General features: G+C 52.5%; 80 protein-coding genes. 45 read left to right on the top strand and 35 right to left on the bottom strand.

Translation table 11 applies throughout. The annotated features are described in order from the left end of the window. Nucleotides 1-143 precede the first annotated feature (143 nt). A complete protein-coding gene (locus EVJ22_RS12085) occupies nucleotides 144-470 on the bottom strand; it encodes a hypothetical protein (protein WP_016510351.1) in 327 nt (108 codons plus the stop codon). A 121-nt stretch (nucleotides 471-591) separates the two neighbouring features. Between EVJ22_RS12085 and EVJ22_RS12080 the strand changes: the two genes are divergently transcribed. Further along, a complete protein-coding gene (locus tag EVJ22_RS12080; RefSeq protein ID WP_131444007.1) occupies nucleotides 592-1,026 on the top strand; it encodes a hypothetical protein in 435 nt (144 codons plus the stop codon). 28 nt (nucleotides 1,027-1,054) lie between these two features. Here EVJ22_RS12080 and rluF read toward each other — a convergent pair whose 3' ends face one another. The 3 genes from rluF to EVJ22_RS12065 form a co-directional block, all read right to left on the bottom strand. Beyond that, a complete protein-coding gene (gene rluF, locus EVJ22_RS12075; protein ID WP_131444006.1) occupies nucleotides 1,055-1,765 on the bottom strand; it encodes a 23S rRNA pseudouridine(2604) synthase RluF in 711 nt (236 codons plus the stop codon). Between the two features lie 59 nt (nucleotides 1,766-1,824). Next, complete coding sequence (locus EVJ22_RS12070) at nucleotides 1,825-2,472, bottom strand: C39 family peptidase (protein ID WP_131444005.1); 648 nt, start codon at nucleotides 2,470-2,472, stop codon at nucleotides 1,825-1,827. Between the two features lie 75 nt (nucleotides 2,473-2,547). Continuing rightward, nucleotides 2,548-3,924 carry a YjiH family protein gene (locus EVJ22_RS12065; protein ID WP_131444004.1) on the bottom strand — a complete coding sequence of 459 codons (1,377 nt, stop codon included), beginning with the start codon at nucleotides 3,922-3,924 and terminating at the stop codon, nucleotides 2,548-2,550. A 276-nt stretch (nucleotides 3,925-4,200) separates the two neighbouring features. Between EVJ22_RS12065 and EVJ22_RS12060 the strand changes: the two genes are divergently transcribed. Then, nucleotides 4,201-5,193 (top strand): MsnO8 family LLM class oxidoreductase, encoded by a 993-nt coding sequence (locus EVJ22_RS12060; protein WP_071398736.1) that lies wholly within the window; start codon nucleotides 4,201-4,203, stop codon nucleotides 5,191-5,193. Between the two features lie 39 nt (nucleotides 5,194-5,232). Here the strand turns inward: EVJ22_RS12060 and EVJ22_RS12055 are convergent, their stop codons facing one another. Continuing rightward, nucleotides 5,233-5,544 carry a hypothetical protein gene (locus EVJ22_RS12055; protein WP_071398737.1) on the bottom strand — a complete coding sequence of 104 codons (312 nt, stop codon included), beginning with the start codon at nucleotides 5,542-5,544 and terminating at the stop codon, nucleotides 5,233-5,235. Between the two features lie 155 nt (nucleotides 5,545-5,699). On the opposite strand from EVJ22_RS12055, the gene EVJ22_RS12050 reads away from it, so the two are divergent. The 3 genes from EVJ22_RS12050 to EVJ22_RS12040 are packed head-to-tail and all read left to right on the top strand — an operon-like array spanning nucleotide 5,700 to nucleotide 10,206. Further along, nucleotides 5,700-8,921 carry an EAL domain-containing protein gene (locus tag EVJ22_RS12050; protein WP_071398738.1) on the top strand — a complete coding sequence of 1,074 codons (3,222 nt, stop codon included), beginning with the start codon at nucleotides 5,700-5,702 and terminating at the stop codon, nucleotides 8,919-8,921. Beyond that, nucleotides 8,909-9,769 carry an MBL fold metallo-hydrolase gene (locus EVJ22_RS12045; RefSeq protein ID WP_071398739.1) on the top strand — a complete coding sequence of 287 codons (861 nt, stop codon included), beginning with the start codon at nucleotides 8,909-8,911 and terminating at the stop codon, nucleotides 9,767-9,769. The genes EVJ22_RS12050 and EVJ22_RS12045 overlap by 13 nt, the downstream gene beginning before the upstream one ends. Beyond that, on the top strand, nucleotides 9,769-10,206 hold the full coding sequence (locus EVJ22_RS12040) for a GNAT family N-acetyltransferase (RefSeq protein ID WP_071398740.1): 438 nt from the start codon (nucleotides 9,769-9,771) through the stop codon (nucleotides 10,204-10,206). Before EVJ22_RS12045 ends, EVJ22_RS12040 begins: the two co-directional genes overlap by 1 nt. A 28-nt stretch (nucleotides 10,207-10,234) precedes the next feature. On the opposite strand, the gene guaC is transcribed toward EVJ22_RS12040, so the two are convergent. The 8 genes from guaC to EVJ22_RS12000 all read right to left on the bottom strand — a co-directional run bounded on the left by guaC (nucleotide 10,235) and on the right by EVJ22_RS12000 (nucleotide 23,936). Then, nucleotides 10,235-11,218, bottom strand: a complete 984-nt coding sequence (gene guaC, locus EVJ22_RS12035; protein WP_131444003.1) for a GMP reductase — start codon at nucleotides 11,216-11,218, stop codon at nucleotides 10,235-10,237. 201 nt (nucleotides 11,219-11,419) lie between these two features. Next, a complete protein-coding gene (locus EVJ22_RS12030) occupies nucleotides 11,420-13,486 on the bottom strand; it encodes a PAS domain S-box protein (protein WP_233589704.1) in 2,067 nt (688 codons plus the stop codon). A gap of 93 nt (nucleotides 13,487-13,579) precedes the next feature. Further along, entirely contained in the window at nucleotides 13,580-14,764 is a 1,185-nt protein-coding gene (locus EVJ22_RS12025; RefSeq protein WP_071398743.1) for an MFS transporter, read from the bottom strand. Between the two features lie 140 nt (nucleotides 14,765-14,904). After that, the gene (locus EVJ22_RS12020; protein WP_071398744.1) at nucleotides 14,905-16,161 is read right to left on the bottom strand and encodes an MFS transporter; all 1,257 of its coding nucleotides are present in this window, start codon (nucleotides 16,159-16,161) and stop codon (nucleotides 14,905-14,907) included. Nucleotides 16,162-16,288: 127 nt separating this feature from the next. Further along, nucleotides 16,289-18,298: a catalase gene (locus tag EVJ22_RS12015; protein ID WP_071398745.1), complete on the bottom strand. Its 2,010-nt coding sequence runs from the start codon at nucleotides 18,296-18,298 to the stop codon at nucleotides 16,289-16,291. 125 nt (nucleotides 18,299-18,423) lie between these two features. Then, the gene (locus EVJ22_RS12010; RefSeq protein ID WP_071398746.1) at nucleotides 18,424-19,074 is read right to left on the bottom strand and encodes a hypothetical protein; all 651 of its coding nucleotides are present in this window, start codon (nucleotides 19,072-19,074) and stop codon (nucleotides 18,424-18,426) included. A 51-nt stretch (nucleotides 19,075-19,125) separates the two neighbouring features. Next, a complete protein-coding gene (locus EVJ22_RS12005) occupies nucleotides 19,126-20,331 on the bottom strand; it encodes an NAD(P)/FAD-dependent oxidoreductase (RefSeq protein ID WP_071398747.1) in 1,206 nt (401 codons plus the stop codon). A 98-nt stretch (nucleotides 20,332-20,429) separates the two neighbouring features. Further along, nucleotides 20,430-23,936 carry a chitobiase/beta-hexosaminidase C-terminal domain-containing protein gene (locus EVJ22_RS12000; protein WP_131444002.1) on the bottom strand — a complete coding sequence of 1,169 codons (3,507 nt, stop codon included), beginning with the start codon at nucleotides 23,934-23,936 and terminating at the stop codon, nucleotides 20,430-20,432. Between the two features lie 386 nt (nucleotides 23,937-24,322). Between EVJ22_RS12000 and EVJ22_RS11995 the strand changes: the two genes are divergently transcribed. The 6 genes from EVJ22_RS11995 to EVJ22_RS11975 all read left to right on the top strand — a co-directional run bounded on the left by EVJ22_RS11995 (nucleotide 24,323) and on the right by EVJ22_RS11975 (nucleotide 29,528). After that, entirely contained in the window at nucleotides 24,323-25,078 is a 756-nt protein-coding gene (locus EVJ22_RS11995; protein WP_131444001.1) for an alpha/beta hydrolase, read from the top strand. Between the two features lie 169 nt (nucleotides 25,079-25,247). Next, the gene (locus tag EVJ22_RS11990) at nucleotides 25,248-26,903 is read left to right on the top strand and encodes a glycoside hydrolase family 13 protein (RefSeq protein WP_131444010.1); all 1,656 of its coding nucleotides are present in this window, start codon (nucleotides 25,248-25,250) and stop codon (nucleotides 26,901-26,903) included. Between the two features lie 48 nt (nucleotides 26,904-26,951). Continuing rightward, complete coding sequence (locus tag EVJ22_RS11985; protein WP_131444000.1) at nucleotides 26,952-27,284, top strand: hypothetical protein; 333 nt, start codon at nucleotides 26,952-26,954, stop codon at nucleotides 27,282-27,284. A 64-nt stretch (nucleotides 27,285-27,348) separates the two neighbouring features. After that, entirely contained in the window at nucleotides 27,349-27,552 is a 204-nt protein-coding gene (locus EVJ22_RS11980) for a YwbE family protein (RefSeq protein ID WP_016508010.1), read from the top strand. A gap of 1 nt (nucleotide 27,553) precedes the next feature. After that, complete coding sequence (locus EVJ22_RS15580) at nucleotides 27,554-27,721, top strand: hypothetical protein (protein WP_016507944.1); 168 nt, start codon at nucleotides 27,554-27,556, stop codon at nucleotides 27,719-27,721. Between the two features lie 346 nt (nucleotides 27,722-28,067). Next, complete coding sequence (locus EVJ22_RS11975) at nucleotides 28,068-29,528, top strand: alanine/glycine:cation symporter family protein (RefSeq protein WP_071398753.1); 1,461 nt, start codon at nucleotides 28,068-28,070, stop codon at nucleotides 29,526-29,528. Between the two features lie 45 nt (nucleotides 29,529-29,573). Here EVJ22_RS11975 and EVJ22_RS11970 read toward each other — a convergent pair whose 3' ends face one another. Together EVJ22_RS11970 and EVJ22_RS11965 are read right to left on the bottom strand one after the other, a co-directional pair. Then, nucleotides 29,574-30,374 (bottom strand): formate/nitrite transporter family protein, encoded by an 801-nt coding sequence (locus EVJ22_RS11970; protein ID WP_071398754.1) that lies wholly within the window; start codon nucleotides 30,372-30,374, stop codon nucleotides 29,574-29,576. A 96-nt stretch (nucleotides 30,375-30,470) separates the two neighbouring features. Next, nucleotides 30,471-30,857: a VOC family protein gene (locus tag EVJ22_RS11965; protein ID WP_070328049.1), complete on the bottom strand. Its 387-nt coding sequence runs from the start codon at nucleotides 30,855-30,857 to the stop codon at nucleotides 30,471-30,473. An 80-nt stretch (nucleotides 30,858-30,937) separates the two neighbouring features. Here EVJ22_RS11965 and EVJ22_RS11960 point away from each other — a divergent pair, with 80 nt between their 5' ends. Genes EVJ22_RS11960 through EVJ22_RS11950 form a run of 3 tightly spaced genes read left to right on the top strand, consistent with a single transcriptional unit; the run spans nucleotide 30,938 to nucleotide 34,215 of the window. After that, a complete protein-coding gene (locus EVJ22_RS11960) occupies nucleotides 30,938-32,056 on the top strand; it encodes a GTPase (protein WP_071398755.1) in 1,119 nt (372 codons plus the stop codon). Between the two features lie 12 nt (nucleotides 32,057-32,068). Continuing rightward, nucleotides 32,069-33,211, top strand: a complete 1,143-nt coding sequence (locus EVJ22_RS11955) for a YcjF family protein (RefSeq protein WP_070328051.1) — start codon at nucleotides 32,069-32,071, stop codon at nucleotides 33,209-33,211. A 41-nt stretch (nucleotides 33,212-33,252) separates the two neighbouring features. Beyond that, nucleotides 33,253-34,215, top strand: a complete 963-nt coding sequence (locus EVJ22_RS11950) for a 2-hydroxyacid dehydrogenase (RefSeq protein ID WP_071398756.1) — start codon at nucleotides 33,253-33,255, stop codon at nucleotides 34,213-34,215. Between the two features lie 42 nt (nucleotides 34,216-34,257). Here EVJ22_RS11950 and EVJ22_RS11945 read toward each other — a convergent pair whose 3' ends face one another. The 4 genes from EVJ22_RS11945 to EVJ22_RS11930 form a co-directional block, all read right to left on the bottom strand. Next, nucleotides 34,258-34,944, bottom strand: a complete 687-nt coding sequence (locus EVJ22_RS11945; RefSeq protein ID WP_071398757.1) for a YflT domain-containing protein — start codon at nucleotides 34,942-34,944, stop codon at nucleotides 34,258-34,260. A gap of 13 nt (nucleotides 34,945-34,957) precedes the next feature. After that, on the bottom strand, nucleotides 34,958-35,473 hold the full coding sequence (locus tag EVJ22_RS11940; RefSeq protein WP_071398758.1) for a YflT domain-containing protein: 516 nt from the start codon (nucleotides 35,471-35,473) through the stop codon (nucleotides 34,958-34,960). A 114-nt stretch (nucleotides 35,474-35,587) separates the two neighbouring features. Beyond that, the gene (locus EVJ22_RS11935; protein ID WP_131443999.1) at nucleotides 35,588-36,409 is read right to left on the bottom strand and encodes a hypothetical protein; all 822 of its coding nucleotides are present in this window, start codon (nucleotides 36,407-36,409) and stop codon (nucleotides 35,588-35,590) included. 79 nt (nucleotides 36,410-36,488) lie between these two features. Next, a complete protein-coding gene (locus EVJ22_RS11930; RefSeq protein ID WP_016507946.1) occupies nucleotides 36,489-36,902 on the bottom strand; it encodes a methylglyoxal synthase in 414 nt (137 codons plus the stop codon). A gap of 225 nt (nucleotides 36,903-37,127) precedes the next feature. On the opposite strand from EVJ22_RS11930, the gene EVJ22_RS11925 reads away from it, so the two are divergent. Continuing rightward, a complete protein-coding gene (locus tag EVJ22_RS11925) occupies nucleotides 37,128-38,903 on the top strand; it encodes a mechanosensitive ion channel (protein WP_071398761.1) in 1,776 nt (591 codons plus the stop codon). A 146-nt stretch (nucleotides 38,904-39,049) separates the two neighbouring features. Then, nucleotides 39,050-40,498 (top strand): HD domain-containing phosphohydrolase, encoded by a 1,449-nt coding sequence (locus tag EVJ22_RS11920; protein ID WP_233589703.1) that lies wholly within the window; start codon nucleotides 39,050-39,052, stop codon nucleotides 40,496-40,498. A gap of 40 nt (nucleotides 40,499-40,538) precedes the next feature. On the opposite strand, the gene EVJ22_RS11915 is transcribed toward EVJ22_RS11920, so the two are convergent. Continuing rightward, entirely contained in the window at nucleotides 40,539-40,841 is a 303-nt protein-coding gene (locus EVJ22_RS11915; protein WP_071398763.1) for an AzlD domain-containing protein, read from the bottom strand. Further along, nucleotides 40,838-41,569: an AzlC family ABC transporter permease gene (locus EVJ22_RS11910; protein WP_071398764.1), complete on the bottom strand. Its 732-nt coding sequence runs from the start codon at nucleotides 41,567-41,569 to the stop codon at nucleotides 40,838-40,840. Before EVJ22_RS11910 ends, EVJ22_RS11915 begins: the two co-directional genes overlap by 4 nt. 114 nt (nucleotides 41,570-41,683) lie before the next feature. On the opposite strand from EVJ22_RS11910, the gene EVJ22_RS11905 reads away from it, so the two are divergent. Next, a complete protein-coding gene (locus EVJ22_RS11905) occupies nucleotides 41,684-42,385 on the top strand; it encodes a CBS domain-containing protein (protein WP_071398765.1) in 702 nt (233 codons plus the stop codon). On the opposite strand, the gene EVJ22_RS11900 is transcribed toward EVJ22_RS11905, so the two are convergent. Further along, nucleotides 42,368-42,703 carry an antibiotic biosynthesis monooxygenase gene (locus tag EVJ22_RS11900; RefSeq protein ID WP_071398766.1) on the bottom strand — a complete coding sequence of 112 codons (336 nt, stop codon included), beginning with the start codon at nucleotides 42,701-42,703 and terminating at the stop codon, nucleotides 42,368-42,370. The genes EVJ22_RS11905 and EVJ22_RS11900 overlap by 18 nt on opposite strands. A gap of 79 nt (nucleotides 42,704-42,782) precedes the next feature. Beyond that, nucleotides 42,783-43,622, bottom strand: a complete 840-nt coding sequence (locus EVJ22_RS11895) for a M15 family metallopeptidase (RefSeq protein ID WP_071398767.1) — start codon at nucleotides 43,620-43,622, stop codon at nucleotides 42,783-42,785. A 206-nt stretch (nucleotides 43,623-43,828) separates the two neighbouring features. On the opposite strand from EVJ22_RS11895, the gene EVJ22_RS11890 reads away from it, so the two are divergent. Both EVJ22_RS11890 and EVJ22_RS11885 read left to right on the top strand, forming a co-directional pair. Continuing rightward, nucleotides 43,829-44,047, top strand: a complete 219-nt coding sequence (locus tag EVJ22_RS11890; protein WP_016507949.1) for a hypothetical protein — start codon at nucleotides 43,829-43,831, stop codon at nucleotides 44,045-44,047. Between the two features lie 59 nt (nucleotides 44,048-44,106). Then, on the top strand, nucleotides 44,107-44,574 hold the full coding sequence (locus tag EVJ22_RS11885; RefSeq protein ID WP_071398768.1) for a hypothetical protein: 468 nt from the start codon (nucleotides 44,107-44,109) through the stop codon (nucleotides 44,572-44,574). 15 nt (nucleotides 44,575-44,589) lie between these two features. Here the strand turns inward: EVJ22_RS11885 and EVJ22_RS11880 are convergent, their stop codons facing one another. After that, a complete protein-coding gene (locus EVJ22_RS11880) occupies nucleotides 44,590-45,696 on the bottom strand; it encodes a glycerol dehydrogenase (protein ID WP_131443997.1) in 1,107 nt (368 codons plus the stop codon). A gap of 382 nt (nucleotides 45,697-46,078) precedes the next feature. Here EVJ22_RS11880 and EVJ22_RS11875 point away from each other — a divergent pair, with 382 nt between their 5' ends. The 5 genes from EVJ22_RS11875 to EVJ22_RS11855 all read left to right on the top strand — a co-directional run bounded on the left by EVJ22_RS11875 (nucleotide 46,079) and on the right by EVJ22_RS11855 (nucleotide 49,860). Continuing rightward, entirely contained in the window at nucleotides 46,079-46,738 is a 660-nt protein-coding gene (locus tag EVJ22_RS11875; protein WP_071398770.1) for a type 1 glutamine amidotransferase domain-containing protein, read from the top strand. Nucleotides 46,739-46,847: 109 nt separating this feature from the next. Continuing rightward, the gene (locus EVJ22_RS11870) at nucleotides 46,848-47,273 is read left to right on the top strand and encodes a DMT family transporter (RefSeq protein ID WP_016507911.1); all 426 of its coding nucleotides are present in this window, start codon (nucleotides 46,848-46,850) and stop codon (nucleotides 47,271-47,273) included. 11 nt (nucleotides 47,274-47,284) lie between these two features. Then, the gene (locus EVJ22_RS11865) at nucleotides 47,285-47,956 is read left to right on the top strand and encodes a Crp/Fnr family transcriptional regulator (RefSeq protein WP_131443996.1); all 672 of its coding nucleotides are present in this window, start codon (nucleotides 47,285-47,287) and stop codon (nucleotides 47,954-47,956) included. A gap of 11 nt (nucleotides 47,957-47,967) precedes the next feature. After that, nucleotides 47,968-48,444: a DMT family transporter gene (locus EVJ22_RS11860; protein WP_071398771.1), complete on the top strand. Its 477-nt coding sequence runs from the start codon at nucleotides 47,968-47,970 to the stop codon at nucleotides 48,442-48,444. 126 nt (nucleotides 48,445-48,570) lie between these two features. Next, a complete protein-coding gene (locus tag EVJ22_RS11855; protein ID WP_233589702.1) occupies nucleotides 48,571-49,860 on the top strand; it encodes a hemolysin family protein in 1,290 nt (429 codons plus the stop codon). Between the two features lie 12 nt (nucleotides 49,861-49,872). Here EVJ22_RS11855 and EVJ22_RS11850 read toward each other — a convergent pair whose 3' ends face one another. Together EVJ22_RS11850 and EVJ22_RS11845 are read right to left on the bottom strand one after the other, a co-directional pair. Further along, entirely contained in the window at nucleotides 49,873-51,057 is a 1,185-nt protein-coding gene (locus tag EVJ22_RS11850; RefSeq protein WP_131443995.1) for an amidohydrolase, read from the bottom strand. A 14-nt stretch (nucleotides 51,058-51,071) separates the two neighbouring features. After that, on the bottom strand, nucleotides 51,072-51,500 hold the full coding sequence (locus tag EVJ22_RS11845) for an NUDIX hydrolase (protein ID WP_071398773.1): 429 nt from the start codon (nucleotides 51,498-51,500) through the stop codon (nucleotides 51,072-51,074). A gap of 138 nt (nucleotides 51,501-51,638) precedes the next feature. On the opposite strand from EVJ22_RS11845, the gene EVJ22_RS11840 reads away from it, so the two are divergent. Both EVJ22_RS11840 and htpX read left to right on the top strand, forming a co-directional pair. Next, a complete protein-coding gene (locus EVJ22_RS11840) occupies nucleotides 51,639-52,187 on the top strand; it encodes a LemA family protein (protein ID WP_131443994.1) in 549 nt (182 codons plus the stop codon). Nucleotides 52,188-52,208: 21 nt separating this feature from the next. Then, nucleotides 52,209-53,090 (top strand): zinc metalloprotease HtpX, encoded by an 882-nt coding sequence (gene htpX, locus EVJ22_RS11835; protein WP_070328297.1) that lies wholly within the window; start codon nucleotides 52,209-52,211, stop codon nucleotides 53,088-53,090. A 35-nt stretch (nucleotides 53,091-53,125) separates the two neighbouring features. Here the strand turns inward: htpX and nagE are convergent, their stop codons facing one another. Genes nagE through EVJ22_RS11820 form a run of 3 tightly spaced genes read right to left on the bottom strand, consistent with a single transcriptional unit; the run spans nucleotide 53,126 to nucleotide 55,948 of the window. Continuing rightward, complete coding sequence (gene nagE / locus EVJ22_RS11830; RefSeq protein WP_071398775.1) at nucleotides 53,126-54,613, bottom strand: N-acetylglucosamine-specific PTS transporter subunit IIBC; 1,488 nt, start codon at nucleotides 54,611-54,613, stop codon at nucleotides 53,126-53,128. Beyond that, nucleotides 54,610-55,458: a PRD domain-containing protein gene (locus EVJ22_RS11825; protein ID WP_131441252.1), complete on the bottom strand. Its 849-nt coding sequence runs from the start codon at nucleotides 55,456-55,458 to the stop codon at nucleotides 54,610-54,612. Before EVJ22_RS11825 ends, nagE begins: the two co-directional genes overlap by 4 nt. Before the next feature lie 19 nt (nucleotides 55,459-55,477). After that, nucleotides 55,478-55,948, bottom strand: a complete 471-nt coding sequence (locus EVJ22_RS11820) for a PTS sugar transporter subunit IIA (RefSeq protein WP_236633526.1) — start codon at nucleotides 55,946-55,948, stop codon at nucleotides 55,478-55,480. Between the two features lie 476 nt (nucleotides 55,949-56,424). Between EVJ22_RS11820 and EVJ22_RS11815 the strand changes: the two genes are divergently transcribed. Further along, nucleotides 56,425-58,335: an endonuclease MutS2 gene (locus tag EVJ22_RS11815; RefSeq protein ID WP_131443992.1), complete on the top strand. Its 1,911-nt coding sequence runs from the start codon at nucleotides 56,425-56,427 to the stop codon at nucleotides 58,333-58,335. Between the two features lie 43 nt (nucleotides 58,336-58,378). Here the strand turns inward: EVJ22_RS11815 and EVJ22_RS11810 are convergent, their stop codons facing one another. Next, a complete protein-coding gene (locus EVJ22_RS11810; protein WP_131443991.1) occupies nucleotides 58,379-58,951 on the bottom strand; it encodes a hypothetical protein in 573 nt (190 codons plus the stop codon). Between the two features lie 143 nt (nucleotides 58,952-59,094). Between EVJ22_RS11810 and EVJ22_RS11805 the strand changes: the two genes are divergently transcribed. From EVJ22_RS11805 to EVJ22_RS11785, 5 genes are all read left to right on the top strand, one after another. Next, entirely contained in the window at nucleotides 59,095-59,742 is a 648-nt protein-coding gene (locus tag EVJ22_RS11805; protein WP_071398780.1) for a response regulator transcription factor, read from the top strand. After that, nucleotides 59,742-61,010 carry a HAMP domain-containing sensor histidine kinase gene (locus EVJ22_RS11800; RefSeq protein ID WP_131443990.1) on the top strand — a complete coding sequence of 423 codons (1,269 nt, stop codon included), beginning with the start codon at nucleotides 59,742-59,744 and terminating at the stop codon, nucleotides 61,008-61,010. Before EVJ22_RS11805 ends, EVJ22_RS11800 begins: the two co-directional genes overlap by 1 nt. Further along, entirely contained in the window at nucleotides 61,001-61,741 is a 741-nt protein-coding gene (locus EVJ22_RS11795; RefSeq protein ID WP_131444009.1) for an AAA family ATPase, read from the top strand. Before EVJ22_RS11800 ends, EVJ22_RS11795 begins: the two co-directional genes overlap by 10 nt. 347 nt (nucleotides 61,742-62,088) lie before the next feature. Further along, nucleotides 62,089-63,606, top strand: a complete 1,518-nt coding sequence (locus EVJ22_RS11790) for a diguanylate cyclase (RefSeq protein WP_131443989.1) — start codon at nucleotides 62,089-62,091, stop codon at nucleotides 63,604-63,606. After that, complete coding sequence (locus tag EVJ22_RS11785; RefSeq protein WP_071398790.1) at nucleotides 63,603-64,097, top strand: hypothetical protein; 495 nt, start codon at nucleotides 63,603-63,605, stop codon at nucleotides 64,095-64,097. The genes EVJ22_RS11790 and EVJ22_RS11785 overlap by 4 nt, the downstream gene beginning before the upstream one ends. Nucleotides 64,098-64,140: 43 nt before the next feature. Here EVJ22_RS11785 and EVJ22_RS11780 read toward each other — a convergent pair whose 3' ends face one another. Next, on the bottom strand, nucleotides 64,141-65,013 hold the full coding sequence (locus EVJ22_RS11780) for an ROK family protein (protein WP_131443988.1): 873 nt from the start codon (nucleotides 65,011-65,013) through the stop codon (nucleotides 64,141-64,143). Nucleotides 65,014-65,025: 12 nt separating this feature from the next. Beyond that, nucleotides 65,026-66,810: a type I phosphomannose isomerase catalytic subunit gene (locus EVJ22_RS11775; protein WP_158625530.1), complete on the bottom strand. Its 1,785-nt coding sequence runs from the start codon at nucleotides 66,808-66,810 to the stop codon at nucleotides 65,026-65,028. Between the two features lie 141 nt (nucleotides 66,811-66,951). Between EVJ22_RS11775 and EVJ22_RS11770 the strand changes: the two genes are divergently transcribed. The 9 genes from EVJ22_RS11770 (at nucleotide 66,952) to EVJ22_RS11730 (ending at nucleotide 74,203) form a co-directional block, all read left to right on the top strand. Next, entirely contained in the window at nucleotides 66,952-67,248 is a 297-nt protein-coding gene (locus tag EVJ22_RS11770; protein WP_071398792.1) for a PTS sugar transporter subunit IIB, read from the top strand. A 5-nt stretch (nucleotides 67,249-67,253) separates the two neighbouring features. Continuing rightward, complete coding sequence (locus tag EVJ22_RS11765) at nucleotides 67,254-67,598, top strand: PTS sugar transporter subunit IIA (RefSeq protein WP_071398793.1); 345 nt, start codon at nucleotides 67,254-67,256, stop codon at nucleotides 67,596-67,598. A gap of 23 nt (nucleotides 67,599-67,621) precedes the next feature. Beyond that, a complete protein-coding gene (gene celB, locus EVJ22_RS11760; RefSeq protein ID WP_131444008.1) occupies nucleotides 67,622-68,932 on the top strand; it encodes a PTS cellobiose transporter subunit IIC in 1,311 nt (436 codons plus the stop codon). Between the two features lie 32 nt (nucleotides 68,933-68,964). Beyond that, complete coding sequence (locus EVJ22_RS11755; RefSeq protein WP_131443986.1) at nucleotides 68,965-70,389, top strand: glycoside hydrolase family 1 protein; 1,425 nt, start codon at nucleotides 68,965-68,967, stop codon at nucleotides 70,387-70,389. 80 nt (nucleotides 70,390-70,469) lie between these two features. Beyond that, nucleotides 70,470-71,198 (top strand): GntR family transcriptional regulator, encoded by a 729-nt coding sequence (locus EVJ22_RS11750; RefSeq protein WP_131443985.1) that lies wholly within the window; start codon nucleotides 70,470-70,472, stop codon nucleotides 71,196-71,198. Between the two features lie 39 nt (nucleotides 71,199-71,237). Next, nucleotides 71,238-71,912, top strand: coding sequence for an ABC transporter ATP-binding protein (locus tag EVJ22_RS11745; RefSeq protein WP_131443984.1), 675 nt, complete (start codon nucleotides 71,238-71,240; stop codon nucleotides 71,910-71,912). Further along, nucleotides 71,909-72,916, top strand: a complete 1,008-nt coding sequence (locus EVJ22_RS11740) for an ABC transporter permease (RefSeq protein ID WP_131443983.1) — start codon at nucleotides 71,909-71,911, stop codon at nucleotides 72,914-72,916. Before EVJ22_RS11745 ends, EVJ22_RS11740 begins: the two co-directional genes overlap by 4 nt. Then, nucleotides 72,913-73,524, top strand: a complete 612-nt coding sequence (locus tag EVJ22_RS11735) for a class I SAM-dependent methyltransferase (RefSeq protein WP_131443982.1) — start codon at nucleotides 72,913-72,915, stop codon at nucleotides 73,522-73,524. The genes EVJ22_RS11740 and EVJ22_RS11735 overlap by 4 nt, the downstream gene beginning before the upstream one ends. 16 nt (nucleotides 73,525-73,540) lie before the next feature. Next, on the top strand, nucleotides 73,541-74,203 hold the full coding sequence (locus EVJ22_RS11730) for an NAD(P)H-dependent oxidoreductase (protein ID WP_070328085.1): 663 nt from the start codon (nucleotides 73,541-73,543) through the stop codon (nucleotides 74,201-74,203). 38 nt (nucleotides 74,204-74,241) lie between these two features. On the opposite strand, the gene EVJ22_RS11725 is transcribed toward EVJ22_RS11730, so the two are convergent. Then, on the bottom strand, nucleotides 74,242-74,877 hold the full coding sequence (locus tag EVJ22_RS11725; RefSeq protein WP_131441238.1) for a nitroreductase family protein: 636 nt from the start codon (nucleotides 74,875-74,877) through the stop codon (nucleotides 74,242-74,244). Then, nucleotides 74,874-75,320, bottom strand: coding sequence for a MarR family winged helix-turn-helix transcriptional regulator (locus EVJ22_RS11720; RefSeq protein WP_070328087.1), 447 nt, complete (start codon nucleotides 75,318-75,320; stop codon nucleotides 74,874-74,876). Before EVJ22_RS11720 ends, EVJ22_RS11725 begins: the two co-directional genes overlap by 4 nt. A 179-nt stretch (nucleotides 75,321-75,499) precedes the next feature. Between EVJ22_RS11720 and EVJ22_RS11715 the strand changes: the two genes are divergently transcribed. From EVJ22_RS11715 to aceA, 3 genes are all read left to right on the top strand, one after another. After that, nucleotides 75,500-77,692, top strand: a complete 2,193-nt coding sequence (locus EVJ22_RS11715) for a malate synthase G (protein ID WP_131443981.1) — start codon at nucleotides 75,500-75,502, stop codon at nucleotides 77,690-77,692. Further along, entirely contained in the window at nucleotides 77,689-77,985 is a 297-nt protein-coding gene (locus EVJ22_RS11710; RefSeq protein ID WP_131443980.1) for a hypothetical protein, read from the top strand. The genes EVJ22_RS11715 and EVJ22_RS11710 overlap by 4 nt, the downstream gene beginning before the upstream one ends. Before the next feature lie 66 nt (nucleotides 77,986-78,051). After that, entirely contained in the window at nucleotides 78,052-79,326 is a 1,275-nt protein-coding gene (gene aceA, locus EVJ22_RS11705) for an isocitrate lyase (RefSeq protein WP_131443979.1), read from the top strand. 43 nt (nucleotides 79,327-79,369) lie between these two features. On the opposite strand, the gene EVJ22_RS11700 is transcribed toward aceA, so the two are convergent. Beyond that, nucleotides 79,370-80,539, bottom strand: a complete 1,170-nt coding sequence (locus EVJ22_RS11700) for a LysM peptidoglycan-binding domain-containing protein (RefSeq protein ID WP_233589701.1) — start codon at nucleotides 80,537-80,539, stop codon at nucleotides 79,370-79,372. A 306-nt stretch (nucleotides 80,540-80,845) separates the two neighbouring features. On the opposite strand from EVJ22_RS11700, the gene EVJ22_RS11695 reads away from it, so the two are divergent. After that, nucleotides 80,846-81,595, top strand: coding sequence for a FixH family protein (locus EVJ22_RS11695; RefSeq protein ID WP_071398802.1), 750 nt, complete (start codon nucleotides 80,846-80,848; stop codon nucleotides 81,593-81,595). Nucleotides 81,596-81,756: the final 161 nt, after the last annotated feature.

Genomic DNA, 81,756 nt, shown 5'->3' with positions numbered 1-81,756 from the left:
TTGTGCATCCGTCTTTGCCCGTCAAGTAGCGTTCGGCCACATGAATTTTGAAAGCCTTCGTAAATTTGACCATAAAAACACCCCATAAAAGTTGGATTTTTATGTCCAACTTTTATGGGGCAGTTCACTGTGCTCCTTTTTGTCTACTCTATAATCCCGACAAGTTCCATGACGAGCAGGACGAACAATCCTGAACCGAGGACGGCGGCGAAGAAGACGAGGACGGCGTACTCTTTTTGTTTCAAGATGGCCCACCAGCCGGTCACGAACGCCCCGAGTCCGAGTACGAAGAACGTGGTCATGTAGCTAAGTCGAAGCATGTGTGCGGCGTTGTCGCTCCAAAGCGTTGACGTGAACGTCGTGTCGAAGTTGTCGAGCAACAAGAACGGCACGTACATGGCGAGGAACAAGCCAATGAGAATGATCGACCACTTGCCGACCGAGGTGCGGGGGAACAAGGCGCCATTCATGACGAATCACCTCTTTTCGTTGCAACATCATCTGTATAGAACTATTCCCGTTTTGGTGAACGTTTGACTGATTTCGCCTAAACGACATGATATAGTCGGAATTAGAGAGCGGGTGACGAGAATGGTGTATCAATTTGAAATGGAACGAATTTGGATAGATGAGACGGAGTTGTTCTACCAGGTAAAACTTCAGCTCCGCTCATCCGTCTGTTCGAGCAATCAAAACGTATATATGCAAGATGAGATACTGCAAGAACTGATTGACTTTATAGCTGGATTAAATAACGCCTGGGGGAAAGAGCCATTGATTTGGCGGTTGTTCGACTCGGATGCGGATGACCAAAAAATCAGCCTTACGTTCACGTTGATTGATCGGACGGGAACGATCCAAGTCGACGTCTGGATTGACGACAAATGGGACCATGACCCGTTTGACCATTTCCATGCGGCCTTCAAGTTCAGGACGACGATGGGGCAGCTCGATGACTTGAGCACCCAACTCAAACGCTTCATCCGTCGTGAGACCGACCATGTCGCATCGCTCCGACCAGAATAAAGCAGCCTGAGATGTCTCAGGCTGCTTTTCAGTACCATTCTTTCGGTTCGTAATTCAATTCGCGGAACAACTGCTCGCGCTCTTTTTTCGATAAGTCGCGCCATTGTCCGGGCGGGAGCTTGCCGAGCGTGATGTTCATGACGCGCACGCGTTGAAGGCGGTATACCTCGTAACCGAGGACTTCACACATACGGCGGATCTGGCGGTTCAGTCCTTGCGTGAGCGTGATGTTGAAGTCGAACTTCGACAGCGGATGAACTTTACACGGTAACGTCTTCTGGCCGAGGATTTTGACGCCCGCTTCCATCTGTTCGACGAACTCTGGTGTGATCGGCTTGTCGACCGAGACGATGTACTCTTTCTCGTGCTCGCCCTCGGCGCGAAGAATTTCGTTGACGATGTCGCCGTCATTCGTCATCAAGATGAGCCCTTCTGAGTCTTTATCGAGCCGTCCGATGTTGAAAATACGGAGCGGGTGGTTGACGAGGTCGACGAGGTTGCCTTTGACTTTCTTCTCTGTCGTGCTCGTGACGCCGACCGGCTTATGAACAGCGATGTAGACGTTGTTGCGGGCGACGCGGGCGGCCGAACCGTTGACGAGTACTTCGTCACCCGGATTCACTTGGTCCCCGATTTTCGCTTTCTTCCCGTTGATCGTGACCCGTCCTTCTTCGACGAGACGATCGGCTTGGCGGCGGGACGCCTTGCCAGATTCACTAATAAATTTGTTAATACGCATGGTTACACGTCCTTATGAAATGATACTTCACTATACCGCATTTAGAGGGGGGATCACAATTACTGTCCGCTAGGAGGAAGGACGCGGGTGATGCTGCCCCAAAAGTTGAACTCGTTGAAGTCGATATAACGGATATTCTGTGAGCGATTGTCGAGCACCTCGAGCAAGACGACGTCCGGGAAGCCGGGCTTTTTAAAGATCATATAGCCGATTCCCGTGACGGAATGATTTTTATAAAATCCGTTCGCCATGTTCAAAATGAACGGTCGACCGGCGGCCAGTTCCCGTTCGAACGTCGACCACTTCCATAAATAGCGGGAACTCCCGTGCCCAGCATAGCCATAACGGGACCAGAGTTTTGTGACGATCGCACTGATTCGTGTCGGCGGCGTCCCTTTCTCGTCTTTGAACTGATGGGCGAGGGCGATCTCTCGCGCGTCTTGCTGGAGTTGAAACACGTCGTCAGGGATGTTGGGATAGCCGTGGTCATGGTAATAACGGAAAATGGCCGTCATCGATGTGAGGGTGCAATTGTTCTTCCCGCCATTGAACGCTTTTTGAAGCAACGCCGGGACCCCGTCAATCCGTTGCTTGGATTTCACCGTCCAATGTCCATGATAGCGGTCGTTCACATACGCTTCCGGGTCGATGATGCCGGCATAGCTTTTTTTCGCAATCTCGAGCTGTCCGGCGTAATGATGTTCCATGGCGCACCCCTCCCTTTTCTCCATTATACAAACAACGCCTCTTCTCAGGGAAATATGAGAAGAGGCGTTCTGTCTTCAAAAGACCAAGTGGGCGATCCCGACTACGATCGGGAGCGTGATGAACGTCCGGAGCAAGAAGATGAGGACGAGGTCGAAGAATGAAATCGGAAGTTTCGACCCGAGGAGCAGTCCCCCGACTTCCGACATGAAGATGAGCTGCGTGACCGATACAGTGGCGATGATGAACCGTGTCATCTCGCTCTCGATACCGCTGCCGAGCACGGCTGGCAAGAACATGTCGGCGAAACCGACGACCATCGTCTGAGCGGCGGCTTCCGCCTCCGGCACTTGCAACAGCATCAAAATCGGTTCAAACGGTTTACCGAGAATCGTGAACAGCGGTGTATGTTCGGCGATGACGAGTGCGATCGTCCCGACGGCCATGACAATCGGCAAAATACCGAGCCACATGTCGAGCACGTTTTGGAACCCGTCTTTCAACGTAGCGACGAAGCTCTTGCTTGAGCGTGACTTGAGCAACGCTTGACGGAGCGCCCATTTCGGCATCGAGACGTTGGCCGGTACCGGCTCTTCCGGTTTTAGTTCGGTCTCTTCATACGGGGTGTCGGATTTTTTCGACAACGGATAGATCCGTGGCATGATGAGTGCTGCGACGATACCTGACACGACGATGGCGCCATAATATTGTAAGAAGTAAGCATCGAGATCCATATACGACAAGATGACGATTGTGAACGTGATTGAGACGACCGAGAACGTCGTGGCGATGACGGCGGCCTCCCGTTTCGTGTAGTAGCCGTTCTCATATTGTTTCGTCGTCAACAGAATCCCGATCGTCGCATCTCCGACCCAAGAGGCGAGCGAGTCGAGCGAGGCCCGACCCGGCAGTTTGAAGAGCGGGCGCATCACTTTGATGAGCATCGTCCCAACGAACTCGAGCAGGCCGAAGTTCAATAGGAGCGGCAGCAACATGCCGGCAAATAAGAACGTCGCGAACAAAATCGGGATCAAATCATACAGCAACAGGCCACCCGTGAACTCGGATGTGATCATCTCCGGCCCGATCACGAGCAGCGTCATCACCCCGGCAATCAGACCGACGACCCGCATCCCGAACCAGAATGGCGTGACGTTGAACAGTGAATTGAAGTGTGGCCGCTCAAGGACGAACGCCGGTTTGGCCATGTACGTCCAAAGCGAACCGAGCACGGAGATGCCCATCATGATGACGGCGAGTGTCGGAACGACATCACCGATCAAACCGATCAACTGGTTTGACAAGAGAGCGACCGGGATGGTGAACCCCTCATCGGTCGGGATCGGCACGATGAAAAACATGAGACCGATTAAAGAAGGAATCAAAAATTTCAAAAAGTCGTTGGTCGTGAACGATGTCCCGTCTTGGCCAGGCTTGTTTGGTGTCTGATTCATGTTAGTTACCCCATTTCCCCGAAATAGTAATTGGCGCATATCACCAGCATGTCCCCATCATGCGTTTCGTGATTTGCTATGAAAGAATAGCATCTTCTCGTTCATTATAAAGAAGGGGTTACGTGCCTAGCAACAATCCGTTGTAATTTTCTGAAAAAAAGAGAGCGTTGCGATGAGCGGACTATTCGTATTGTCAGGTCGACTTTAGTATGATGACGGCGAGTCCTACAAATTCGAGATGTTCAACATATATACTATAAGGAGTGGATGATAACAATGAGATTAAGCGTCCTCGATCAAGCACCGGTGACGTCCGGACATACGTCAGAACATGCCTTGCAGAGCGCCGTCGAACTCGCCCAAGTGGCAGAAGAGCTAGGCTATTACCGGATGTGGATGGCTGAACACCACGGCGGCATGTCGTTCGCGAGTTCGGCCCCGGAAGTCATCGCGGCCTATATCGCTGCGAAGACAGAACGAATTCGTCTGGGGTCGGGCGGCATCATGATGATGCACTATTCGCCGCTCAAGATGGCTGAAGTGTTCAAGACGCTGAGCGCACTCGCACCAGGTCGAATCGACTTTGGGGTTGGCCGGGCCCCAGGCGGCGACGCCAACGCCATCTACGCGATGTCGCAAGGACAGAAGCCGATGATGGACGGACTGTATGAGAAATTACAGACGACACTCCAGCTGATCAACGATGAGACGCCGGAAGAACGGTGGTACAAAACGACGCCGGCCGCACCGACCGGGGTGACGCTCCCTGATGCTTGGTTGCTCGGCTCGAGCGGCAACAGCGCCGTCCAAGCCGGCCGCATGGGCGTCGGCTACTCGTTCGCCCAATTTTTTAACGGGGAACTGAGCAAAGACACGCTCGACACGTATCGGCACCACTTCACACCGTCCGCGTTCATGGAGAAGCCTGAAATCAACGTCACGTATCTCGTGACGACGGCCGAAACGGAGGAAGAGGCGGAATATTTGGCGCGTCCGTCCGACTTGTCACGCCTATTCCTGATGAGAGGGCAGCTGCGTCAATTGCTCAGCCCGGAAGCGGCTAACGATTATCCGCTCACCGAAGTCGATAAGATTCACATCGCCAACAACCGGGCCATCCATCTCGTCGGGACGCCAAAACAGATCGCGGCGAAATTGCAGGACGAGTCCGTGCAGTATGGCTTTGACGAGGCGATGATTTGCAGTATCCAACATACACAAGCACAGCGGTTGAACGTCTACCGTCTGCTCGCGAAAGAACTCCTCTAACGAAACGCTCCTTCTCATATCGGGAAGGAGCGTTTTAGATTAGCGGAATAGTTGCATGAGCACGAACAAGGCGACGAGTCCGCCGAGAGAGACAGTAAAGAAGACGGCGACCGAGCGTTCGTGGTTGCGGAAGATGGTGTACAGACCGACGACGAACGCACCGATGGCGGCGGCGATGGCTGACATCGAGAAGACGACACCCCATGTGTTATCGAACAAGGTGTCGAAGTTGAACGGTTGACCCGACTGGGCGATGAGGACAGAGACGACTAAGAGCAGAAAGACGGCGAGCAACAGGACGACGGACCATTTCCCTGGTCGCGTCTGTGGGTAGACGTTCCGACTGAGCATGGCGGTTCACCTCACTTTTCATCTAAACTCATTTACCTATACCCGATTTTTTTAGCTATTTCCAAAAATACTTCCCCTTTTTTTGAACGGTTTTATGAACAAGTCAGTGTAAAAGTTCTAAACTAAAAGAAATGGAGATTGTATGGAGGTAAAGTATGCAGCAGATGAAGGCCGATCCACATTATTTGTTCGATGTATTCGTCCGTTTGTATCGGATGGTCTTTTTGATGGAAGTGACGCCGAAAGGGTATCGTTACGTCCGTGTCAGTGAGCAAGGGAAGCGCGCGTCGTCGCTTCCGGACGATGTGAGCGGTCGCTATTTGCACGAGATGTATGCGCCGGACGTCGCGAACGAGTTGATTTTGCACTATGATGTGGTCGTTTCGTCTCGTGAGCCGGTCTATTTCATGTCAAAGATGAACATAGAAGCTAACACTGCACGCTTCGCCTCATCCATGCTCATGCCGCTCGAGGACGGCACCGGAGAAGTGCGCTACGTTCTCGGGTTGACGACCGACTTGTCGGAAGATGCGGAGATGAAGCTACTGAGTAGCATCGAGAACATCGATTATTTGACGGGCATGCCGAACTTGATGAAAGTGAAGCTCGAGCTTGAAAAACTGTTTGCCAAACGAGAGCGCGAGGAAGCGACGAGCGTCATGCGTTTCCACATCAATCGTTTTAAGATCATCCTGTCGCTCCAAGGGGTGGAGCGATCGCAACGTTTAATCAAAGAGATGACCCGTCACTTATCTGATTTGCTGCCGAATGGCTCGATCATCGGCCGCGTCGACGGGGAAGATTTCATCGCTGTACTGCCACATACCTCGATTGAGACGGCATACATGCACGGGGAACGTCTACTGGCGACAATCGCGGATTACACATACCATGTTGCCGAGACCGAGTTCACCCTGTCCGGTTGTCTCGGCATCAGTTCTGGCAGTGAAGACGCCGACCAAGTGATTATGAACGCGTCGACGGCATTGCTAGAAGCAAGGCAAGCCGGTAAACAGATGATCAAAGTGTATGAGAAAGATGATTATATGCAGCATTACATCGACGAGATGACGATCGAGATGGAGCTTCATAAAGGATTGAAGGCAGGCGAACTCGGCGTCGTCTATCAGCCGAAAGTAGACTGTCGGAATGACGCCGTCCATTTCGAGGCGCTCGTCCGCTGGAAGAACACGGTGCTCGGAAACATTTCGCCTGAAACATTCATCAAAATTGCGGAACAGTCACTATTGATCGAGGACATCACCGAGTTCGTGTTCGAACGCGTCTGCCGCGACTTGAGCGATCGACCCGAGCTGTTCAACGGCCGCCGTGTCGCTGTCAACTTATCCCCGGTCTTGTTCCGTCAAGACTACGTTCAAAGCAACCTGATCCCGCTTCTTAAGACGTATGGCCTCTCAGCTGATCAGTTCGAGCTTGAGATCACGGAACATACGCTCATGCAGGAACCGCTCATCGGGATCCAGACAGTCGACTACTTGAAGGCGGCGGGATTCCGTATCTTAATTGATGACTTCGGCGTCAGCTATTCGTCACTCAACTATTTGAAGATGTTCGACATCGATGGCATCAAGATCGACCGGTCGTTCATCAGTCAGCTCGATAAAGACAACGGATTAAAAGAATATGAGATCGTCAAACTGATTGTCGCACTCGCTAAAAAACTGAACTTAGCAGTCACGGCGGAAGGTGTCGAGACGGAAGCGCAGTACCGCGCGATCCAGCGGCTCGGATGCGACGACGTGCAAGGCTATTTCTTCAGCCGGCCGCTCTCGCTCTCTAACCTCGAGCCGGCACTTGAGACAATCGTCTGTCAATACGAGGCGCTGCGATTAGACGGCTCGGACCGGTCCAAGTTAGCGGTACGGTTCGATGAGACAGAGGCCGAACGATTGAAAACAATCCTTCGGCTCGAAATTTTAGATACCCCGAGGGAAGAGCGGTACGATCGCATCAGCCGACTCGTCGCGAAGACGCTCGGGATGCCGGTCGCGCTCATCTCGATCCTGACAACGGACCGGCAGTGGATCAAATCGTGCCAAGGCACCGATCTCGAAAGTCCCCACATCGATCGGAAATGGACGCTATGTGACCGCGTCGTGACCGGCCGGGGACCACTCGTGATTGAAGACGTCAAAACCGCGGAGGCGTTGAGTGAGAATCCGTTGCTCGAAGGGATTGGCTTTTATGCAGGTGTGCCGCTTGTGACGAGAAGCGGACATGTCATCGGAACGCTCTGCGTCACCGACGGAGTGCCCCGCTCGTTCGAGCATGAGGCGCTGCAGACACTTGAAGATTTTGCGCGTTGGGTGATGGCCGAAATCGAATTGACCGAACAGGCACGTGGCCAGGAGCGGCGTCAACAGACACTCGAGTCGCTGTACGAGGTGACGGCCATCCAAGCCCCGTTTGCTGACAAGTTGAAGCGAATTCAAGAAGTGCTCAGGGAGTGGATCGGTTATTCGCATGCAGTCATCTTCTCGACAGAATCACGCCAGCGCGTCCTGTCCGCTGATGGGGATGCCTGGATCGATTGGACGGACGAGCGCTTGCAGCACGTTCATGCGCTGACGACGGTCGGGCATCAAAAATTGAAACGTTCGGAGCTCGTCCTCGAAGGGGTCGAATTCGCATCGATGATCAGCTTGCCGTTATCAAACGAAGGCAAGACGTTCGGATGGGTCGTCTTCCTGGCGGAGCAGGGCAGTTTAAACGATGTGGCCGATGCGGTGGCAATTCACGAGATGACGGACACGATCTTACTCGTGACCCGTTGGATGGAGAACGAGATTCGCCGCGAGCGTAAACATCAGGAAGTGATCGAACTCATCACAAAAGACGGACTGACGAAACTGTCGAACCGTCACTCGCTCATGACGGATTTGAGACAGATGATGAATCGGAAACGGCCGGTAGCGCTCCTGTTCATCGATTTGGATGATTTCAAGCGGATCAATGATACGCACGGCCATCTTGTCGGCGATGAAGTGCTCGTTGAAGTGGCGAAACGCATCGGATCGTTCAGTCACATGCATGCAGGGAAAGCGTATCGGTTTGCCGGAGATGAGTTTTTGATTGTCATCGAGACAGGTCCAGAATCGCTTGAAGAAGCCGTTTTCGACCAACTATCGACCGTTATTTCCCAGGAAATGACGGTCGGGGACGGATTGATGCTCCATCTTTCGGCCAGTATTGGTGTCGCATACTCTGATGCTAGTTTGTCCTCCCTCGACACGCTCATCCATCACTCGGATGCGGCGATGTATATCGCTAAAAACGGTGGCGGGGACGGCTACTATATTTATGATTCGTATCAAGAAAACAAATCAATGAAAGGAGGGTGCTCATGCAGACGTTAAAACGCTACTCAGACCGCTTTTGGTATATGACGCCCGTTAGTGAGACGGACCGGCCGATCATCGGCGCGGTCGTCGGGGACACTCATACGCTCATGATCGATGCGGGCAATTCCGAGGCCCACGCGAACTTATTTTTAGACGCCTTGGCCGAGCGGGGGATCAGCTGTCCGTCGCTCGTCGCGTTGACGCACTGGCACTGGGACCACATCTTCGGTCTGTCGGCGTTACAAGATATCGTCTCGGTTGCGAGTAGGGCGACGAAATCGCGGATGGAGCGCCTCATACCATACAACTGGGACGACGAGTCGCTCGATGAACGCGTCGAGAGCGGCATCGAGATCGCCTTTTGTGCGGAGGCGATCCGGCTCGAGTTCGGGGACACCCGCTCGATGCAAGTCGTCCTACCGACCGTGACGTTCGACGACACATTGACGCTCGACCTCGGTGGCGTCCACGTCTTGTTGAAACACGTCGGGGGCGATCATACGGCCGACGCGGTCGTCGCTTATATCCCGGAAGAGAAAGTGCTGTTTTTAGGGGACGCGCTATATGCGAACTTGTATGCCCCGTCTTGGCAGATGACGGCCGGGGAGACGCTACGGTTGTTGAGCGTCCTCGACACGTTCGAGGCCGAGGCGTATGTTTGGTCACACGGTCAAGTGGCGACGCGGGCAGAGTATGAGAAAGACCGAGATGTGCTTCGACACTTAGCGCACATCACTCTTGATTTCCCGGGAAATAAAGAGTTGATAACGGCTCAATACGAACGCTTAACCGGTCGTCTGGTTGACGAAGAAGAGCAAGAACTGATCACGTTTTTTGTGAACGGGTCAGGTGGTGAAGCGTGATGGACATCATCCACATCCGTGAAGACGACGAGGCGTTCCAACAGTTTTTGACGAGTCGGTTGCGTGCGTTCAACGATGTTCATTCAGCGCATCACCGAGCGATTCGCAATGCCGACGTCCCGGTAATCCAGTTGAAAGTGGAGCGTGACGGTCAAGTGATTGCCGGACTGTTCGGTAGCGTCTACTGGGGCTGGTTCGACCTTGACCGGTTATGGGTTGACTCCAACCATACCGGTGAAGGGATTGGGACACGACTCCTTGAGGAAGGTGAGCGTCATGCCCGCGCACTCGGCGCCACGCAAGTAAAGCTGACGACATTTTCGTTTCAGGCGAAAGCGTTTTATGAACGTTTCGGCTACGAGGTGGCAGGCGTCCTCCGCGACTATCCCCCGGGCTCTGACTACTACATGATGACGAAACGTTTGACCGATGCATGAAAAAGGCGACTCGCGCGAGTCGCCTTTTTCAGTACACTTTATCCCCGTTGAAGATTGAGTTTTTCACCATGACGTAATCGACGGTACGTAACGCGTCGAGATTGTTCCCACCCGAGTATGAGATGGCCGACTGGAGGTCTTGCTCCATCTCGGTCAACGTGTCTTGAAGCGCCCCTTTGTGCTCGACGAACACTTTCTTGCCTTCGACGTTTTTCCGTTCCCCTTTTTGGAATTCAGAAGCCGACCCGAAGTATTCTTTGAGCCGTTTCCCGTCCTGCTCGAACGTCTCCCCCGGAGACTCGTCGTGACCGGCGAACAGTGAGCCGATCATGACCATCGACGCGCCGAAGCGGACCGATTTGGCGATGTCACCGTGCGTGCGGATGCCCCCATCCGCGATGATCGGTTTCGTCGCCGCCTTGGCACACCAGCGGAGCGCGGCGAGTTGCCAACCGCCTGTCCCGAAGCCGGTCTTGATTTTCGTGATGCACACTTTGCCCGGTCCGATGCCGACTTTCGTCGCGTCCGCCCCGGCATGCTCGAGCTCACGGACCGCTTCTGGTGTCCCGACGTTCCCGGCGATGACGAACGAGCTCGGAAGATGCTGTTTGATGTGTTGGATCATCCGGATGACCGCGTTCGAATGTCCATGTGCGATATCGATCGTGATGAATTCTGGTGTATGTCCCGCTTCGGCGAGCTGTTCGACGAACCGATACTCGTCTTCTTTCACGCCGACACTGATTGACGCGTACAGGCCACGTCCGTGCATGTCTTCGATGAACCTTAGCCGCGTTTCCGGATTGAACCGATGCATGATGTAGAAATAGCCGTTCTCAGCGAGCGAGAGCGCCACGTTCTCATCGATGATCGTCTGCATGTTCGCCGGAACGACCGGAAGGCGGAACGTGAGGCCGCCGAGTGTGACGCTCGCGTCACATTCCGAACGACTGTCGACGACACATTTTGCCGGAATCAATTGAATATCTTCATAATCAAACACTTTATCCATCGTTTGCACCCCTATTTACGAACATTTTAATTGAGTTACTTAGAAATACTTCGCCCATTCGGTAATGTAACGCATTTTTTGATGAAAGTCAAAGGGATGTATCGGAAAAATGTGTATTTTCAATACGATAACGTTATTTATATTCATAATGTTCGTGTTTAGGCTAATAGTATTGATGTTTCACGTGAAAAAGACCGCTAGTCAGCGGTCTTGAAACATCACATATCGGTTGCGGCCGTTCGACTTGGCTTCATAAAGAGCGAGATCGGCTTGTTTGAGCAATCGTTTCTTTGTCATGCCTGATTGGTACCGAGCGACACCGATACTCGACGTCGTGACGAACGTATGCCCTTCGATCTGCCACGGGTGCTGGAGCGAGGCAATCAGCTTGTCCGCGACCCGGTCAGGTGCTGACAAATCGGTATAGCGGATCAATACAGAGAACTCGTCGCCGCCGAAGCGGGCGATCACGTCTTGTTTCCGTAGCGCCCGGGTGAGACGGATCGAGAACTGTCGCAGCAGCTCGTCCCCGACGTCATGTCCGAGCGTGTCGTTGATTTGTTTGAAATGATCGATATCGAGCGAGAGGATGGCCAGCTCCTCGCCGTCCTCTTCAACCCTCGAGAGTGCCTCTTCTAAGTAAGCCAAGAAGTAACGGCGGTTGGGGAGCTCGGTCAGCGTATCGTGGTAGGCTAAGTGTTTTAGTTGTTTCTCGAGTACTTTACGCTGCATGATCTCACGGGTGACGGTTAAATAGTGCAGCAACGTCGCTTCTTCATAGATAGCCTGGATCTTCGTCTCGAGCCAAATCCATCTGCCGTCGTGGTGGAGGTGACGAAACTCGAGCGTGAGCGGCTCACTGCCGGCCGTCATCGCTTTGAGCTGTTGTCTCGTCGGCGTGACGTCTTCCGGGTGGATGAAGTCGAGCGTATTCTTGCCTTCGTAAACCGCAGGCGCATAGCCGAGGACGCTCTGATGGGACGGCGAGGCGTAGCGGACACGGCCGTTGCGCTCGAGGATGCAGACGAGGTCGCTCATGTTTTCCGTGATCAGCCGGTACTGCGTCTCGCTTTGGCGTAACGCCCGTTCCATCTCTCGTTTCTCGGTCACATCACGCAGGACGGTCATTACGGCGGTCGTCCCTTCATAATCAATCAATAGACTGCCGATATCTATATGTAAGTGCTGACCGGACGGCGCGACAAGGACGATTTCCGTGTCTTGGACAGGATCACCGAGCTGCAAGGCAGAAAGGCGTGTCCTCGTCGCCTCATGGTATTCGGCAGCAAGATATGTAAAGATGGATTCGCTCTCGATATACGTCTCCCCGATCGTCTCTAACGCCACGGCGTTCGCGTATAAGATCATGCCGTCTTTATGGACGATGATCCCTTCTGGAATCGTCTCGATGAGCTGGCGATAGCGTCGTTCACTCTCTTGTAAAGCGCGTTCGGCGGTCTTCTCCGGCGTATGGTCGATGATGATGGCGAATAGGCCGGTGATGTTGCCGCCGATCTCGATCGGGATGTTCAAGACGGCGAGGTCGAGCGCTTCGCCCGTCTTTTGATGCGCCGTGATCCCGTACTTGTGGGGCTTTCCGGATAAGGCGAATCGGAGTCCCTCGCAGACGAGCGGTTGTTCCGAGTCCGGCAGCCAGTCGAGGAACGAACGGTTGATGAAATCGGTCTCGCAATAGCCGGTGATGTTTGTGACGGCAGGATTGATCGATTTGACCCGAAGTTCGGGGTCGAGAACGAAAATACCGTGTGGCGAATAGCGGCGCAACGACTCATGCTGGTCTCGTAGAATCGATAGCTCGAGCTCACGCCGTTTTCGCTCCGTCACTTCCCGAACGACCGAGATGACGTGGGTGCAGGCACCGGATTCGTTGAACACCGGCGTCACTTCCGACTCGAAATAATGAAGCGGCAACAAGATCACATCTTGGTACTCGAGTGTTTCTGAGTAGAACGAATCAGCGAGGCGGTAGTCTTCATAGACGATGCTCTTTCGTGCGCGAATCGCCTCGTCATAATGGTGGGTGATGAGTGCGGCCGTCTCGGCCGGAACCATGTCGCCGACACACTTTCCGACGTCAGCGTCTGTCCAACCGATGGCCTGCTTCCCCGGCTCGTTCACAAATACATAGCGATAGGTCGAACCGTCCACTTCCATGAAGAACACAAAATCCGAGATTTTGTCGAACGTCTGGAGCAGGATGGAAGAATGGTGTTGGATCGTCTGGTCGGCGCGCATAATGTCCCTCATTTCAGTCAAGTTTTTGACACGTCATTTCTATATTACAACATTCATAAAAAGATGTGTGAACATTCAAAAAAAGACAGGACTGTAAAAGTCCTGTCAGGCAGCTTGCTTGAGACGGTCCCGTTCTTGGCGGCCGTTCATCACGTAATACAAGAAAATCGTCAAGGTGACGACCCCGGCGAGCAACAGATAAATGGTAGAGAAACCGGTCAGCGGGATGAGTAGCCCGATAAAGTAGGGACCGAAGCCGAGCCCGGCGTCGAGGGCGATGAAGAACGTCGACGTCGCCATCCCCATCCGTCCAGGTGAGGCCGACTTGACGGCGATGGCCTGTGTACCGGACTGGATATTGCCGAAGCCGAGCCCGATTAACGCCCCGGCGAGTAAAAGGCCCAAAGCGCTCGTCGCTTGGCTAAGGACGAGCAGCCCGACCGCGAAGATGAAGATGGCCGGATACATTACGACGTTGGCGCCACGCGCGTCCATGAGCCGTCCCGTGATCGGGCGCGACAACAGGACTGAAATCGAATAGACGAGGAAGAAGACGCTCGCCGCTTCGACGAGGTCGAGTTCGGTCGCGTAAAAGTTGATGTAAGACAAGACGCTTGAAAAACTGAGTGCGGCGATTGCGATGATGAGCGCGATTGGTAACGCCTTCGGTTCGACGAACGCCTTAAGTGACAACCCGCGAACGATTTCCGGATGGTCAGCCTCGGGAATGGTGACGAACAAGGCGCTCACCAAACTGACGACGCCGACGACGAGACAAGCGATAAAGATGGTCGAGAAACTCGTATATTGGCTCATCAGCAAGCCGACGAACGGGCCGATGGCGGTGGCGAGCGTCGAGCTCATGCTATAGTATCCGATGCCTTCGCCTTTTCTGGCGCCAGGGATGATCTGGGCGACAATCGTGCCGGTCGCTGTGCTCGATAAACCCATACCGAGACCGTGCACGAAGCGGGTGAACAGTAAGAAGCCGACGCCGAGGTCGACGAAATAAAGCAGGATCGTGGCCGTGAAGAAGGTCAGCCCGATCAACAACGTCTTACGCCGTCCGATTGAATCAATCAGTCGACCGATGAACAGCCGGCCGACGAGCGTACCGATGATGAAGATCCCGGTGACGAGACCGGCTTCACTTGTCGTCGCGCCGTATGTCGCAACGGCGTGAACGCCGATCGTTACCATGAGCAAGAAAAAGATGAGCGTCAAGAAGAAGTTGACGAGCGAGATGATGAGGAAGTCTTTCGTCCATAATTTTTGTGCGGTCAATTGCATCGGCGATGACGCCTCCTTATTTGTTTGAACCTAAATAGTTAGTAAACATAACTAAAGGAGTATAGCAAATTGATGAGAGCTTGTCAGAGACGACGCATTGTGCGTGAAAAACCGATTCGCGTTAGCGGATCGGTTCGTCATCAGATTAAACGGCGGCGGTACCAGAGGACGATCGGTACGAGAACGAGTGAAACGATTCCGCCGAGCAGTGACAGCGTCAAATAGCTCGACTGGGAGGCGATGATACCGGACAGCATGCCGCCCGAGGCGCCGGACAAGGCGATCCAGACGTCGACCGACCCTTGCGTCTTCGCTCTCGTCTCGGGTGTCGTTGCATCGACCAAGATGGCCGTCCCACTGATGAGACCAAAGTTCCAACCGACACCGAGCAAGACGAGACCGACGATCAACAAGAACAGCGAGTCGGCCGGTGCGAACGCCGCGACGACGCCGGCGAAGAATAACGTCACCCCAGAAGCGATGGCCATGATTTCACGGCCGACTTTGTCGACGAGCACGCCGGTCACGAGCGAGGGTAAATACATCGCACCGATATGGAAGCCGATGACGAGACCGACCGCGCTCAACTCATGGCCGTGCTGCCGCATGTGGACAGGTGTCATCGTCATGATGGCGACCATGACGATTTGGCTGAGCACCATGACGAAAGCGCCGACGTACACACCAAGGCGAGAGTGGACTTCTTCGGGTTGACGTTGCGTCGCGTCTGTCGATTGCTTCCGTTTCGATTCGATGGCTCGGGCGACGAGGAGCGGGTCAGGGTTCAAAAATACGATCAAGATGAGACCGGCCACGAAGTAGGCGGCTCCCGCGAGTAAAAACGGACCAGAAAGCGTCGGGATGCCGATGGCGTCAGCAACCCGCCCCATCGGTTCGACCAAATTCGGTCCGGCGACGGCACCGAACGTCGTCGATACCATGGCGATACTGACCGCGGTCGCCCGTTCGGTCGCATTCGCCAAATCCGTTCCGGCGTAACGGGCCTGGAGGTTACTCGCCGTCCCGGCCCCGTAAATAAGGAGCGACACGAACAAGAGCGGTACGCTCTCGAACGCGGCGGCAAAGATGACACCGAACGCACCGAGGGATCCCGTCAAGAACCCGGTCGCGAGTCCGACCCGGCGTCCGACCCGTTGCGATATCATCCCGATCAGAAACGCGGCGCCGGCAGAGCCGAGCGTGAACAGCGCCGTCGGGACACCCGCATACGCATCGGTCCCGAGCAGGTCACGGGCGAGAAGCGCCCCAACGGTAATACCTGCGGCGAGGCCGGCACCCCCGAAAATTTGAGACATCACGACGACGAACAACGTCCGTTTATACAGACGGCGTTGTTGCTCGCTGTCGGTCACATATGGATCAATCTTATTTCGCATGATACGATTCCTCCTCCATCAACTTATACCCCACCTAGTATAACGTTTGCAGGCGTGGAAAAGAAGGGTGGACAAAAAAGGACTCGACTCGAAAAATACCGAGTCGAGTCCTTCCGTTCGTGAATCATCAAGCACGGTCCCAGAACCGGGCTTTGGCAATCCCGTCGATGAACGTGTCGAATCCGTCGAGACTGTGCTGTTTGAACGTGTAGACGCCAGGTTGGTCCGTCTTGACGCGGCACTGATCGAGCACTGAATCATCGTGTAGGTGCAAAGCGAGCGGCTTGAAGTGTTTATACGTGTTCTCGATAAACTCGAGGACATCGTCTTCGACCGAACTCGCGGCGCTGACGAGGAAAGCGGCGTCGAACAGGCTCGAGTCGACCGTATCGTACGTCTCTTTCACTTTGAGGTCACCGAGCATGTACGATTTTTTCCCGACGAGGCTATAGTTCACTTTTTTGTCGGCGAGCGCTTGGACCCACGCCTTCACTTGCGCGGCATCGACATCACCGGCGAGAAGGACGGCGACGCTCTTCGTATCCGGTTTCGAGATCGTGTCCGCCATGCTGAGGGCAGGCGATGTTTTGTCCGAGACGACTTCGTTGTTCTCGGCAGGCAGTGCGACGCCTAAGTTGTCGGCGACGACCGAGGCGAGTTCGCGGTCGATGCGGTTCAACAAGTCGACGGCGTTTTCTTTCACCATGTCCGATTCACACTTGCCGAGCTCAAAGCTGCAGGCGTCTTGAATGTGCTTCTGTTCGACCGGGGTCATGCTGTTGTAGAACATTTTGGCTTGTGAGTAGAAGTCGAGGAAGCTGTCGCTGCGGCCACGGACTTTGTGACCATCGACTTTCTCTTGGTAATGCTCAAATCCACCTTGGTCGACCGGAACAGGTGCCGGCTGATTGTTGTTGAGCGCGTTTTTATGGTAGCTCGTCTGGCCTTTATGGACCGACATTTGATGCATGCCGTCGCGTTGATTGTTATGGAACGGACAGACCGGTTTGTTGATCGGGATCTGATGGAAGTTCGGTCCGCCGAGACGTGACAGCTGTGTATCTGTGTATGAGAACAAGCGCCCTTGCAGGAGCGGGTCGTTCGAGAAGTCGATGCCCGGAACGATATGCCCTGGATGGAATGCGACCTGTTCGGTTTCGGCGAAGAAGTTATCGACGTTCCGGTTGAGCGTCATCTTCCCGACAAGTTTGACCGGGATCTCTTCTTCGGGCCACAGTTTGGTCGGATCGAGGATATCGAAGTCGAACTTGAACTCGTCTTCGACTGGGATCATCTGCAGTCCGAGTTCCCATTCCGGGTAATCGCCTTTATCGATCGCCTCATACAAGTCGACGCGGTGGAAGTCGGCGTTTTTCCCGACGGCCTTTTGCGCCTCGTCCCAAACTTGCGAGTGGACACCGAGCTTCGGTTTCCAATGGAATTTGACGAAATGGGCTTTCCCTTCCTTGTTGACGAGTCGGAACGTATGGACGCCGAACCCTTCCATCATGCGAAGGCTGCGCGGGATCCCGCGGTCGCTCATCGCCCACATGACCATATGGGCCGTCTCATGGTTTTGCCCGACGAAGTCCCAAAACGTATCGTGGGCACTCCCGCCTTGCGGGACTTCCGTATGCGGTTCCGGTTTCACGGCATGGACGAGGTCGGGGAACTTGATCGCGTCTTGGATGAAGAAGACCGGAATGTTGTTCCCGACGAGGTCGTAGTTGCCTTCGTCCGTATAAAACTTCGTCGCAAATCCACGGACGTCACGGACCGTGTCGCCGGATCCACGCGAACCTTGAACCGTCGAGAAGCGGACGAAGACAGGCGTCACTTTCGAAGGATCGTTCAGGAAATCCGCTTTCGTATAGTCGGCAAGCGATTCGTATACTTGAAATTCTCCGTGGGCACCGACGCCGCGCGCGTGAACGATTCGTTCTGGAATCCGTTCATGGTCAAAGTGCGTCATTTTTTCACGGAAGTGGAAATCTTCGATGAGCGTCGGTCCCCGAAGCCCCGCTTTGAGTGAGAACTCATCCTCCGCCATCTTCAGTCCTTGGTTCGTCGTCAGTCCTGCTGCTTGTTCATTGTCGATCGTGTGTTGTTTCAACTGTTCTTCTTTTTTATTCCCCATCATGTTGCCTCCCCATAAGTATATGCTCTCCCGACGTAAGCCGTGATTGACCTACTTTACGGTTTTTCCCTAACGCTACGAGAAGAAACCCCCATTTTAAAATGGGGTACGTTAATTGATAGGTGTCACAACGCTGCCCAAACGCTCTGCTTCAAAACGATATGCTGCACTTTTTCAGGCTCGAGATCGTATTTCGTCGAGATGGTCCGGGTCACTTTTGCTTTCAAATCAGGGTCGTTGGATTGTTTCGCCTCGTAAATCTTGTTCCACTCTTCCCAGACACGTACCTCGCCTTCAGATAGTTGGCCGGTCCATTCTTTCTCGCGAAGCTGCCAACCGAACACCATGTCGTCGTAGTCGCCGGCCTCGACCGTCTCGGCTAGCGACCAGTCGCCTCCTGGAGCGTAGACGGCCTGACCGAGGGGAGAGTCCGTGCCAATATACGCCTCGTGATCATAAAAACGGATCAATGCGGCTTGGAACGTGTCTCGTTCGGTCACCTCACTCATGACGTCATGGCTGATGGACTGGAGCGTCTCGACGTCAGGACGTCCGTGGACGACGACATCGTATTCATAGCGGACCGCGTCATCTTCATGTATCGGTTTGCTCGCTTCAATCGTATAAGTTGCTTCGTGCTGAGACATCTGCTCAGTTTTGTCTTTCTGTTTCGGCGGGTCATTCGGCCACACGTAAGCGGTGAACGCGATGGCAGGGACGAGCAGCAGTGCTCGTCTCAGACGATATACCCACTTCGGTTTTCGTTTCGATTTCATGGTTATCACTTCCAATCTTATGTATGAAAAAATCCCCTGATCGCCAGGGGATTAACGCGTCCGATCTAATCGTACGAGCCGGGCATCCGAATTGACGATGCCGCGCACTAAATCACTCAAGATTTTAGAACCTAACATGCTGTAAACCGTACCGTTGCCGCCATACCCGAGCAGGTAGAACAGGTTTTTCCGGTCCGGGTGTTCCCCGATGAAGGGCAGATGGTCGATCGATTCACCGAACAGAGCTGCCCAAGCGTATTCGACTGTCAAATCGTACATCGGGAACAGCGCCGCGACTTCTTGGCGAATCCGCTCGGCCCGATTACGGATGAGCGCCTCACTATGAGGTGTTTCCGGCTTTTCTTCGTCGAGGCCACCGGCGATGATCCGGCCATCGACCGTCGTCCGTAAATACAGGTAAGGACGTTTCGTCTCCCAAATGAGCGCCTGCCCGTCCCAATCCTTGAAATCCTTGATTGGGTTCGTCGCGATGGCGTAGGAACGATTGAGCTCGATGCGATGGGTGTCGAGCAGTGGTGCCGGCCCGTAACCGGTCGCGAAGATGACATGCTTAGCCTTGAACGTTGTTTCAGGCGTCAACACGAGCCAGCCGTCCCCGTCAGGCACGACTTCCGTCACGTCCGTCTCCTCGAAAATCGGAACGTCGTTCATCGATAGGTGGCGAACGACTTGACGGCTGAGCGTGAGCGGGTTGACTTCAGCATCGCCTTTTGTGATCAGTGCGGCCGGTTTATCAAATGGGAACCGGTCTTGGAGTGCCGTTTGATCAAGCCATTCAGCCTCAAACCCGTGCTTGGTGAGCATCTCATATTCACGTTTCAGTTTGGAGACATCTGCCTCCTCGCTCGCGAAGCAAAGGCTGTCGCGTCGGATGTAGACGTCTTTTGCATCGACGGTCTCGGCGACCTCGTCGAGCGCATCGACCGCCTCCCTACATAATTTATAGAAGCGGACGGCATCGACTTCCCCGATCTGATCAGCGAGCTCATGCAACATGATGTCGTTTGAATACTGGATGAGCCCAGTGTTCGCCGCCGTGCTTCCGGCTCCGACTTTCCCTTTGTCGAGGACGGCGAAGTCGATGCCGTCCTTATAAAGCGTGTAAGCCGTCAATGTGCCGGACATGCCGGCTCCGATGACGAGCACGTCGTACTGTTCTTTTTGGATCGGCTTTTGTAAGACGATCTGTTCCGACTCAGTGATCGGCCAATATAAGTTCCCGTTGTGCATTTCCATGACGTCATCCTCCGATAATCAGCATCTTCTTCTTAATCCCCGAATTTTGAGATTGAAAACGCAAAAAAACGCAGACGAGATGTCTGCGGTAGCGTTCGTTATTTTTTGACGACAACTGTTTTAGTAGATGCGCCTTTCGTATACGTGATGCGTTTGACGTTCTCGGCACCACGAATTTCTGCAAGGTTCGTTCCGTCGACGATGACTTCTTTGACGGTCGCGCCTTTGAAATCGATGATGGAACCGGCTTGTTTCGGCTTCACTTGAACGACGACGTTCTTGAGCGGGTCACCCGTCAATTCCGTGTAAACGCCGCGCACGAAGATGCCGTTCTTAAAGTTCGTGCCTTTACCGATCGTCACGCCGATGTAGTCGTCTTGAAGGACAAGACGGGCAGCCTTATTGTTCTCGACTGTATAACGTTTCACGTCGACAACGGGTTCTGGTGTAAGGTCGATTTGCGCGAGGACCGGATCGTGGTCACTGGCCCGGCCTGACATCTCTGTGAAGTCGGCGTTGACGTGGATCATATCAATCTCGGTCGTAGCGGCCAAACGGTTCGACACGAGGATGTGGTCGAGCACTTGCGAGTTGCCTTGGTAGACGTAAGAGTAACGATCGATAGCAGGTACTTTCTCGACCATGTTCGTCATCAAGTCACCTTTGAAGATTTGAAGCGCGTCTGAGAACTCGAAGTCGTTGAAGTCACCGAGAGCGACGACGTTCGCATCCGGGTTATCGGCTTTCACGTCCGCTACGAAGTTGTGGACGAGTTGTGCGATTTTTTTCCGTTGCACTTCACTGCCGAGCACGACCGGCTGTTGTGAACCGAAGAAGCCGGTGTCGCCGCCTTTTGAGTTCCAATGGTTGGCGATGACGACGACGTTCTCACCTTGGAAGTCGAACTGGGCCGCGAGCGGCTTACGTGAGCTGTTGAATGCTGGGTCGAGTGGCGCGATTCGGCCCGGGTTATGTGTCAACTTGCCGTTTTCGTAACCGACGGCCGTTGTCGCGTCACCAGCAGGGATGCCTTCCGTGAGCGAGACGCGTTCCGGATTGTACAAGAAGCCGACACGAATGTTGGCGTTCGGTGCGCCGCCATCTTGATTGTTCTCCGGATCGATGTTGACGTACTTGTACGACTTGCCGCCGATTGAGACGATATCATCGATCAAGCGTTGATAGCTTTGGTCAGCTGCAGCATCTCCTGTGCTTTGACCGTTGTTGTCTTGAACTTCGGTCACGCCGATGATGTCCGGGTTGTTCAACTCTTCGACGAACGCTTTCGCCAGTTTGAGCGCCTTCTCGTCCGACGTCTCCTTCACGTTGTTCGAGAAGTTCTCGAGGTTGTAAGAAGCGATCGTCAACTTGTCTTCTTCTGCCTCGATGAATGTCGTCTCACGCTTAGCATCACCTTTGACAAAGGCAGCTTTCATCTCATCGAGACCTGCTTGAATTTTGTAGTTTCCATATGAATAACCGACGACACCGACGATTGGTCCGTTGAAACGGTCACCGGTCGCGACATCGAACTCACGCGCTTCTGCGTTCGGTTCGAGACGGAACTGGATACGTTCCGGGTTTGCGTCATCTTTCTTCAAAAGGATTCCTCCGTTGAACGTCTCGGTAGGCGTGCTTTCGAGTACGGTCACGAGGTCACCGTTTTGTTGCGGCGATACTGACTTGAGGTTAGCGGTCTCGACACGCATTCCTTCTAAGCTTTCCCAGAAATCGATGGCATCTTTGTCTGGATTGAAGACGGCGAGGGCGTCGCTGTCGATAAACTCGGTCGGTAAGTTCGACTCGTCAAGCTTCACTGGCGTCGGGAGTGTGACGTCACTCTTCACGACATCGACTTGTCCGTTGCGTGTATCGATTTGTGTCATCAACATATCTGTCCGTTGGCGATCGCTATAGCCTTCGATCGCATACTCGCTGACGACACCTTTCACGTTGACGAGGTCTCCGACTTGAATGCCGGCGATCGAACGTCCGCCGTACAGGATGATGCCTTCTGACGTGCGTGCGTCTTGGTCGGCTTCCATGTCCGGTGTTTGAATGTAGTAATACGTCGTTCCCATCGAGACGAACGTGTACGTGACGATTCCTTCGACGCCTTCGACCGTTTGGCCGTTCATCGGTGACGTATGGCTCGCGCCTTGGATGTCGTGGATGCGGATCTTGTCCGTGATCTTATAGTCGTACGTCGTCACGGCGCTGAACGCATCGCCTGACTTGACGGCGACTTTGAGCGTCTTCGTCGTTTCGACACGGACTGGACCTGTATAACGTGTCCCGTTCACTTTCGGGTCTGAACCATCGAGCGTGTAATAGATTTCAGCGCCCGCAGTCGTCGTCGAAAGCGTCACGTCTTGAGGTCCGACGAACGTGCCGGCGCCTGGCTTCGCCGTTGCCGGACGGAGTACCGTCGGGTCGATGGCTGTGTCAGCCGCATCACGTGGGATGATTTGATACGTGTTGTCGAACTGTTGGACGATTCCCGTGATTGATGCGTAGTTGACGTCCGTCTGTAAATCGAGAACGCCGCGTTCGTCACGGACGACAAATTCCTTCGTTCCGTCTGTCGCCGTCAAGTTCTGACCGCTGCCTGTTAGTGTGACGTTCTTCACCGTCACGAGTTCAGACTCGACGTCCTCATTGATCTGTTCGCCTGTGAGAACTTGCGCAGCTGGGACGCTCGCCGTTTGTTTCGAGACGACGACCGCATTGTTTAATTGAAGGAGCTCACGGTATGAACCGATCGCACCTGTGACGACGACTTCATCGCCGACGTTGACCGCGAGTGATGTCGGACGGACTGAGAGGCCGCCTGTCGCGTCTTGAATCGAGATCGTGTTCGCAAGTTTGGCCGTAACGACGCCTTTGATCGTGACCGTTTCACCTTCTGCCTTCGTGCGGGCATCACTGATTGAAATCGGAGTGACCGGTGCCGGTGGTTCTACCGTTCCGCCATCGCCGTATACGACACCTTGGAACGTGTGCGACCCGAGGTTCGTGAACGTATCGATTGGTTGTGAGTTCCATTCCGCCGCTGGGTCGAACGCATCCGTACCGTTAGCATCTCCGGTCGTGACCGTATCTTTACGAATCAACGTCTGGTCAGCGGTTGCGACGCTTGTTCCCCATTTTGTGCCCGGGTCGACACCGATTTGACCGAAGACGTCGAGCACAGTGTCACCTTTTTTCAAGACGAGCGTGTCATCACCGTTAAAATTCGTCACGCCGCTCGTCGCATTTGATTTTGCCTTGAGCGCTTCACTCGCACTGCCGTTGACGATGACATACGTGCCACCCGGTTGGAGGGTCCCCGTCAAGTTGAGCGTCGTGCCAGGAGCCGTCCCGCCGTTTGAATACAGTTCGAGCTTGTAGGCAGAGAGGTCGATGGCTGAATCGGTTCCGTTGAACAATTCAATCGCTTTGTTGTTGCTTGAGCCTTCAATATACTCCGAGATGAATAAGTCTGCTGCGTTCAACGTTTCGGCTTGTACGTTTGCCGCGATCGGCGTCATGCTGCTGACGATCAGTCCGGCTGATAAAGCGAGGCCGGTCATTTGTTTGAGTGAACGTGCTTTTGGTTTCCCCATGTTGTAGTCTCCCTTTGGTATGTAGATGGCCGATACGATTTCTCAATTCATTTGGTCACTTGTTGAGCGTTCAGCCCCCTACTAGTCAATACAAAAATGATAGCGCTTACATTAATCGACTATTACCCACAAAAATGGCTCGTTACGACTCCATCGATTGGTGTATTTCACTATCATTTACCAACTTTGCAACTACATGTTAAACATAACCAAGCAGACATTAGAACTCAATCTCCTTTTCACGAAGTTCCTATTACATTTTAATGACAAGGTAATGAGTTTTTGGATTTTTCCCTTTTAGGTTGACGACAAGGCCATGAACTCTTACAATTCATTAATACAAATTAAGTGTATCGGTTAACTGTGAATTAATAGGGAGGAAACGAATGACGACGACTACTTATCCGGTCATCCCGGGAGCGGGGACGTTTTATTATGAAGGGAATCAAACCGGGATATTATTATGTCACGGTTTTAATGGGACGCCACAAAGCGTGCGCGATGTCGGGATCGACTTGATGGAAAAGGGCTTCACAGTGTATGCCCCTCGCTTGACGGGGCACGGGACCGACCCCGAGGACTTTAGATGTTCGACGAACAAGTGCTGGTATGAGAGCATGGAAGCAGGTATCCGCTTCTTGCGCGAGCGATGTCGTCACGTCATCGTCGTCGGACAATCGATGGGTGGGACGCTCGCCTTAAAAGCCGCGCTCGCCGGCCTTGCCGACGCCGTCATCACGATCAACGCGGCGTTGTCTGTACCGGGCTATGCGTGTCATGCGGCTGAAGATGTCTGTCGCTTCATCGACGAGGACGAACCGGATATCAAGGCGAATGACGTGTATGAGATCGTCTACGACAAAGTACCGACGTCGGCCATTCGCGAATTGCTCGCTTTGATCGAGGAAGTTCGGCCTCGCGCGTCGGACGTGGACGTTCCGACGTGCGTCATCCATTCCGCTGTCGACCACGTCGTCCCGCCGGAAGATTCGATGTGGTTGTATGACACGATTCAGGCGCCGAAACAACGTATCGTTTTGGAGCAATCGTACCATGTGGCGACGCTGGACCATGATCGTGGTCGATTAGCTGACGCGATCGGTACGTTCTGTGAACAAGTGACGCCGGTTGAACAAATGTAGTCTCTAAGACTGCATTTTTTATTTGCGCTTCTTTGCAAACGCTTGCACTAATGCTATTGTAAGATTAGATTTACCCAAACAGTGGTATGTACCTTCATTGATACTAATCGTAGGCTTAGGAGGAATTTGACGTATGGAGACGGCGTTCAGACAAAGTGAGAAGCAAGGCATCGCCCGGGCATGGTGGAAAGAAGCCATCGCCTATCAAATATACCCGCGTAGTTTCAAAGATTCGAACGGGGACGGCATCGGCGACCTCCGTGGCATTATCGAAAAGCTTGATTACTTGGAAGATCTCGGCATCGATGTGATCTGGCTCTGTCCGATGTACAAATCACCGAACGATGACAACGGTTATGACATCAGTGATTACGAAGACATTATGGAAGAGTTCGGGACGATGGAAGATTTCGATGCGTTGCTGAGCGCGGTCCATGCGCGAGGGATGAAGCTATTGCTAGACCTCGTCGTCAACCATACGTCAGACGAACATCCATGGTTCGTCGAATCGAAAAGTTCGAAAGACAATCCGAAGCGGGATTGGTATATATGGCGGGACGGAACAGAAGACGAGCCACCGAGCAACTGGGCCAGCATTTTCGGCGGCTCGGCCTGGGAATATGACGCGGCGACCGAGCAGCACTACCTTCATGTGTTCTCTAAAAAACAGCCTGACTTGAATTGGGAGAACGAAGAAGTGCGCGGTGCGGTCTACGATATGATCAACTGGTGGCTCGATAAAGGAATCGACGGGTTCCGGGTCGATGCGATCAGCCACATTAAAAAGATGCCGACCGAGACGATGTTGCCTTCCCCGGATGGCAAACGTCACGTCACGGCGTTCTCGATGTATTCAAATATCGAGGGGATTCATGATTATCTCCAAGAGATGAAGCGCGAGACGTTCGCCAAGTACGATATCATGACGGTCGGGGAGACGAACGGAATCGAGCCGAAAGCAGCCGACCTGTGGATGGGACCGGAAAACGGGGCGATGAACATGGCGTTCCATTTCGACCACGTCGATATTATGCGCAAGTCCCGGCTCGCCCCGCTTGACGTCGTCAAACTGAAACGTATTTTTGACAAATGGCAACAAGGGTTGCTTGAAACAGGGTGGAACGCCCTCTATATCGAGAACCATGATATGGTGCGTGCCGTCTCGCTCGTCGGGGACGAGAACCACTATTGGCGCGAGAGTGCGACCGCGCTCGGAATGATGTACTTCTTCATGCACGGGACACCGTTCATCTATCAAGGGCAAGAAATCGGTATGAAGAACGTGCCGTTGCCATCGATCTACGACTACGATGACGTCGCGACAAAGAACGAGTACTTCGAACGGATTGCGAACGGGATGAGTGAAATCGACTCGATGCAACACGTGTGGGGGACGTCGCGCGACAACGTCCGGACGCCATTGCAATGGGACGCCTCGCTGCACGGCGGCTTCTCGTCAGCCACCCCGTGGATGCCGATCCATGCCGAGTATGAGACGTTGAACGTGGAAGCACAGTCTAAAGACGTGAACTCGATTCTGTCGTTCTACAAGGCGATGATCCGACTGCGCCGAGCCGAGGAGACGTTCACGTATGGAAGTTACCGCGATCTCTTGCCGGAACATCTGCAAGTATTCGCGTATGAGCGCAAGTTCGAGCAACAATGCTTTTATGTGCTCGTTAACTTGACGGCGAATCCGGCCGAGACGACGCTCGCTGGTCTTGACGAGGCGACACTCGTCTTGACGAATGAGGTGGATCCGGAACCGATCGAGCAAGACACGTTCATGCTGAAGCCGTTTGAAGCCCGGTTATATCGCTTATAATGATGAGACACCTTCCATTCGGGAGGTGTCTTTTAGGAGGGGATCAGTATGCATCAGATCGAACTCGGGAACGACGACGTCACTGTTCGGTTCATCATTGCCGAGGCTAATCGTACGACGTTAAAACTTGTCCTCGCTCGCGACGCAGAAATAATCCGGACGGCTGACTATGTCTTGTTTGGACGAGACCTTACCGAAGCGTATGAGCAATTGAGTGGTAAGGCCCAACTTCAAAATGAGAGCGGGCGGACGATTTTAACGATTGCGTTCGAAAGGGGACGTGTCGATGTCTCAATCGCGTGGGGACAAGGCGTGACGACGTTTGCGACCGATCAAAGTTATTTGACGAAAACGCTTGGTCAGATCGGTCCGTTTGAATAGACTGTGACAAATACGGGAAAAGAGCATATGATAGAGGTTGACTATACGGAAAGGGGTGTCGGGTATGGATGGTAAGAAACGCGCGGACATTCGCCCAGGACTCCACGTCCAGATCGTCCTGAAACAAGATCAGCGGAGCGGGAAGTTGACGAAAGGCGTCGTCAAAGACATTTTGACGAACTCGCCAAGTCACCCGCACGGCATTAAAGTACGCTTAAACGATGGACAGGTCGGTCGGGTAAAAGTGATCGAAGCTGGAGGTGAATGATATGAGTGAAAAGAAATTGAGTTTTCAAGAGGCGATGAAGCAAAAACTTGCCGAGAAGAAACAGAACGAAACGAAAGTGCCGACAGGACTTCGTGGGACGAAGCAAAAACCGTTGACGAACCAGTTGACGAAAAAGCCGAACAACCAGAAGAAACGGACCGGCGTATAAATCAAGCAGTTGCTCATGCGAGCGACTGTTTTTTTTGTTGGGGTCAATCAGGAGACGCATCAATGAAATGACGATCGTTGAAGTCATGCAGATGAAGCGTCTTTAAAAAAGTGAAACCTTAAATCAAATAACGAAATAAAAATGATGATTTGTTCATTCTTCCGAAATAGTATGTAAGCGCTTTAAATGTCTGTTTTTCGGGCTTTTTGTCGCATATCATGTGAATTTTTTGTGAACTCACCTATAAAAAAATTGTTGCTAATTGTCAGAATATTTGTATAATTCAGAACTAAGACATCATAAAAAATCTTCAACTTAGATTTCCACAACAGGGAGGAACTTATTCATGGAAGCTGTACAAAACTTATTGCAAGGAAGCGTCGACTTTTTAAACAACATTTTATGGTCGTACGTGCTTATCGTCGGATTGATCGGGGCCGGGATTTACTTTACGGTCAAGACAAGGTTTATGCAATTCCGCTATTTAAAAGAGATGTTCCGTGTCGTCACAGAAAAATCAGAGCTCACAGACAGTAAGAGTATCAGCTCGGCGAAGTCGTTCTTCATCGGAGCGGCAACGCGAATCGGAACTGGTAACTTAGCCGGGGTCACGGTCGCGATCACACTCGGTGGACCGGGAGCGGTTTTCTGGATGTGGATCGTCGCCCTCGTCGGTGGCGCAACCGCAATGATCGAGAGTACGCTCGCTCAAGTGTATAAAGTAAAAGACGACGTCGCATACCGCGGCGGTCCAGCTTACTACATTGAAAAAGGTTTGAACAACCGAGTCCTCGGTATCATCTTCGCGGTGTTGATCGCCTTCACGTTCGGTCTCATCTTCAACTCGGTACAATCAAACACGATCGCAGCGGCGTTTGATAACGCGTTCGGTCTCGAAGCCGCAGTCGGTGGCGCTATCCTCGTCGTCTTGACAGGACTCGTCATCTTCGGTGGCGTCCAACGTGTCGCCAACTTCTCGGCAATCGTCGTACCAATCATGGCTGTTCTTTACTTGGCTATCGCCCTTTACGTCGTTGTTGTTAACATCGCGGAAATTCCTGCTGTGATTGGCATGATCTTCAAGAGCGCGTTCGGAATCGAGCAAGCGTTCGGCGGATCGGTCGGTGCGGCCATCATGATGGGCGTACGTCGTGGTCTCTTCTCGAACGAAGCTGGTATGGGTTCGGCACCGAACGCAGCAGCGACGGCAGAAGTGTCGCACCCGGCGAAACAAGGTTTCATGCAGACGCTCGGTGTCTTCTTGGATACGTTGATCGTCTGTACGGCGACAGCAGCCATCGTCCTTCTCTCAGATAGCTATGCGGCTGGTAACGGTGAAGGGATTGCACTCCTTCAAAACGCGTTATCTGAACAAATTGGTGCTTGGGCACCTGGCTTCATCGCAGTCAGTGTCTTCTTGTTCGCGTTCAGCTCGATCGTCGGTAGCTACTACTACGGCGAGACGAATATCGAGTTCATCAAGAAGAGTAAAGGCGCTGTCTTCGGTTTCCGCCTTCTCACGATGGGCTTTGTCTTCCTCGGTTCGGTCGCGAGCCTTGGCTTCGTTTGGAGCCTCGCCGACTTGTTCATGGCCGGTATGACACTCATCAACTTGGTCGCCATCTCGCTCCTCGGCGGCGTTGCCTTCAAAGTACTTCGTGACTACGAAGAGCAGCGGGCCCAAGGTCTCAACCCACGCTTCTCGGCCCGTAAGCTCGGCATCGAGAACACGGAATGTTGGGACGTTGACGAGGACGAAGTCGCAGAAGGTACGGTTCAAGTCGCCGCTGCTGATTCGTTAAAATAATCATTTACGCAACAACAGGGGCCCTGCATCGGGGCCCCTGTCTTTTTATGCGTTCTGGCGGAGCGTTTCCACGTTCGCCGTCCCAGGTTTTGCATTCAAATGGAGGTACGTGCCGGCGACGAACAAGGCGCCCCCGACAATATTGCCGAGTGTGGCAAACAGTAGATTATAGAGTGCGAGCCCGATATTGATGGCTTCAGACGGCACATAATAGAGGGCGAGCCCGAAGATACCCATGTTGGCGATCGAGTGCTCGAAACCGGCGGCGAAAAAGACGACGACCGGTAGCATCGTCAACATGATTTTGGCGACGTCGTTTTGCGTCTTGAGCGGCATGAAGATGGCGATACAGACGAGTACGTTACAAAGAATTCCTTTTAAGAAAATGGCGAGTGCGTCACCGCCCATTTTTTTGGCAGCTACGACTGTGAGCAAGTGGTCACTATTCATGTCACCCATGCTGTGGGCGCCAATCACAAGGATAGTGAGCAACAGCGCACCGACCAAGTTGCCGATCCAGCTGATGCCCCACACTTTGACGAGATCGCTCCAGGCGACACGTCCACGCTTCGCACCGGTATACAAGTACATCGTGTTACTCGTAAACAGCTCTCCGCCCATCCAGACGATAAAGACGAGTGCGACCGAGAAACTCATGCCGGCAAACAGCATCGTCCCTGGTACATCGATGAACATATTTCCGACCGTGAAAGCGAAGACGACGCCGATCCCGATCAAAAAACCGGCGACGAGCGAGCGAAGTGCGTATTGACCGAACGAGTGATGAAGGAGCGTCGCTTTTTTATGGGCGGCTTCTTCCATATAATCGATAACTTGTTTTTCCATTTGAATAAGACCTCCTTTAGACAACTTAAGTCTAGGAGGTCTTAAAAAAGTTTGCAATTGTTTTCACAAACTTTCGGTGAGGGGATTTGTATCCGTTCACATCGTCGCCACGAGTTCGACTTTGATGCGATCCGGGTCTTCGAAATAGAGCGCGACGTAGTTCGGACCGCCGGCATACGGAAAACGGTCGGCGTACAGCTCGTTGAAGCCGTAACGGGACAAGCGGCTGCGAAAAGATTCGAGTTGCTCCACCGATTCAGCGTGAAAGGCGAGGTGGTTCAGTCCTGTTCGCTTCCGATGGTACGAGGGTTCGAGGTATGCCGGTTCGGTTTGAACGAAGACGAGGTACGTCTCACCATGACGATAACTTTTTCCGTGTTCCCATTGTTGGTATACCGTATACCCAAGCTCTGTGAGGAGCCAATCCCAAGCGATTAAACTTTTGTTCAAGTCAGAAACATAGAGCTCTACGTGGTGAAGCATGCGTCTCATCCTTCCGTCGGACGTTTCAAAAGCGGCCGTTTAGTATAATGGTATTATACAACGACTGCAGGGGGAAACAAATGGACAACACGGGGCTTGTCTCGAACATATTGATCGCGGGAAAAACAGGCGTCGGCAAGAGCGCCTTCTTGAACTATATTTACGGACGTGACGTGGCCGAGTCGCGGGCGGGCAGCCCGGTGACGGCAGAAGGTCTGCACGAATACGAGTATTACGATCTTGAGCGCGGGATCTTGTTCCGCTTTTTTGATACGTGGGGGCTTGAAGCCGACCGGTCTGAAGAATGGCATGAAGCGGTCATCGCCGTCGTCAATAAGCGGGAAGGTGCACTCGACATCGCTGACTGGTTCCACACGATTTATTATTTGCTGTCGATCAACTCAGGGCGTGTCGAAACGTATGAGCTCGAGGCGATTTTGAAGCCGCTTTACGCGAAAGAGAGTAACGTCACCATCATCTTGACGAACTATAATCCGGACAGCGCGATGAACGTGGAGAAAGCCGAGGCGATGGAAGACGTCTTGATGCGAGAACTTGGCATCAATCGTGACGCCATGATCCGGGTGAACAGTGTCGAGAAAAAGCTGTTGAGCGGACAAGTCGTACCGACGCTCGGTTATGAAGGGGTCTGGCAACGTAATCGAACGAACCTCTGGCAGGATGTCGAGCGGAAATTACCGCTCAACTTGACCCGGCATTTATTGGACGAGCTCGAAGCGTGGCGCGACCGGAGTTACCGTTCGGCTGAAAAAATTCGGATGATCACCCCGCAAGCGATGATCAGCTGGAAAGCGCGTCAAATCGAAAAAGATTTGGAGAGCACGCTCGAACAGGCCGCGCTCACGACAGAAGAAGCGATGGCGCAGGGGGTCCGTCATTACATTCAACTGATGGAGCGCTATCCGCTCGTCGGCAAACAAGCGGACGTCGGTTTCAAGACGCGCCGGGTCGAACTCGGCTTTGATTATTCATTTAAGCGGACGATTCGAAAGATGGTGCTCGGGATGATTCCGGGTATTCATTTCATTTACTGGGCGTTCAAGCGCCGGACAGCGGAGCGGGGCATCAAAAAAGCCATCGACCAACAGTATGAGACGGTCAGGGAAGCGATTGTTCAGGACGTGCAACGTGGATTCGAGAACGAGATGAAGCAACTTGGGCGTACGCTCAATCAATGAGGAGGAAGTCATATGGAGAAAAAAGCGCCATTTAATTTAGATACGTACGATTTGAAAGAAGAGTTGGGTCGTCTGCGAGGCGAAGTCAAGAAGCCGAACATTTTAATCGCCGGTGCGACCGGTTCTGGGAAGAGCTCGGTCGTCAACCATGTGTTCGGTCGTGATTTGACGAAAGTGGCGGCCGGCGAGCCGGTGACGCGTGGAATCCACCAGTTCATGAGTGATGACATCGCGATCGTCCTCTACGATAGCGAAGGGTACGAGATCGGAAGTGAGCGTCAACAGGCTTATGCCGATGAAGTCATCGGCTTCGTCGAACGGGCGCAGACAAAACCTGCGGCCGAGCAGATGCACCTCGTCTGGTACGCTATCAACGCCTCGATGAAACGGGTCACACCGCTCGATCGGACGCTGATCAAACAGTTGAACGACGTCACTTCTGTCGCAGTCTTATTGACGCAAATCGATCAAGTCGACATGGATGAATTGACGGCGCTGCGAAACGAATTAGCTGGAGTAGTACCGGAAGACGCAATTTTTCAGGTGAGTGTCGCCGGTGAGTTATTGAACGATGCTGAACTTCGGGACCACCTTGACTGGGAACGTCTCGTCACATGGTCGGTCGACCAGCTCGACCAGTCACTTCAAGAAGGATTGCTCATGGAGATTCATGCGGAGAGCGAAGCGATGCTCAAGCTGAAACGCAAGAAGGCGAACCGGATCATCTCGGGCTATGTCGCGAGTGCTGGGACGGCTGCTGCCGTGCCACTCCCGTTCGCGGATGCGATCGCGTTGACACCGATCCAAGTGACGATGAGCGTCCACTTGTTCCGTTATTGGGGCGTCAAAGCGAGCGATGACATGTTGAAAACGTTGATTGGTAGCACGATCATCCCGCAAATCGGACGGACGCTTTCGAAGACGCTGTTGTTGAACGTCATGAAGTTCTTCCCAGGTGCGAACGCGGCGGCGAGTGTGATCAATGCGACAGTGGCATCCGGGATCACCTGGGCTATCGGACTTGCCATCAATGAAGTCGCGTATCGCAATGCGATGGACTCCTCGAAGACGATCGAGCAACTGCTCAACAGTGACTTTAGTTCATTGTTCGATCAGTTCATAAAAGAGAATCCGATGTCTAAAGACAAATCTTGATTCGAAGTTTGTTACGATGAGAAAGAACAGGGGGAATGGATATGAAGAAACGAATTTACATCACACGATGTCTGCCAGAAGAAGCAGTGGCGCCGCTGCGAGATAAGTATGACGTCCGCATGTGGGACGAAGAGGCGGTGAGCGTACCGCGTGACGTCTTGTTGAAAGAAGCAGCATCGGCTCATGCGCTATGGACGATGCTCAGCGACACGATCGACCGCGAGTTGATCGAACAGGCGCCTGACCTCGAAGTCATCTCGAACTTGGCCGTTGGTTATAACAACATCGACATCGAAGCGGCAAAACAGCACGGTATCGTCGTGACGAACACACCGGACGTCTTGACCGAGACGACAGCGGACCTCGCGTTCGGACTCATGATGATGACCGGGCGCCGGCTCGGAGAGGCAGAACGTGATTTGCGGGCGGGGGAATGGAAATCGTGGACACCGATGGGCTACGTCGGGATGGACCTGCATCAGGCGAAGCTCGGGATTATCGGGATGGGACGCATCGGCGAGGCGGTCGCACGCCGGGCCCGCGGCTTTGACATGGACGTCTTGTACCATAATCGGACGCGTCGTCATGAATCGGAGTCGATGTACGGATTCGTCTACGCCGAACTCGATGACTTGCTCGAGCAGTCGGATTTCGTCGTCGTGCTCGCACCGCTCACCGAACAGACGCGTGGCATGATTGGCGCCGACCAGTTTGCCAAAATGAAAGACACGGCCGTCTTCATCAATGTCGCCCGCGGCGAGATCATTGATGAGTCGGCACTGTACGAGGCGTTGAAAGCCAAGCAAATTTGGGCGGCGGGGCTCGACGTGTTCGCGAAAGAGCCGGTGACGATGGACAATCCGCTCTTGACGCTTCCGAACGTTACGACGTTGCCGCATATCGGCAGCGCAACGATCAAGACACGCCTCTCGATGATGGCGCTCAACCGGGATGCCATCGTTAACGTACTCGAAGGGAAAGAACCAAAAAATCGATTGACGTAAAAAAGAGGAACCTGACGCCGTCAGGTTCCTCTTTTCTGTCCATTAAAAGCGGCGAATGTTGTCTGGATCTTCAACATCGTTGCGTAGAGCACGGTCATCGAGACCACGAAGCTTCGCTTCTTTATCGTTCAGTTTGGCCTTTTCGTCCAGTGTGTCTTGCTCTGGATCGACGGCTCGATTCGGATTGTCTGATGAGGATTCGTTGAACGGTTTTGAGTCGATCTCTAGGCCGTCGTCATTGCGATGCTCTCGCGTAGTCGACTTGTCGTTTGATTCGTTGAACGGCTTCGAATCGACTTCCAAACCGTCAGCAGTATGATGTCCTTGATGGCTCGTATCGTGTTTCGACTCGTTATAAGGCGTCGAATCGATCGTCAAACCTTCATTGTGACGGCGTTCATAGTCTTCATCGACATAGATCAAAATCTTGCCGGCCTCGACGTCACTGTAATGGCGATTCACTTCTTCTTCGCTCAACCCCATGTTGCGGAGCCCGGCGTGAACGTCTTCGTGACCGCTCAAGAACGACCGGACTTTGTCGAACCAACCCGTATCGTGCGAGGCCTCGGTGTGCACGTCCGTTTTACGGCGCAAAATCGAGACGCTGTCCTCATGTTTGGCGACGACGTAAATGTCTGAGTCTTTGTATCCTTTAGCGCGTAGCTCCTCAATCTTTCCTAGAGCTGATTCTTGCGTGTCGTACATGCTAATAAATCGTTTCTCACTCATGGTTGTCTCCTCCTTATAATCGGCGATGGTCTTCTAAGCCGGAATGTCCTCGTACAATCGAATCTTCTTTCGTACCGCTTGGTTCTTCATCATGATCATTGAACGGTTTGGCGTCGAATGCGATGCCGTCTGCCTTTTCACCTTTATCGTGGTCGAGCTCGCTGTCTTTTTTATACATATTCGGATAGCGCTCGTACGAATGTTTATCGACGTAAAGCAACAGTTTGCCGTCGTCGATGGCTGCATAATATTCCTCGGCCTCGGCATCGCTAAGACCCATATTACGCAGCTCATCGCGAATCCGGTCGCTGCCGTGAAGGAATGCTTTGACGCGGTCTAGCCAATTGACATCACGAATCCCGGACTCAGCGTTCACATCGGTGTGATAGCGCAATGCGGAAATTTCCCCGTCCCGCTTGGCTACGACGTGCATATTCTTCTCCGCTTCCCCGGCTTTTTTGAGTTCGTCCACTTTGTCCATCACTTCTTGCTCGCTATGAAATAACCCGATCATTTTACGGTCTGACATGGTCTGCCCCCTTTATCATCTCGTCTTACGATTAAATTGACGTCACGGTAATAGTAATTTCCGTTCTGACGAATGTTCAAACAAAAAACGCCATCTCATCTGAGACTGGCGTCATTAATAGTAAATGGTCATCGTATCGTTCCCGAGATGGCAACGCGTGCTCTTCCAGACAAACTCGGCGAGTGTCCACAGCGCCATGAAGCCGCTGATTGCTAACAACACTAACGCGTAGATCGGCGTCAATTGAATTAAAAACGACCATCCGAGTGTGAACAGGAGCGGTTGGATCAGGATCACGAAGCCGACATACACGAGAATGATGAGCAGTGCGAACAAGATGCGGCGTCCAATTGTCTGAAAGTGGTGACGGAAGCGCGTCAGTAAACCGAAGACGGCACCGGTCAGTAAGACTGGCAACACGAAGGCGAAGTAATCGAGCGGATACGAAGCCATCGGTGCTCTGAACAGCCGCAGACTGAACAAGTCGTCCATGACGAGCAACAGGTTGGCGTAAGCGAACGCGAGCACCATGCCGAGCAGCCAGCCGAACTGGTTCCAAATGCGGCGAGACGATTTGATCGCCTCAATTTTTGTGTAGGCGAGAAACGAGACGTCACGCTTTTCGATGTCTTGAAGTTCGAGCTGCGTCTCGTTCAACCGCTCGACGGCCCAGTCGAACTCACGGTTCGCCTGCACCTTCTCATGCATTTTAAGTTCGCCCGACTGCTCGATGATGGAGCGGTAACGGCGACGATACTCGTCGTTCGTTTTTGGTTTTTCGATCAAGAACATCGCATAGGCGCGTGGGTCTTGACTCGTCAGGCCGTCTAGGGATTGACCGCTTCTTTCAGCTTGTTGAATATACCCGGCCAAGCTGTTGAGCAAGCGCTCCGCTGTTGAGTTGTCGTCTAACAGTTCAGACAGATGTGTTCGCACTTGTTCGTAAAATTGCTGTACGGTCGGATCGTTCGATACATGTGGGTTCAGGACAATTCCTCTCTTCTATATAAAATAGTCATACAGGCGGTTCGTCGTTATGGGAAAGTTTGAGCGATTCAAAGTCGCCTTGTTCGATGCTGCGAATCAAGATTTCACTTCCGCCCATGTTTGTGGCGAGCGGGATCGAGTAGACGTCACAGAGGCGCATCAATGCACTCACGTCCGGCTCGTGGGGTTGGGCGGTCAACGGGTCGCGGAAGAAGATGATCATATCCATCTCTCCACGGGCGACCGAGGCGCCGATTTCTTGGTCACCACCGAGCGGTCCCGACTTAAAGCAATGGACCGGAAGTCCCGTCGCTTCGGCGACACGTTTTCCGGTCGTCCCCGTCGCAAACAAATGATGTTTCTCTAGTACGTGAGAATAGGCTTTGACGAGTACGATTAAATCATCTTTTTTCTTATCATGGGCAATCAGGGCGATGTTCATCTTGACTCCTCCTTAAAAAGACTCTTCTTAATTCGTATCATATTTGAACTAGAAAGACACGCCTTGTTTATTGAGGTAAAATTTTCCTAGAAAATCATTTTCCCAGTTAATATTTATTCCGGGATGCGAATTGTCTATGTTTAGGCATATGAAAATGTTGGTATTTATACAGAGAGTCGTATGAAATAATAATCATTTTAAAAAGAGATTGGAGGAAGATGTCGGATGAACGATACAACGTATAATTTCAACACGTTCATGTCTTGGTTGCCAGAGCTCTTGCTTGCACTGCTTGTCCTTGTCGTCGGTTTTACTGTGGCGAAAGTTCTGGAAAACGTGACGCGTAAAGCGCTGCGTAAAGCACGCCTCGACGATCGTGTTGGTGTCAAGCAAGAAGGGGAGCCGGGTAAACCCGGAAGAGAAGAAAAGCGGTGGACACCTGAACGAATCATCGCGAAAGTCGTCTTCTTTGGAGTATTGCTTCTCGCATTCTTAATCATCTTTGAATTTATGAACGTGCCAGCGATCACGCAGCCGTTTAGCCAAATCTATGAAGGCTTCTCAGGTTTAATTACCGGAGTCGTCAAAGCAGGTCTCATTCTACTCGTCGCCTGGATCATCGCGACGCTCTTGAAAAAAGCGATTCAAATGGCTGGTCATCGCCTCAACTTGAGCAAGTTGATGGAGAAGACAGGTCAGGAGTCGACAAGTGTCAATCAGACGAAATGGGTCGACACGGTCGCGAACATCGTCTTCTACTTGGTGCTGTTGCTAGCACTTCCTGCCGTTCTTGACGCGCTAGGTCTTCGAGGCATCAGTGGACCGTTTGAAGACTTGTTGAACAGTTTCCTCGCCTTCATTCCGAAACTCGTCGCAGCAGCACTCATCTTTGCGATCGGCTATATCGTCGCGAAAATTGTCCGCGATATTTTGACGAAGTTCTTGGAAGCGGCAGGACTCAACAAGTTTGCCGAGAAACTTCACTTGGCAGATTACGTGAAAGGATCAAGCCTTGCGAAAGCGGTCGGTACGGTCGTCTTCATCTTGATCATGATCCCAGTCACGATTTCAGCACTTGAGGCACTCGACATTCGAGGTATCTCAGACCCTGCCATCTCCATGTTGAACAACGTCTTGGCCATGATCCCGAACATCATCGTCGCGATCGTCTTGATTCTCGCTGGTGTGTTCGTTGCCAAATGGCTCAAAGGGGTGGTCGTATCCCTTCTTGAGAATTTGGGCGTCAACTCGCTCGCAAGCAAGATGGGTCTCGGTGGACGTTCGACATCATCGACGTCGATTGCTCAAGTAATCGGTACGATCGTTCAAATCATCATCATCTTGTTGTTCGTGTCGGAAGCCCTACAAGTCGCTAACCTCGACTTCATGGCCTCGCTCGCGACTGCAATCTTTGCTTACTTGCCGATGGTCATTGCAGCCATCATCGTCTTGGCGGTCGGTTTCTGGCTCGCCAATATGGCAGAGCGTCTCGTCGGCAGCGTGCTCGTCGATGCGTCAGGTCAACCGAGCGTACTACGCCACGTCGCTAAGTATGCGATTCTCGGGATCGCTTTCTTCATGGCAATCAGTCAGCTCGGCATCGCGCCGATGATCGTCAATACGGCGTTCCTGCTTATCCTCGGTGCTGTCGCCCTTGCGTTCGGACTTGCCTTCGGTCTCGGTGGACGTGAAACAGCAGCTCGCTATTTGAAAAAAGCTGAGAAGAGTATCGATGAGACGGAAGTATCGAAAGAAGGTCTCGAACAAGAGAAAGTACAAATGAATCAAGAAGCCGAAGCTGCGAAGCGTCAGGCGAAACAAGGTATCGATCAATCGAAACGTGAATCGGATCAAACGAAGCAAGAGTTGAAACGTGAAACGAGTCGGACAACGGATGTGACGAACGTGGACGGTCCAGAACCGAACCCGTTCCATGAAAACGTCACGCCAGATCAAGATAACCGTTCACTTGACGACAACGAAGGTCCACTTCGTCCATAATCAGTGAATTGAGCGAGTCTCTCTAGTGAGAGGCTCGTTTTTTATGTTGTGAAAAAGGGTGATTTTTGGTCGATAAACAGAATGAGAGAAGTCGGTGAAGAATAGGAGGGATCAAAGTGTTTGAACGCTTTCAAAATACGTTAATTATGAATTACATCGTCGGTTCAGGGATCGCGGTGTTCGGAGTCGGGGGTCTGTTCATCTTCCAAACGCTCGAACTATCCCGTGCTGAAGTGATGTCTTTGTTTGCGATCATGGCGGTGTCGGGTGTGGTCATGATCAGTTTGGAGCTAGTCATGTATCGGCGTCACATTCGGCCGATTCAGAGCGTCTTTCGAAGTGAGACGCCTAGTTACGAAGCGCTTCAACAGGCGTTCGATCAGACGAGTCACTTTCCGACGTTGACGGTGAAGCGTATACTAGGACCGCATTTATTTGGCCTTTCAGTGCCGGCGATGAGCTTGACCGCGTTGGCGATTCAACAAAACTGGATCAATTTGCCGTACCGTTTGATTGGAATGGCGGCTTTTGGGGCGGTATTGATTGCGATTTTACATTCGCTCATCGAGTTCTTTTTGACGTATCGATCGGTCGAGCCGTTGTTGCTTCATTTACAAGAGCAAAGTGAGCAGCTGTACGATACACCGCTCCAGGCGTCGTACCAGTCAATTAGCGTCCGGACGAAGCTTTTGATCAGTATGCTCGTCATCGGGGTGTTTCCGGTCATGTTGTTCATTCTCGCTTCGGGCGTCCAACTGTCGACTGTCGATCAAGTCGACGCATATTGGCGTTGGGCCGGGTTGATCTTGGTCGTGATCGTCGGTGTCGCGACGTTCAGCAGCCTGCTCCTATACGACAACATTAAGCGTCCGCTCGCCACGTTGACACAAGGGATCGAACAGCTCGATGCCGGTGAGTTGAAACCGATCGACAACCCGTATGCTGATGAATTCTCGCAGCTGGTGAACGGGTTCAATCAGATGGTGAAGAACGTCAATGAACGTGAGGAAGAAAACGAGCAACTCCTGAACAGCTTGTTCGTGTTGTTCGCGGCTACACTCGACGCCCGTGATTCCTACACGGCCGGCCATTCGGAACGGGTTGCCGCCTACTCTGTCGAACTGGCATATGCGTTAGGCTTGCCGCAGGCACAAATCGAATTACTCCGCAAATCGGCGCTGCTTCATGATATCGGAAAGATCGGGATTCGTGACGACGTTTTGTTGAAAGAAGGAAAGCTGACAGACCACGAGTTCGCCCAAATTCAAGAGCATCCGACAATCGGGATTCATATTTTGAATCAGATCACGTTGCCGGTCTCACTCCAGCCACTCATGACGGGCGTACGGTCACACCATGAACGAATCGACGGGAACGGCTATCCAGACGGATTGTCCGGTGAAGCCATCCCGCTGTTCGGCCGTATCATGGCAATCGCTGACGCCTACGACGCGATGACGTCAGACCGTCCGTATCGGCAAGGGATGCCTGTCGAGAAGGCGCTGTCGATTTTAGAGAGCGGGCGCGGTACCCAATGGGACGCGACGTTCGTCGATGTGTTCGTTCGGTTGCGCCGTGAGGCGTTGTCCGCCTAAATGACAAACAGGTCTGTCTCCGCGGAGACAGACCTGTTTGTCAGATGAACGTTTCGACGACGTACACCCCAAGGATGCCGCCGAGCACGACGAGCATCAAATTGACACGCAGTAAGGCGAGCATGGTGGCGAAGACGCCTCCGGCCAAAGCTGACGACAGGCCGCTCGTCGAATAGAGAATGCCTGGAAAAATCAAGCTCGCGAGCACGGCATACGGCGTGAACAATAAGAAACGCTTCAAGAGCGGCGGTAACTTCAAGTCGCGCAGCCAAAGGAGCGGAACGAGCCGCGGGACGTACGTGACGAGCGCCATAGCGAGGACGAGCAGGAACAGACTGATCATGTTACGCCCTCCTGTTCATAAAGCAAGGCGCCGACCCCGGCGGCGACGATTGTCGCGATGATGATACTCAAACCCGATGATAGCGGAATGAATGGGGCGACACCCCAATAGAGCACGGCTTGGGTCACGACGGCAAGCGCCGCGACGACGATGACCGGTTTTCGCGTGAGTGATGGGACGAGCAATCCGATGAACATGGCGTACAAGGCGATGCCCATGCTCGCCTGGACCGACTGGGGGAGACCGAAGGCGAGAAATACGCCGATCCATGTCCCGACGTTCCAAGCGAAAAAGGCGATCAAGTTCAAACCGAGGACAAAGTGGCCACGTGTCGCTTCGTTTCGAGTCGAGGCGACACTGAACGTTTCATCGGTCACTCCGAATGCGATGGCTGCCAGGAAACGGTTCGAGGTTGTCTCGATCCGTTGCGACAGCGAGGCCGACATGAGGAAATGGCGCAAGTTCAAAATGAACGTCGTCAAGACGATCTCCCAATACATCGAGCCGGCCATGATCAATTGAATACCGATAAATTGGCTCGCACCGGCAAAGATGAATAACGACATGGCCAACGTGATGACGTTTGGCATATCGAACGATTTGGCGAGGAGGCCAAACGCGATCGCGATTGGAATATAACCGACCGCAACCGGGATGCCGGCACGCATCCCGGAGCGGAATGCGTCTCGATTGGATAAGGGCGTAGCTTGCTGGATCGGGGTCGCCATCGGCTCTCCTCCTTTCAAAAATAGGTGATGTCCATTCATTCGATACGAAGGAATGGTTTCCTGCTCAAACGATTCAAAAATAGGGTATAGATAGGCGATAAGGGGAGTGAACATATGAGTCGAGCCGAAGAATTTATCGCATCGTACCACCGGATTGAAGATTATTTGAGCCGCGAGATGGGAGACGGACAACATTTCAGCTTCAGCAACATGGTCAACCGTCTCGCCAAGCATAATCCGATCATCGAGCGGTATAAAGAAGATTTGCACCAAATGAGTCAGTTACGCAATGCGATTGTCCACGAACGACGAGAGCCTGATTTCATTATCGCCGAACCGCACGACTCGATCGTCGAGTTGATTCTCGAAGTCGAACGAGAGCTGTTGCATCCGCGTCAAGTCATTCCGCTGTTTCGTAAACTCGTGACGACGTTTAATGCCGATGACGCGTTAGTCAAGGTGCTCGGTGAGATTCGAGATAAAAACTATTCCCAGTTCCCGGTCTATAACACTGACGGCTCGTGGCGCGGGTTATTGACAAAAAAAGGAGTGACCAGCTGGCTCGCCGAGACAATCGACGGCCCGCACGTGTCACTCGAAGGCGTTCAAGTTAAAGACGTACTTCATTACGATCCGCACCTTCGCCGTTACCGTTTCGTTGCGAAGGAGACGTCCGTCATTGAGGCGCATCAACATTTCATCAACATGAAAGACGGTGTGCGCCTCGACGCGCTCTTGATCACCGAGACCGGGGAAGAGCGTGAACCGCTTCTCGGTATCATCCGACCGCAAGATATTTTATACGTGATTGGTTGAGGCCATGTGCTCGATCGCGACCTCGTATTGGGTGACGGTATTTCCAAGGACGACGGGCTTCACTTCAGACGTGCCGTCATCCCGTTTTTTATGGGCGTGTTTATAGGCACCGCTGTCGCGCCAATTTTCAAAGCTCGCAGCGTCGCGCCATGTCGTCATGATCACGACTTGATCTTTCGTTTCGTCAGACGTATCGGTCAACACTTGCATGCGGATAAATCCGTCCATCAACTCGATTCCTTTTGTCGTCTGGAACCGGGCTTTAACCGCATCGACTTTCCCTTTTTCAACATCTAGTTTGTTCATTACAATCCACATCGAGATGTCCTCCTCTGCAAATTCGTACATGTCTAGTATACATGGGGCACCTCGCTTCCCTATGGCTAGATGCTCGGACTTAGCGTTTGCTCCACCACTCCTCGAACGTCCAGTTGTTTTGTTTCATCGTCGTCGCTTCCTTCACACCGACGTAGCGAAGATGCCACGGCTCATAGTTGTAGCCGGTGATCTTTTCTTTGCCTTTTGGATAGCGAACGATGTAGCCGTAGTGGTGCGCGTTTTGAATCATCCATTTCCCTTCAGGTGTCTGATCGAACGAGGCGTATAGTCCCATCCGCATCTGCTCGCTCGTCATATCGACGGCAAGTCCGGTCTGGTGCTCACTATGGCCGGGACGGGCGACATACATCGAGGCATAGGCCGTGCCGCGAGCGTTGACCCAATAATTGTAGAGTGATTTTTGCGTGGCGTAGGACCGGTACGCGCTCAATGCGTAAAGCGTGTGTCCTTGTTTTCGGCCGTCATAGTAGAGACGAGCGAGCGCGTGCGCCGCCTCGGCAGCCATGAGCGTCCGTTCGCTTCCTTTCGCATAGACGGTCGGGATGGTGAGCGTGACGAGTTGACGGGACCGATAGGACGCGGACAAACCGTGTTGCTTGTTGACGAGCCGCAATCGCTCCGTTGACGTGAGTTTCGGGATACCGGCCTTTAGATTGCTCGATGGTGTGAAGTAACGGGTGCTCCCGATGTAGACGTTCGACCAGCTTCGATTGTACGTTGTGTAACGGACGGGTGTGTTGGTGAGGAGTGTCTTGGCGACCGGTGACGATTGCATGGCCCGCCAGTATAGTTTCGTCGTCTTGATCGTGTAGCCGGGCTGAGGTGACGGTGTGGCGGCATAAGTAGACGAGGCGGTGAAGACGAGTACGAGGATGAGCAGCAGGCGGATGAGTTTCATTAGGACGACCCCCTTATGCATGGATAGTTTTCCTTTCCCTTTTTTTGAAATGATGAAAAGACGAGTGATTAGGGAATACTCAAACGACAGTCTCCGTCTCGTGACCCGATAGATGTACTGCCCCAGCCCGATGTGCCGGGGGCTTAAACGAAGTAAACTGGTTGTATAGACAAGCACTGTGCAACAGAAGAGAGGAGTGGACGCATATGGAACTTATTTTTGGCTTACCGTTGTTATTGCTCGTCCTATTCTTTGCCTTTTTGTATTTCAATATCAAAGGGTTATCGAATATGTGGAAAGACTATAACCGGACGAAGTCGATGATCCCGCTCGGTTTTTTCATCATCGCGATCCTCGGAATCTTTACCGGGGTTTGGACGTGGCTCGTCATTTTGATCTACTACGCCGTTCGTCCGAAAGAGTGACTTGACACCGTGTGCGAAAGCGCATGGTGTTTTTGGTATACTGGGGACGAGGTGTTGTCATGGAGAAGTTGATCAAGGCGTGGTTCATCATCACGCTCATCACATTTATGTTATTCAAGCTCGGTGAGACGATGACGGCCGCCTATACGGAGCCAGCGGGCGAAGGAAACCCGTACGTGCTCGTCTTATTGGTCGGCTGGCCGTTCGTCTTGTTGTTTATTTGGATCACGATTCGGCTCGCCAGGAGAACGGTCGCGTCGGTGAATGGTCTCGCGCGGGTCGGTCTTTTCGCCGGGAGCGTATTGATGGCGGGAATCGGTCTATACGTGAACCTCGGGCAGGCAAGTTCGTTGCGGGACGGGATACGAGCTTCTGAAAATGCGGCGTACGCGTCGGGTTGGAACCAGTTCACGAACATTATTTACGCGAATCAACTGACGTTTTTCGTGCTGACGGTCAGCTGTATGGCGCTCGGCATCGTCGTCTCATTCGTAACTTCAACTAAAGACGAGGAACGGCTCAAGTAGCCGTTCCTCGTCTTTTTAGGTTAGTTTGCTTTGGTAGAGGCGGGCGTAACGGTCGGCGGCGATGATGGCGTCGGCCACATCTTCAGGCGACACGTCGAAACCGCTATGAATCGTTTCCCCTTCAGCGGTCGCTGCTTGACCGACTTTCAAGATATCTTCTCGTGACGCGTCTTTCAGTTTCACGTCTTCGAGCGTGACCGGCAAATTGAGCGCCATGTAAAGGGCGACGTACCGTTCGAACTCGGCTTGCGTCCGTCCTTCAAGCGCGAGCTGGACGAGTGTCCCGAACGCGACTTTCTCACCGTGCGTCAAATGATGGATCTCCCCGTCTAAGGCGGTGAAGCCATTATGGATGGCGTGGGCTGCCGCCAATCCACCGCTCTCGAAACCTAGACCGCTCAATAGCGTGTTCGCTTCCACGACATCTTCAAGCGCTGGCGTGACAACTTTTGCTTTTACCGATTCATAAGCCGGAATCCCATAATCGAACAAGACTTCTTCACAGCGTTTGGCGATCGCTTCGGCGGCGATCGTCGGGACGCCGCCTGCCATTGTCTTGCCCCCGAACGAGAGGACGCTCCGGACCTCGACCCACGTCGCGAGCGCGTCGGCGATCCCTGAGGCGAGGAAGCGGGCCGGGGCTTCGGCAATCAGTTTCGTGTCAACGAGGACCAAATCGGGATTCTTCTTATAAAACCGGTAACTCTCAAAATTACCTTCATCCGTATAGATGACCGAGAGGGCACTCGTCGGGGCGTCAGTCGAGGCGATGGTCGGCACGATGACGATGCGGGCATTAAGCGCATCGGCGACGGCTTTGGCCGTGTCGAGCGTTTTCCCGCCGCCCATGCCGATGACGAACGCCGTCTCGTTCGCTTCTGCCGCCTTGGCGATCCGTTCGATCTCGTGACGTGACGCCTCCCCGACAAAGTCGGCTTTCTCGGCGTTCACACCGCTCGACGTCAACGAGGCGGTCACCCGTTCCCCGATCAAGCTCCAGACGATATCGTCAGCGATGAGAAGTGCCTGTGAACCGAAATGCCCGACATACTCTCCGATCCGGTCAATCGTATTCTTGCCTTGCACATACTTTGCGGGACTGATGAAAACGCGTTCTGACATATTCAACATCCTTTCTCAAATGAATGTGGCGATAGGACAACATTGGTCTGTTCCCGATTTAAGGCGTGTTTCAAACGAACAATCATGTGACAGCTCAGCGAAGCGAGGTCACATGTTCGTCCACATTCCACCGAGTACTACAAGGACGACAATCAAAGCGGCGACAGCGAGAAATCCCCATTCAAGTATCGATTTGGTCACGATGGTTCCCTCCTGATGACTGATAATCCGAGTATAACGAGTTCAGGCGCCGCTCCTGTTTCAAAAAAATGACCAGGTCAAAAAAAGAGTGACGTCTCGTCGTGTCGAGCGTTCGATGGTTTGAATCGAACCACAACGGGAACATTTAATTCGTATGCTTATTTCAGAAGGAGGAAATCACATGTCTAAACACGTACTGATCGTCACGACATCTGCCAATAAATTAGAGAACGGCCACGAAACAGGGTTATGGCTCGGGGAGTTCGCTGAACCGTACCTTTTGTTCGAGAAACAAGGCTACAAAGTAACGATTGCTAGTATCGAAGGTGGAGACGTGCCAATCGATGCGAACAGCCTAGAAGACGGATTACCGGAAGAAATCTTAAATACGAAAACCTTGTTGAAAGATACGGTCCGCCTTGATCAAGTAGCGGATGAAACATATGATGCTGTCTTCCTTCCAGGTGGACACGGGACAGTCGTCGACTTCCCAGGAAGCGAGACGTTACAGCGTGTCGTTCGAGACGTATACGAGAGCGGCAATATCGTTGCAGCTGTCTGTCACGGCCCGATCGGCCTTGTCAACGTCAAGTTGAGCAACGGCGAACCACTCGTAAAAGGTAAGCGCGTGACTGGATTCACGGATGCTGAAGAAGTCGAGATGCAACTCGATTCAGCTGTACCGTTCTTGTTAGAGACGGCACTTCGTGAGAAGGGCGGAGATTTTGACAAAGCCGACAATTGGGCTGTCAACGTCGCCGTCGATGATCGCCTTGTCACGGGACAAAACCCGCAGTCTTCTGAGCAAGTCGCGGAAGAAATCGTGAAAATTTTAGGATGATGATGCGAACAACCAAGGGCTTGACCTAGGTTGTTCTTTTTTTGGACATATGTCCTTTTCAAGCATCTTATTCTCGCGTACAGTCAGACGAGGAGAATAGGAGGTAAGTATGGGAATCATTTTTGCAGTACTCTCAGGCACGTTCATCGCGCTACAAGGCATCTTTAACGCCAAGCTCGGTTACGCGGTCGGGGCCTGGTTGTCCGTCACGATCGTCCACTTTGTCGGACTCATCCTCGCTTTGGGCATTTATGCGTTCAAACGTGATGCAGACATGACGGCGTTCCGGCGTGTGCCATGGTATTACAGTTTAGGCGGGTTGTTTGGCGTCTTCGTCGTCTTCGGAGAGCTGACGGCCATCCAGCAACTCGGTGTGACGTGGGCAATCTGCGTGTTGCTCGTCGCCCAATTGATCGGGGCGTTCCTTATCGATTTGAACGGTTGGTTCGGGGTGAAGAAGAAGCCTGTCAATCAAGGTCAAATCATGGGACTCGCCTTGATGGTTGTCGGTATCGGGATTTATACATTCACGTGAGGAGGGGTGACATGGGGGTTGAAGCTGCGTTAACACGCCTTAACTGGCACCATCTTTTTTCGACGGAGACACTCGCGGCGTCGTCGATCGTGACATTTCCAACCGGTGCGATGTTGTGTGCGAACGATCAAACGATTGAGTCGTTGTTCGTCGTTTTAGAGGGACGCGTCAAAATTTATACGTTGAGCGAGGAAGGGAAACTGAGACTCTTGCGGTTGAAGACGGCGCCGTCTTTGATTGGCGATATTGAGTACGCCAGCGGCCGGGACGTCCTGCATACGGTCGAAGCGGTCGGGGCGGTCACGTGTCTGCGCATCCCGTTTGAAGCGCTGCGGGCGCATAACCGGACGATCGAGTTCACGGAACACCTGCTCCGTGGAGTGTCGGAAAAGTTATTTATTGAGGCGAACGCCTCCTCGAATCATCTGATGTCGACGCTTGAAGAGCGGTTAGCAGGCTATCTCTTCTCACTCAGTGCGTCAGGAAATGAGTTGTTCCAACAAGAGATGAGTCAGTTGAAACGGAAAGAAGTCGCCGAATGGCTCGGGACGAGCTATCGCCACTTGAATCGGACGCTGCAGGCGTTCGCGGACGAGGGACTCGTCGAACGGAGTCGGACGAAAGTGAAGATTCTCGACGCGAAACGATTAAACGAACGTGCCAATGGCATGGTGTATGAATAAGGAGGCAGTTCATGTTAGTAGGAATTATTTGTTCAGCGGTGGCCGGCGCGTTCATCAGTGTACAAGCGGCGGTCAATGCCAAAATGAACGTGTATTTAGGAGCTTGGGCAACGACCGTGCTCGTCTTTATCGTCGGGTTCGTCGGCTCGCTTGTCCCGCTCGTACTCTTCGGTGGGAACATCCGCGGCGTGTTCGACATTTCACCGATTTATGCGCTCGGTGGTTTGCTCGGTGTCGGTGTTGTATTTTGTGTGATGCGCAGCATCCAACTGCTCGGCCCGACATTATCCGTCTCGATCATCCTCGTCTCCCAGTTGATTTGGGCACTCGGTGTCGACCTCTTCGGAGCGTTCGGAATGCCGCGGTTATCACTGTCACCAGGCCAAATCATCGGGTTGATGATCTTGCTACTAGGGGTGATTGTATTCAAACAAGCTCAGGCGGCAGCAATCGATCGTCAAGCGACGGAACAGGCTACTTCGCAATGAAGTGGCTTTTTTTGTGAGCAAAACGGGTACAGGTGGATAATGAATCTCTGATATGATGAGATGGAGTCGTACGAAATATACGTAGAGGTGATGAAACAAGTGGATTCTTCCATAGTAATTGATTTAATGATCGTCATATTTTTGATCGTGTTGAACGGGGTGTTCGCGATGACAGAAATCGCGCTCATCTCGTCGAAACCGGCAAAACTTGAAGTTGAGGCGAATCGAGGTAAACGCAGCGCCAAGATTGCGCTCAAACATTCAAAAGACCCGACAGACCTGTTGTCGACCGTCCAAGTCGGGATCACATTGATCGGAATCATCAACGGGGCTTACGGGGGCGCGCGTTTTTCAACACCGCTCGCTGAACTATTTGCACAGCTCGGAATGAGCGCGCAGTACGCACCGACGGTCGGCTATGTGGTCGTCGTCACGATTATCACGTATTTGTCGCTCATCATCGGAGAACTTGTCCCGAAACGGATTGCGCTCGTGTCACCTGAACAGGTGACGATGTCAATCATTCCGGCGCTTGATTTGTTCAGCAAAGTCATGCGACCGTTCATTTGGATCTTATCGAAATCGACACTGTTCTTGTTCAAATTGCTTGGCTTGAAAGCAGAACAGTCGAGTGGGGAGACCGAGCTCGAAATTAAACAGTTGTTGTTCGAAGGGGCGCAGCAAGGGGCGTTCGCCCATGAAGAAGTGCAACAAGTCGAGCGCGTCTTCGCTTTCCACGACCAGTTGATCTATGAACTGATGCAGCCGCGGACGATGCTCGAATGGGTCGACCTCGAGGATGACATGGACGATATTAAAAAATCGATTTATGAGAGTAAACACAACAAACTTCCAGTCGGACGCGATTCGCTCGACGAGTTCGTCGGCTACATCGATGTCCGTGATATTTTAACGCTCGCGACGTTGCGTGAGCCGTCACAAATTTTAAAACGCATCAAGCAGCCGCTCATCGTGCCAAAGCAACGCGAGGCCAGCCAAGTGCTGCAGATGATGCAAAAGAACGGCGTTGAGATCGCGTTCGTGCTCGATGAATACGGTGGCTTCCTCGGTATGGTCACATTGTTCGACATACTAGAAGAGATTGTCGGAGAAGTGATGATTGAAGAAGAGACGCCGGAAGTGGTCCGCCGCGCGGACGGGACGTACTTGGCGGATGGCTTGCTCGGGATTGAAGATTTAAAACGGACGTTCGGGATTCGAGATAACCGTTTCGATGAGGGCCGTAATTTGTACCACACGCTAGCAGGGCTCGTCATTTACTCGCTCGGTGACTTCCCGAAACGCGGAGACATCGTCGAGGCGTACGGGTTACGTTTCGAAGTCGTCGATATGGACGGGAAACGTGTCGACCAAGTTCTCGTGTCGATGTTATCAGAAACGCCAAACGAAGACTGATGCCTTAGGGCGTCAGTCTTCGTTTTTGTGTGTGTTCCATGTTTCGAACGCCGCGCGCATGAGGACGCGGGCGGTGTTTAGCATGGCCCGTTCGTCCACATCAAAGCGAGGATGGTGGTGAGGGAAGACGGCGCCGACTTCAGGATTGCCGGCCCCGGCGAAAAAGAAGCTGCCGGGAACATGTTGCATGTAGTAGGCGAAATCTTCTCCGACCATGAGCGGAGACATCTCGATGACGCCGGCTTCACCGACGACGCGAGCTGCACTTTGGCGAACATGTTCTGTCTCGGCGTAATGATTGATGACGGGAGGATAGCCGCGGATATATTCGAGCTCATACGTCGCCTCGCTCGCGGAACAGACATGGGAGATGGCGCGTTCCATCTCTGAGATGATTCGTTCTTGCGTTTCTAGCGTAAACGTTCGGACCGTCCCGGATAGCTTCGCTTCATCGGCGATGACGTTAAACGCCTGCCCCGCGATGAACGTACCGACGCTTAAGACGGCCGGCTCGAGCGGGTCGATGCGACGGCTGATGACTTGTTGCAACTGACCGACGACGTTCGCCCCGACCATGACGGCATCGACCGTATGTTGCGGAATCGCGCCGTGGCCACCTTTCCCTTTGATCGTCAGCTCGAAGCGGTCGGCTGCGGCCATGATCGGACCTGCTTTTACCCCGATCGTGCCATACGGGAGCGGCGTCCAGATGTGAGCGCCGAAGATGTAGTCGACACCGTCCAAGCAGCCGTCTTCGATCATCGGTTCGGCTCCTCCGGGCGCGAGTTCTTCCGCAAACTGATGGATGAGAACGACGTCTCCCGGCAGGTCGGTCTCACTCAAAGCTTTGGCGAGCACGAGCAGTGTCGCCGTATGGGCGTCATGGCCGCACGCATGCATCGAACCGTTCACTTTGGAGCGGTACGACACGTCTTTCAAGTCTTGGATCGGCAAAGCGTCAAAGTCGGCCCGGAAGGCGATGGTTGGTCCGTTACCGCCTCGAATGCGTCCAACGACACCGTTGCCGCCGACGCCTTCGCGGACTTCGAGGCCGAGCTTGCGCAAATAAGCGGCAATCGTTTTTGGTGTCTCCTGTTCTTCAAACGACAGTTCGGGATATTGGTGAAAATGACGTCGAAGCGTCACCATTTCGTCGTACAGATCCGTCAATCTTGAATCGAGGTCAGTCACAAGCATGATTTGCACTCCTGTCAGTTGATCATTTTTGGTTGAAGCAAGGCCCATACGTCATGTGAATCCAGATCGTCAAGAATTGGACGATGTAATAACTTTTGTGCTTCGTCAGCCGTTACCCATCTGGCGTCACTATGTTCCTCGGAGAGGGTTACGGTTGTCACGATCGGGTGAGCCAAGTACGTCATGATGACGACTTGGCGATTCGGGTCGGTCAAAAACGTCGTAGCGTACAACAATTGTTGGACCGCGACACGCAAACCGGACTCTTCGAATACTTCCCGTTCAAGGGCATGTTCGAGCGTCTCGCCAAAGTCAAGTTTACCGCCGACGAGCTCCCATGTGCCGGGATTGACCTCGTCATCGGCTGCCCGTTTGATGATGAGGAGGTGGTCGTCTTGCACAATTACCGCTTTCACGGCAACAACGATGGTAGGAACGGACATTGTGACACTCCTTTGCATGAATTCGTGAGGGAACCCACAGTAGATATGAACCATTTTCTACATATTCTCTAAGTTATGCTTATGGTATACGACGAAAGGGAATTAATACAGAAGTAAATCATGAAATGAGGTGTTGAAATGGGTTGGATTATCGCAATTGGTATCATCGTCGTCTTGGCGGTCATCTATTTTTCGATGTACAACGGACTTGTCAAATATCGAAACTGGGTCGACGAGTCGTGGGCGCAGATCGACGTTCAGCTGAAACGCCGTTACGACTTGATTCCGAACTTGGTCGAGACGGTGAAAGGGTATGCGAAGCATGAACAAGAGACGCTCACGAAAGTCGTCGAGCTACGAAACCAGCTTGGCTCGAAGACGAGCCGTCAGGAACAGATGGAAGTGAATGATCAACTGAGCGGTGCGCTCAAAAACTTGTTCGCGCTGCGCGAGGCGTATCCAGACTTGAAAGCAAACGAGAACTTTATGATGCTTCAAGAAGAGTTGACGCAGACAGAGAACAAAGTCGCTTACTCGCGACAGCTGTATAACAACACGGTCATGAAATACAATACGAAAATCGAATCGGTCCCGACGAACATCATCGCTTCCGTCCATAAGTTCGAAAAACGCGACATGCTCGAGGCGCGCGAAGAAGAACGCGAGAACGTTCGCGTCTCATTCTAATGGATTGGAGTGGCGACGATGATTCTGTATGAACAAATCCGCAAGAATAAGATTAAAACCGTGTTCATCGTGGCTGGATTCGTCCTCCTCGTCTTAGCCGTCGGGGTTGTCATCTCGTATTTGAACTATGGCGATCCGCTCCCAGGGCTCATCTTCACTCCGGTGTTCTCGTTGTTTTACATCGGGATCGTCATCATGTCGAGCACGAATATCGTCATGAAGATGAATCACGCCCAAGAGATCACATCGGTCGAACAACATCGTTTCTTATGGCACACGGTCGAGAACATGGCGATGGTCGCCCGTGTCCCGATGCCACGGATCTTCATCATCAATGACCCGTCACCGAACGCGTTCGCGACCGGGCTCAAACCCGAGAAGGCGGCTGTCGCCGTGACGACGGGTTTAATGGATCAGTTGACCCGCGAAGAACTCGAAGGTGTCATCGCCCACGAGGTCGCGCATATTAAAAACTATGACGTCCGCCTGGCGACGGTGACGCTCGCCCTCGTCTCCGTCATCGCCATCATGAGTGACATCGGTTCCCGGATGCTGTTTTTCCGAAGTATCGGTGGACGGCGGGACAACAACCAAAATCCGATCTTTATGATTGTCGGGCTCGTCCTGTTGATTTTAGCTCCGATCATCGCGACGCTCGTCAATCTGGCTATCTCGCGAAATCGTGAGTTTTTGGCTGATGCGAGCGGAGCTGAGCTGACGCGGAACCCGGACGCACTCGCTTCGGCGCTCGAGAAGATCGCTAACGTCAAAACGCCAGTGAAAGAGGCGTCACGGGCGTCGGCATCACTTTATTTTTCGGATCCTATGAAGAAAAAGCTGAGCGGACTGTTCTCGACACACCCGAATCCGGAAGAACGCATCAAACGACTACGAGGCATGTAAAAAAAGCCACCTCAGCGTGAGGTGGCTTTCGTTCGTCATCCGGCGCGGTTGCTCCGGAGTTTTTCAATCTCTTCGAGGACGAATTGAACGTTCGTCCCGACGATGACTTGAATATGGTTCGGGCTGACGACTTTAATTCCTGGGATGCCCGCTTTCTTAATTTGCGTTTGATCGACCGTGTCCATGTCTTTGACGTCGACACGGAGACGTGTGACACACGATTCGATACCGGTGACGTTTTGGTCACCACCGAGACCGTCATAAATCATGGCTGCCATCGCAGAGTACTGACCACCTGCTGCAACTGGTGCCGTTTTCGTTTCACCTTCAGGCGCTGTTTCTGTCGCGACTGCATCAACCTCTTCGTCCGACTCGCGACCTGGCGTTGCCAAGTTGAGTTTGACAATCATGAAGCGGAAGATCGTGTAGTAGATGGCACCGAAGACGAGGCCTTGGACGAGCAACATATACGGCTGGTTCGCAAGCGGTAGCCGTGAGCTGAGGACGAAGTCGACGAGACCGGCACTGAAGCCGAACCCGGCCGTCCATTGGAATGTGGCAGCGATAAAGAGTGACACGCCTGTCAACACAGCATGAACAAGGTAAAGAACTGGTGCGAGGAACATGAACGAGAACTCGAGCGGTTCCGTGACACCTGTGAAGAATGAAGCGAACGCTGCGGCGAGAAGGAGCGAGGCCGCTTGTTTTTTACGTTTCGTTTTCGCAGTGTGATACATCGCTAGGGCTGCTGCCGGGAGACCGAACATCATGATCGGGAAGAATCCAGCTTGATAGCGGCCCGTGATCCCTTTCTCACCTTCACCGGACCAGAAGTTACCGATATCGTTGATGCCGGCAACGTCAAACCAAAATACCGAGTTGAGGGCGTGGTGAAGACCTGTCGGGATCAATAGACGGTTGAAGAATCCATAAAGTCCAGCACCGATTGCTCCCATTTTAGAGATTGTTTCACCGAATCCGACGAGTCCTGTGTAGACGACCGGCCAGACGAAGTAAAGTGCGACCGAGACGAGAATCATCGAGAACGCCGTCATGATTGGGACGAGACGCTTGCCGCTAAAGAAGGCGAGGGCGTCAGGTAACTGCACGTGACTAAAGCGGTTATACATGGACGCGGCGACGAGACCTGACAAGATCCCAACGAACGCGTTAGCGATTTTACCGAACGCCGGGTTGACGGCTTCGACGTCTACACCTTGGAATAATGCGACTGTTGCTGCTGATAAAAGTGTCGTGACCGTGAGGAAAGCGACGAGACCACTGAGAGCGGCTGAGCCGTCACGGTTTTTCGCCATACCGAGGGCGACCCCGACAGCGAAGAGAATTGGAATGTTATCGATGATGGCTGCACCGGCTTTGATGAGGAAGGCGGCGGCGATGTTTTCAGAACCCCAGCCTACCGGGTCGATCCAGTAACCGATGCCCATGAGGATGGCCGCTGCAGGAAGTACCGCAACCGGCAACATGAGCGAACGTCCGAGACGTTGTAAAAAGTTCATCATTGTAAATGTCCTCCTTTTTGATGGTGTTGATCTTGCAGGCGTTGAATGTGGAGCGTGATGTAACCAAGCTCTGACTCGGGCAAGACGATGCCGTATAAGTTTTCCATTTCAGTTGCGACGTCAGACGCACACGCGTAAGCGGACGAGAATTTTGTTTGAATCATCTGAAGCATGTCCTCGTCGATCGTGTGATGATCGTAATGGTTGACCCGATCCATGACGAATCGTAAATGGGTTAATAAGCGTTGATAGGATAAGTCATCTTCTTCGATAGATAGGTCGAGTCGTCGTGAAATCGATTGAATCATGTCTCTTACGATCGTCGTCTGTTTGACCGTCTTGCGCAAATCACCTCCTTTCACTTTGAGTGTATGGATATGGAGCGCGATGAAAGCCGCTTCGTCTTTCGGCATCTTCAACCCGATTTTGTCCTCGATCAGTTGCAGCGCCCAGAGCCCGATCTCATATTCGTTGCGATACAAGATTTTGATCTCGTTCAACAGCTTGTTACGAAGCGAGATCCCTTCTTCTTCACGCTCGATGGCAAACGAGATATGATCGGTCAGGACGACGTGGATGTGCTCATTGAACGTCGTCTCGAGCCGCTTCTCCGCATGCGTGATAATTTCTTCGGAAATGGTGAAGTGGTCGACCGGGATGCGGCTTAAGAGCTGTTGAAACTTATCGTTTTCCGACATGACGAATAGTTTTTCGATTTTATGCGGATTGACGATGTCGTTGCGCCCTTTTTTAAAGGCGACGCCTGGTCCGATGGCAATCTTTTCTTCACCTTCGTCTGAGACGATGACCGCGTTGTTGTTTAAGATTTTTTTGATTTTTAACATGTGTCCTCCTATCGAGGAGTCATTGTTCCGCTTGAGCGACGACAGTCTTTCCGGAAAGCGAGGGCCCGCCCGCGTGGAACGAGTAGGGGTGAGGTAAGTCGCTTCCGTTCGTGACGATCATCGGAGTGACCGTGTCCTTCCCGGCTTGATGAATCCGCTTCAAGTCCGCTGTCAACAAAGGATGTCCGACGTCAACATGGTCACCGACAGTGACGTGGACTGTGAACGGGTCTCCTGAAAGTTCGACCGTGTCGAGTCCGACGTGAATCAAAATCTCAGCTCCGTCTTCCGTCCGGATGCCGATGGCGTGCTTCGTCGGTGCGACTTGGACGATCGTTCCATTAGCCGGTGCGACGACTGTTCCGTTTGTCGGCTTAATGGCGATTCCGTCGCCCATCATCTTCTCGCTGAAGACGGGGTCGGCCACTTGCTCAAGTGGAATGATGTCTCCTTCCATGGGTGCATAAAGTGTCAGTGTATGTCTCTTCATCCACTTATTCAATAACATGTTCACTTCATCCTTTCCTTGCGAAAATGATTGTGAAAAAACAAAACAGGCATGGAGTATAGACGGGTGGCGTGAGCCTTTCGTCTTACCCCATGCCTGATCGAATCAGTCACATGTGATCAATATTTGTTTCTTCTGTCTCAACATAGCACGCTATCTAAAAGAAGACAAGACCTAATTTGTAAGCGCTGTCTAAAAAATGTACTTATTCTGAAATTTGTTGTATAGTGAAGACGAATCTTAAGTGAAAGGTGTTGCATGTTGATGAGTGAGGTCGTATCTGCCTAACGAACTGAAAAACGTAGGATGACGCGTGTTTTTGTCATGCCTTCATGTTCTGTTACGGATACCGCCCATCATAAACTGCCAGACACCGGTCTGTCTTTTTGCGTTGGTCGTCATCGACCGACGCTTTTTGTTTGCGCGGTATCTCCACCCTATTTTAAGGAGAGATCACCATGAACGAACAAACGTTAGAAAAACTACAATATACTGAACTCATCCAACGAGTCGAACGCTACTGCATCAGCGGGTTCGGTCGCAAGTTGCTCAGAAATCAACAACCGACGAGCCATCTACAGACGGTGAAGAAACGACTGCAAGAGACGTCGGAGGCACGAGCGATCCTAGACGCCTCGTCGCACGTCCCGTTCATCGGGGTGTCCGACATGGAACCGCTCATCGGGAAAATCAGTCGTGGCATCCAACTCGAGGCGGGTGAACTTGAAGCCGTCGCTGAATTTTTCCGCGGAGCCCGCAAACTGAAACGATTCATGGCCGAGCAGACGTTCTTTGCACCGTTGTTATCTCTGTACGCGGACGAGATGAGTGAAAGGCGCTCGATCGAAGAAGAAATCGTTCGGTCGATCCGGGCCGGACGCGTCGTCGATGAGGCGTCAAAAGAACTGAAACGGACTCGGAAGCAAATCGATATTCTCGAAGGACGGATCGAGGAGCGGTTGACTAAATTTTTGAAGAGCGCGGCCAACCGTGAAGCGATTCAAGACGCGTTTGTGACGAAGAAGCAGGACCGATTCACGATCCCAATCAAGGCGCCGTACAAACATAAAGTCGCCGGGACGATCATCGATACGTCGAACCGGGGGACGACCGTGTTCATCGAGCCGGAAGCGATCAGCAAGCTGAACGCGGAACTCGCCGTCAAACGGACCGAGGAAGCGGTTGAAATCTATCAAGTGCTCGCGACGCTGACCGGTATGGTAGCCGAAGCGTTACCGGCGATTGAGACGACGCTCGACGTCATCGCCCAGTACGACATGGTATTCGCCAAAGGGAAGTATAGCCAGACGATCGAAGGAATTTCGCCACGCGTGAACGGGACCGGGAAAATTCGGTTGCGACAAGTCCGGCACCCGTTGCTTGATGGGGCGGTCCCGCTCGACTTCTCGCTCGGCGAGACGTACCGAGGACTCATCATCACCGGACCGAACGCCGGCGGGAAAACGGTCGTCTTGAAAACGATCGGCTTGCTTACTTTAATGACGATGAGTGGTTTGCACATTCCGGCTCATTCCGACACGGACATCTCGACGTTTGACGACGTGTTCGTCGATATCGGTGACAATCAAGACATGGGTTCGGCACTCAGCACGTTCTCGGCTCACATGAACAACGTGGCGACGATCATGCAGCGGGCCGGCAAACGGTCGTTGCTCTTATTTGACGAAATTGGGAGTGGGACCGAACCGAACGAAGGGGCGGCGCTCGCCATCGCGATTTTAGAAGAGGCGTACAAACGCGGCTGCCTCGTCGTCGCCTCGACCCATTACGGGGAAATCAAAGCGTATTCCGAGACGCATCCGGACTTCATGAACGCGGCGATGCAATTCGACCCGGACACGCTCGAGCCGAAGTATCGGTTGTTGATTGGACAGTCCGGCGACAGCAACGCGCTGTTCATTGCCCGGAAAATGAAGCTACCCGAAGCGATTTTGAAACAGGCGTCACGTTATATGACAGAAAAAGTATATGACCAGACACTCGTCGACACTTCGAAGCTGACACAAGAAGTGGTGAACGCGAAACCGGAACTGATTCAGCAATTTGAAAAAGGAGATCGCGTCCGGTTACTCGAGACGAATCAAGTCGGGCTCGTCTATGCGACGGACGATTCTGGGCGACATGTCACGGTTTACACGGAAGGGACGTTCAGCGACCATCCGTTGCGGCGCGTCCGGCTTGAAGCGCAGGCGGTTGATCTCTATCCGGCGGGTTATGACTTAGAGACGTTGTTCGTAGACTATCGAGAGCGCAAAGAGGCGCATGATTTTGAGCGTGGCTCGAAGAAAGCGTTGCGTCGTGTTGAAAAAGAGATTCGGGCACGGCAACGCGCCGAACGTGGAGAGTGATCTTACACCTAAAAAGGCAACCGAGATTTGGTTGCCTTTTTGCTTACAGTGAATTTGTACTCTGATTTTCTACATTGTCATCTGTTGAAGGTGTATTGTTGTCTTGGTTTGGACCACCGAATTGGCCACCGTGATGCGACCCGTGACCGTGTCGACCTCTGCCTCCCGGTCCTTGCATGTCTAGGTCGTCATAGCTTGTCACGTCGGCGAATCGTTCCTCATGTTCAGCTAAAATCGCGTCGGCTTCCGCTTGCGTCAAATTACCGTTCTCGACCGCTGCATCAAGTTTCACTTCGTGTGAGGCGATGATCGCGTCAATGAATGCGTCGACCGTGATGCCTTTCTCTTCTGCGAGCTCAGGAAGCGACTGTCCTTCTTCGCGTGCCGCTTCGACCTCGGCTTCGGTCAAACCGAGCGCCTCAAGCAACGCCGCTTGTCCGGCTGCCCGGTCTCCGAACATGCCGCGTTCACCACGTTCACCGCGTTCGCATTGCGTCGAAGCTTCCGTCGATTCTGTCGTTTCAGTTGTCGTCGTCTCGTTCGTGGCTGCGTAGGCGCCTGTGCCCGAAACGGCAAGCAGGCCGGCCAAAGCGAGTGCTAATTTTGATGATTTCATGTGTATCTCCTCCTTTTACTACCTCAAGTGTAGATCTTGCCCGCCGGCAAGTTGTGAGGGAGTTGCAAGGTTTTTGCAAATTGTATTTGGGAAACGATGGGATGCTTTCTTGATGCGATATAATGGGAGTGGAGGCGATACAGATGAACGTGCTCGTAGTGGAAGATGAACAGAAGCTAGCGGACGGGATGGCCCGTTTTTTGACGTACTCGGGCTTTACTGTCAGCGTGGCGGGGACACTCGCCGAGGCGAAACGACTGCTTGATCAGCCGTTCGATGCGGTACTGCTCGACGTTCGCCTGCCGGACGGGGAAGGATGGACGCTCATTCCGAGATTACAGACACTTCAGCCGCGGCCGGCCATCGTGTTGACGACGGCACGCGGGGAAGCCGATGACCGGGTGTTCGGTCTTGAGCTCGGTGCTGACGACTATTTAGTCAAACCGATCGTCTTGAAAGAGCTCGAGATTCGATTGAAGCGTCTCGTCAAGCAGACGGACGGCATCGTGTTCGGCGATCTGAAAGTGGATGAAAAATCACGGACGGTGACTGAAGACGGGAAACCGATTCGATTGGCCAATAAGGAGTACGAACTACTGGTCTATTTCATGAAGCATATCGGGGAAGCGCTTGACCGGAATCGATTGCTCGACGACGTGTGGGACTATACGTTCGTCGGTGACACGAGGACGGTCGACACGCACGTTAAACAGCTCCGCGACAAGTCCAAGACGATCAAACGGCAGTTGAAGACGGTGCATCGGGTCGGTTATCGATTGGAGGACATGTGATGAACCGGTTGATGAAAAAGTTGTTGTGGACCGCCATTCTCCCGCTCGTGGTCATGGCCGTGCTCACGTTCGGACTCACGTCGCTCTTGATCGGCCGCTTTGCCGAGACGGAAAGTTACGCCCAGCTCGAGCGTGAAGCGGACATCGTCTATGACGCGTTAGCTGAGGGGCGAGGCATACCGGGACAGCTCAACGTCCTCGTGTTTCAAGACGGCGAACCGATCGATCTTGACCGAGGCGGACGGATGCGGAGACAGATGACACCGACGCTGAACCCGGACGCTTTGACGGAACGCGATCAAGTCAGCGTAAACGGTACGCGTCTCTTGACGTTTTTACGAGAAGAAGGAGATATTCAAATCGTGACGTATACGAATGCGCCGCTAGCGAATCCCCAGTTCCGTCAAATCTATATGATTCTCGGGAGTGGCTTCTTGCTTGCCCTTGTTGCGGCGATTGGCGTGACGTATTGGATGGGTCGGCGCTTAACGTCCCCGCTCGTCCAATTGAAACAAGCGACCGCAGCAATCATGGCAGGAACACACACGATCAGCTTGCCGCCGGTCACAGACGATGAAATCGGTGATTTGACGGGAGCGGTCGATCAGATGAATCGTGCGCTTCAAGAAAAAGAGACGCTGCAAAAGACGTTCATCTCTGGGGTTACACATGACGTGCGGACACCGCTCGCTATCGTTCGCAACGAGGCAGAGATGCTCGAGCTCGGCGTCGTCAAGCCAGAAGACGTCTCATCGACAGGACGGAGCATGACCGAAGAAGTTGACCGGATCGATCGTCTCGTCACGCAGATGCTCGAGTACTCGAAGTTATCGTCACGAAGTCTGCCGCTCCAAATCGAGCCGATCCGATTGGATGGACTCGTTCGTGAGACGGTGGCACGAATGGAAGACTGGTTCTGGCATAAACAAGTCACCGTCCAACTCGAACTCGAAGCAGTCACGCTACAAGCCGACCAAACAACGATGGAACGGGTGTTGTCCAACTTTCTTCATAACGCCTACCAGGTAAGTCCCGACGGTGGCGTCATCAAAATCAGAATTGTCGGAAACCGACTCGAGATCGAGGATCAAGGTCCGGGGCTCGATGATAGGATGCTTGCGAGCGTATGGGATATGTACGTCAAAGGTGACCGGTCGAACGGACACGGTCTTGGACTCGCCATCAACAAGTTGTTGCTCGAAGCGCAGCAACTCAATTACGGGGTCGAATCAAACGAGGGGGCGATTTTTTGGATCGAATGGGATTGAACTTATTTTTACGAGGTGTCCGCTTAGAACGAGATCGGATCGAAACGCCAGGGTATCCGTTTTCGCTCCCGATTTTTAAAGCGTTTGACGAATTGACGTTGACGAAGCCGGTCACGTTTTTAGTCGGGGAAAACGGCAGCGGCAAGTCGACGTTGATCGAAGGGATGGCGATTGCCGCTGGATTCAATCCGGAAGGCGGGGCGACGGCGTTCCGCTTTGAGACCGAGTCGACACATAGCCCGCTGTTCGAGGCGTTGCGCCCGATTCGTAGTGCGTATCGCCCGAAGGACGGTTTTTTCCTCCGGGCCGAGACGGCGTATCAGCTATCAAGTTATGTAGACAAAATAGCGCGATCGAGTCCTGACCCTGAACGGTTTTATGAATCGTATGGTGGTCGTTCGCTCCATGAGCAGTCACACGGGGAAGCGTTCTTGTCGCTCATGCTCCATCGTTTTCGCGGTTCCGGCCTCTACATTTTGGACGAGCCCGAGGCCGCGTTGTCGCCGATGCGTCAATTGACGATGCTTGCAAGGATGCATGAGCTCGTTCAATCAGGAAGCCAATTCATCATCGCGAGCCATTCACCGATTCTCATGTCGTATCCGGACGCGGCGATTTTGGAAGTCGAGGCGGGGCTCGCGCCAACGACGTTCGATGAACTCGAACACGTCCGGGTCATGCGCGACTTTTTAGCGGCACCGGAGCGGATGCAACGGATTTTATTTGACTAACAAAAGGCGGCCGCCTTTTGTTATGACTTCGTGATTTTCCGCAACAAAATGATCGCGACGCTGACACCGGCAGCGATCAGCATGTACGTCCCGATCGATGAGAGCGTGTCTATCCAAAAATCCATTAGGCCTCCACCTCACTTGATTCGGTTAATTGCTTCCATCATTTCACGTTACTGTGCTAAAGTACACGAAATAATGATGTAAAACAAACGTTGAAGTCTATTGGAAAATCTTTCAATAAACTTAAAAGTTTGGTCAGTAATTGGGCGAAAACTGTCCCACGTTTGAATAATCGCTCTATAATAGACGTGTAGAGATGATTATTGACGAAATGAGGGGTAGCGATGGTATACGGTTTATTGATTGTTGGCATCGTCCTGATCACACTCGTCATCAACGTACTGCGCTTGATGACGACCCCATCTTTGAACCGTTGGCTACTCGTTGGGGCGAGTAGCCTTGTCGTGATTTGGCATGGGATTCTGTTCGACTTTTATGATTTACATTGGTCGGTGCTGCTGCTCATCGCGACCGGCCTCATCTGTTTTCAATGGACGGGCATGGTGACCGCCATTCTTGTCGGTTGGTTGCTCGTCTATAGCCAATCAGGAGACTTATCGTTTCCGTTGTTGCTCAGTTATATCTTTTTCGGACTCGGTGCCGCGCTCTTGTTCGGTTATATTAAACAATTGAAACGGGAACGCTCAGATCGGTTACGGATGTTGACGACAAGCTCTCGTCAATTGAACGTGTTTCGTGAAGTCAGCTTCACGATGCAAGATACGCTTGACCCGGACCGTCTCCTACAGACGATTTTGACGTCGGTGACGGCAGGTCATGGGCTCGGCTTCAACCGCTCGATCATCTTTTTTGCCGACCCGGAAAAAGACAGCATTTACGGCGTCATGGGGACGGGACCGATGAATCCCGAGGAAGGGTACCAAATTTGGGAAGAAATCACACGGCAACATTATGACCTTCAACGATTGATTGACGAGAAAGAGACGGACTCGACGCAAGACGAGCCATTGAACGAGCGAATTCGAAAAATGACGTTCCCATTTAAGTCCAATCATGTATTTAAACAGACACTCGACTCGGGCCGACCCCAACACGTCTATGCGAGCATCACCGATGATGCGGTCCTACGACTATTACATACAGAGTTACAGATGGACGAGTGCACAATTTTCCCGTTACATCATCAAGGTATCCCGTACGGATTGCTCGTCATCGATAACGTCGTCAACAAGAAGCCGATCACCCCTCAAAAAATCGATGGGGTTCGGCCCATCGCGGAACAGGCATCGCTTGCGTTGCATCAGACGACGCTTTATCAACGGATTGAGACGCTCGCGCTCCGTGACGGACTGACTCGTTTGAAGAACCATCGCTCGTTCGAGCAAGATTTGGATGTATTGTTCCGCGAATGTGATGAAGATGAACTGTCGCTCATCGTCATGGACATCGACCACTTCAAACATTATAACGATACGAACGGTCATTTGGCGGGGAACGAACTGTTGACGCGACTCGCGAGCGTCATTCGCCGAAGTGTGCCGGATGAACAGATGGCGTATCGGTTCGGCGGCGAAGAGTTTGTCGTCTTGCTCCCGCGATTCGATGAGATCGGAGCGACGCACGTGGCCGAAACGATTCGTTCAGCCGTTCTCGGTACAACATTCACGCACGGGAATCAACAACCGGATGGGCAGTTGACGCTCAGTTTTGGCGTCGCCTCGAAGCATACGCTTCGTGATCAGACGGTCGAACAGTTGATTGAATGTGCGGACCAGGCTCTTTATGCGGCCAAGTCACGCGGGAAAAATCAAGTCTGTCGCTGGGAAGGGGTGACGCTATGAGTGAGTTTAGCGTCATGATGATGGCGGTCGCCTTTATCGGGACCATCTTGCTGTCGAGCCGGTACTGCTATCTATTCATCTTACGTCACATCGCCAAGCGTGAGGCGGCGGTATTGCACGTCTCGTTACAAGACGTCTCGTTCTCGTTTGATCAGATGGTGTACTTTATTGCCTTGCCGACGACAATTCCCGAAGTAAGGGACGCGATGAAAGACGAGCTCATCATCGAGCCGTATTACGAGTCGCACTTCTTTCCTGACGTGAACGGGATACAAGTCTCCGTTAAATCGGGACAGGAAGTGATCCCGATTACGTATTTGCCAATCGATGATTTCAGTTTACCGATCTTAGATCGCTATCTAGAGACGCGGAAGATTGATGAGCGGACGAACCGCATCATTCGCGCCCACGTGATTGTTCATGATCGGACGCTCCAAGCGATCCGGGACGAGGTGTATCACCACTTGCATGAGGACCGAATCAGACAATAGAAAACAGGGTTTCCTTCACCAAGTGGCGATGGAAACCCTGTTTTTAGTTCGTTAAAAGGTGGAACCGGACAGCGCCGATCAAGTTGGCCTCATTGAAGTGGGCGCACGTCTCGACGTCGATCCGGAACGTACCGAACGAATCTGTGAGCGCATCGAGGTGACGCTTGATGCCGTCACGGACTTCAGGCCGCCGGCTGATGCCGCCACCGATCAAAATCCGTTCCGGGTCGAGCCCGAACTGGAGATTGTAGAGTCCGATCGCATTCCAACGATAGAAGTTTTCGAGTTCCTCATGAATACGTGAGTCCGATTGAAGGTCGAACACGTCTTTGCCGGTGAGGGGCAGTCCGAGGCGATCACTGCACCGCTTCACGAGAACGGCCGTCGCACCGACTTTACTCCACGTGCCGTCCGGGTGGGGGGCATTCGGGTCAAGAATCCAATAGCCATACTCGCCGCCATGGAAGTGTGAACCGACCATGACTTCGTTCGAGTCGATAAAAGCACCACCGACACCCGTGCCGATGACGACTGTCGCATAACGTTTCAAAGAAGCGGCGGCCCCGGTCCATCCTTCGGCGAGCGCTGCCGCGTTCGCATCGTTTAGGACGGTGACGGGTAAGTCGTACTGGTCTTGAAACGGCTCGAGGAAAGGCTGTTCGTGAATGTAAGGGAGGGCGGTAACGCCGTGAATCACCCCGGTCGACGAATCGACGGCGCCGGGAGCGCTAAAGGCGATTCCTTGAATCGGTCCCGCGGCTTGCGTGTTGTTCACGATTGCATCGATCTGTTCGAGAAATGCTTTCCACGTCTTAGGGGTCGGGACGTGGTCGTTCGACAGAAGTGTCCCATCAGTTTGGACGACACCGTATTTGATACTCGTACCACCGATATCGATGGCTAAATAATGTTGCATTCTATTCACTCCTTAAGCTAAAAACGCGGCCCCAATCACGCCGGCGTCTCCTTTCAGTTGCTGCAAAACGAGCTTTGTCTCTCCACGTAAGTGGGGATAGACCCGTACATTCACTGCATCCTGCAATTGATTCCAGTATAACGCAGCAGCCGCTGTTACGCCTCCCCCGAGAATAATCATGTCGGGGTCTACCGTGTGGATAATGTTCACGAGACCTGTCGCTAAACTGTCAACAAACTTATTTCGTTCAGTTTCGTCTGCCAATAATGTCATAGTGTCATGTAACCCTCTTACTTTTGCCCGTTCATGTAGGGCTGTACCACTAGCATGTGTCTCAAGCGAACCGACGTTTAGCGTGTGATGGATCGGTCCTTCGGTACGGACAATCATGTTGCCAATTTCACCAGCACTTCCGTGAGCACCACTTATGAGTTGCTTTTTGTAAACAAAACCGCCACCGACCCCTGTACTGACTGTGACATAAAAGATAGAGTCTACGTTACGTCCGGCCCCAAACTTTGCTTCAGCGAGTGCCGCGGCATTCGCATCATTCTCTAAGGTGACAGGGAGGCCAAGTAAATCGGACAACGGTTCAACTAGGTATTGATGATGCCAGTTTGGGAGGTTAGGCGGAGTGAGAAACGTTCCTCGTTTGAGGTCTAGCGGTCCGGGGGCGACTATCCCGACATGTTCAATCTCATATTCGAGTTCGAAGCGTTTGACGGCTTGACTGATAGTTCTTAACGTCGCCTCCATCTCAAGATGGGGGTGTGTCTTAAACTTAAATTGTTTCTCAACGCGACCGTCTTTTGAAACGACCGCGACGCGTGTATTAGTACCGCCCAAATCGATTCCGATTCGGGCTTTTTGTTTATCTAGTGACGATACACCAGTAACGAGACAGGTGGCATTTCCTTTCACCTCAAACGACTGGTGGGCCGGCAATACGATCGTACCGCCTGTCTCGAACAAGTGTTCATCTATTTCGAGCGAGCCAGCGACGACCGTCAAGATTCGGAACGTATCCGTCGAGACGGATTCCTCGCGTTCGATATTCCATTTTTCAACGAAGAAATAAGGGTTACGTGTCAACTGTTTTCGGAAATGATCCAGACGCAGGACAGGTTCCGCATAGTCGAGATGGGGTGCGAACGAGGCGAGTGCACCTTGCTCAACATGGAGGTCACGGGTGTGTCCAGTCGATGTTTCCATGCGTCCGTAGTCATAGAGACGGTACGTCGTATCCGAACTCTGTTGAATCTCAAGGACACACAAGTCTTTCGTCAAGGCGTGGATGGTCCCGGCTGGAACGTATAGAAAATCGCCTCGGCTGACAGGTTTTCGAGTTAATCCAGTCATCACGTTCCCGTCCGCGAGCGCCTGCTTTAATGCGTCTTTCGATTCAAATGTATGACCGTAGATGATTTCGCTCCCCTCTGGCGCATCGAGAATATACCAGCATTCATTCTTTCCGTACGGTTCTTTTTCAAGTGACTGGGCTAATTCGTCATCAGGATGGACTTGGATCGATAAATCATCGTTAGCATCAATCCACTTGATTAATAACGGGAATTCAGGGGCATCAATGCCGAACAGTTCAGGTGCTTGCTCATAGAGTGCTTGTAAAGTCATGCCCTCATAAGGCCCGGCGCTGACGATGGAACCGCCTTGTTTCAGGGCTGATGCAGTCCAAGCCTCACCAATCGAAGGTTCGTCAAAGTGAAAACCGAAACATTTCAAGCGATCGCCTCCCCACAGACGATATTGGTAATGCGGTTGTAACGGGATGATGTTCATAGTAAAGTTCCTCACTCTCATTTGTTATCGTCTACACTTTTAAATTTAAAAACTAAACAAACTTTAAATCAAGTATAGACATGAAATGATTCATGTGTATAATAAAAGTTGTAAACGATTTCAAAAAAGGAGTGATCAATCATGAAGAAGGTATTACTTGCTTGTAGTTCGGGCATGTCGACGAGCCTGCTCGTCACGAAAATGCAACAGCATGCGGAGTCGATCGGGGACGAAGCGAAAATTTGGGCAGTCGGTCAAGACCAGGTCGGAAAAGAGATGGAAGAGGCGGACGTCATTCTCATCGGGCCACAAATGCGTTTTTTACTCGATAAATTGAAAGCGCAAACATCGAAACCGGTCGAAGTCATCGACATGATGGCTTACGGAACCGCAAACGGGAAAGCGGCGTATGAACAAGCAATTAAATTGATGGGGTGAGAGTCATGGAAGGAACGGAAGAGTTAACGTTAGAACAGATGGCATTCATGATGATTTTGCACAGCGGCAACGCTCGGAGCACGATCCAAGAAGCCATCCAAACATACAAGAACGGTTCGTACGAGTCGTTTGAAGCGCAGCTAGCGACAGCGCGTGAACAGTTGAAAGAAGCGCATCAGACGCATTTCGGTCAAATTCAAAAAGAGGCGAACGGGGAGAAGACAGACATGTCATTGTTACTCCTTCACGCCGAAGACCATCTCATGTCGACCCAGACGATGCTTGACTTGACGGCGGGTTTGATTGAAATGGTCGAGCAAAAGATTGTAAATCCTAATCAAGAAGGGTGAATCCTATGTCACAGGACAACAAAATGTTCTTATTGATCAGCAAGTTGCTCATGCCGATGGCGACTTACTTGAACAACAGTCGGTATTTGCAAGTATTACGGGATGCGTTCATGCTCGCATTCCCAATCACGATGTTCGGTTCGATCGTCGTCGTCATCGCCAACTTGCCGTTCTTAGACAAGTTCATGTCGGAAGGGACGCTGAACGCGTTCAAATCGTCACTCGGGAACGCCCCATCGGCCACGATGGGCATCATGTCAATCTTCGTCGTTTTCGGTATTGGCTATTATCTTTCGAAAAGTTACAACGTCGAAGCCGTCTTTGGTGGGGCGATCTCCCTCGTATCGTTCCTCTTGTTGACACCGTTCCTCATCGAAGTCGAAGGAATGACAGAAGCGGTCGGAAACGTCCTCCCGCTCGACCGTCTCGGTGCGAAAGGAATGTTCCTCGCCATGATCACCGGGTTCCTCTCAGGTGAGATTTATCGATTTGTCGTTCAAAAGAACTGGACAATCAAAATGCCGGACGGCGTACCGCCGGCGGTGGCGAAGTCGTTCTCGGCGCTCGTGCCAGCCTTGTTGACGCTGACGGTCTTCTTGCTCCTCAACATCGGTGTGACGAGCTTGTTCAATACGAACTTACATGACGTCATTTTCAACGTCGTCCAACAGCCACTCGTTAAATTAGGCAACGGTCTCGTGCCAACGTTAATTGCGATCTTCTTCGTCCAATTGTTCTGGTTCTTCGGGTTGCACGGACAAGTCATCGTCAACTCGGTCATGGATCCGATTTGGAATACGTTGTCGCTTGAAAACTTGAACGCGTACACGGCGACCGGAGATGTGCCGAACATCATCAGTAAACAGTTTGTCGAGATCTATACGGTCGGCCTTGGTGGCTCGGGCTCGACGCTTGCCGTCATCGTAGCGATCTTATTGTTCCTGAAATCGAAACAGTTGAAGCAAATCGGGAAACTGTCACTCGGACCAGGGATCTTTAACGTCAACGAACCGGTCATTTTCGGTCTGCCGATCGTCATGAACCCGCTCATCATGATTCCGTGGATTGTCGCTCCACTCATAACGGTCACGGTCACTTACTTTGCGATGTCGACAGGGCTCGTCCCGCCACCGACCGGAGTCGCAGTACCTTGGACCGTTCCGATGTTCATCAGCGGGATGATGGCGACGAATTCACTCGCCGGCGGATTACTTCAACTCGTCAACTTCTTGATTATCTTGGCGGTGTGGTTCCCGTTCCTTAAATTTATTGACCGTTTGAACTTGAAGAAAGAACAGGAAGAAGCCGCTAACCAGACAGACGAAGCGGTGTAAAGAAGAAATAGAGAATAAGGGAGAGAGAGTTTATGACGAACCCGACAGAAACGAAAACATCATCAGTAGTGACATATCAATTCCCGACCGATTTTTGGTGGGGGACGGCCTCTTCGGCGACGCAAATGGAAGGTGCGGCGTTTGAAGGTGGTAAAGGCTTAAATATTTGGGATTACTGGTATATGCAACAACCGAACCGATTCTTCAATGGGGTCAGCGCGACCGAAGCGTCTAACTTCTATCATTTGTATGAGCAAGATATCGCGCTCATGAAAGAACTCGGACATAACACGTTCCGCTTCTCAATCTCGTGGTCACGTCTGTTTCCTGAAGGCGTCGGCAAGGTCAATGATGAGGCGATCACGTTTTATAACAACGTGATCGATTGTCTCATCAATCATGGCATTGAGCCGTTCATCAACTTGTATCATTTTGACATGCCGATGGCGCTTCAAGACCGAGGCGGCTGGGAATCACGTGATGTCGTCGATGCTTACGTACAGTTCGCAAAGACGTGTTTCAAACTTTTCGGAGACCGTGTGACGACGTGGTTCACCCATAATGAACCGATCGTGCCGGTCGAAGGTGGTTACTTGTACGATTTCCACTATCCGAACGTCGTCGATTTCAAGCGTGCCGTCCAAGTCGCTTACCATTCAATCTTATCGAGCGCGCTCGCCATCCAGGCATACCGGGAGCAGGGGCAGGCCGGTCAAATCGGGATCATCCTGAATTTGACGCCGTCGTATCCACGTAGCCAACACCGGGCCGATGTGAAGGCCTCACAAGTGGCAGATGCCATCTTCAACCGCTCGTTCTTGGATCCGTCTGTGCTCGGGACGTTCCCTGAAGAGCTCATCGATGTGTTGCGTGAACAAGACGCGATGCCGGAGCTGCAACCTGGAGACTTGGAGCTCATTCGCGCCAACACAATTGATCTTCTCGGCATCAACTACTATCAACCGCGTCGGGTCAAGGCGAAAGCGGCCCTTCCGAATCCCGAAGCGCCATTCCTGCCGGAGAATTTGTTCGACTTCTATGAGATGCCGGGTCGCAAGATGAACCCGTATCGTGGTTGGGAAATTTATGAGCAAGGCGTTTATGACATCTTAATCAACTTGAAAGACAATTACGGCAATATTCCATGCTTCATCTCGGAGAACGGGATGGGCGTCGAAGGAGAAGAGCGTTACCGTGACGCTGACGGTAGCGTCCAAGACGACTACCGGATCGACTTCATTCGGGAGCATTTGAAATGGACGCATCGGGCGCTCGAAGAAGGCGCGAACGTTAAGGGCTATCACTTATGGACGTTCATGGACAACTGGTCATGGAGCAACGCCTATAAGAACCGCTATGGATTCGTTGGTGTCGATTTAGCGACCCAGGAGCGGACCGTCAAAAAGTCTGGGCACTGGTTCAAACAAGTGATTGCCGATCATGGATTTACAGAATAATAGGAAAAGCTGACAAGGACCTACTCTTTGTCAGCTTTTTTTGATATATTATTCGTATATGTCTATACATGAGGTGGAATATGTCTACAAAGAAAAAACCAAAATATGAATCGATTGCCGATGAGATTCGGCATCGCATCAATGAACAAGCTTATGAACTCGAAACACCGCTCCCGGACGAGATTCAATTAGCGGAAGAGTTTGGTGTCAGCCGCATGACGATGAAACGTGCCCTCGAGATTCTTGTGATGGAAGGTCTGATTTATCGGAAGCGCGGTAAAGGGACATTCATCTTACCGGCCAGCTTCCAAAAAGAACGGATCAACATCATCAGTAAAGAAACGAGAGGATTAACGCAAGTCATCGGCGACCGCAGTCTCCGCAGTGAAGTGCTCGACTTTGAAGTAAAGTTCCCGACCCAGGAAGTCGCTGACCACTTGATGATCGAGCTGACGGAACCGGTGTATGAGATTCGCCGTGTCCGCTATGTGGACGAAGAGCCCTACGTCATCGAATTGACGTACATGGTCGCGAATCTGATTACGGGACTATCGCGTAAAATTTTGGAGAAGTCGGTCTATAGTTACATCCAGCAGGAACTTGGCTACACAATTACGAGTTCGCATAAGATGATTCGGGCCGATAAGCCAGACGAGTACGATCAAAAATACTTGAAAAATGACATTACCGATCCAATCATTGAAGTGGAGCAAGTCGTTTATTTAAGTAATGGAAAACCGTTTGAATATTCATTCGCTCGGCATCGTTATGACAAGTTTGTCTTTTCTTCAGTAAATATTGTGAGATGACGTCGCCTGCAAAGGCGACTTTTTGTGAAGGAGGTTCGTATGGACGTTCATATTGAACAAGCCGGGTATGAAAAAAATCAGACAGTCATCGAGGCCATCCAGTTTGAGGTTCGCCCTGGCGAAATCGTCGGGATGATTGGATCGAACGGCGCCGGAAAGAGCACCACGATCGCTTGCCTCACTGGAACGATTCCGTGGATGCGTGGAACGGTGCAAATCGACCGCTATGCCTATATCCCCGAGCAACCGGTGTACTATGATTATTTGACGCTCGAGGAACATATCAGCCTCGTTTTGGAATTGACGAGTGTTCACAATCGCGAACGGACAGACGAGCTACTGCGGCTGTTTCGGCTCGAGACGGTCCGGCATAACTATATCGCCTCCTTCTCGAAAGGGATGAAGCAAAAAGCGATGATTCTGTTGGCACTCATCCAAGAGGCAGCGTTTCTCCTCGTGGACGAACCGTTCGTCGGACTCGATGCGACGACGACGATTCAGCTGCTTCGTTTACTTGAGGCGGAACGCCGTCAAGGCACCGGGGTGCTCTTGGTCACCCATGTCCTCGACACGGCAGAGCGGTTATGTGATCGCTTCGTCTGGATTGATAACGGGCGTATGCTCGCAAGTGGGACGAAAGCAGAGTTACGTGACTGCCTTCGAACCGAGGGCGAGTCACTGTTTGACATGATGGAAGATGTGGCCATGCGATGAATGAAGATCAGCTGTTTGCTAGACGGGTCCGCACCCATATGACCAAGCAGTGGAAGACGTGGCGTCTTATTTTGGATTGGACCGTAGTGCTGTACGGTGTCATTCCGCTCGTCATCTTTCTCGGGTATCAATACCGATTGCTTTGGCAGGATGAGCTTGGATGGGTGAGCCAAGTACCGATGTTCGTGTGGGCGCTTGGAATTGGAGTCGTGCTGCTCAGAAATCAGTTTTTTGTCTGGATCGAACGAGCGGATGTGACGCTGGTGGCCAAACGTTCTTTGATTCACAGGTTGAAGTACAATTCGTTGTTCTATCACGCCCTTAAACTCGGTGCAACGTCCCTCTTCGTCCTTTGGGCGTTCATCCCAGTAATTTGGCTTGATGGTAGGTCCGTTGCCTCAATTCTAGCATTCGGTACGGCTCTGCTGTTTGTGACGGCGGTTCATACGTGGACTCGTTATCAGTTGACGATCCGGCGCAGCCATTGGATGTTACGAGTTACGGTCACGTGCGTGACGTTCCTTTGTCTGTATGCGCTCCTCATCGACTCGCTGTTATGGGCCGTCGTCCTCGGCAGCGGTCTCGTGGCGGTTGCGATGTATGTAGGAGAGGGATGGCTGACGCGTCATCCGTACCTTAGCCAAGAACTTGAGCGGAGTGAGACGCTGCGTACCGCCTTCGACCGGGCATTATTATCAACGTCGGGGGCAATCGAGAAACTAAGTCGGCGCAAGCGTCCGCTCTATCGACCGAAACCGAATCGGTTTGGGTCCGCCCGGCGTACGTCGGCCATTTTACTCTATATACGGACGCCGCGTCATCGGAACCTATGGTTGCGTCTCATCCCACTTGCCGTCACCGGAATGCTCCTTGTGCCGAGCTGGTTCAAGTTGCTCATCCCGCTCTATGTCGGCTATGTGATGTGGCAAGAACGACAGGCGTTCAAACAAGAGATGGAGCGTCATCCGTTTTTCCGCGCCATCCAAGAAAGGACAGATTTATGACTGAACAAGATTATGAACGATTGCTCCAAATCGAGACGGCGAAACCGCAACAAGGGTTCCCGGCCTCGGCCGAATACCATCGCTATGAACCGACCCCGTATGAGGCGCTCGACTTGTTGCGTGATGCGTACCCGCTCGCCGCAACGGACACGGTCGTCGATTTCGGTTCGGGCAAGGGACGGCTTCCGTTTTATCTCGCCTATACGTTCCGAGTTCGTGCGATCGGGGTCGAGATGGACGGCGGCTTCCATGAGGCGGCGCTCGAGAATTGGATGAATTACGCCAAGAAACACCGGACGCGTGGCAGTGTCCAGCTCGTCCGCGGCTACGCCGAACAGTTTGAGGTGCCTGACGAAGCGAATCGGTTTTACTTTTTCAACCCGTTCTCGGTGAACGTGTTCCGGCAGGTCGTCGCGAACATCATCGACTCGGTCGAGCGCACGCCGCGCCCGGTCGATATCATCCTCTACTATCCGTCCGACGATTATTTACACTTTTTGAATGATGAGACACCGTTCCGTTACGTCCAAGACGTCCGATTGCCGCTGAAGAATCTTCATGAACGGTTTCTCATTTATCGATTTGATATGATGGAGTCATCTTGGTAATGGGGAGTGGATTTGAGTGAAGAAAAAAGATATTTTAGAAGCGTACCGTTGGCGTCAAGCGACGAAAGAGTTCGACGCGGACCGCAAGATTGATGAAAGCGACTTTGAATTTATCCTGGAGACGGGACGGTTGTCACCGAGCTCATTCGGCTTCGAGCCGTGGCAGTTCGTCGTCGTCCGTCGCGAAGATTTACTTCAAAAAATTAAGGACAACACGTGGGGTGCTCAAGGACAAGCGTTGACGGCGAGCCATTTCGTCTTGATCTTGGCCCGGACTCCGCAGGAAATGCGCTATGATTCGGACTATCTGCGCCATATCATCACGGGCGTCCAAGGACGGACCGAGGATGAATATGCGCTCCGAATCAAACGAGTGCAGGAGTTCCAAGAACAAGATTACCGTCTGCTAGACGACGAGCGAGTGTTCCAAGAGTGGATCAAGCGCCAGACGTACATCCCGCTCGGCAACATGATGACGGCAGCAGCCCAAATCGGGATCGACTCATGTCCGATCGAAGGGTTCAACCAACAACAGATTGATGAACTGTTGATTTCAGAAGGTGTCATGGAACGCGGGGCCTGGTCGCTCTCGGCCATGGTCGCGTTCGGTTACCGGGCTCGCGATTTCGCGCCGAAGACGCGCCGCGACTTCAACGAGGTCGTCAAATACATCGGATGAAAAAAAGCTCAATCGCCTCGACGCGATTGAGCTTTTGCTTATTTCCAGTCTGTGATGCGGTCGATTGGGAAACGGACCGACGGATAACCTTCTTCCGCGGCTTTGCCGATCGAGAGGAGCATGACCGGGAGGTAGCGTTCTTTCTCGAGACCGAACGCTTCGGCGATATTCTTCTTATCGTAGCCGCCGATCGGGTTCGTGTCGTAGCCGTGGGCACGGGCGACGAGCATGAGCTGCATCGCGACGAGGCCTGAGTCGAGCAAGATGCTGTCTTTGATCATTTCGTTCGGTGCGTCTTTGAAGATGCCTTTGATCATGTCGACTTGGCGGTCGCGGACTTCAGGAGGCATCAGGCCGCGCTCGACAGCCGAATTGAAGATCTCTTCCGTGTAGTCGGCCATTTGGTAGTCGGCGAAGATGGCGATGACAGCCGATGACGTCTCGACTTGACGCTTATTGAAGCTCGCGAGCGGGAGGAGTGTCTCTTTTCCGGCGGCGCTGTCGATGACGACGAAGCGCCATGGCTGAAGGTTGAGCGAAGACGGTGCTGTCGTCGCTTCCTCGAGGATTTGTGTCATTTCGTCTTTCGAGATTTTGACGCTCTCGTCATAGACGCGAATCGAACGGCGTCCTTTTACAATCTCCATAAAGTCTTTCTGTGTTGTCGTGTTCATATTAGGGTCTTCCTTTCGTGTTGAATGTTGTGTTGTAACGTATTTAACAGGTCGAGCAAATGTTGTTGCTCCTCTACCTTCATGTTTACAAAAAGTCGGTCCGATAAGCACTTCTTTTGCTCGGTCCAATGTGCAATTTTGTCGCGACCGAGCTCGGTCAAGTCGACGTAGATGACGCGATTGTCTTGAAGACATCGTTCACGAGCGATCAGCCCTTGCGTCTCGAGTTGTTTCAAGTGACGGGTGATGGCCGCGTGATCGACATCGACGCGCTGTTGCAGCTCGCGTTGGCGAAGCGGACCGACGTGATTCAAGTTGCTCAAAATATCGTATCGGGTCAGGCTCAGTCCATCCATTTCGGTATCGAACAGCTGGCTGAGTTCTTTTTGTACAGTGATGACGTTGTAGAGAATTTGGTCGCTAGGCGAACAAGATTCGCGCATCCATAACCCTCCTTAACTAATTGATGACTCAATCATTGATGGGTCATGTAATCTATCCTAACGCGTTTTTCGTTTGCCGGCAAATAAAAAGTTTAAAAAAACTGTTGCTAAACTGTTATATAATAGTCTATATTAAAGTCAACTGATATATAACAACAACTACGGGAGGATGTGAAGGCTTGGAACAGTATAAACAAGTAGGTACTTATCGCGTACATCGGGAGCTCCTCGACTTCGTCTCGGCTCATGTATTGCCAGGAGCAGAGACGGGCCATCAGTTTTGGCAAGGAGTCGAGCGCATACTAGACGAGTTCATTCCTCGAAACGAGGCGTTGCTTCACGAACGGGAGTCGTTTGAGCGACTGTTACAGAAGTGGTACAGCGAACAGAAACAAGACTTTGACCTTGTCGGCTACGAGCGCTTCCTCCAATCGATCGGCTACATCGAACCGGTCGTCCCTGATTTTAGTATCGACGTCTCGGGTGTCGATTCGGAGATCACACAGCAAGCTGGACCACAGCTCGTCGTCCCGCTCGACAACGCACGCTATGCACTGAACGCGGCGAACGCACGCTGGGGAAGTCTTTATGACGCGCTGTATGGAACGGACGTCATCGATGAAGCGGACGGAAAAACGAAGTCGGCCGGCTACAATCCGGTCCGGGGTAAAGCGGTCATCGCTTACGCCAAACAATACCTCGACGACACGTTCCCGCTTCTAACGGGTTCGCACCGGGACGCGGAAGGATACGCGGTTCGCGCCGATGAACCATACGCCATCATCAACGGACAAGACGTCCCGTTCAGCAATGACTGTTTTGTCGGTTACGTCGGGAATCCGGACAGTCCGACGAGCTTAGTGCTCGTCCATAACGGCCTCCACGCCGAACTGAAATTTGACCGGAACCATCCGATCGGCGGCACGGATGGGGCAGGGCTCACCGATATCGAACTCGAGTCTGCCTTATCGGCCATCGTCGACTGTGAGGACTCGGTCGCAGCCGTCAACGCTCGGGACAAGGTTCACCTTTACAAAAACTGGCTCGGGCTGATGGACGGCACGCTCGAAGCGACGTTCACGAAAGGTGGCAAGCCCCTCAAGCGCCAACTGAATGAAGACCGCCGCTACACAGGCAGAAACGGACGAGACGTCGTACTGCCGGGACGTTCCTTACTGTTCATTCGGAACGTCGGTCACTTGATGACGACAGATTTGATGCTCGACAATCAAGGAAGGGAAGTACCGGAAGGAATCCTTGACGGCATCTTCACGTCACTGATCGCGAGCCGTCACCTCGACTCAAAACGGAACTCGCGGGAACGGTCGATCTACATCGTCAAACCGAAAATGCACGGTTCAAAGGAAGTCACGTTCACGAACGACTTGTTCGACGCGATCGAAGACGTGCTCGACTTGCCGCGCCATACGCTCAAAGTCGGTGTGATGGACGAGGAGAGACGGACGTCGCTCAACTTGAAAAACTGCATCGAACGCGTGAAGGGGCGGATCGTCTTCATCAATACCGGTTTTCTTGACCGGACCGGTGACGAGATCCATACGTCGCTCACGTTTGGGCCGATGCGCAAGAAAGGCGAAATGAAGACGTCGGCTTGGCTCGATGCCTACGAACGCTTGAACGTCTTGACTGGACTTGCGGCCGACTTCTATCAACAAGCCCAAATCGGCAAAGGGATGTGGGCGATGCCTGATAAGATGCGCGACATGATGCGGGAGAAAGTCGCCCATGCTGAGTCCGGCGCGACGACCGCCTGGGTCCCGTCGCCGACGGCCGCGACGCTCCACGCGCTCCATTACCATCAAGGGGATGCGTTCCGTGTCCAACGGGAGTTGGTGCAACGGTCGTTCGATATCGACAGCGAACGAAAACGCCTGCTCGAGATTCCGCTCGCGACACGCGTCTATACAGACGATGAAGTGAGGGAGGAACTCGAGAACAACCTGCAAGGGCTACTCGGTTATGTCGTCCGCTGGGTCGAGCAAGGTGTCGGCTGCTCGAAAGTGCCGGACATCCACCATATCGGGTTGATGGAGGACCGGGCGACGCTCCGCATCTCGAGCCAACACGTGGCCAACTGGCTCTATCATGGTGTCTGTACGCGTGAGCAAGTCGAAGCGACGATGTACCGGATGGCTGAAGTCGTCGACAAGCAGAACGCGGCCGACCCGAACTACCGGCCAATGACGCCGGACGTGACCGACTCGATCGCGTATCAAGCAGCAAAAGACTTAGTGTTCCAAGGAACGGATTCGCCAAGCGGGTACACGGAACCGATCTTGCATCGCCGCCGCCGTCAGTTTTTGACACAGTCGACACTTGAATTGAACTTAAAAGGAGGAGCATCATCATGACAACGAAAAAAATCGAAAGCGAACAGTTAATCGAACGTTGGGTCGTCCGCCGCATCGTCTCTGGAGAGTCGACAACGACGCTCGCCAATACCGCATTCGTGTATGGCAACGACTTGATGCGCCTCGTGCTCGACCGGACGGACGGTTCGCTCCAAATCATGAAAGAACCGGTCGAGGAAGTCGTCGTATTCCGCAAACCAGAAGAGCGGGACGAGGAAAACGTCTGCCGCAGTTGTGGGATGGAACATTCGACGTTCAAGTCGGCACTCGAATGCTGCGCCTACTTGGATTAAGTTTGCAACATCTGTTATATAACAATTTGATTAAGATAAAACTAATATAATACAGGAGGAACAACAATGAATGAACAACGCATGCAACTCGAGAAGGTTTTTCAGTCGGAACGGTTTGACGGGGTCGAGCGTCCGTACGGAGTCGACGACGTCATGAAGCTTCGTGGATCGGTCTTGATCGAACATACGCTCGCGACGAAAGGGTCGGAACGTCTGTGGGACCTGCTCCACGAACGGGATTACGTCCACGCGCTCGGGGCGCTCACCGGAAATCAGGCGATCCAACAAGTGAAGGCGGGGCTTGAGGCCATCTACTTAAGCGGCTGGCAAGTCGCTGCTGATGCGAACTTATCAGGGCATATGTATCCAGACCAAAGCCTGTACCCGGCCAACTCGGTACCGAGCGTCGTCAAGCGAATCAATCAGGCGCTGCAACGGGCCGATCAGATTCAAACGGCGGAAGGGAAAGGGGATACGCACTGGTTCGCGCCGATCGTCGCCGATATGGAAGCTGGGTTCGGCGGTGTGCTCAACGTCTTCGAGCTGACGAAAGCGATGATCGAGGCCGGTGCGGCCGGTGTCCACTTAGAGGACCAGCTGTCTTCGGAGAAAAAGTGTGGTCACCTCGGCGGTAAAGTATTGCTCCCGACGCAAACGGCTGTGAAAAACTTGATCGCGGCGCGCCTAGCAGCAGACGTCATGGGCGTATCGACGATCATCGTCGCCCGGACGGACGCGCATGCGGCCAACTTGATCACAAGTGACATCGACCCGATTGACCATCCGTTCATCGTCGGCGACCGGACGCCGGAAGGCTTCTACCGGACCGAGGCCGGCATCGAGCAGGCGATCGCCCGAGGTCTCGCCTATGCTCCTTACGCCGATCTCGTCTGGTGCGAGACGTCGGAACCGGACTTGCAAGAAGCACGCCAGTTCGCGGACGCGATCCATGCGAAGTATCCTGGAAAATTGCTCGCCTACAACTGTTCGCCTTCGTTCAACTGGAAGAAGAAGTTATCTGACGACGAGATCGCGACGTTCCAACAAGAGATCGGAGCGATGGGCTACAAGTTCCAATTCGTCACACTCGCCGGGTTCCATTCGCTCAACTTCGGCATGTTCGAGCTCGCCCGCGGCTATAAAGATCGTGGGATGGCAGCATATTCTGAGTTACAACAAGCTGAATTTGCGGCCGAACAACACGGCTACACGGCGACGCGCCATCAGCGTGAAGTCGGCACCGGCTACTTCGATGAAGTCTCACTCGTCATCTCGAGCGGACAGTCGTCGACGACCGCGCTCGCTGGATCGACCGAGGCGGAACAGTTTGAAGTGAAATGAAGCAAACGAAAAAGATGATGCCGCGGCATCATCTTTTTCGTGGTTAACGAGGAATCGTGAGCACTTGACCGACGCTGATCAAATTGATGTTCGTGATGTTGTTGGCGGCAGCGATTTTGGCGACGGTCGTATTATATGTCGTCGCAATCTTATAGAGCGTGTCGCCTGACTTGACGGTATACTTCACGGTCGTCGCTGGCGGAGGAGTGACGGTTGTTCCTGGGATGACCAGGACTTGACCGACGCTGATCAGGTTGATGTTGGTGATGTTATTGGCGGCAGCGATTTTGGCGACGGTCGTTTTGTACAGTGTCGCAATCTTGTAGAGTGTATCGCCTGCTTTTACCGTATATTTGACAGTCGTCGTTGGGGGTGGCGTGACGCTTGTACCTGGAATGACGAGCACTTGACCGACACTGATCAAGTTGTAGTTCGTGATCTTGTTGGCGGCAGCGAGTGCAGCGACTGTGACGTTGTAAGCCCGAGCGATGCTATAGAGCGTGTCGCCTGATTTGACAGTATACGTTTTAGAGGTTGAAGTAGATTGGTAAGCGAGCAATTGGGAAACTGTCACGAACTTGTAGCCTTTTGCTTTCAGTTGCGAGATCATCGTCGGCAAGGCTAGCGGTGTGCCTGGCGCACCAGCACCGGTGTGCATGAGGACGATCGATCCTGGTTTGATGTTCGTTTGGACTTTCGTATTGATTTGGCTAGCAGTGAGTCCTTTCCAGTCAATCGTATCGATGTTCCATTGGATCGTATAAGCGTAGCCGGCAGCGCCGACACCGCTCAAGACGGCGCTGTTCACGGCGCCAAACGGAGCCCGGAAGATCGGTTTTGTCGTTTTGCCGGTCAGTGACTTAACGATTGCTTCGGTACGGTCGAGTTCGGTCTTCATTTGAGTGGCGGTCAACTGGGTGAAGTATGGGTGGCTGTACGAGTGGTTACCTACTTGGTGACCTTTAGCTGCGATGTTTTTAATGTATTGAGGATGGTGGTTGGCGCCGGTTCCAGTCAAAAAGAAAGTGGCTTTGACGTTGTTCTTGGCAAGTATGTCCAAAATCTTGTTCGTATTCGCACCATCCGCTCCGTCATCGAACGTCAACGCCACGACTTTACTCGTCGTGTTCACGCTCGTTATGAACTTCGAAGCAGCGGCATCAGCTGATTTTGGATAGGTGACTAACGGTGCCAGCAGGATCAACAAAGCCATCAATAACCGTACAAATTTGCTCTTCATTTTTCCTTTCGCCTCCATTCTTGGTGTATGTATCTTGGTGTCAAGGCTTTCCATATATTGAGCTGTGTATATATTTTATATACCCCGTTTTGGTGATGAACACGTTATAATCCTAAAAATAGGCAAAGGAATTTTTGGATAATGACTCTCAAATTTTGTGTTCAATTTATGAGCAGGTGACGTGGTAAATATCACAAAAACATCACACAATTCCTGAAAAAGGATGATATCATGAACAATGTGTGAAACGTGTAAGCGATTAACTAGGGGGGATTCATAATGAGACAAACAGTGAAACGAATCGGGATGGCGACAGGAATAATCGGTTTGTTCGTCCTTGGGGCATGCGGGACAGAAGAGGCGGACAATGCGACGGAGACGGTGCAGTCGATGGAACCTGTCGAAGCAGAATTGAACGTACCGGCGACAGCGGAAATAGATGAAGCGGTCACGTTATCGGTTCGCGTCACGCAAGACGGCAAAGGGGTCGATGATGCGGACGAGATCAAGTTCGAAGTGTGGAAGAACGGCGCCAAAGAAGAGAGTGAGATGATGAAAGCTTCGCTCACAGAAGACGGGGTCTATGAGACGGAAGCAACGTTTGCGGATGAAGCGGTCTATACGGTCCAAGTCCACGTGACGGCGCGGGCGATGCATACGATGCCGACAGCGAAGGTGACGGTCGGTCATCCAGAAACAGAAGCCGAAGCCGAGGCTGAAACAGACCATCACCAACACGCCGGGGCCGATATCACACTCGATCCAAAGCAAGTGACGGCGAATGAAGCGAGCCCGTTCACCGTCAACGTTGAAATTGACCATGAGGTGCTGACAGGTGCGGACGTTCAACTTGAAGTATTCAAAGACGGTGCGGATAAGCACGATTGGGTGAAGCTTGAGGAAACGGAAAACGGAAGCTATGCGGGTGAGCATACGTTCCCGGAGCCCGGTACGTACAACGTCCAAGTTCATGTGACGAAAGGACACGACATCCATGAACACGTCATGGAGACAGTCGAAGTCAAATAAAAAAATCGATCGGCGCGTGCGCCGATCGATTTTTCAGCTTGTTGACTAACATCAATAGAATCGCTCGTCCTTCCGGCGCCCACGCTTTCCGCAGGCAATCCCGGAGCCGCATCGCGACTTATGTCGCTGCTGGGTCTCCGTTGGATTGCTTTCCTGCAGGA

The sequence above is a fragment of the Exiguobacterium sp. SH0S7 genome, from assembly GCF_004337195.1.
Classification (GTDB): Bacteria; Bacillota; Bacilli; order Exiguobacteriales; family Exiguobacteriaceae; genus Exiguobacterium; species Exiguobacterium aurantiacum_A.
Note: the sequence above shows the minus strand (reverse complement) of the source record. Positions and strands in the feature narration are given on the sequence as shown.

Bases quoted from the DNA above. Each gene is read 5' to 3' on its own strand.
- EVJ22_RS11745 (WP_131443984.1), top strand. From the start codon at position 71,238: ATGGACGTTCATATTGAACAAGCCGGGTATGAAAAAAATCAGACAGTC.
- EVJ22_RS12055 (WP_071398737.1), bottom strand. From the start codon at position 5,544: ATGCTCAGTCGGAACGTCTACCCACAGACGCGACCAGGGAAATGGTCC.
- EVJ22_RS11750 (WP_131443985.1), top strand. From the start codon at position 70,470: ATGTCTACAAAGAAAAAACCAAAATATGAATCGATTGCCGATGAGATT.
- EVJ22_RS12020 (WP_071398744.1), bottom strand. From the start codon at position 16,161: ATGCGAAATAAGATTGATCCATATGTGACCGACAGCGAGCAACAACGC.
- EVJ22_RS11975 (WP_071398753.1), top strand. From the start codon at position 28,068: ATGGAAGCTGTACAAAACTTATTGCAAGGAAGCGTCGACTTTTTAAAC.
- EVJ22_RS11885 (WP_071398768.1), top strand. From the start codon at position 44,107: ATGGAGAAGTTGATCAAGGCGTGGTTCATCATCACGCTCATCACATTT.
- EVJ22_RS11920 (WP_233589703.1), top strand. From the start codon at position 39,050: ATGAATTACATCGTCGGTTCAGGGATCGCGGTGTTCGGAGTCGGGGGT.
- EVJ22_RS11865 (WP_131443996.1), top strand. From the start codon at position 47,285: ATGGGGGTTGAAGCTGCGTTAACACGCCTTAACTGGCACCATCTTTTT.
- EVJ22_RS12030 (WP_233589704.1), bottom strand. From the start codon at position 13,486: ATGAGGGACATTATGCGCGCCGACCAGACGATCCAACACCATTCTTCC.
- EVJ22_RS11960 (WP_071398755.1), top strand. From the start codon at position 30,938: ATGGACAACACGGGGCTTGTCTCGAACATATTGATCGCGGGAAAAACA.
- EVJ22_RS11770 (WP_071398792.1), top strand. From the start codon at position 66,952: ATGAAGAAGGTATTACTTGCTTGTAGTTCGGGCATGTCGACGAGCCTG.
- EVJ22_RS12015 (WP_071398745.1), bottom strand. From the start codon at position 18,298: ATGGGGAATAAAAAAGAAGAACAGTTGAAACAACACACGATCGACAAT.
- EVJ22_RS11785 (WP_071398790.1), top strand. From the start codon at position 63,603: ATGAGTGAGTTTAGCGTCATGATGATGGCGGTCGCCTTTATCGGGACC.
- EVJ22_RS11810 (WP_131443991.1), bottom strand. From the start codon at position 58,951: ATGAAATCATCAAAATTAGCACTCGCTTTGGCCGGCCTGCTTGCCGTT.
- EVJ22_RS11905 (WP_071398765.1), top strand. From the start codon at position 41,684: ATGAGTCGAGCCGAAGAATTTATCGCATCGTACCACCGGATTGAAGAT.
- EVJ22_RS11765 (WP_071398793.1), top strand. From the start codon at position 67,254: ATGGAAGGAACGGAAGAGTTAACGTTAGAACAGATGGCATTCATGATG.
- EVJ22_RS12060 (WP_071398736.1), top strand. From the start codon at position 4,201: ATGAGATTAAGCGTCCTCGATCAAGCACCGGTGACGTCCGGACATACG.
- EVJ22_RS11925 (WP_071398761.1), top strand. From the start codon at position 37,128: ATGAACGATACAACGTATAATTTCAACACGTTCATGTCTTGGTTGCCA.
- guaC (WP_131444003.1), bottom strand. From the start codon at position 11,218: ATGGATAAAGTGTTTGATTATGAAGATATTCAATTGATTCCGGCAAAA.
- EVJ22_RS11735 (WP_131443982.1), top strand. From the start codon at position 72,913: ATGACTGAACAAGATTATGAACGATTGCTCCAAATCGAGACGGCGAAA.
- EVJ22_RS12080 (WP_131444007.1), top strand. From the start codon at position 592: ATGGTGTATCAATTTGAAATGGAACGAATTTGGATAGATGAGACGGAG.
- EVJ22_RS11985 (WP_131444000.1), top strand. From the start codon at position 26,952: ATGCATCAGATCGAACTCGGGAACGACGACGTCACTGTTCGGTTCATC.
- EVJ22_RS11850 (WP_131443995.1), bottom strand. From the start codon at position 51,057: ATGCTTGTGACTGACCTCGATTCAAGATTGACGGATCTGTACGACGAA.
- EVJ22_RS12005 (WP_071398747.1), bottom strand. From the start codon at position 20,331: ATGGAAATGCACAACGGGAACTTATATTGGCCGATCACTGAGTCGGAA.
- EVJ22_RS11780 (WP_131443988.1), bottom strand. From the start codon at position 65,013: ATGCAACATTATTTAGCCATCGATATCGGTGGTACGAGTATCAAATAC.
- EVJ22_RS11720 (WP_070328087.1), bottom strand. From the start codon at position 75,320: ATGCGCGAATCTTGTTCGCCTAGCGACCAAATTCTCTACAACGTCATC.
- EVJ22_RS11825 (WP_131441252.1), bottom strand. From the start codon at position 55,458: ATGTTAAAAATCAAAAAAATCTTAAACAACAACGCGGTCATCGTCTCA.
- EVJ22_RS11790 (WP_131443989.1), top strand. From the start codon at position 62,089: ATGGTATACGGTTTATTGATTGTTGGCATCGTCCTGATCACACTCGTC.
- EVJ22_RS11775 (WP_158625530.1), bottom strand. From the start codon at position 66,810: ATGAACATCATCCCGTTACAACCGCATTACCAATATCGTCTGTGGGGA.
- rluF (WP_131444006.1), bottom strand. From the start codon at position 1,765: ATGCGTATTAACAAATTTATTAGTGAATCTGGCAAGGCGTCCCGCCGC.
- EVJ22_RS11950 (WP_071398756.1), top strand. From the start codon at position 33,253: ATGAAGAAACGAATTTACATCACACGATGTCTGCCAGAAGAAGCAGTG.
- EVJ22_RS11945 (WP_071398757.1), bottom strand. From the start codon at position 34,944: ATGAGTGAGAAACGATTTATTAGCATGTACGACACGCAAGAATCAGCT.
- EVJ22_RS12050 (WP_071398738.1), top strand. From the start codon at position 5,700: ATGCAGCAGATGAAGGCCGATCCACATTATTTGTTCGATGTATTCGTC.
- EVJ22_RS11860 (WP_071398771.1), top strand. From the start codon at position 47,968: ATGTTAGTAGGAATTATTTGTTCAGCGGTGGCCGGCGCGTTCATCAGT.
- EVJ22_RS11980 (WP_016508010.1), top strand. From the start codon at position 27,349: ATGGATGGTAAGAAACGCGCGGACATTCGCCCAGGACTCCACGTCCAG.
- EVJ22_RS12065 (WP_131444004.1), bottom strand. From the start codon at position 3,924: ATGAATCAGACACCAAACAAGCCTGGCCAAGACGGGACATCGTTCACG.
- EVJ22_RS11955 (WP_070328051.1), top strand. From the start codon at position 32,069: ATGGAGAAAAAAGCGCCATTTAATTTAGATACGTACGATTTGAAAGAA.
- EVJ22_RS11880 (WP_131443997.1), bottom strand. From the start codon at position 45,696: ATGTCAGAACGCGTTTTCATCAGTCCCGCAAAGTATGTGCAAGGCAAG.
- EVJ22_RS11820 (WP_236633526.1), bottom strand. From the start codon at position 55,948: ATGAAGAGACATACACTGACACTTTATGCACCCATGGAAGGAGACATC.
- EVJ22_RS11910 (WP_071398764.1), bottom strand. From the start codon at position 41,569: ATGGCGACCCCGATCCAGCAAGCTACGCCCTTATCCAATCGAGACGCA.
- nagE (WP_071398775.1), bottom strand. From the start codon at position 54,613: ATGATGAACTTTTTACAACGTCTCGGACGTTCGCTCATGTTGCCGGTT.
- EVJ22_RS11870 (WP_016507911.1), top strand. From the start codon at position 46,848: ATGGGAATCATTTTTGCAGTACTCTCAGGCACGTTCATCGCGCTACAA.
- EVJ22_RS11930 (WP_016507946.1), bottom strand. From the start codon at position 36,902: ATGAACATCGCCCTGATTGCCCATGATAAGAAAAAAGATGATTTAATC.
- EVJ22_RS11845 (WP_071398773.1), bottom strand. From the start codon at position 51,500: ATGTCCGTTCCTACCATCGTTGTTGCCGTGAAAGCGGTAATTGTGCAA.
- EVJ22_RS11900 (WP_071398766.1), bottom strand. From the start codon at position 42,703: ATGTGGATTGTAATGAACAAACTAGATGTTGAAAAAGGGAAAGTCGAT.
- EVJ22_RS11695 (WP_071398802.1), top strand. From the start codon at position 80,846: ATGAGACAAACAGTGAAACGAATCGGGATGGCGACAGGAATAATCGGT.
- EVJ22_RS11815 (WP_131443992.1), top strand. From the start codon at position 56,425: ATGAACGAACAAACGTTAGAAAAACTACAATATACTGAACTCATCCAA.
- EVJ22_RS12085 (WP_016510351.1), bottom strand. From the start codon at position 470: ATGAATGGCGCCTTGTTCCCCCGCACCTCGGTCGGCAAGTGGTCGATC.
- aceA (WP_131443979.1), top strand. From the start codon at position 78,052: ATGAATGAACAACGCATGCAACTCGAGAAGGTTTTTCAGTCGGAACGG.
- EVJ22_RS11740 (WP_131443983.1), top strand. From the start codon at position 71,909: ATGAATGAAGATCAGCTGTTTGCTAGACGGGTCCGCACCCATATGACC.
- EVJ22_RS11855 (WP_233589702.1), top strand. From the start codon at position 48,571: ATGATCGTCATATTTTTGATCGTGTTGAACGGGGTGTTCGCGATGACA.
- EVJ22_RS12025 (WP_071398743.1), bottom strand. From the start codon at position 14,764: ATGCAATTGACCGCACAAAAATTATGGACGAAAGACTTCCTCATCATC.
- celB (WP_131444008.1), top strand. From the start codon at position 67,622: ATGTTCTTATTGATCAGCAAGTTGCTCATGCCGATGGCGACTTACTTG.
- EVJ22_RS11725 (WP_131441238.1), bottom strand. From the start codon at position 74,877: ATGAACACGACAACACAGAAAGACTTTATGGAGATTGTAAAAGGACGC.
- EVJ22_RS11700 (WP_233589701.1), bottom strand. From the start codon at position 80,539: ATGGCTTTGTTGATCCTGCTGGCACCGTTAGTCACCTATCCAAAATCA.
- EVJ22_RS11970 (WP_071398754.1), bottom strand. From the start codon at position 30,374: ATGGAAAAACAAGTTATCGATTATATGGAAGAAGCCGCCCATAAAAAA.
- EVJ22_RS12010 (WP_071398746.1), bottom strand. From the start codon at position 19,074: ATGAAATCGAAACGAAAACCGAAGTGGGTATATCGTCTGAGACGAGCA.
- EVJ22_RS11710 (WP_131443980.1), top strand. From the start codon at position 77,689: ATGACAACGAAAAAAATCGAAAGCGAACAGTTAATCGAACGTTGGGTC.
- EVJ22_RS12040 (WP_071398740.1), top strand. From the start codon at position 9,769: ATGGACATCATCCACATCCGTGAAGACGACGAGGCGTTCCAACAGTTT.
- EVJ22_RS11940 (WP_071398758.1), bottom strand. From the start codon at position 35,473: ATGTCAGACCGTAAAATGATCGGGTTATTTCATAGCGAGCAAGAAGTG.
- EVJ22_RS11755 (WP_131443986.1), top strand. From the start codon at position 68,965: ATGACGAACCCGACAGAAACGAAAACATCATCAGTAGTGACATATCAA.
- EVJ22_RS12070 (WP_131444005.1), bottom strand. From the start codon at position 2,472: ATGGAACATCATTACGCCGGACAGCTCGAGATTGCGAAAAAAAGCTAT.
- EVJ22_RS11800 (WP_131443990.1), top strand. From the start codon at position 59,742: ATGAACCGGTTGATGAAAAAGTTGTTGTGGACCGCCATTCTCCCGCTC.
- EVJ22_RS15580 (WP_016507944.1), top strand. From the start codon at position 27,554: ATGAGTGAAAAGAAATTGAGTTTTCAAGAGGCGATGAAGCAAAAACTT.
- EVJ22_RS11875 (WP_071398770.1), top strand. From the start codon at position 46,079: ATGTCTAAACACGTACTGATCGTCACGACATCTGCCAATAAATTAGAG.
- EVJ22_RS11895 (WP_071398767.1), bottom strand. From the start codon at position 43,622: ATGAAACTCATCCGCCTGCTGCTCATCCTCGTACTCGTCTTCACCGCC.
- EVJ22_RS11890 (WP_016507949.1), top strand. From the start codon at position 43,829: ATGGAACTTATTTTTGGCTTACCGTTGTTATTGCTCGTCCTATTCTTT.
- EVJ22_RS11805 (WP_071398780.1), top strand. From the start codon at position 59,095: ATGAACGTGCTCGTAGTGGAAGATGAACAGAAGCTAGCGGACGGGATG.
- EVJ22_RS11965 (WP_070328049.1), bottom strand. From the start codon at position 30,857: ATGCTTCACCACGTAGAGCTCTATGTTTCTGACTTGAACAAAAGTTTA.
- EVJ22_RS12045 (WP_071398739.1), top strand. From the start codon at position 8,909: ATGCAGACGTTAAAACGCTACTCAGACCGCTTTTGGTATATGACGCCC.
- EVJ22_RS11840 (WP_131443994.1), top strand. From the start codon at position 51,639: ATGGGTTGGATTATCGCAATTGGTATCATCGTCGTCTTGGCGGTCATC.
- EVJ22_RS11995 (WP_131444001.1), top strand. From the start codon at position 24,323: ATGACGACGACTACTTATCCGGTCATCCCGGGAGCGGGGACGTTTTAT.
- EVJ22_RS11915 (WP_071398763.1), bottom strand. From the start codon at position 40,841: ATGATCAGTCTGTTCCTGCTCGTCCTCGCTATGGCGCTCGTCACGTAC.
- EVJ22_RS12000 (WP_131444002.1), bottom strand. From the start codon at position 23,936: ATGGGGAAACCAAAAGCACGTTCACTCAAACAAATGACCGGCCTCGCT.
- EVJ22_RS11795 (WP_131444009.1), top strand. From the start codon at position 61,001: ATGGGATTGAACTTATTTTTACGAGGTGTCCGCTTAGAACGAGATCGG.